This window comes from Colwellia sp. RSH04 (genome assembly GCF_003545765.1).
In the GTDB taxonomy this organism is placed as follows: domain Bacteria; phylum Pseudomonadota; class Gammaproteobacteria; order Enterobacterales; family Alteromonadaceae; genus Colwellia.
This window is the reverse complement of record NZ_QXIO01000010.1, coordinates 1-115,343: the sequence shown is the minus strand read 5'-3', so window position 1 is coordinate 115,343 and position 115,343 is coordinate 1. Positions and strand designations below refer to the sequence as shown.

General features: G+C 37.3%; 100 protein-coding genes and 1 pseudogene (1 of these 101 running past the window's edge). 71 read left to right on the top strand and 30 right to left on the bottom strand.

The window, feature by feature from the left end; all coding sequences use genetic code 11:
• Positions 1-56, bottom strand: the 5' portion of a protein-coding gene (locus D1094_RS15220) for an HDOD domain-containing protein (RefSeq protein ID WP_118960962.1). It extends 778 nt beyond the left edge of the window; the window shows 56 of its 834 coding nt (coding positions 1-56); its start codon is at positions 54-56; the stop codon falls past the left edge of the window.
• Between the two features lie 175 nt (positions 57-231).
• On the opposite strand from D1094_RS15220, the gene D1094_RS15215 reads away from it, so the two are divergent.
• The 11 genes from D1094_RS15215 to nqrM all read left to right on the top strand — a co-directional run bounded on the left by D1094_RS15215 (position 232) and on the right by nqrM (position 10,878).
• The gene (locus tag D1094_RS15215) at positions 232-633 is read left to right on the top strand and encodes a GntR family transcriptional regulator (protein ID WP_118960961.1); all 402 of its coding nucleotides are present in this window, start codon (positions 232-234) and stop codon (positions 631-633) included.
• A 3-nt stretch (positions 634-636) separates the two neighbouring features.
• Positions 637-1,506: an ABC transporter ATP-binding protein gene (locus tag D1094_RS15210; protein WP_118960960.1), complete on the top strand. Its 870-nt coding sequence runs from the start codon at positions 637-639 to the stop codon at positions 1,504-1,506.
• Complete coding sequence (locus D1094_RS15205) at positions 1,503-2,876, top strand: hypothetical protein (protein WP_118960959.1); 1,374 nt, start codon at positions 1,503-1,505, stop codon at positions 2,874-2,876. The genes D1094_RS15210 and D1094_RS15205 overlap by 4 nt, the downstream gene beginning before the upstream one ends.
• A 525-nt stretch (positions 2,877-3,401) precedes the next feature.
• A complete protein-coding gene (locus D1094_RS15200; RefSeq protein ID WP_118960990.1) occupies positions 3,402-4,739 on the top strand; it encodes a Na(+)-translocating NADH-quinone reductase subunit A in 1,338 nt (445 codons plus the stop codon).
• 2 nt (positions 4,740-4,741) lie between these two features.
• Positions 4,742-5,944, top strand: a complete 1,203-nt coding sequence (locus tag D1094_RS15195) for an NADH:ubiquinone reductase (Na(+)-transporting) subunit B (protein ID WP_118960958.1) — start codon at positions 4,742-4,744, stop codon at positions 5,942-5,944.
• The gene (locus D1094_RS15190; RefSeq protein WP_118960957.1) at positions 5,937-6,716 is read left to right on the top strand and encodes a Na(+)-translocating NADH-quinone reductase subunit C; all 780 of its coding nucleotides are present in this window, start codon (positions 5,937-5,939) and stop codon (positions 6,714-6,716) included. Before D1094_RS15195 ends, D1094_RS15190 begins: the two co-directional genes overlap by 8 nt.
• Entirely contained in the window at positions 6,716-7,339 is a 624-nt protein-coding gene (locus D1094_RS15185; protein ID WP_118960956.1) for an NADH:ubiquinone reductase (Na(+)-transporting) subunit D, read from the top strand. Before D1094_RS15190 ends, D1094_RS15185 begins: the two co-directional genes overlap by 1 nt.
• Positions 7,340-7,343: 4 nt before the next feature.
• Entirely contained in the window at positions 7,344-7,967 is a 624-nt protein-coding gene (nqrE, locus tag D1094_RS15180; RefSeq protein WP_118960955.1) for an NADH:ubiquinone reductase (Na(+)-transporting) subunit E, read from the top strand.
• 63 nt (positions 7,968-8,030) lie between these two features.
• Positions 8,031-9,254, top strand: a complete 1,224-nt coding sequence (gene nqrF, locus D1094_RS15175) for an NADH:ubiquinone reductase (Na(+)-transporting) subunit F (protein WP_118960954.1) — start codon at positions 8,031-8,033, stop codon at positions 9,252-9,254.
• 266 nt (positions 9,255-9,520) lie between these two features.
• Positions 9,521-10,540, top strand: a complete 1,020-nt coding sequence (locus tag D1094_RS15170) for an FAD:protein FMN transferase (RefSeq protein ID WP_118960953.1) — start codon at positions 9,521-9,523, stop codon at positions 10,538-10,540.
• Positions 10,541-10,647: 107 nt separating this feature from the next.
• Positions 10,648-10,878, top strand: a complete 231-nt coding sequence (nqrM, locus tag D1094_RS15165; protein ID WP_118960952.1) for a (Na+)-NQR maturation NqrM — start codon at positions 10,648-10,650, stop codon at positions 10,876-10,878.
• Positions 10,879-10,996: 118 nt separating this feature from the next.
• Here the strand turns inward: nqrM and dxs are convergent, their stop codons facing one another.
• The 3 genes from dxs to D1094_RS15150 all read right to left on the bottom strand — a co-directional run bounded on the left by dxs (position 10,997) and on the right by D1094_RS15150 (position 14,064).
• Positions 10,997-12,859: a 1-deoxy-D-xylulose-5-phosphate synthase gene (gene dxs, locus D1094_RS15160; protein WP_118960951.1), complete on the bottom strand. Its 1,863-nt coding sequence runs from the start codon at positions 12,857-12,859 to the stop codon at positions 10,997-10,999.
• Between the two features lie 66 nt (positions 12,860-12,925).
• Positions 12,926-13,816: a (2E,6E)-farnesyl diphosphate synthase gene (ispA, locus tag D1094_RS15155; RefSeq protein ID WP_118960950.1), complete on the bottom strand. Its 891-nt coding sequence runs from the start codon at positions 13,814-13,816 to the stop codon at positions 12,926-12,928.
• On the bottom strand, positions 13,816-14,064 hold the full coding sequence (locus tag D1094_RS15150; RefSeq protein ID WP_118960949.1) for an exodeoxyribonuclease VII small subunit: 249 nt from the start codon (positions 14,062-14,064) through the stop codon (positions 13,816-13,818). Before D1094_RS15150 ends, ispA begins: the two co-directional genes overlap by 1 nt.
• 241 nt (positions 14,065-14,305) lie before the next feature.
• On the opposite strand from D1094_RS15150, the gene pomA reads away from it, so the two are divergent.
• The 3 genes from pomA to thiI all read left to right on the top strand — a co-directional run bounded on the left by pomA (position 14,306) and on the right by thiI (position 17,633).
• A complete protein-coding gene (pomA, locus tag D1094_RS15145) occupies positions 14,306-15,070 on the top strand; it encodes a flagellar motor protein PomA (RefSeq protein ID WP_118960948.1) in 765 nt (254 codons plus the stop codon).
• A 27-nt stretch (positions 15,071-15,097) separates the two neighbouring features.
• Positions 15,098-16,039 carry a flagellar motor protein MotB gene (locus tag D1094_RS15140; protein ID WP_118960947.1) on the top strand — a complete coding sequence of 314 codons (942 nt, stop codon included), beginning with the start codon at positions 15,098-15,100 and terminating at the stop codon, positions 16,037-16,039.
• Between the two features lie 139 nt (positions 16,040-16,178).
• Positions 16,179-17,633, top strand: a complete 1,455-nt coding sequence (gene thiI / locus D1094_RS15135; RefSeq protein WP_118960946.1) for a tRNA uracil 4-sulfurtransferase ThiI — start codon at positions 16,179-16,181, stop codon at positions 17,631-17,633.
• A 70-nt stretch (positions 17,634-17,703) separates the two neighbouring features.
• Here the strand turns inward: thiI and D1094_RS15130 are convergent, their stop codons facing one another.
• Both D1094_RS15130 and D1094_RS18550 read right to left on the bottom strand, forming a co-directional pair.
• Positions 17,704-18,693 (bottom strand): ketopantoate reductase family protein, encoded by a 990-nt coding sequence (locus tag D1094_RS15130; protein ID WP_118960945.1) that lies wholly within the window; start codon positions 18,691-18,693, stop codon positions 17,704-17,706.
• A 10-nt stretch (positions 18,694-18,703) separates the two neighbouring features.
• Positions 18,704-19,105 carry a VanZ family protein gene (locus D1094_RS18550; protein WP_147361087.1) on the bottom strand — a complete coding sequence of 134 codons (402 nt, stop codon included), beginning with the start codon at positions 19,103-19,105 and terminating at the stop codon, positions 18,704-18,706.
• 190 nt (positions 19,106-19,295) lie between these two features.
• On the opposite strand from D1094_RS18550, the gene D1094_RS15120 reads away from it, so the two are divergent.
• Positions 19,296-19,778 (top strand): YajQ family cyclic di-GMP-binding protein, encoded by a 483-nt coding sequence (locus tag D1094_RS15120; protein ID WP_118960943.1) that lies wholly within the window; start codon positions 19,296-19,298, stop codon positions 19,776-19,778.
• 97 nt (positions 19,779-19,875) lie between these two features.
• Here the strand turns inward: D1094_RS15120 and D1094_RS15115 are convergent, their stop codons facing one another.
• Complete coding sequence (locus tag D1094_RS15115; protein WP_118960942.1) at positions 19,876-20,364, bottom strand: peptidylprolyl isomerase; 489 nt, start codon at positions 20,362-20,364, stop codon at positions 19,876-19,878.
• Positions 20,365-20,397: 33 nt separating this feature from the next.
• Positions 20,398-21,378, bottom strand: a complete 981-nt coding sequence (gene ygfZ / locus D1094_RS15110; RefSeq protein ID WP_118960941.1) for a tRNA-modifying protein YgfZ — start codon at positions 21,376-21,378, stop codon at positions 20,398-20,400.
• 200 nt (positions 21,379-21,578) lie between these two features.
• On the opposite strand from ygfZ, the gene D1094_RS15105 reads away from it, so the two are divergent.
• Positions 21,579-21,866 (top strand): succinate dehydrogenase assembly factor 2, encoded by a 288-nt coding sequence (locus D1094_RS15105; RefSeq protein WP_118960940.1) that lies wholly within the window; start codon positions 21,579-21,581, stop codon positions 21,864-21,866.
• A 49-nt stretch (positions 21,867-21,915) separates the two neighbouring features.
• Complete coding sequence (locus tag D1094_RS15100) at positions 21,916-22,350, top strand: hypothetical protein (protein ID WP_118960939.1); 435 nt, start codon at positions 21,916-21,918, stop codon at positions 22,348-22,350.
• On the opposite strand, the gene nadB is transcribed toward D1094_RS15100, so the two are convergent.
• On the bottom strand, positions 22,325-23,947 hold the full coding sequence (gene nadB / locus D1094_RS15095) for an L-aspartate oxidase (protein WP_118960938.1): 1,623 nt from the start codon (positions 23,945-23,947) through the stop codon (positions 22,325-22,327). The genes D1094_RS15100 and nadB overlap by 26 nt on opposite strands.
• Before the next feature lie 284 nt (positions 23,948-24,231).
• On the opposite strand from nadB, the gene rpoE reads away from it, so the two are divergent.
• The 12 genes from rpoE to D1094_RS15035 all read left to right on the top strand — a co-directional run bounded on the left by rpoE (position 24,232) and on the right by D1094_RS15035 (position 34,150).
• On the top strand, positions 24,232-24,813 hold the full coding sequence (rpoE, locus tag D1094_RS15090) for an RNA polymerase sigma factor RpoE (RefSeq protein WP_118960989.1): 582 nt from the start codon (positions 24,232-24,234) through the stop codon (positions 24,811-24,813).
• A 66-nt stretch (positions 24,814-24,879) separates the two neighbouring features.
• Positions 24,880-25,587: a sigma-E factor negative regulatory protein gene (locus D1094_RS15085; protein WP_118960937.1), complete on the top strand. Its 708-nt coding sequence runs from the start codon at positions 24,880-24,882 to the stop codon at positions 25,585-25,587.
• A gap of 55 nt (positions 25,588-25,642) precedes the next feature.
• On the top strand, positions 25,643-26,629 hold the full coding sequence (locus D1094_RS15080) for a MucB/RseB C-terminal domain-containing protein (protein ID WP_118960936.1): 987 nt from the start codon (positions 25,643-25,645) through the stop codon (positions 26,627-26,629).
• A 3-nt stretch (positions 26,630-26,632) separates the two neighbouring features.
• Positions 26,633-27,097 carry a SoxR reducing system RseC family protein gene (locus D1094_RS15075; protein WP_118960935.1) on the top strand — a complete coding sequence of 155 codons (465 nt, stop codon included), beginning with the start codon at positions 26,633-26,635 and terminating at the stop codon, positions 27,095-27,097.
• Positions 27,098-27,360: 263 nt separating this feature from the next.
• Positions 27,361-29,151, top strand: a complete 1,791-nt coding sequence (gene lepA / locus D1094_RS15070; RefSeq protein WP_118960934.1) for a translation elongation factor 4 — start codon at positions 27,361-27,363, stop codon at positions 29,149-29,151.
• Between the two features lie 6 nt (positions 29,152-29,157).
• Positions 29,158-30,078 (top strand): signal peptidase I, encoded by a 921-nt coding sequence (gene lepB, locus D1094_RS15065; RefSeq protein WP_118960933.1) that lies wholly within the window; start codon positions 29,158-29,160, stop codon positions 30,076-30,078.
• Between the two features lie 50 nt (positions 30,079-30,128).
• Positions 30,129-30,875 carry a ribonuclease III gene (gene rnc / locus D1094_RS15060; protein WP_118960988.1) on the top strand — a complete coding sequence of 249 codons (747 nt, stop codon included), beginning with the start codon at positions 30,129-30,131 and terminating at the stop codon, positions 30,873-30,875.
• Between the two features lie 15 nt (positions 30,876-30,890).
• Positions 30,891-31,817, top strand: coding sequence for a GTPase Era (gene era / locus D1094_RS15055; protein WP_118960932.1), 927 nt, complete (start codon positions 30,891-30,893; stop codon positions 31,815-31,817).
• A gap of 5 nt (positions 31,818-31,822) precedes the next feature.
• Positions 31,823-32,542, top strand: coding sequence for a DNA repair protein RecO (gene recO, locus D1094_RS15050; protein ID WP_118960931.1), 720 nt, complete (start codon positions 31,823-31,825; stop codon positions 32,540-32,542).
• A 34-nt stretch (positions 32,543-32,576) separates the two neighbouring features.
• The gene (pdxJ, locus tag D1094_RS15045) at positions 32,577-33,308 is read left to right on the top strand and encodes a pyridoxine 5'-phosphate synthase (RefSeq protein ID WP_118960930.1); all 732 of its coding nucleotides are present in this window, start codon (positions 32,577-32,579) and stop codon (positions 33,306-33,308) included.
• Between the two features lie 31 nt (positions 33,309-33,339).
• Positions 33,340-33,726: a holo-ACP synthase gene (acpS, locus tag D1094_RS15040; protein WP_118960929.1), complete on the top strand. Its 387-nt coding sequence runs from the start codon at positions 33,340-33,342 to the stop codon at positions 33,724-33,726.
• A gap of 178 nt (positions 33,727-33,904) precedes the next feature.
• Positions 33,905-34,150 (top strand): hypothetical protein, encoded by a 246-nt coding sequence (locus tag D1094_RS15035; RefSeq protein ID WP_118960928.1) that lies wholly within the window; start codon positions 33,905-33,907, stop codon positions 34,148-34,150.
• A gap of 76 nt (positions 34,151-34,226) precedes the next feature.
• Here D1094_RS15035 and barA read toward each other — a convergent pair whose 3' ends face one another.
• On the bottom strand, positions 34,227-37,097 hold the full coding sequence (gene barA, locus D1094_RS15030; protein WP_118960927.1) for a two-component sensor histidine kinase BarA: 2,871 nt from the start codon (positions 37,095-37,097) through the stop codon (positions 34,227-34,229).
• A gap of 143 nt (positions 37,098-37,240) precedes the next feature.
• Here barA and rlmD point away from each other — a divergent pair, with 143 nt between their 5' ends.
• From rlmD to mazG, 3 genes are all read left to right on the top strand, one after another.
• Positions 37,241-38,623 carry a 23S rRNA (uracil(1939)-C(5))-methyltransferase RlmD gene (gene rlmD / locus D1094_RS15025; RefSeq protein ID WP_118960926.1) on the top strand — a complete coding sequence of 461 codons (1,383 nt, stop codon included), beginning with the start codon at positions 37,241-37,243 and terminating at the stop codon, positions 38,621-38,623.
• 26 nt (positions 38,624-38,649) lie between these two features.
• Entirely contained in the window at positions 38,650-40,845 is a 2,196-nt protein-coding gene (relA, locus tag D1094_RS15020; RefSeq protein ID WP_118960925.1) for a GTP diphosphokinase, read from the top strand.
• Between the two features lie 68 nt (positions 40,846-40,913).
• Positions 40,914-41,744 carry a nucleoside triphosphate pyrophosphohydrolase gene (mazG, locus tag D1094_RS15015; protein WP_118960924.1) on the top strand — a complete coding sequence of 277 codons (831 nt, stop codon included), beginning with the start codon at positions 40,914-40,916 and terminating at the stop codon, positions 41,742-41,744.
• Positions 41,745-41,929: 185 nt separating this feature from the next.
• Here mazG and D1094_RS15010 read toward each other — a convergent pair whose 3' ends face one another.
• From D1094_RS15010 to D1094_RS19060, 7 genes and pseudogenes are all read right to left on the bottom strand, one after another.
• Positions 41,930-42,376: an energy transducer TonB gene (locus D1094_RS15010; protein WP_259337978.1), complete on the bottom strand. Its 447-nt coding sequence runs from the start codon at positions 42,374-42,376 to the stop codon at positions 41,930-41,932.
• Positions 42,377-42,696: 320 nt separating this feature from the next.
• Positions 42,697-42,858 carry a hypothetical protein gene (locus tag D1094_RS18675; RefSeq protein ID WP_182440208.1) on the bottom strand — a complete coding sequence of 54 codons (162 nt, stop codon included), beginning with the start codon at positions 42,856-42,858 and terminating at the stop codon, positions 42,697-42,699.
• Between the two features lie 106 nt (positions 42,859-42,964).
• On the bottom strand, positions 42,965-43,585 hold the full coding sequence (locus D1094_RS15005; protein ID WP_118960923.1) for an ankyrin repeat domain-containing protein: 621 nt from the start codon (positions 43,583-43,585) through the stop codon (positions 42,965-42,967).
• Positions 43,586-43,597: 12 nt separating this feature from the next.
• Positions 43,598-43,837, bottom strand: coding sequence for a hypothetical protein (locus tag D1094_RS15000; protein ID WP_118960922.1), 240 nt, complete (start codon positions 43,835-43,837; stop codon positions 43,598-43,600).
• A 168-nt stretch (positions 43,838-44,005) separates the two neighbouring features.
• Positions 44,006-44,572: a hypothetical protein gene (locus D1094_RS14995; protein ID WP_118960921.1), complete on the bottom strand. Its 567-nt coding sequence runs from the start codon at positions 44,570-44,572 to the stop codon at positions 44,006-44,008.
• Positions 44,569-45,114 (bottom strand): hypothetical protein, encoded by a 546-nt coding sequence (locus D1094_RS14990; RefSeq protein ID WP_118960920.1) that lies wholly within the window; start codon positions 45,112-45,114, stop codon positions 44,569-44,571. Before D1094_RS14990 ends, D1094_RS14995 begins: the two co-directional genes overlap by 4 nt.
• A 335-nt stretch (positions 45,115-45,449) precedes the next feature.
• Positions 45,450-45,959, bottom strand: a pseudogene (locus D1094_RS19060) (RHS repeat-associated core domain-containing protein); the annotation flags it as partial.
• A 459-nt stretch (positions 45,960-46,418) separates the two neighbouring features.
• On the opposite strand from D1094_RS19060, the gene D1094_RS14980 reads away from it, so the two are divergent.
• Both D1094_RS14980 and D1094_RS14975 read left to right on the top strand, forming a co-directional pair.
• Entirely contained in the window at positions 46,419-47,030 is a 612-nt protein-coding gene (locus D1094_RS14980; RefSeq protein WP_404851489.1) for an RNA methyltransferase, read from the top strand.
• A 41-nt stretch (positions 47,031-47,071) separates the two neighbouring features.
• The gene (locus tag D1094_RS14975; protein ID WP_118960918.1) at positions 47,072-47,467 is read left to right on the top strand and encodes a YbaN family protein; all 396 of its coding nucleotides are present in this window, start codon (positions 47,072-47,074) and stop codon (positions 47,465-47,467) included.
• Between the two features lie 112 nt (positions 47,468-47,579).
• Here the strand turns inward: D1094_RS14975 and D1094_RS14970 are convergent, their stop codons facing one another.
• Positions 47,580-48,686, bottom strand: a complete 1,107-nt coding sequence (locus D1094_RS14970) for a hypothetical protein (RefSeq protein WP_118960917.1) — start codon at positions 48,684-48,686, stop codon at positions 47,580-47,582.
• Positions 48,687-49,370: 684 nt separating this feature from the next.
• The gene (locus D1094_RS14965) at positions 49,371-49,973 is read right to left on the bottom strand and encodes a DUF4202 domain-containing protein (RefSeq protein WP_118960916.1); all 603 of its coding nucleotides are present in this window, start codon (positions 49,971-49,973) and stop codon (positions 49,371-49,373) included.
• A gap of 275 nt (positions 49,974-50,248) precedes the next feature.
• Between D1094_RS14965 and D1094_RS14960 the strand changes: the two genes are divergently transcribed.
• Together D1094_RS14960 and eno are read left to right on the top strand one after the other, a co-directional pair.
• Positions 50,249-51,886, top strand: a complete 1,638-nt coding sequence (locus tag D1094_RS14960) for a CTP synthase (protein ID WP_118960915.1) — start codon at positions 50,249-50,251, stop codon at positions 51,884-51,886.
• A 136-nt stretch (positions 51,887-52,022) separates the two neighbouring features.
• Positions 52,023-53,321 carry a phosphopyruvate hydratase gene (eno, locus tag D1094_RS14955; protein ID WP_118960914.1) on the top strand — a complete coding sequence of 433 codons (1,299 nt, stop codon included), beginning with the start codon at positions 52,023-52,025 and terminating at the stop codon, positions 53,319-53,321.
• 202 nt (positions 53,322-53,523) lie between these two features.
• Here the strand turns inward: eno and D1094_RS14950 are convergent, their stop codons facing one another.
• Positions 53,524-54,321: an alpha/beta fold hydrolase gene (locus D1094_RS14950; RefSeq protein ID WP_118960913.1), complete on the bottom strand. Its 798-nt coding sequence runs from the start codon at positions 54,319-54,321 to the stop codon at positions 53,524-53,526.
• Positions 54,322-54,754: 433 nt separating this feature from the next.
• Between D1094_RS14950 and D1094_RS14945 the strand changes: the two genes are divergently transcribed.
• Positions 54,755-55,420 (top strand): PEP-CTERM sorting domain-containing protein, encoded by a 666-nt coding sequence (locus D1094_RS14945; RefSeq protein ID WP_118960912.1) that lies wholly within the window; start codon positions 54,755-54,757, stop codon positions 55,418-55,420.
• Positions 55,421-55,657: 237 nt separating this feature from the next.
• Here the strand turns inward: D1094_RS14945 and D1094_RS14940 are convergent, their stop codons facing one another.
• Both D1094_RS14940 and tal read right to left on the bottom strand, forming a co-directional pair.
• The gene (locus D1094_RS14940; protein WP_118960911.1) at positions 55,658-55,831 is read right to left on the bottom strand and encodes a DUF3545 family protein; all 174 of its coding nucleotides are present in this window, start codon (positions 55,829-55,831) and stop codon (positions 55,658-55,660) included.
• 151 nt (positions 55,832-55,982) lie between these two features.
• A complete protein-coding gene (tal, locus tag D1094_RS14935) occupies positions 55,983-56,945 on the bottom strand; it encodes a transaldolase (protein WP_118960910.1) in 963 nt (320 codons plus the stop codon).
• A gap of 278 nt (positions 56,946-57,223) precedes the next feature.
• Here tal and yaaA point away from each other — a divergent pair, with 278 nt between their 5' ends.
• From yaaA to D1094_RS14905, 6 genes are all read left to right on the top strand, one after another.
• On the top strand, positions 57,224-58,000 hold the full coding sequence (gene yaaA, locus D1094_RS14930) for a peroxide stress protein YaaA (RefSeq protein WP_118960909.1): 777 nt from the start codon (positions 57,224-57,226) through the stop codon (positions 57,998-58,000).
• Positions 58,001-58,054: 54 nt separating this feature from the next.
• Positions 58,055-58,582 carry a TIGR03546 family protein gene (locus D1094_RS14925; RefSeq protein WP_118960908.1) on the top strand — a complete coding sequence of 176 codons (528 nt, stop codon included), beginning with the start codon at positions 58,055-58,057 and terminating at the stop codon, positions 58,580-58,582.
• Positions 58,579-60,354, top strand: a complete 1,776-nt coding sequence (locus D1094_RS14920) for a TIGR03545 family protein (RefSeq protein WP_118960907.1) — start codon at positions 58,579-58,581, stop codon at positions 60,352-60,354. The genes D1094_RS14925 and D1094_RS14920 overlap by 4 nt, the downstream gene beginning before the upstream one ends.
• 135 nt (positions 60,355-60,489) lie before the next feature.
• On the top strand, positions 60,490-60,981 hold the full coding sequence (locus D1094_RS14915; RefSeq protein WP_182440207.1) for a GNAT family N-acetyltransferase: 492 nt from the start codon (positions 60,490-60,492) through the stop codon (positions 60,979-60,981).
• 38 nt (positions 60,982-61,019) lie between these two features.
• Positions 61,020-61,310: a hypothetical protein gene (locus D1094_RS14910; protein WP_118960905.1), complete on the top strand. Its 291-nt coding sequence runs from the start codon at positions 61,020-61,022 to the stop codon at positions 61,308-61,310.
• A gap of 65 nt (positions 61,311-61,375) precedes the next feature.
• Positions 61,376-62,512, top strand: coding sequence for a hypothetical protein (locus D1094_RS14905; RefSeq protein ID WP_147361086.1), 1,137 nt, complete (start codon positions 61,376-61,378; stop codon positions 62,510-62,512).
• 88 nt (positions 62,513-62,600) lie between these two features.
• Here D1094_RS14905 and D1094_RS14900 read toward each other — a convergent pair whose 3' ends face one another.
• The 4 genes from D1094_RS14900 to fldB all read right to left on the bottom strand — a co-directional run bounded on the left by D1094_RS14900 (position 62,601) and on the right by fldB (position 66,139).
• Complete coding sequence (locus D1094_RS14900; protein ID WP_118960903.1) at positions 62,601-62,759, bottom strand: DUF3012 domain-containing protein; 159 nt, start codon at positions 62,757-62,759, stop codon at positions 62,601-62,603.
• 160 nt (positions 62,760-62,919) lie between these two features.
• On the bottom strand, positions 62,920-64,071 hold the full coding sequence (locus D1094_RS14895; RefSeq protein ID WP_147361085.1) for a porin: 1,152 nt from the start codon (positions 64,069-64,071) through the stop codon (positions 62,920-62,922).
• A 175-nt stretch (positions 64,072-64,246) separates the two neighbouring features.
• Positions 64,247-65,500: an ATP-dependent RNA helicase SrmB gene (gene srmB / locus D1094_RS14890; protein WP_118960901.1), complete on the bottom strand. Its 1,254-nt coding sequence runs from the start codon at positions 65,498-65,500 to the stop codon at positions 64,247-64,249.
• Between the two features lie 120 nt (positions 65,501-65,620).
• Entirely contained in the window at positions 65,621-66,139 is a 519-nt protein-coding gene (fldB, locus tag D1094_RS14885; RefSeq protein ID WP_118960900.1) for a flavodoxin FldB, read from the bottom strand.
• 250 nt (positions 66,140-66,389) lie between these two features.
• Between fldB and D1094_RS14880 the strand changes: the two genes are divergently transcribed.
• The 7 genes from D1094_RS14880 to D1094_RS14850 all read left to right on the top strand — a co-directional run bounded on the left by D1094_RS14880 (position 66,390) and on the right by D1094_RS14850 (position 78,404).
• A complete protein-coding gene (locus D1094_RS14880) occupies positions 66,390-67,205 on the top strand; it encodes a thioredoxin fold domain-containing protein (RefSeq protein WP_259337977.1) in 816 nt (271 codons plus the stop codon).
• Positions 67,206-67,251: 46 nt separating this feature from the next.
• Positions 67,252-69,021, top strand: coding sequence for a single-stranded-DNA-specific exonuclease RecJ (gene recJ / locus D1094_RS14875; RefSeq protein ID WP_118960899.1), 1,770 nt, complete (start codon positions 67,252-67,254; stop codon positions 69,019-69,021).
• A gap of 264 nt (positions 69,022-69,285) precedes the next feature.
• Positions 69,286-70,384 (top strand): peptide chain release factor 2 gene (gene prfB, locus D1094_RS14870; protein WP_182440206.1). Its coding sequence is split into 2 segments (ribosomal slippage): positions 69,286-69,360 and positions 69,362-70,384, totalling 1,098 coding nucleotides; the frame shifts between segments, so codons are not numbered across the junction.
• 43 nt (positions 70,385-70,427) lie between these two features.
• Positions 70,428-71,999: a lysine--tRNA ligase gene (lysS, locus tag D1094_RS14865; protein WP_118960897.1), complete on the top strand. Its 1,572-nt coding sequence runs from the start codon at positions 70,428-70,430 to the stop codon at positions 71,997-71,999.
• A 229-nt stretch (positions 72,000-72,228) separates the two neighbouring features.
• Complete coding sequence (locus D1094_RS14860; protein WP_118960896.1) at positions 72,229-73,134, top strand: ABC transporter ATP-binding protein; 906 nt, start codon at positions 72,229-72,231, stop codon at positions 73,132-73,134.
• 27 nt (positions 73,135-73,161) lie between these two features.
• A complete protein-coding gene (locus D1094_RS14855) occupies positions 73,162-76,770 on the top strand; it encodes a M1 family aminopeptidase (RefSeq protein ID WP_118960895.1) in 3,609 nt (1,202 codons plus the stop codon).
• A 287-nt stretch (positions 76,771-77,057) separates the two neighbouring features.
• On the top strand, positions 77,058-78,404 hold the full coding sequence (locus tag D1094_RS14850) for a sodium-dependent transporter (protein ID WP_118960894.1): 1,347 nt from the start codon (positions 77,058-77,060) through the stop codon (positions 78,402-78,404).
• A 60-nt stretch (positions 78,405-78,464) separates the two neighbouring features.
• On the opposite strand, the gene D1094_RS14845 is transcribed toward D1094_RS14850, so the two are convergent.
• Entirely contained in the window at positions 78,465-79,142 is a 678-nt protein-coding gene (locus D1094_RS14845; protein WP_118960893.1) for a TIGR01621 family pseudouridine synthase, read from the bottom strand.
• 120 nt (positions 79,143-79,262) lie between these two features.
• Here D1094_RS14845 and D1094_RS14840 point away from each other — a divergent pair, with 120 nt between their 5' ends.
• Both D1094_RS14840 and gshA read left to right on the top strand, forming a co-directional pair.
• On the top strand, positions 79,263-82,115 hold the full coding sequence (locus tag D1094_RS14840; protein WP_118960984.1) for a pitrilysin family protein: 2,853 nt from the start codon (positions 79,263-79,265) through the stop codon (positions 82,113-82,115).
• A gap of 137 nt (positions 82,116-82,252) precedes the next feature.
• Positions 82,253-83,839, top strand: a complete 1,587-nt coding sequence (gene gshA, locus D1094_RS14835; protein WP_259337975.1) for a glutamate--cysteine ligase — start codon at positions 82,253-82,255, stop codon at positions 83,837-83,839.
• A 37-nt stretch (positions 83,840-83,876) separates the two neighbouring features.
• Here gshA and D1094_RS14830 read toward each other — a convergent pair whose 3' ends face one another.
• A complete protein-coding gene (locus D1094_RS14830; RefSeq protein ID WP_147361084.1) occupies positions 83,877-84,716 on the bottom strand; it encodes a TIGR02285 family protein in 840 nt (279 codons plus the stop codon).
• 2,263 nt (positions 84,717-86,979) lie between these two features.
• Here D1094_RS14830 and D1094_RS14825 point away from each other — a divergent pair.
• Positions 86,980-87,603, top strand: coding sequence for a hypothetical protein (locus D1094_RS14825; RefSeq protein WP_118960890.1), 624 nt, complete (start codon positions 86,980-86,982; stop codon positions 87,601-87,603).
• A 542-nt stretch (positions 87,604-88,145) separates the two neighbouring features.
• Here the strand turns inward: D1094_RS14825 and D1094_RS14820 are convergent.
• Positions 88,146-89,435, bottom strand: coding sequence for an HlyC/CorC family transporter (locus D1094_RS14820; RefSeq protein WP_118960889.1), 1,290 nt, complete (start codon positions 89,433-89,435; stop codon positions 88,146-88,148).
• A 96-nt stretch (positions 89,436-89,531) separates the two neighbouring features.
• The gene (locus D1094_RS14815; protein ID WP_118960888.1) at positions 89,532-90,338 is read right to left on the bottom strand and encodes an inner membrane protein YpjD; all 807 of its coding nucleotides are present in this window, start codon (positions 90,336-90,338) and stop codon (positions 89,532-89,534) included.
• A 254-nt stretch (positions 90,339-90,592) separates the two neighbouring features.
• On the opposite strand from D1094_RS14815, the gene ffh reads away from it, so the two are divergent.
• The 18 genes from ffh (at position 90,593) to D1094_RS14725 (ending at position 112,953) form a co-directional block, all read left to right on the top strand.
• Positions 90,593-91,978 carry a signal recognition particle protein gene (ffh, locus tag D1094_RS14810; protein WP_118960887.1) on the top strand — a complete coding sequence of 462 codons (1,386 nt, stop codon included), beginning with the start codon at positions 90,593-90,595 and terminating at the stop codon, positions 91,976-91,978.
• 453 nt (positions 91,979-92,431) lie between these two features.
• Positions 92,432-94,630 (top strand): TonB-dependent receptor domain-containing protein, encoded by a 2,199-nt coding sequence (locus D1094_RS14805; RefSeq protein ID WP_118960886.1) that lies wholly within the window; start codon positions 92,432-92,434, stop codon positions 94,628-94,630.
• Between the two features lie 266 nt (positions 94,631-94,896).
• Positions 94,897-95,145: a 30S ribosomal protein S16 gene (gene rpsP / locus D1094_RS14800; protein WP_118960885.1), complete on the top strand. Its 249-nt coding sequence runs from the start codon at positions 94,897-94,899 to the stop codon at positions 95,143-95,145.
• A 39-nt stretch (positions 95,146-95,184) separates the two neighbouring features.
• Complete coding sequence (rimM, locus tag D1094_RS14795; protein ID WP_404851488.1) at positions 95,185-95,712, top strand: ribosome maturation factor RimM; 528 nt, start codon at positions 95,185-95,187, stop codon at positions 95,710-95,712.
• 33 nt (positions 95,713-95,745) lie between these two features.
• Positions 95,746-96,510, top strand: a complete 765-nt coding sequence (gene trmD / locus D1094_RS14790) for a tRNA (guanosine(37)-N1)-methyltransferase TrmD (RefSeq protein WP_118960983.1) — start codon at positions 95,746-95,748, stop codon at positions 96,508-96,510.
• A gap of 35 nt (positions 96,511-96,545) precedes the next feature.
• A complete protein-coding gene (gene rplS / locus D1094_RS14785; RefSeq protein WP_118960883.1) occupies positions 96,546-96,899 on the top strand; it encodes a 50S ribosomal protein L19 in 354 nt (117 codons plus the stop codon).
• Positions 96,900-97,233: 334 nt separating this feature from the next.
• Entirely contained in the window at positions 97,234-98,655 is a 1,422-nt protein-coding gene (locus D1094_RS14780) for a GAF domain-containing sensor histidine kinase (RefSeq protein WP_118960882.1), read from the top strand.
• A gap of 373 nt (positions 98,656-99,028) precedes the next feature.
• Positions 99,029-99,250: an alternative ribosome rescue factor ArfA gene (arfA, locus tag D1094_RS14775; protein WP_118960881.1), complete on the top strand. Its 222-nt coding sequence runs from the start codon at positions 99,029-99,031 to the stop codon at positions 99,248-99,250.
• A 309-nt stretch (positions 99,251-99,559) separates the two neighbouring features.
• On the top strand, positions 99,560-100,825 hold the full coding sequence (locus D1094_RS14770) for an ammonium transporter (RefSeq protein ID WP_404851490.1): 1,266 nt from the start codon (positions 99,560-99,562) through the stop codon (positions 100,823-100,825).
• Between the two features lie 321 nt (positions 100,826-101,146).
• Entirely contained in the window at positions 101,147-103,984 is a 2,838-nt protein-coding gene (locus D1094_RS14765) for a hypothetical protein (RefSeq protein ID WP_118960879.1), read from the top strand.
• A gap of 142 nt (positions 103,985-104,126) precedes the next feature.
• Positions 104,127-106,793 (top strand): TonB-dependent receptor domain-containing protein, encoded by a 2,667-nt coding sequence (locus tag D1094_RS14760; RefSeq protein WP_118960878.1) that lies wholly within the window; start codon positions 104,127-104,129, stop codon positions 106,791-106,793.
• A 277-nt stretch (positions 106,794-107,070) separates the two neighbouring features.
• Positions 107,071-107,859, top strand: coding sequence for a DUF3450 domain-containing protein (locus D1094_RS14755; RefSeq protein ID WP_118960877.1), 789 nt, complete (start codon positions 107,071-107,073; stop codon positions 107,857-107,859).
• A 2-nt stretch (positions 107,860-107,861) separates the two neighbouring features.
• Positions 107,862-109,277: a MotA/TolQ/ExbB proton channel family protein gene (locus D1094_RS14750; RefSeq protein WP_118960876.1), complete on the top strand. Its 1,416-nt coding sequence runs from the start codon at positions 107,862-107,864 to the stop codon at positions 109,275-109,277.
• A 3-nt stretch (positions 109,278-109,280) separates the two neighbouring features.
• Positions 109,281-109,808, top strand: a complete 528-nt coding sequence (locus D1094_RS14745) for a MotA/TolQ/ExbB proton channel family protein (protein ID WP_118960875.1) — start codon at positions 109,281-109,283, stop codon at positions 109,806-109,808.
• Between the two features lie 44 nt (positions 109,809-109,852).
• Positions 109,853-110,263 (top strand): biopolymer transporter ExbD, encoded by a 411-nt coding sequence (locus D1094_RS14740; RefSeq protein WP_182440205.1) that lies wholly within the window; start codon positions 109,853-109,855, stop codon positions 110,261-110,263.
• Between the two features lie 18 nt (positions 110,264-110,281).
• The gene (locus D1094_RS14735; protein ID WP_118960874.1) at positions 110,282-110,914 is read left to right on the top strand and encodes an energy transducer TonB; all 633 of its coding nucleotides are present in this window, start codon (positions 110,282-110,284) and stop codon (positions 110,912-110,914) included.
• A gap of 72 nt (positions 110,915-110,986) precedes the next feature.
• On the top strand, positions 110,987-112,366 hold the full coding sequence (locus D1094_RS14730; RefSeq protein ID WP_118960873.1) for a lipopolysaccharide assembly protein LapB: 1,380 nt from the start codon (positions 110,987-110,989) through the stop codon (positions 112,364-112,366).
• Positions 112,367-112,629: 263 nt separating this feature from the next.
• Positions 112,630-112,953, top strand: coding sequence for a hypothetical protein (locus D1094_RS14725; protein WP_147361083.1), 324 nt, complete (start codon positions 112,630-112,632; stop codon positions 112,951-112,953).
• The last annotated feature ends 2,390 nt before the right edge of the window (positions 112,954-115,343 follow it).

Below are 115,343 nucleotides of genomic sequence, written 5' to 3'. Positions count from 1 at the left end.
GGAACTTGGTAACTAGCAACTACTGCAGCCATTTTTTTACTATCTAGTTCAATCATAATATTTCAACCTTGGCATGATGGAAGGATTACACAGTACCTGTTATAGCACGTAGTTATCTCATAGCTTTGACATAGTTCAACTTTTTAGTAGGTACTTACTCAACAAGAAAAATTGCTTTATCTGTATTGGTGTATTATTGTGTTGATACACTATGTTTTTAGGTTTGTTAAAGTGAAACAATTTTCAATTTCAGTAAGTTCAGGGATACCTATTTATAAACAGTTATGTACGCAAATAGAGCGAATGATCCTAACGGGCATCTTTACACAGGGTGAAATTTTACCTTCGGTTAGGCAAGTTGCTTCGGAGTTAGAAGTTAACCCAATGACAGTATCAAAGGCATATGGGTTGCTCGAAGAAAGGGGAGTACTTACTCGCTTACGTGGTAAGGGCATGGCAGTAGCAAAAAAAGAACAAAAAAAATCAAATCAAGAGAGGTTATCTGTGATTACAGAAATGATTGATGAATTACTGAAAGAGGCGGCATTAATGGGGTTATCTAATAGTGAGCTAACAGCGTTATTTAAAGAAAAGATAATCACAGAACGTAACCAATCCGAGATAAAGGAGTAAATAATGTCTGCAGTAATTTCAATTGAAAACCTAAATAAGTCATTTGATAACCAGCCTGTTTTATCTAGATTAAATTGGACCATTAATCAAGGTGATATCGTTGGTTTATTAGGAAAAAACGGTGCGGGTAAATCTACCTTATTAAAAAGCTTGTTAAACATAGATGATATCGATAGTGGCAAAATATCTATATTTAATGAAGCACATATGAGCTTGAGTATCGCTTCAAAAGAAAGAATAGGGTATGTCCCTCAAGAAAATGATGAAATTAGTTGGTTGTCGGTCACTGATTTAATTAAGTTTAGAAAGCAATTTTATCAACAATGGTCTGATGAAAAAGTTTGCTACTACCTTGATAAATGGCAAATAGACCCCCGTAAAAAAATGGTTGAACTTTCACCTGGGCAAGCTCAAAAAGTATTAATTACTTTAGCCTTGGCTTCAAGACCTGAATTACTTGTTTTTGATGAACCTGCATCAGCTTTAGATCCTGCTGGTAGAAGAGATTTATTGAAAGAATTAGTTAACTTAGCTTGTGATGAAAATATCACTGTTATTTTTTCAACTCATATCACTTCAGATTTGGAGCGTCTTGCAAGTAAGATCGCTATTTTAGATAAAGGCACTATTTGTTATTTTGATGATTTAGATAAAACTAAAGAAAATGTTGTAAGGCTAACATTACATGGTAAACAGCTTACTCAGCAGCATATCCCAAATGCCCTTAGAGTCGAAGTTAAAGGAGATAATACTTATTGCGTCGTTAAAAAAATAGATGAAAGGTGGCTGCAAGAACTTCAGCAACAAGGTATAAAAATTGATGTAAGCCCAATGGGGTTAGAAGATATCTTTTTGGAGATCACCGCATCATGAAAAGTATTTTAATTCATGGCTGGTATGCCAGGATATTTATTCTTGTGCTTTGGCTAGTAGCTCTATGGCTTAGATTTACAATAGACTTTGAACAAAAATCACCCTTGTTAATTTCATTATTAGGTTTAAGTAACCTAAGTTTATATTTAATTGTGTCTATGCGATTACCATTGCTAACGCATAGCCAAATAGCTGCGGTGTTGCCCGGATTTTCATCGCAATTAAAAACGGCATTGATAAGTATATTGTTAATAAGTTTTCTCCCCACGCTCTTATTATTACCTAATGTTATGAGTTGGTTAGGTTTGTTATCTATTATGTTAGTAAGTGCAATGTTGATGATAGCCATGGTTTACCAGCCAAAATATCAAATACTATTTTTTCTTATTATGCTAACACCGCTATGTTCGGAAGCTTTAAATATAGAGATAACTTTTGAACAAGTGATGAGTTACTTTGCCTTCGCTTTACCTGTTATTGCAGTTTGGGCTTGGCAGTCGCTTAATAAATTGGTTGTCTATCGAAAACATAGCGAACATATTGCTAAAATGATGCTAATGGTAAATGCAAGCATCGATAGAACATTGGTCGCACAAGATCATATACCACCAGCAACACAAAATATTTTTATGCGATGGTGGAGTAATTTAAACTTTAATCATGAGCGGAGTAATATCACAGAAGCTGAAGAAAACAAAACAAAGCTCTCAATGAGAAAACTGATTGCCATTAGTTGTCAAAGTACCGCTTCTTTTAGCAAGCATTCTTATATTGCTTGGTCTTTAGCAACGTTGATATTGTGTGGCGTCGCATTATTTATTGATGAAAAAAACTACGTAGCCGTTATTCCTATGATCACCATTGTACCTGCGATTTTAATTGGTACCGCCTCTATTACTTTATTTCAAATGGTGAATAATAAACGGAGTTATTTAGCTAGGTTATCAATACTACCTCGTTTTAAAAACAAGCAAACGTTTGCTAAAGCATTTGTTAAATACGTGCTAGTGAATCAAGCCTCATTATTAGTATTTGTTGCTTTTTTAGTAGCAATTACGGTGATAACTTTTGAACATTTAACTTGGGTGAATTACATGAAAGTCTGTTTACTAGCATTGTTATTCTGTTTACTTAACTGCGCTTTAATGTTTTTTAGCTGGAGTAATCATTCACAAGCTATTCAGAAATACGTGTTCATTATTGTATTTAATTTCTTCCTGTTTTTGTTAGCTAGCTTAGAAGTTATGCAAAGTGGTGTTGATTCAATAATTTCTTGGATGCCAATTTTTATCACTATATTCACTGGTGCTATTTTTTGCGGTTACACCATTAAGCGTTATACCCAAAGGTATGCAGGTCTGAATTATTGAGTTGGTAATGAAGTCGTAAATTAATGAATAACTTACTTATGAAAGCCGACTATTTGATCGTCGGCTTTGTATTATCTGTTTTCTAGTTTTACTCAATGTCTCATCAATAGCGATGAGTAGATGTATTGTATACAGTGCTTCTGTTTTAAACATCTCATAGGGTTGAATATTGACACAAATTGCATTGTATAAAAAAAGTGATGAATTCTTTCAATTAATTGTCGTTTGAATCAAATTTAATCAAGTAATTTTTCATGAAAAATGCACTCTAACCGTAGAATAAAATAGCCTTTTTATGGTAGTATTCGCGCCAGAAAATTTTAACTTAGAGCCAGTGGGTTTGTTTTTTGTCGCTAAATTTTAATTTACGACTAAAATAAAGACTTACTGAAATACACTGAAATCGGCAAGTTATAATTTATCTAATTGATATTTAAGTAGTATTTGTTTTAATTTATTTTGATATTGATTAGATAAGCTAACAAGTTGGTTTTTATACTCCCATCAAAAGTAGTGCAAGTGTTTATGATTACAATAAAAAAAGGCTTGGATGTTCCTGTACAAGGTGCTCCTCAGCAGGTAATCCATGATGGTCCGACCATCAAAACCGTTGCAACACTCGGTGAAGAGTTTGTGGGTATGCGTCCAACCATGTTTGTTAAAGTGGGTGATCGCGTAACTAAAGGTCAGGTGATTTTTGAAGATAAAAAAAATCCTGGCGTGAAGTTCACATCTCAAGCTGCCGGTGTTGTTAAAGAAATTAACCGTGGTGAAAAACGTGTTTTGCAATCAGTTGTTGTTGAAGTTGACGGCGATGATAAAGAGACGTTTACTTCTTATCCAACGAGTGAATTAGCCAGTATTGCACGTGAAGACGTTGTGAAAAATCTAGTTGATTCTGGTCTTTGGACATCATTAAGAACTCGCCCATTCAGTAAAGTACCTGCAATTGATAGCGCTCCTGCTGCTATTTTTGTTAGTGCAATGGATACTAATCCATTGGCTGCTAACCCAGAAGTAGTTATTGCAGAGCAAGCAGAAGCATTTCAGCAAGGCTTAACAATTCTTTCTCGTCTAACCGATGGTGAAGTGTTTGTAAGTAAAGCTCCGGGTGCAAATATCCCTGTTGATAGCAATGCGACCGTAACTGAATTTGCAGGTAAGCATCCCGCTGGCCTAGTGGGTACACATATCCATTTCCTTAAAGCAGCAAATGCTGAAAGGTTTGTATGGCATGTTGGTTATCAAGATGTGATTGCGATTGCTCAGTTATTTACCACAGGTGAATTAGACAGCACTCGTGTTATTTCACTTGCAGGCCCTGCAGCGAAGAACCCTCGTCTTGTGCGTACTATCTTAGGTGCAAACACCGATGAATTAAGTGCTGGTGAATCAATTGACGGTGAGCTTCGTGTTGTATCTGGCTCTTTACTTATGGGGGCTACAGCAACGGCTGTTCACGGTTATTTAGGTCGCTACCATGTACAAGTTTCATTAATTCTTGAAGGTCGTGAAAAAGAATTCATTGGTTACATGTACCCAGGCCCTAATAAATTCTCAGTTACTCGTGCATATATGTCTCACTTCTTCCCGAAGAAGTTATTCAATATGACTACCACCACAAATGGTAGTGACCGTGCTATGGTTCCAATTGGTAACTTTGAGCGTGTTATGCCTCTAGATATTTTACCTACCATGTTATTACGTGATTTAGTGGCAGGCGATACTGACACTGCACAACAACTTGGTGCCTTAGAGCTAGACGAAGAAGATTTAGCGCTTTGTACATTTGTTTGTCCAGGCAAAACAGATTACGGCGTACATCTTCGTGATTGCCTAACCACAATTGAGAAGGAAGGTTAGACATGGGCTTGAAAAAGTTTATAGAAGATATTGAACCGCATTTTGAAAAAGGCGGTAAACATGAAAAGTGGTTTGCACTTTACGAAGCCGTAGCAACGGGGTTATTTACTCCAGGTATGGTTAACAAAGGTAAAACTCATATTCGTGACAGCATCGATTTAAAACGTATTATGATCACTGTATGGCTAGCGGTTTTCCCTGCAATGTTCTTTGGTATGTATAATATCGGTTATCAAGCGGTAGATGCTTTAGCTGCCGGTTATGCTACACCAGATACATGGCAAACAGCTTTGTTTGCAATGTTCGGTGGTGTGTTAAACGCGGATTCAGGCTGGTTTAGCATGATGCTATACGGGGCTTGTTTCTTCCTACCTATTTATGCGGTGACCTTTATTGTTGGTGGTTTCTGGGAAGTATTGTTTGCTGCAGTACGCAACCATGAAGTTAACGAAGGTTTCTTTGTATCATCAATTCTTTTTGCACTCATATTGCCTGCAACTATTCCGTTATGGCAAGTAGCTATTGGTATCACTTTTGGTATCGTGATTGCGAAGGAAGTTTTTGGTGGTACAGGTAAGAACTTCTTAAACCCTGCATTAGCGGGTCGTGCATTCTTATTCTTCGCTTATCCAGCGCAAATTTCAGGTGACGGTGTTTGGGTTGCTGCCGACGGATTTTCTGGTGCAACAGCGTTAAGTGCAGCGAACCAAGGTATAGTTGATTACTCAATGAATGCTGATTGGTGGAATGCTTTTTGGGGTTTCATCCCAGGCTCTGTGGGTGAAGTATCTACTTTTGCTATTTTGCTAGGTGGTGCTTATATCCTTTATAAAGGTATTGCCTCATGGCGCATCGTTTTAGGTGTGTTTGGTGGTATGGTGGCAACCTCGTTATTATTTAATGCAATTGGTAGTGATACTAACGCTATGTTTGCAATGCCTTGGCATTGGCACTTAGTTGTGGGTGGTTTTGCTTTTGGTATGATGTTTATGGCAACTGACCCTGTTTCAGCTTCTTTCACAAACACAGGTAAATATTGGTTTGGTGCCCTTGTTGGTATCATGGTGGTATTAGTTCGCGTTGTGAACCCAGCTTTCCCAGAAGGCATGATGTTAGCTATTTTATTCGCTAACTTGTTTGCGCCACTTTTCGACTACTTTGTAGTGAAGGGCAATATTAAACGGAGGCTTGCACGCAATGTCTAGTAATAAAGAAACATTCGGCAAAACGGTTGGTTTTGTTACTGCAGTATGTTTAGTGTGTGCTGCCTTAGTTTCAATTTCGGCAATTCAATTGAAACCACTTCAAGTTGCTAATAAGTTACTTGATCAACAAACTAAAATTCTTGAAGCATCAGGTTTACTGGCTAAAACTGACGGCTCAACAAAAGATATTAAAGCGACTTACGCTAAGTATGTTGAAGCAAAAATGATTGATTTAGATTCTGGTGAATTCATTGAGGGTAACCCTAATTTATTTGACGAGCGAAGTAATTCTCGTGATGCAAAAAAATCAGACAAACCTAAAAATGATATCGCTGGTATTAATCGTCGCTCACATGATGCTGTTGTGTACTTAGTTCGCAATGATGCGAATAAAGTAGAAACAGTCGTCTTACCTATTGTAGGCTCCGGCTTATGGGACTTAATGTACGGATATGTTGGATTAGAGTCTGATCTAAATACTGTTCGCAGTGTTGTATATTCAGATCATAAAGAAACTCCGGGCTTGGGCGCAGAAGTAATGAATCCTAAGTGGAAAGCATTATGGCCAGGTAAGAAAATTTACAACAGTGCTGGAGAAGTTAAAGCCAAATTAGTTAAAGGTGGCGCTAAAGCTAATGATATTCACGGTGTGGATGCATTATCTGGTGCAACATTAACAAGTAATGGTGTTACTAATACTCTTCAGTTTTGGTTTGGTGAAGAAGGTTATGCACCTTTTATTACTAAATACCGTGCAGGGGGTGTTAACTAATGTCATCTGATTCTAAAAAGGTTTTAACTCAACCGATTGTTGATAATAACCCAATCGCATTACAAGTCTTAGGTATTTGTTCAGCATTAGCTGTAACAAGTTCAATGGCTAATGCATTAGTTATGACAATTGCCGTTGTTTTGGTTACCGCGTTTTCGAACTTATTTATTTCGATTATTCGTAACCATATCCCATCTAGCGTACGTATTATCGTGCAAATGGCGATTATTGCTTCTTTAGTAATTGTTGTTGACCAAGTCTTGAAGGCTTTTTCATACCAATTATCAAAAGAATTATCTGTTTACATCGGTTTGATTATTACAAACTGTATTGTAATGGGGCGTGCTGAAGCATTTGCGATGAAAGAGAAGCCCGGTGTAAGTTTTTGGGATGGTATTGGTAACGGTTTAGGTTACGGTGCAATCTTAATGATTGTTGCATTTTTCCGTGAACTATTAGGTTTTGGTACTATTTTCGGTATTGAGATTTTACCACTAATTCAAAATGGTGGTTGGTATCAAGGTAATGGCTTACTAGTACTGCCATTTAGTTCATTCTTCATTATTGGTTTAGTTATCTGGGCTGTACGCCAGTGGAAACCAGAACAAGTTGAGAAGGATTAATACGATGGAACATTATTTAAGTTTATTAGTAAAAACCATCTTTATTGAAAATATTGCCTTAACATTCTTTTTAGGTATGTGTACTTTCCTTGCGGTATCTAAAAAAGTAGATACAGCAATTGGTCTAGGTGTTGCGGTTATAGTGGTACTAGGAATCGCTGTACCGGCTAACCAAATTATTTATCAAGCTGTTCTAGCACCAGGTGCATTAGATAGCGTGTTAGGTATTACTGACCCTACTCAATCAATAGATTTGAGCTTCTTATCATTTATTACCTTTATTGGTGTAATTGCTGCGCTTGTTCAAATTCTTGAGATGGTACTAGATAAATACTTCCCAGCGCTTTATCAAGCATTAGGGATTTTCTTACCACTTATCACGGTAAACTGTGCGATTTTTGGTGCGGTTTCTTTCATGGTTGCACGTAACTATACGTTAGGTGAATCAGTGGTATACGGTATTGGTTCTGGTATTGGTTGGGCATTGGCTATTGTTTTACTTGCGGGTTTACGTGAGAAAATGAAATATTCTGATGTTCCAAATGGTTTGAAAGGTTTAGGTATTACATTTATTACTGCTGGACTAATGGCTTTTGGCTTTTTGTCTTTCGGTGGTATTTCCCTATAAGTTTGGTCGGTGTAATGTGCTTAAATTGCATTACACCCTTAGAGAAGTTTAAAGGAAAAGTCGATGGAAATTATTCTCGGCGTATCGATGTTTACCGCAATAGTACTAGCACTAGTTTTAGTTATTTTATTTGCTAAATCTAAATTAGTTTCTAGTGGTAACGTTACGATCAATATTAATGGCGACCCTGAAAAAGCGGTAACAACTGCTGCGGGTGGTAAATTATTAGGTGCTCTGGCTGATCAAGGTATTTTTATTCCTTCGGCTTGTGGTGGCGGTGGTACTTGTGGACAATGTCGCGTAGATGTACATTCAGGTGGCGGTGATATTTTACCAACTGAGCAAGGTCATATCACTAAACGTGAAGCGAAAGAAGGCTGTCGTTTAGCATGTCAAGTTGCTGTTAAACAAGACATGGAAATTGAAGTTGAAGATGAAATCTTCGGAGTTCAGCAATGGGAATGTGAAGTTATCTCTAACGATAACAAAGCAACTTTCATTAAAGAGCTTAAGTTACAAATTCCAAATGGTGAATCTGTACCTTTTAAAGCAGGTGGTTATATTCAAATTGAAGCACCAGCGCATCATGTTAAATACAGTGATTTTGATATTGATGAACAATATCGTGGTGATTGGAACCATTTTGGCTTCTTCGACGTAGAGTCAAAAGTAGACACAGATACATTACGTGCTTACTCAATGGCTAACTACCCAGAAGAAGAGGGCATTATTATGCTTAACGTGCGTATCGCTACGCCGCCTCCTGGTCGTTTACACTTACCAGCAGGTAAAATGTCTTCATTTATCTTTAGCCTTAAGCCAGGTGATAAAGTAACTATCTCAGGTCCATTTGGTGAGTTCTTCGCTAAAGAAACTGATAATGAAATGGTATTTATTGGTGGTGGTGCAGGTATGGCGCCAATGCGTTCACATATCTTTGACCAACTTAAGCGTCTTAAATCTAAGCGTAAGATGAGTTTCTGGTATGGTGCACGTTCACTTCGCGAAATGTTCTATGAAGATGATTACAACGGCCTAGCAGCTGAAAATGATAACTTCGAATGGCATGTAGCGTTATCTGATCCACAACCAGAAGATAACTGGGATGGTTTAACAGGATTCATTCATAACGTTCTTTTCGAAGAATACTTGAAAGATCATGAAGCACCAGAAGATTGTGAATACTACATGTGTGGTCCACCAATGATGAATGCTGCTGTTATCGGTATGTTAAAAGATCTTGGTGTTGAAGACGAAAATATAATGCTAGATGACTTCGGTGGCTAATATTTTAAGTTAAACGTGTTAAGAAGCACCATTTCATCGTTGGATGTACTCACCTATAGTTATAGGCTCCGTGCATTCGCCTTGAATTAGTACTTCTCTCCAACGTTAAACTTTAAAATATATTGCTGAAGCGCATGTTAATAAAGACGACCTAGGTCGTCTTTATTATTTTTAAAGAATAGCCTTGATAGAAAGTTATTTATCTCAGTTAATTACTCATAAAATAAATTAATTAGCTGAGATAAATAAACTTTGGAATGATGAAAATGACTAAAATTAAACTGTTATTACTTATAATAATGACTGTGGTAGTAAGTGGATGTTTCCCTAGTAACAAATCAGGGAAAGCGGAGATTTTACTTCAAGGGAGAACCATGGGAACGACCTATAATGTCAAAGTGGTCTCAACCCTTGAACACGTTAAGTCTATCAATTTGCAGCAGCAAATAGATGATGCCTTGAAGCAAGTCAATCAAGAGATGTCGACTTATATTCCAAGCTCTGAAATATCACAATTTAATCAATCTAGAACAACCGAGGAAAGAGTTATTTCTGAGGGTTTTTCGCGTGTCTTAGCTGAATCATTACGTTTAGGTGAAATGAGCCATGGTAAGTTAGATATAACCGTAGGACCGTTAGTTAACCTTTGGGGTTTTGGTCCTGAGTTTAGACCTGAGAAAGTGCCAAGTGCAGCATTAATAGCACAAACAAAAGCACAAACAGGGTTAGATAATTTATCATTAACTGGCAACAAATTAGCTAAGGCAAAACCCGAACTTGCTGTTGATTTATCGACCATCGCAAAAGGTTATGGTGTCGATGTTGTCGCGGAATTAATAGAAGCGAATGGTTTTACAAATTACTTAGTAGAAATTGGTGGAGAATTACGACTAAAAGGGGTTAAAAGTACAGGTGAGCTCTGGGTTGTTGCCATTGAAAAACCTATTACTACTGAGCGAAGTGTCCAACAATTTATTGTCCCTAAAGATAATGCAATGGCAACCTCTGGTGATTATCGTAACTATTTTGAAGAAGATGGAGTGCGTTTCTCACATATTATTGACCCAGATACAGGTAAACCTATTAAGCATAACTTAGTTTCTGTTACCGTTATTCACCCATCTTCAATGACGGCTGATGGATTATCAACACTGTTAATGGTGCTTGGCGAAGAGGACGGGTTAGCATTTGCTGAGAAGCATCAGTTAGCGGCTTATTTTATATCAAAGTCTGAACATGGCTTTACTGAGCAATTTACGGTAAAATTTAAGCAGTATTTAAAGTAGTAAACACAAAGTATCGTTTCATATTAAGATATAGAGGTAAGTCCTGTTTAATAGTTCTTACCTTGAACAATACCTATCTTTATAAACGTTGTAGAGAGCAAGATATTATGATGATTTTCCTAATAACCTTTGGTTTTTTTCTAGTTATCGGTACGGCTATGGCTATTGGTTATATCGTACAAAATAGAACCTTATCTGGAAGCTGTGGTGGCTTAGCAAGTGTGGGTATTGAAAAAGCTTGTAATTGCGATAATCCATGCGAGAAAAGGCAAGAGCGTGAAAAAAAAGCTGCGCTTGAAGAAAACTTAAAAAATAAAATAGATGTGACTAATCTTTAAAAATAAACGACAGTAAACCGTCAAGGTTTATTAGCCAATAAAAAAGGATAATGAATTGACTTCATTATCCTTTTTTTGATAAATCAAAGTAATTAGCTTTAACTAAGCTAAGCTTGGTTTAACTAATGAAAGTGTTAATCTGTTTAAGAATACCTGCTGCATCAAGTGCTAATTCACTGTGGATCTCTGCTTGTGTACCATGCTTAACGAAGTGGTCTTTAACACCAATATTTAGCACGCTAATTGTTTTACCTTGGGCGAGTAAAAACTCATTAACACCAGAGCCAGCACCACCAGCAATGGCATTATCTTCAATGGTTACTAGCAGCTCGTGCTTAGCGAACATTTCATTAATTATTGACTCATCAAGCGGCTTCACAAATCGCATATCAACTAAACTGGCATTGAGCTCTTTTGCTGCTATTTGTGCTTCAGCGAGCATAGTACCAAAACTTAATATGGCAATTTTGTCACCGGTTAATACGTGTTGGGCTTTACCTATTGCTATGACTTCATCGACAGCGGGCAATTCAGCGCCTGTGCCATTACCGCGAGGGTAGCGCACAATACTTGGGCCACTGTGCTGATACCCAGTATTTAGCATTAATTGGCATTCACGTTCATCTGATGGTGCCATAATTACAGTATTAGGAATACAGCGAAGATAGCTTAAATCAAATACACCTTGGTGGGTCGCACCATCGGCACCAACAATACCTGCTCGATCAATAGCAAAGAGTACCGGTAAATTTTGAATGGCAACGTCATGAATAAATTGGTCGTAGCCGCGCTGTAAAAAACTTGAATAAATAGCGACTACTGGCTTTTGTCCGCCTATGGCAAGCCCAGCAGCGTATGTTACTGCGTGCTGTTCTGCTATAGCTACGTCGTAGTATTGTTCAGGAAAACGTTGACTAAATTCAACCATACCCGAGCCTTCACGCATCGCTGGGGTTATTGCAACAAGCTTCTTATCTGCTTTAGCAGTTTTACATAGCCAATCACCAAAAATTTGCGAATAAGTTGGCAGGGTTGGTGTACTCTTAGGTAAGTTTTTATCACTTGGGTTGAATTTTGGTACGGCATGATACTTAATAGGATCTTGTTCAGCAGCTTGATAGCCTTTACCTTTTGTCGTTGCAATATGTAATAACTGTGGCCCTTTTAAGCCACGCATATTTTTGATGGTATCAACTAAACCATTAACGTCATGACCATCAATAGGGCCAATATAATTAAAACCTAGCTCCTCGAAAAAGGTACTTGGTACTACCATGCCTTTTAAATGCTCTTCAGCTCGACTTGCTAATTCTTTAATGGGAGGGATATTTTTTAATATTCTTTTACTGCCTTCACGAAGCCCAGTATAAAGAGTACCAGATAGCATTTTAGCCAAATGATTATTTAAAGCACCAACGTTTTCAGAAATAGACATTTCGTTATCATTTAAAATGACTAACATGTCTTTATTGATATCACCTGCATGATTCAGTGCTTCAAATGCCATACCAGCAGTCATTGCTCCATCACCGATTACAGCAACAGTTTTACGATTTTTACCTTCTTTCTCAGCAGCAACCGCTAAGCCTAATGCTGCAGAAATTGATGTACTAGAATGACCAACACTCAAGGTGTCATATTCGCTCTCTTCACGCCAAGGAAAAGGATGTAAGCCCTCTTTTTGACGAATGGTATGAAGCTTATCTCGTCGACCCGTTAAAATTTTATGCGGGTAAGCTTGGTGGCCAACATCCCAAATTAAGTGATCAAAAGGCGTGTCAAAAACATAGTGCAAGGCTACGGTAAGTTCAATGGTGCCAAGCCCAGAAGCAAAGTGCCCGCTACTTTTACTAACAGAGTTTAACAAGTAGCTACGCAATTCATTGCTGACACGGGTTAATTGCTCTTGAGGAATGCTCCGTAGGTCTTTTGGAGAATCAATTTGAGCGAGTAAAGGATAATCAGCAAGATTTGTTGTCATATTTGTTTACAGTGTTTTAATTAAGATAAATTATTGAATTGTTCAGGCTAAACATTATCGCACAAATTAATGGCTTCGTTTGATAATAAACGTGGCAAACTCAACTAATGATTCGCTATTGTAAGGTAAAGTGTGCAAAGCTTGAAGTGCTTGTTGATACAACTGCTGTGCTTTTTCTTGTGCACCTTGTAAACCAAGTAGTGCAGGGTAGGTACTTTTATTCGCTGCTAAATCTGATCCTGCTGGCTTTCCGAGCTCCTCTTCGCTAGAGGTAATATCAATTATATCGTCTTGTACTTGATAGGCTAAACCAATGAGTTGGGCAAATTCTTTTAATGCGATGTTATCTGCCTCAGTAACATGGCTTGAACATTGTGCTGCCATAAGCACAGATGCTTCTAATAAGGCTCCTGTTTTTAGGGAATGCAAATGTTCTAATTGTACTAGCGATATCTGATGGTTAGTTGCAGCAAGATCAAGCGCTTGGCCGCCACACATACCTTGGTAGCCTGAGGCACTAACTAATTGCTTAAATAAAGTAATTTGTCGTGGAAGCACGGTTTCAGAGAACTTATGGTTGGCAAGAATGTCAAAAGCTAACGTCTGCAAACTGTCACCAGCAAGAATCGCTGTAGCTTCATCAAAAGCTTTATGGCAAGTAGGCTGGCCCCTTCTTAAATCATCATCATCCATTGCAGGAAGATCATCATGGAGTAAAGAATAAGCATGAATACATTCTAGTGCGCCAGCAATAGCGTCAATATCATTTATATCAGCACCTAACGCTTCACCTGTAATATACGCGAGGTAAGGTCGCATACGTTTACCGCCTATGAGTAAGCCATAACGCATAGCCTCCAATAATTTTTCATCATTAACTGATAGCGTATTTAGTTTAGCCGTTAAAAAGTCATTAATACGGCGCTGAAAGGTATCAAGATTCTTGAGTTCAGCCATTATTTCTGCCCTGATTCATTATCGAAATCAAGTAGTTGAGATTGGCCATTTTTTTCTAACAATATTTTTACTTTTTGCTCTGCTGCGTGTAACTTTTCTTGGCTTATTTTACTTAAATTTAAACCACGCTCAAATAGCACCATAGACTCTTCAAGGCCAAGTTCACCTTGCTCAAGGTGATTAACGATTGTATCTAATTCGCTTAAAGACTCTTCAAATGTTAGGTTTTCTAGTTTCTTTTTAGCCATGATGATTACTTGTTAGCAATGTAATTAATTATCTTGGCGCAAACTTACCTTAGCTAGCAGCATTGGTCAAATATCACTGCAATTAATGTATAAAAAAGGCTTTTTTGTTGTTTTGTGTTAAGTTATTGACATCATGGGCGATAATAATTTTATAAAGCAATTTAAGAATTAGCGAATAGCTTTCGCATAATGTACTATTATTTTAATGGTCGTCGATATTTTAGTGGTTTAGGAGAGTTTTGTGGATTTAGCAACCCTGATAGGTATTCTCGGAGCAATTGGCTTATTGGCCATGGCAATGGTGCTTTCTGGCGATATTATGATGTTTGCCGATACCCAATCAGTATTGATTGTATTTTGTGGCTCTATTTTTATCGTGTTATCTAATTATTCTTTAGGGCAATTTTTCGGTATCGGAAAAGTTATCGCTAAAGCATTTATGTTCAAAATTGAAAAACCTGAAGAGCTAATAGAAAAAGCTGTAGATATGGCTGACGCGGCGAGAAAAGGCGGATTCCTCGCATTAGAAGAAGCAGAAATAACCAATCCTTTTATGCAAAAGGGGGTTGATATGCTTGTTGATGGTCATGATGCAGATGTTGTGCGTGCAACCTTACAAAAAGATATTAACTTAACGACTGAGCGCCACGACCGTGGGGCTGGTATGTTGATGGCACTTGCCGACGTTGCCCCTGCGATGGGCATGATAGGTACACTGATTGGTCTTGTTGCTATGCTCTCTAACATGGATGACCCTAAATCGATTGGTCCTGCGATGGCTGTTGCCTTATTAACGACATTATATGGTGCATTCTTAGCCAATGTTATCGCTATTCCTTTAGCCTCAAAATTAAAATTGAGAATGGAAGAAGAAAAAATGAATCAGGAGTTAGTGCTTGATGCTGTTTTAGGTATTCAAGATGGCCAGAATCCTCGGGTTATTGAAGGCTTATTAAGAAACTACTTAGCTGAAGGCAAACGCCAAATTGATACCACAGAAGAATAGCAACAGCTATCGAGCTAGGAGTTAATTATGGCTGAAGAAAAATGTAAATGTCCACCACCCGGGTTACCAGCTTGGATGGGTACGTTTGCTGATTTAATGTCGCTATTGATGTGTTTCTTCGTATTACTTTTATCATTTTCTGAAATGGATGTACTGAAGTTTAAGCAGATTGCAGGTTCAATGAAGTTTGCTTTTGGTGTACAGAACAAGATTGAAGTAAAAGATATTCCCAAAGGCACAAGTATCATTGCACAAGAGTTTAGGCCAGGTAAACCTGAACCTACACCGATTGAAGTTATTCAACAACAAACCATGGAAATGACGCAACAAATGCTTGAGTTTCAAGCTGGCGATGAAACCTCAGCAGGTGGACGACAAGAGCAGCGTGGTACAGAGCGTGGTGGTCAAGCACAGAACACGGAAGATGCAATGTCAGCTCAGGCTCTTGAACAAGCAATGGAGCAAATGGAGAGTGCAGCGCAAGAACAAGTGAATGACTTAGTGAAGAAGATCGCTGAGCAACTTGAACAGCAAATTCAAGATGGTGCAGTTGAGTTAGAGTCATTAGGGCAACAAGTCATTATTAGAATCCGTGAAAATGGATCGTTCCCATCTGGTTCAGCTTTCTTACAACCAAAATTTAAACCTATCATGAGAGAGATTGGTGAGTTATTAAATACCGTCCCCGGTGAGATTATGGTCTCGGGTAATACCGATAATCAAGGGGTAGATTCTGAGTTATTCAGCTCAAATTGGGACTTGTCGAGCAAAAGAGCTGTTGCTATTGCTCATGAATTAATTAAAGTGCCTGAGTTTGACCCTACACGATTAATTGTTGCAGGTCATGCAGATACTAGACCGTTAGTACCTAACACTAATGCCCTTAATCGCCGAAGAAACCGACGTGTTGAGATTGCAATCAATCAAGGTAAAGCAAAAGAAACTGAATTAATTGACGTTATTGATTAATTACTTACATTAATCACTTTGGCTGCGCTTTTCGGTAGCCAAAGTGCATCTCATATCGCTGAACCATAATTAATGCATTATCTGTGTTAATTCTGCTATAATACGCGCCATTATTTTTTGCCTGCTAGGTCTGTTGTCGATGAAATTTATCGTAAAGTTACAAGCTGAGATCACGATTAAATCTCGCCCTGTTCGTAAGCGTTTTACTAAAATATTAGACTCTAATATTAAAAATGTACTGCGTCGTGTTGATGAACAAGTTACTACCCGAATGAATTGGGATAATGTTGAAGTTAACACTAAAGATAACAGCCCAGAAAATAGAGCTAGATTAGTTGCGGCATTAAAATGTATTCCTGGCGTACCCATGTTTTTAGAAGTACAGCAGACAGAGTTTATAGATCTTCATGATATATATGAAAAAACCCTTGCAGTACATAGCAAAACTATCGAAAACAAAACTTTTTGTGTTCGCGTTAAAAGAACAGGAACACATGAGTTTAACTCCTTAAAAATTGAGCAGTATGTTGGTGGTGGTTTAAATCAGCAGGTAGAAAGTGCCAAAGTTCAATTGAAAAAACCTGACGTTACTATTCGTTTAGAAGTTAAGAATAAAGATTTGTTCATTGTAACCGAACGCCATCAAGGTTTAGGCGGTTTTCCAATAGCGACTCAAGAAGATGTTTTATCGTTAATGTCTGGTGGTTTTGACTCAGGTGTTGCTAGTTACCAAATGATCAAAAAAGGCTCTAGAACTCATTATTGTTTTTTCAATTTGGGCGGCTCTGCTCATGAAGTCGGTGTTAAACAAGTGAGTTATTATTTATGGAATAAGTTTGGCGCATCGCATCGTGTTAAGTTTTTTGCCGTAGACTTTGAGCCAGTTGTTGCTGAGATTCTTGAGAAAATTGAAAATGGCCAAATGGGGGTTGTTTTAAAACGTATGATGATGCGTGCTGCGACCAAAGTCGCTGAAAAAACAAATATTCAAGCATTAGTGACAGGTGAAAGTTTAGGACAAGTATCAAGTCAAACTTTAACAAACTTAAATGTGATTAATCGAGTCACCGATACCTTAATATTACGACCCTTAGCTGCCTACGATAAACAAGATATTATTGATATTGCAAGAAACATTGGTACTGAAGATTTTGCTAAAACGATACCTGAATATTGCGGAGTCATCTCTAAAAAACCAACAGTAAAAGCAGTGCTTTCGAAAGTTGAAGCTGAAGAAGATAATTTTGATTTTTCAATTTTAGATAAAGTTGTTGATGAAACACGTGTTTTAGATATTCGTGATATAGGTAAAGAAACGGAAGAAGAAATTAAAGCTGTTGAATTCGTTGAAGAAATAACAAATGATGCGGTCGTTGTTGATATTAGAAGCCCAGAGGAAGAAGATGAAAACCCTTTAGATATTGCTAATGTGAAGGTTATTCATATTCCTTTTTATAAACTTGCCACGCAGTTTGGTGATTTAGATATGAGTAAAGAATACTTGCTTTACTGCGACCAAGGGATAATGAGTAAGTTACAAGCTTTGTATTTACAAGATAATGGTTTTAGTAATGTTAAGGTTTATCGCCCTTAGTCGTTAACGCATAACTTAAGCTTGATTTATAAAAGCTATAGCCAATAGATTAATCGGCACCAACATAAACCTAGTTAAGTGATTTTATCGCTTCAACTAGGTTTTTGTTTTCAGGGGCTTTAAGGTGATGTTTCTCGGCCAAATTGCAAATATAACCATTGATATAATCGATTTCTGTCTTTCTTTTGGCTAATACATCACAACGCATTGAAGAGCTATTCTCAGCGGTCGCTTTAGCTACCGCAATCACCTTATCTAATAGCTTTTTGGCATTTAGATGAACAGACTCTTTTTGTGCGACAGCAACAATTTCTAACACAAGCGCATTAACTTTTGCTAAGTGCACGGTGTCAGCAATTTTACCATTCTTGATATTTAGCATGGCACTTAACGGGTTTATTACGCAATTTATTGCTAGTTTATGCCATTGAGCTGTACGAATGTCTTCTTCCCAAACAACCTTAGGTAGTACTTTATTAAGAAGCTCAATAAAAAAATCTAATCGTTGCAAGGCAGATTGACCAGAAAATGCATTCGCTCTTTTATCTTGAGTTTTTGTTAAAATTAAACCTAACTGCGTTAATCCCTCTCCAGTATGTCTAATGGTATAACTATCAGTTTTCAAGCTACCGTGAGTTGTAAGCATCGCTGCAAAAACGTGTTGTTTAATGACCCTTTTATTCAGTTGATCTAATGTGCCCATTCCATTATGAGCAAGAATAATAACCGCTTTTGGGTTCAACTCATCAACAACTGATTCAATAGCAGCACTAACATGATATGACTTTACACAACACAGAACTATATCGGCATTTTGTAAGTGCTTAGGTTGTGTAAATTGAACCTTCCCTTGGGTTTGCTGGTTTTTTATATCAGTAAACTTATAAGCTCTGCTTTTGTCTTCATACTGATCTGTTGCTAATAACGATGTACTAACGGTGCTAAGGGGCTTTCTTTCATCGCTTAACAGCTCTATTTTTCTTAAAGAATGATAATACAAGAGGCCTATTGCCCCTTGACCAATAATTACAACGTTGAGCGGCTTTATATTATTGGGCATTTGAAAATCTTTATTGAATGTTTATTTGTTTGATAGTAGAAGACTTAGTCATTTTTTTCTTCACTAAGGTATATAAAAACTTGAGTAATGCGAAGAATAAAATACCAAAAACATCTGCGATGTAGTCGGTAATATCACCTTGTCTGTAGACAAGAAAGTGTTGTCCAAACTCAGTCAATGCTCCGTAAAGCATCAGAGTGATTATTGTTCGCCCTAAGCTTATTTTTAGTAATGAATGCACAAACCATGTTAACAAGAAGAAACTAGTGAAATGGCCGATGGTGTCTATTTGAGGAAAGCGAAATTTATGATGGCTAAAGTCAAATAAATTAGGCGAAAAAAACATAACTAAGCTCACTAAAATAATAGCAATAAGACTAATGATGCCGATAAAGGAGAGACGATATTTCACAGTGATAAAATCGCATTAAGCATTTTATAAATTAATAAGTTAACCGTATTGTATAGTGATACCCCGCTGATTGCTCGTATAAGATGAAAAAACATCAAGACAGTTAAAGAAGTCTATGGATGTTGTTGCTTGGTTAGGCACCATGAGTATAATACAAAGCATCGATTAAATTGAATATTAGAGAATTATTATGCCTTCAATGGACGTGGTTTCAGAAATCAACTTAGAAGAAGTTCGAAATGCGGTAGAAAACGCAAGTAAAGAATTAAGCAGACGTTATGACTTTAATAATGTTGAAGCTAGTTTTGAGTGGAAAAAGCCTAATGTTGTGATAAAAGCAGAAGGTGACTTTCATATTAAACAAATGTGCGACATGTTGCGTAGCCAATTAACTAAACGCAAAGTTGATGCTCAAGCAATGACTATGGGCAGCACAGATCATAGCGGTAAAACATTTACTCAAAATGTGGCTTTTCAAGAAGGCATTGAGCAAGATGTTGCTAAAAAAGTAGTGAAATTAATTAAAGCGGAAAAGCTTAAAGTTCAGGCAGCTATTCAAGGTGATAAATTACGTGTTACGGGTAAAAAACGTGATGATTTACAAGCCGTAATGAAATTGATCCGCGAAGCTGATTTAGACCAGTCGTTTCAATTTAATAACTTTAAAGATTAATTGCTTTTATTATTAGTGAAGTTTTACCGTTACTAGAAAGAAAAAGGCGTTCATCTTAAGAAGATAAACGCCTTTTTTTTAACATGCTCTATAGTAATTAATGGTTATGACCACAACCACCTTCAGTATGAACATGACCATGAGCAAGCTCATCTTCCGTGGCTTCACGTACTTCTAGAATCTCAACATCAAAACTTAAATCTATGCCTGCTAAGGGGTGATTACCATCAACCGTTACTTCATCTTCTGTCACGTCAATAACGATAACTGTTTGCTCACCATCGTCAGTTGTTGCACGAAGTTGTGTGCCGACAGCAAGATCTTCAACACCTTGCATAACTGCTTTAGGTACTGTTTGAACATATTCGTCGTGGCGAGGGCCATAAGCTTGCTCACTAGCAACAGCTACTTCAAACTTGTCACCAACAGCATGATCAATAAGCGCATCTTCTAAGCCAGGAATTAAATACCCCGTTCCTTGAATGATAGCCATTGGTTTATCATCATAAGAGCTATCAATTAAAGTTCCTTCACTGTCTGATACGGCATAATGCATTACTACTACAGAATTTTTGCTAATTTTCATATGTCTTTCCAATAAATTGAGTGTGAATAGGGCTTAATTCGATTCAGTAGTTAATGAGTATGGTAGCTCTTTAATGTTAAAAATAGAATTAGGTTGTAATTTTAAACGGAAAGCCATTGGCTGTTCGTCATTAGATAAAACGGCTTGCAGGTATTTACTGCCATTATCAGCTTCATAGGAAGCTATAATGTCTCCTGCTTTGCGCCAATTTTCACCAAGCTGCTTTTCAAGAGAATCTTCTTTGCTAATGGTTGAATCAGTTTTGCCTTCAAGCGCAAATAAAGCGCGTTTATTTTTACCCAGGTACTGCATTCTTGCCACTGTTTCTTGACCAAGGTAGCAACCTTTGGTGAAACTAATGCCATGCAACGCTTGCAGGTTTAACATTTGCGGTACATATTGATTTATTGCTTCTTTTGAAAGTATTGGAAAACCTTGGCTAATTTCAAATAAGTTCCAGACGTCACTTTGAAAAATAGTTAAATCAAATAGTGATGCTAATGTTTTAATATTGTCTTGTTCGTCGATAATTAAATAACAGCCTTGATGACTACTTAAATAGACTAAGGTCGTTGATTCATGCTGTATAACAGGGGTTAATGCATCAGGTGTTTGAGGGAAATGCTTAGCTAAAATCTCGCCTGAATTACCACCTATTAATGCCATAAAGGCCAAATGGTCAGTCGCTTCAATGGTAACCTTTGAAAATACACCGAATTTTTTTAACTCTTTTAGCGATGCCTCAAGGCTTTCTTTAGGTTGAATTAATAAATGCGCAGCTAAGCGATTAATCAACCTAAACACACTAAAAACTTTACCCTTGGCATCACAATGAGCGCCTACTTGCAGGCTATTATCGGTAGTTTGGCTTACATCACAAGTGACTTGGCCTTGTAAATATTTACTTTGTTCTTCACCTGATAGTGAAATGGCAGAGAAATTATCTAGGCTTACTAAATAGTTTTCAGGTAGTTGTTCAAGTGAGGGTAATTCAGAAACGGTGGCTAGCGGCATAATTATTAGCTCTAAACAGTGAAAAATCGACTATTACCTGATTAACTTGGGGCAAACTTTAAAAACACAAGTTATGTGGTATTAAAAAGTTACTATTGTAGAAAATGACTGTTTTTTTGAAAATTAACTAAGCTTATCTATTCAAGGTGTTGTTGTTATTGCTAGAATAGCGATCATTGTAAAACTTATATCGGTGCATTATGTCAATAACTAACAATCAAACAACTCATGAGCAAGCTAGCGAAGGTGTTAATAAAGCGCGTTTAAAGTGGGCTTGTCGTCGAGGTATGCTCGAACTTGATGTGTTATTTATTCCATTCGTAGATGAAGCCTATGATGATTTAAGTGATGATAAACAACGAGTTTTCGAGCGTTTATTAACTTGCCAAGATCCTGAATTATTTGCTTGGTTTATGGGGCATGAAACTTGTGAAGACACAGAGCTTAACGCCATGGTGCAACATATATTACAGCGCGTTAAAGTATAATATTTCAGTAACTAGCTCTCGTTATAAAGCTGCTTTAATTGCTTTGTTGATGCTGCTATTTTTACTGTTGTTTATTATTCAAAACACGATTTATTATACTGTCGCACTCATTATTATTGTCATTTTTGGATTGTTATTAGATTTTTATCTTAATAACTATAGAAAGAAGCCTACTGACTCACTACTTCAATTTCAATTGAGTACCAGTGGTCTAGTCGATTATCATGGTGAAGATGTTCACTGTGTATATCAGTTATTACCGCAAAGTCGTTGTAGCTTTCTAGGGGCTTGGTTGGTTATGGAACCTGTCAACTCACCTTTAGAAGTTAATTCAACTTATAAAAGGCGTGATACTTTATTGTCAAAGTGTAAGCAAATAGACTTAGATAAAAAGCACTGTATGTTTATTTTTAAAGATAGTTTTTCTCAAGCAGATTACTCGCATTTGTCTCGGGTGATTAACTCACTTGTGACCCTGAACTAGATTTTAAAATAGTTGCTTTTGCTGTAGGATTTTTTTCTGGGTAATCCAGTGTATAGTGTAAACCACGACTTTCTTTACGCTCCATTGCACAACGAATAATGAGTTCAGCAACTTGCACTAAATTTCTTAATTCTAGTAAATTATTGCTAACTTTATAGTTTTGATAATATTCCGCAATTTCGCTTTGTAATAATTCAACCCGATGAAGTGCACGCTCTAATCGTTTAGTTGTTCGCACGATACCGACATAATCCCACATGAATAATCTTAATTCATGCCAATTGTGTTGAATAACAACATCTTCATCAGAGTCTGTTACGCGACTTTCATCCCATCGAGGTAATTGAATATATTCATTATCTTGTTTTAATGAGTCGCTAATTTCTAACGCTGCTGCTCTTGCAAAAACCAAGCATTCAAGCAAAGAGTTACTCGCTAATCGGTTTGCTCCATGAAGCCCAGTGTATGACATTTCACCAATAGCGTACAATTGCGCAATGTCGGTTTTTCCATGATGATTTACCATAACACCACCGCAAGTGTAATGGGCGGCGGGTACAACAGGTATAGGTTGCTTAGTGATATCTATTCCTAACGATAAGGTTTTCTCATATATCGTTGGAAAATGTTCTTTGATAAAACCACTCGGTTTATGACTAATATCTAAATACATACAATCAGCACCTAAACGTTTCATCTCAAAGTCAATCGCTCGTGCTACGATATCTCTAGGCGCTAGCTCTGCTCTTTTGTCAAAACTTGGCATAAAGCGACTACCGTCGGGGCGCCTTAATAATGCACCTTCGCCACGTAAGGCTTCAGTCAATAGGAATGTGCCGGCATCAGGATGAAATAAGCAAGTAGGATGAAACTGATTGAACTCCATATTTGCTACGCGACAACCAGCGCGCCAAGCCATAGCAATACCATCACCACTCGCTACATCAGGGTTTGAAGTGTATTGGTATACTTTACTTGCCCCGCCGGTTGCTAGAATGGTTTTTTGCGCGTAAATGCTTTCTACTTTTTCGGTATTACGATTCCAGATATAGGCGCCAATACATTGTTTTTCTTCTTGGATGTTTTCAGACGTTTGTTCTTGGCAAATCAAGTCAATGGCATTGTATCTTTCAAAAATTCGAATACGAGAATGTTGCTTCACACGGCTAGCCAAAGTGGTTTGTATTTCTTGACCCGTAGCGTCAGCGGCATGAAGGATACGCCTATGGCTATGCCCACCTTCACGTGTTAGATGATATTTTGCTTCGCCACCCGTATCTTTTTCTTTATCAAATGCTACGCCTTGCTCTATTAACCACTCTAAACAAGGTTTGGCATTCTTTGCTGTGAATTCAACAGTTTCTTCATCGCATAAACCAGCGCCTGCAATTAGTGTATCGTCAACATGTGCAGCAATACTGTCGTGTTCATCAAAAACAGCTGCAATACCACCCTGTGCATAATAGGTAGAGCCTTCGTTTAATGGGCCTTTACTTAGGATCACCACATCTGCATTTTTAGCTAGATGAAGGGCTAAGGTTAACCCAGCTGCTCCGCTGCCGATGATCAGTACATCACAATTATTTTGTTGAGTCATAGTAGTTGCCGAAAGCTAAAAAAATATTACTTTGCTGATTTATAAGTAAAGTGGATTTAGATATTCTATAATTAAGCGTTGATATGGGGCGAATATTACCTTTTGTTAGCTCTTTGATATAGTATTTTTACTACTTTAAAGTAACAAATCCCCCTTATTTTAAAAAAAACTTAAAAAAAAGAGAACTTTTACACAAATGCATAGTCTTATCTTGTGCGTTTGTTATGAGCCAAATGGAAAATATGAGTTTAAAAGAACTGCCAGTCATAGAAGGTACGGCTCGAATGAGCGAACAAAACGTCGACCAAAAATTGGTTGAACGGGTTCAGCGCGGCGATAAAAATGCGTTTAACCTGCTAGTAACTAAATATCAGCATAAAGTTGCCAATTTAGTAGGTCGTTATGTCAGTAATCAAAGTGATGTACCTGACATAGTGCAAGAAGCTTTTATTAAAGCTTATCGAGCATTGCCTAACTTTAGAGGTGAAAGTGCATTTTATACATGGCTTTACCGTATTGCGGTTAATTGCGCCAAAAATCACAGTGTTGCATTAGGGCGTAAACCGCCTAGTAACGATGTTGAAGTAGAAGATGCCGAATTTTATGATGGTGGTGAGGCGTTACGTGAAAATGCTTCGCCAGAAAAAGTGCTACTAACTGAAGAAATCAAAAAAGTCATTTTTAGCACGATAGAATCCTTACCCGATGATTTACGCATAGCGATAAATTTTAGGGAGTTAGAAGGGTTAAGCTATGAAGAAATAGCCACGATTATGGATTGTCCTGTCGGTACAGTGAGATCGCGCATATTTAGAGCGCGTGATGCCATAGATAAGAAGATTCAACCGTTGTTGAAAAATAAATAGTAATACGCATAAAATAGCGTAAAGCTATTTGAAAACCATTTTTTTTAGGTGTTAAGGTAATAGTATATGAGTGAAAGTAAATTTGAGACTATATCGTCATTAGTTGATAATTATCGCGCTAATTCAGATGAAAATTCTGTTAATAAAGCATTAGATGATATTCTCAAGGATGAAGACCTCACGTCTACTTGGCAAAGCTACCACCTTATTGGTGATGTCATGAGAGAAGAGATGTCAGATACACTACAACTTGATATTTCCCAACAAATCAGTGCTGCCATTGCTCAAGAAGCAACAATTTTATCCCCAATTAATTCAACCAATATAAATGAGCAAGCCGCAGAAGCTCAAAGCAATAACGAAGAAGTTGCCTTTACACCTCAACCAAATACCGAACAATCAACTAATGTTATTTCCGCTCAAGACCGATTTAAAGCTAAAGTAGTTAAATTACTAAAACCTGTCGGTCAAATGGCTATCGCTGCGTCAGCCGCTGGACTTATGATTATTGGTGTACAACAAAATAGTGCTGAAAATCAATTAGTAGAGCCATTAATGCCTAGCCAAGTTGTACAAACTATTCCATTGAGTGGCTTCGCTAACCCGGTAAGCTTTAATGTAAATACAGAGCAAAAGCAACAAACTCAACAAATGACAGTTAAAGAAAAAAATGAGCAACGAATTGCACAACAGCGTCGTTTTCAAGCATTATTAATTGATCACCAGCAACAAGTGAAACTTCAGCAAGTTCCAACCGTTGAAACGGAAAAATAATAGTTGCTAAGATTTTTTATTAGTTGATAATCATTTCTTTTTGTTACGAGTAAGTATGAAACTCTTCTCATGGTTCTTACTATTTTTTAGTATTAGCTTTTCTGCAGTTGGTGTTGAAACTGACGCTATAGAAAATGATAGCGCCAAAGTATGGTTAGAACGATTATCTAAATCGCTTCGACAACTTAATTTCAATACCTCTTTTGTTGTCGTTAAAAACAATCAAGCTGAACCCTATCGCTGGGTTCATGGTGTTGATGATAGCAACTTTGAACTTGAAATCCTTGCTAGGCTTAATGGGCCTCGTAGAGATATTCTACGTAAAGGTAAAGTGGTTAGTTATATCGAACCAGAGCAAGATGTTTACTCTGTGGCATCTAATGCGTTAAACGGTCCAATTCCTGCCATTTTTAGTGAAGATATCACTGTACTTGAAGAAAACTATCGCTTTATTTCTGTCGGCCGAAGTCGAATTTTAGGTCGAGCAGCTCAATTGATTAGAATTGTTGCCAAAGATAACCATCGTTATGGTTATTGGTTGTGGCTTGACCAACAAAGCGCTTTATTGCTGAAAATGGCGGTAATTACTCGACAAGGGCAATTGTTAGAACAAATTCAATTTACTCATCTTGATATTTCAGAAGAACTATCTGATGCCTTAATACAGTTACAAGGGACTGATTTACCGACGCCCCTAGACTTAAGCCATAATGAGCAAGAAAAGCATTTTTTATGGCGTGTAAATTGGTTACCAGAAGGTTTTAAAAGTATTAAAGCAAATCGTCATAGAATGCTCAGTAATAGAAAACCTGTTGAATTTATGCTTTTTAGCGATGGTTTAGTTGATGTATCGGTATATGTAAATCCTACGCAAGAAAAACGTCGGGAAACTGAGTTTGCCCATGATGGAGCAACACTAGTATTAAACCAAGTAATCAATGGCTTGGAAGTTAGTGTTGTTGGAAAAATCCCATTAAGCAGTGCGAAAAAAATAGCTGATTCAATAGGTCCTGCTTCGGTAAAACCTAACGTGGTGCAATAAAGTATGACAGAAGAATTAGCCACGGTCATTTCGATAAGTGATAAACAAGTTACACTAACTAGTCAAATTAAATCAACTTGCAGTGGGTGCTCGCAAGTCGACAGCTGTGCAAATGGGCAAGTCTCAAAGGCATTACCAAAACAACAGATGAAAGTGACTTTAAATTTACCAACAACGTCATCGTTGAAAGTTGGAGATAGTGTTATCTTAGGTATTCCTGAAGGTGACTTATTAACAAGCGCTGGGCAAGTCTATTTATTGCCGTTGTTAGGTTTGATTGGTGCCTCGGCTGCTGGCCAATGGTTAATCGATTTAAAAGTGATAAACCACGAGTTTCTTTCTTTTTTAATCGGTATTACAGGCGGTTATCTAGGGTATGTATTTGCTAAGTATTTGCAGAAAACTCACAAATATGCTGAAAAATTAGAACCTAAAATACTCAGAGTAATTGTAAACCCTCGCGGGTAAACATACCTAGAGACTTGAGATTATAATCACTTTACTGCGCGTAAAAATTGTTGATTAAGATGATTAAACCTAACACCTTTTGCCATGATTAACGTATTTTTATCTCTTAGTATCATTTTTATACAAAGCGCAACAACCCTTAGTATTCAAAACTTGGCAAATTTTATTACAAAAGATATCTGAACAAAAGATAGCCCCAAGGCAGTAAATTCGTTAAAATCACGCCATTATATTAATTAACGCTTTTTATTTGACTCTCCTTTATGAAAAATATTCGAAATTTCTCTATTATTGCTCACATTGATCATGGTAAATCGACCCTTTCTGATCGTTTAATTCAGCATTGCGGTGGTTTGCAAGAGCGAGAAATGGAGGCGCAAGTTCTTGACTCTATGGATATTGAACGTGAACGTGGCATTACTATTAAGGCACAAAGTGTCACTTTAGACTATAAAGCGAAAGATGGTGAAACGTATCAGCTTAACTTTATCGATACGCCAGGCCATGTCGATTTCTCTTATGAAGTTTCTCGTTCCTTGGCTTCTTGTGAAGGTGCCTTACTTGTTGTTGATGCTGGGCAAGGTGTTGAAGCACAAACGGTTGCCAATTGCTACACAGCAATTGAAATGGATTTAGAAGTTCGTGCTATTTTAAATAAAATTGATTTACCTCAGGCTGATCCAGACCGAGTTTCAGAAGAAATAGAAGATATTATTGGCATCGATGCTACTGGCGCTGTGCAGTGTTCAGCTAAAACAGGTATTGGTATTGAAGATGTTTTGGAAGATATAGTACAGCATATCCCAGCACCTGAAGGTGATCCAGAGGCTAACTTACAAGCATTAATCATTGACTCGTGGTTTGATAACTATCAAGGGGTTGTTTCACTCGTTCGTATTATGAACGGTGAAGTGAAAAAAGGCGATAAAATGGTGGTTATGTCGACAGGGCAAACACATATTATCGATAAAGTTGGTATCTTTACCCCTAAGCAAACAGAGACAGGCGTTCTAAAAACCGGTGAAGTTGGTTTTATTATTGCTGGTATTAAAGAAATTCATGGTGCACCTGTAGGTGATACCATTACCATTGCTAAAAAAGAAGCGGAACAACCTCTCGGTGGCTTTAAGAAAGTACAACCGCAAGTTTATGCTGGTATATTCCCGATTAGTTCAGATGATTATGAAAGCTTTCGTGATGCGTTAAATAAACTTAGCCTTAACGATGCTTCATTATTTTTCGAACCAGAGAATTCATCGGCTTTAGGTTTTGGTTTTCGTATTGGTTTCCTTGGTATGCTTCATATGGAGATCATTCAAGAGCGTTTAGCACGTGAATATGATCTTGATTTAATAACCACAGCGCCAACAGTAAACTATGAAATTGCCTGTACAAATGGTGAGGTTTTATCAATTGATAACCCGAGCGATATGCCAGCGATTAACAATATTGATGAGATTCGTGAACCAATTGTTCAAGCCAATATTTTAGTACCGCAAGAACACTTAGGTAATGTAATTACCTTATGTATTGAAAAACGTGGTGTACAAAAAGACATTATTTATCATGGAAACCAAGTGGCAGTGACTTATGAGTTACCTATGGCAGAAGTGGTGATGGATTTCTTTGATAAGCTTAAATCAACCAGCCGAGGTTACGCTTCACTTGATTATCATTTTGTGCGCTTTCAAGCGGCAGATATGGTTAGAGCTGATGTCATGATTAATGGTGATCGTGTTGATGCACTCGCCATGATAACTCACCGTAGTAATTCAGTAGCTCGTGGCCGTATGCTTGTAGAAAAACTTAAAGAGCTTATACATCGTCAGATGTTTGATATTGCCATTCAAGCCGCTATTGGCAATAACGTTATTGCTCGTACAACCGTTAAGCAGTTGCGTAAAAACGTAACAGCTAAGTGTTACGGTGGTGATGTGAGTCGTAAGAAAAAGTTATTGCAAAAACAAAAAGAAGGTAAAAAACGTATGAAGCAAGTAGGTAATGTTGAAGTTCCTCAAGAAGCGTTTTTAGCCGTGTTAAAGTTAGACAAGTAGGACGTTATGGCTGCATATTTTTCAATTATATTAGTTGCAATTACCTTGATTACCGGTGTTGTTTGGTTAATGGATAAATTCTATCTTGCGCCGCAAAGAAAACTCAATTTGGCTGATGCAAAAAGTCAATGCAGTGGTGAGTTGCCGACAGAAGTAGTCGAAAAAATTTCTGAACCATCACCTTTGGTGGAAACCTCAGTACAGATATTCCCTGTGATTGCTTTTGTGTTGATATTACGCTCATTTTTATATGAACCATTTCAAATACCATCAGGCTCTATGATGCCGACACTACTTGATGGCGACTTTATTTTAGTTAATAAATATAACTATGGTTTAAAAGATCCGGTAACTCGTAGTAAGTTTTTTGAAAATGGCGCGCCAGAACGTGGTGATGTAGTGGTATTTAAATACCCTGAAGATCCTCGAATTGATTATATTAAGCGTGTTATTGGCTTACCCGGTGATCGTGTTATTTATCGCAACAAACAGCTTTTTATTAAGCCTGCTTGTAAAGAAAGTGATGAAAAATGCCCAGAGTTCACCCCCGTGTTGCAAACATTAATAGGTAAATATGAAGGACCAGACTCTGAATCTGATATGAATCAGTTTGTATCAGAGCTACCTAATAGGTCTCATAAGGTAATGAATAATAGTCAAGTTCTACCAAGAACTAGGCATTATTACCCTCAAGCGGGTACTGGAAGAGATGAGTTTTTAGTTCCTGAAAATAGCTATTTTGTTATGGGCGATAATCGTGATAACAGTTTAGATGGTCGCTTTTGGGGATTTGTTCCCGAAGAAAACCTTGTTGGTGAAGCCGTTGCCATTTGGATGAGTTTTGACTTTGAGCGAGGCGACGATAGCTTTTTACCTCGTTGGATACCAACAGGCGTTCGTTTTGAACGCTTAGGTGCAATCAACTAAATTGGCCAATTAAATTGACAAAATTATCATTAAAGAAGTCAGCTAAATCTGTGAAAACAAATCCTCATGATTTAGCTAGGTTGACGAAAAAAATTGGCTATCAATTCAAAGATGACTCTTTGCTGTTACAAGCGTTAACGCATCGAAGTGCAAAAGGCCAACACAATGAACGATTAGAATTCCTCGGTGATTCCATCTTGGGGTTTGTTATCGCTGAAGCCTTATTTGAACAGTTTCCTAAGCATGACGAAGGTGACTTAACAAGAATGCGTTCTAGCCTTGTTAAAGGAGTCACCCTAGCCGAAATCGCTCGCGATTTTGATTTGGGTGAATGTTTGATTTTAGGGCCTGGCGAGCTGAAAAGTGGCGGTCATCGCCGTGAATCTATATTAGAAGATGCCATTGAAGCTATTATTGGTGCTATTTATTTAGATTCCGATATTAACAAGTGTAAAGAATTGATTTTACTTTGGTTTTCAAAACGTTTGCGTGTCATTAAGCCTGGTAATGAACAAAAAGATCCAAAAACTCGTTTGCAAGAATACTTGCAAGGAAGAAAAATACCTTTACCTAATTATGACGTTATTGATACTACAGGGCAATCACACAACCAGCAATTTACTGTGCGATGTGTCGCAGAAGTTATTGACCAAGAAGTGATAGCGAAAGGCACAAGTAGGCGAAAAGCAGAGCAAGCTGCTGCAGAGCAAATTCTTGAATTGATAGTTGAAGCAAAGCCACAAAAGCAGCAGGGTAGCAAACCCACTAAAAATGCTGCATCATCAAAAAATAAGTAACTAATAGGAAAAAATATGACAAAGTTAAATGAGCACGAAAGTGACAGCTTTGCGGGTTTAGTTGCTATTGTTGGTCGACCAAATGTTGGTAAATCAACTTTACTCAATGCATTACTTGGGCAAAAAATAAGTATAACTTCACGTAAACCACAAACAACTCGCCATCGTATATTAGGGATTTTAACCGAAGGCAATCGACAAGGTATTTTGGTTGACACCCCAGGTTTACACAGTGATGAAAAGCGTGCGATAAACCGTTTAATGAACCGTGCAGCGAGTAGCTCAATTAGCGAAGTTGAACTAATCGTCTTTTTGGTTGAAGGAACGCTTTGGACTGCCGATGATGACTTAGTGCTAAATAAAGTCAAACAAAGTGGTTCTCCGTGCATATTAGTTGTTAATAAAACGGATAACATCTCTGATAAAGATGAGTTATTACCGCATTTACAAAAACTTGGGGCGATGCATGACTTTAAAGATATTGTGCCTATTTCAGCAAGTAAAGGTCATGGCGTAGATACCATTAAAAACCTTTGTTTAAATGCACTACCTAAAGGAGATTTTTGGTTTCCTGAAGACCATATTACCGATCGATCTAGTCGTTTTATGGCCTCAGAAATTATTAGGGAAAAGCTCATTCGTTTTACGGGTGATGAATTACCCTATTCAACCACTGTTGAAATTGAACAATTTAAAATGGATGAGAAGGGCGTTATTCATATTAATGCCCTTGTTTTGGTTGAACGAGAGAGCCAAAAACGCATGGTAATTGGTAATAAAGGTGAACGACTTAAAACCATCGGGCAAGAAGCTCGTAGAGATATGGAAAACCTATTTGAAAGCAAAGTATTTCTTGAAACTTGGGTTAAAGTTAAGTCTGGCTGGGCAGACGATGAGCGAGCTTTACGTAGCTTAGGTTACGGTGATGACTATTCAGGCTAACTTAAATGGCTGAACAGCGTGCCTTTGTATTACATAGTAGACCTTACAGGGATAATCAATATCTGGTTGATTTACTGACTATTAATCAAGGCAAACTGTCAGCATTAGTTTATATTGGCCAATCTAAACGTTCTATTAAAAAAGCGTTGATTCAACCTTTTCTTCCCTTAAACTTAGCGGTAAAAGATTTAGGCGCTATTAAAAAAATTACTTCAATAGAGTCAGCAAGTAAGTCATTTCAACTTCAGCAAAGTTACCTTTATAGCGCCTTTTACCTTAATGAATTATTGATACGTTTACTTAGCCAAGACATCCCATGCGAGTCGTTATTTTATCTGTATCATCAAACGATAGACTGCTTATCAAAGCAGCAAAATATTGCACCATTATTAAGGCAGTTTGAATTAGGTTTACTTGCGGAATTAGGAATGTCATTCGATTTCGAGCCTATATTTGAGTATGATGCTCACTGTTTTTCTTATTTACCAGAACAAGGTTTTGTTGCTGTAGAAAGTCTGCATGAAAAAGTGACGCCTGAAACGGGCTTTACCAATACCTTTCTAGCACAACATTTACAGGAAGTTGCTGAGCATATTGATAATAAAAATGTGCTGTTATCTTCAGCTGCCGCTCAGACTTATAAGCAGTTAATGAGGCAAGTAATTAATCAATTACTTGGCAATAAACCATTGAATAGCCGGAAATTATTTAGCTCTATGCGCTAAAGTACCTACACAAAAGAATTGAAAGAGAAAGAATATGAAAGAACTATTATTAGGTGTAAATGTTGACCATATTGCAACGTTAAGACAAGCAAGAGGAACCAATTATCCTGATCCTGTTTATGCGGCAAGTGTTGCTGAGCATGCAGGTGCTGATGGTATTACTGTGCATTTACGAGAAGATAGAAGGCATATACAAGATAGAGATATCTACGTATTAAAACAAACTCTTCACAGTCGTATGAATTTTGAAATGGCTGTTACAGATGAAATGATTAACATCGCAAGTGAAGTTAAACCTGAATTTTGTTGTTTAGTACCTGAAAAACGAGAAGAGTTAACTACAGAAGGTGGTCTTGATGTTATAGGGCAGCTTGAAAAAGTGACTGATGCCGTCACAAAGCTTAGTAAACAAGGTATCAAAGTCAGTTTATTTATTGATGCCGATAAAGCTCAAATAGATGCTGCATTAGCAACAAAAGCGCCATATATTGAGATTCATACGGGGCATTATGCAGACTTAACCTGTGAAAAAGAGCAATTAGCTGAGCTTGATCGCCTGACCCAAGGTATTAAATATGCTCATAGCTTAGGTATTAAAGTGAATGCAGGCCACGGTTTGAATTACTTTAATGTTAAGCCAATTGCGGCTATTGAGGAAATTATTGAGCTAAATATTGGTCATGCCATTATTGCACGTGCAGCGATTGATGGTTTAGATAAAGCGGTCAGGGATATGAAGCAATTGATGAGAGAAGCGCGCAGCTAATCATTATTATGAGTTTATATAGGAGTATTTTATGTCTGTAGTAGGTCTAGGTACTGATATTATTGAAGTCAATCGTATTACAGACATGAAAGAGGCAATGAAAGAGCGTCTTGCCAGAAGGGTATTAACGCCATGCGAATTCGTAAGGTATGATCAGGCCTCAACAAATATAGCCAATGCGTTTTTAGCAAAAAGGTGGGCAGGGAAGGAAGCTGCAGCAAAAGCCTTAGGCACAGGCATTGCCGATGGCGTATCATTTCAACACTTTATAATTGATTCATTAGATAATGGTAAACCCATATTAAAACTGTCCGATCGCGCTTTAACGATTGCACAGTCTCTTGGAGCCAACCATTGGCATATTTCACTTGCCGATGAAACTCACTATGCAACCGCAACCGTAATTTTATCTCAATAAAAGTATAATTTTTAAACAAAGGCTACTGTTTGAATTATCACTGTTTTTTTGAGTTGCCTATATTTTAATCGATAAAAGCGATAATAAAGTATTCATCCAACTTTCTTTTTCTCAGATAACTAGTCTACACTTAATTTGATAAGGTGCAGATTAATTATACGCCTGAGTGGAGAATGTCATGCAATCACAGACAAAACCGATGATTGAAAGGAGAACGGAAGCTCCAGAGCAATCAGTTTGGTGGAATAAGCTTTCGCTTGCGCAAAAGTTTTCAGCCAGTAGTTTGGGGAAGTTTGGTTATGAATTATCTTTTGTAAGGAATGAACAAGGCCGCAGTATAGCTGTGCTGACTTGTAGCGGTGGTGTTGCCGTGATTACTGAAGATGGTGATATTAACACTTCGCCAAATATTAAAATAAGATAAGTTAACTTTGTTTAATTAGGCATCTTTTTATGCTGGGATCAAAGTTAACTTAATTTTATTTATACCTTTTTAGTTATTATGTTACTTTTGCATTAAGAGTTTTCAGTACTGAGGGTGCTTTATTAATAACTTGTTCTATGTGCTCAAAAAACTCCATAAATTCAGGCTCTAATTCTGTTAAGCTCCCCCCTATTTTTAATTGCGTTTCAAGCTGAGTGGTAATCTTAGACAAGTTTGGTGTACCTGTATAACAGCAAGCCCCATTCAGTTTATGTATTAAACGTTTGACTTGTTCAGTGTCATTGTTTGATATGGCCTCATTAATACTATCATGAGTAGTCGGTAGACTTTCAACTAGCCCTTCTAGCATTTCTTTTGCTAAGTCAACTTTGTTGGCAGCCCTCTTTAATGCTAACGACCAATCAATAACGGTATTCTCCTTCATTGATGGGGTTTCATCCGTTTGCATACCTTCTGGTGGCATATTGTTTGGCAATTGTTCTTTTTCAGTGATGAAATGTGAAAAATCACAATATTCATAAATGATATGACGTAGCATGGTTTCATCAATGGGTTTGGTCATATAGGCATTAAAGCCTTGTTGATACATTTTTTCTTTTTCACCACTTAAGGCATGTGCAGTTACTGCGATGATGGGAGTTTCATCATTTACGCTATTTTGCCTAATAGACTTCAATGTACTGATACCATCCATTACGGGCATCTGAATATCCATAAATATTAGGGCAAAGTGCTCATTTTTGCATAATTCAACTGCATCATGGCCATTATCAGCAAGCACTACTTCTGCTATTTGCTCTAGTAATAGTGCTTTGATTAGTTTTAAATTTGCCTCATTATCATCAACGGCTAGCACCTTAATGGGTAATATTTTTTTCTCAGGTAGCGAAGAAAATGGCTGTTTATTATCATTTAAGGGTTGTAGCGCCCTACTTAATTTCGATGCATTGATAGGCTTGCTAAGACAGTTTATTGCGCCATTAGCTGTTAATGCTTCATGTAAGCTTGGAGAGTTACTATTTAATGCGAGATGTATTGATGGCGTAATAGGTGTTACTAAGGTAATAATTTTCTTTAATTCACTTAGTGCAGTTGCTGTTTTGCTATGACCAATAAGCGTATAATCGTAGGATAAACCTTCTTCTTTTGCGTGCGCGACTATTTGCTCTAATTGATGGATATTTACCACAGAGGTAACATTCATTTGCCAATGAGTTAAGGTAGAGCTAATCGCATCTCGACAGTGGTCGTGTTCTTCATAAAATAAAATACTTTTATTCGCAAGGTGATGATTATCTAACTCAATAATTAATGGCATTGGGTTAATTTCACATTGGAAGGTAAACCAAAAGCTCGAACCTTGGTTTTTGGTACTGGTAAAACCAATATTACCTGACATTTCTCTTGCAAGGCGCTGACATATTACTAACCCTAAGCCTGTGCCACCGTATAAGCGGGTAATGCTTTGATCTGCTTGTGTAAAGGCATCAAAAATTGTTCGCTGCTGTTTATCTGTCATACCAATACCGGTATCAGTAACCGCCAACTTCAATAAGATATGTTTTTGATTCACTTGCTCACTTGTGACATCAATCTCAACACTGCCTTGAGGCGTAAATTTAATCGCATTACTGATCAAGTTAGTGGCAATTTGTTTGATACGCATAATATCGCCAACGAGAGAGTCAGGTAAATTTTGCTTGATGTTGATTGATATCTCTATGTCTTTTTTGTGTGCAGCAGGAGCGAGTAACGCAAGCGTTTCTTCTAGAGACTCACGCAAAGAAAATGGTATGCTTTCAATCACCATTTTTCCTGCATCAAGCTTAGAAAAATCTAGAATGTCATTGATGATCGTTAGCAAGTTATTGGCTGAGCGGTCTATGGTCTGTAAATAATCGCGTTGACTATCAGATAATGGTGTTTTTAACACTTGTCTGGTAAAACCAATAACACCATTTAGCGGAGTTCGTAATTCATGACTCATATTGGCCAAAAATTCCGATTTAACTTTGTTGGCTTCTTGCGCTTTACGTTTAGCAATACTTAATTCAACATTTTGTATTTCAAACTGCTCTAAACTTTCTCGTAAATCAATGGTTGCTTGATCAATGCTCGCTTGCATCTCGTTTTGGTAGCCATGTATCGACTGTGCCATGGCATTGATGCCAGCCTTTAAAAAATTCAACTCGCCCATTAACTGACCACTAACTCTACTTTCTAATTTACCTTCTCTTACTCTATCAATAGCTTGAACCATCGACTTAATTGGTTTAGTCACTTGCCTAATTAGCTTTAAGGCAAAGAGCGCACTAAGTAAGGTACCTAATAGCGCTATAGAAAAAGCAATAATGGTTTGACTTTGTTGTTCGAACTTTAATCTATTCTTATTCACCTGAATCGCGACATAACCAAGCTGTTTTGGTTGTGAAACACTATTAGTATTATTTGAAGAATAATAGGCAGAATCATTAAGCGACTTTTTGTTTTGTAATGTCGTTACGGGTAGTTGCTCTTCTAGAATAGGCGAACGGTAAATAATAAATTCATCTGTTTCTTCCAGTTGAGTGTAATCAACTAGACGGCCGCCTTGTCTTATTCGCATTAAATCCGTATTACCATGATAAGCGCTGGTGACGAATATTTGATTATCATTGGTAAAAATGACAATGCTATCAACGATACTTGATTGAGTTCGATGAGTGAAACCAATTAATTGTCGTAACTGTTCTCTGTCTTTATTGATTAGAGGCTCTTTGCTCATGATCGCTAAAGGTTCAATAATACTAAAGGCTCTTTGATTGATGAAGTTGTCTAATTCAATATGTCGGCTATAAGAAAAATATCCAGCCAGACCAAAGGCAATAATGCCTGTTGGAATAATGGTGATTAAAATGACCCAGTCTTTTAAACTTTTTTTATGCATTTCTCTTGAACTTTTCTATTTGACTTAGTGTAAAATATGGATTAGCAAAACGCGCTAACACAGCATTAACACAGTAACCGATTTAGACATAATGTCATAAGCTTGCGTCAAATTATAGCGCCAAGCAACGAGATAGGGTAAAGATGGCAAACTTTTTTAAAGTAACAAAGCAAAACAAAGCAACAGGTCAAGTTTTAACCGTGAAGGTAGAGCGACTTGATCATAACGGTTGCGGTGTGGCTCAACATAAAAAAAAGCCTTTATTTATCCCTGAGACGCTAAAAGACGAAGTTGTTGAGGTGAGGCTGATTGAGCAAAAAAATAAATTTGTCAAAGGTAAGTTGTTAAAGGTTATAACCCCTAACCCAGAAAGAGTACAAGCAAAGTGTTTGCATTTTTCTGTGTGTGGTGGCTGTGATATTCAACATCTTAATCAAGAGCAGCAGTTACTATTTAAACAAGATAAAGTGACTGACTTATTTGCCCGACAAGGTGTTTCGAAGCAGTTACCATGGCAAGCGGCAATTAAAGGTGTACCTTGGCATTATCGAAGAAAAGCAAGAATTGGTGTGCAATTTAATAAACATGGCCAACCTATTGTTGGTTTTAGAGAAAAAGGAAGTAGTCACTTAACACCAATAAAATCTTGCCCTGTTCTAGTTGAGCCCTTATCAGCTATTTTTATGGCATTAAAAGCATTAATAGAACGTTTGTCAGTGAAGCAAGCCATTGGTCATATTGATGTAGTTTGGGCTAGCTTACAAGGGGAGTTGTCTTCTCAAGGTATTGTGAACATACGGCAATTAAAAAAGCTAAATGCACACGATGTTGGACTTTGGCGACAATTTGCAGACGAATTTAACTATGCGGTTTTTATTGATAATGGAGAAGCGTGTATCGCGTTAACAGAGTATTTCACAGAGAAAGTTGAATATTCTCGTAATGCGCCATTTTCATATAGTTTAAATAACAGTGTCACTATTGGCTTTGGACTAAAAGATTTCATTCAAATTAATCAGGGAGTTAATGAAGAAATGGTCGCTCAAGCTATGGATTGGCTTGATTTAGATGTTAATGATTATGTGCTCGATCTTTTTTGTGGTTTAGGAAACTTTAGCCTTGCTATGGCTAAACAAGTAAAGCAAGTAATCGGTGTTGAAGGCGTGCAATCGATGGTTGATAAAGCGTCTAACAATGCGAAACAAAATGACATTAAAAACTGTCAATTTTACCAAGCGAATATAAACGAAAGCTGGCAATCTCAGCCTTGGTTTGTTGCATTGAATCAACAATTACCCAACAAAGTTCTTTTAGACCCTGCTAGAGCAGGTGCAGAAGAAGCAATGCCGTATATTATTAAAGTAAATCCTAGCCACATTCTTTATGTAAGTTGCGACCCTGTTACGCTAGCAAGAGATAGTCAAGTACTCCTAGAACATGGTTATATATTAAGTAAAATCTCTATTATTGATATGTTTTCTCAGACTAAGCATGTTGAGTCTATGGTATTGTTTAATCGTGCTTAAAAAATTTATTACCTGAAGGACAACCTATGGTTTCGGTAAGAAAATCTCACCAAATTACAGTAAATAGTTTTCAACAATGGCTTAGTTCTATTGAGTTAACTCTAAGTAAAAAAGAAGCTATTTCAGCTATGTGGGCAATAATGGCTGACTTTTATCACGATGAAGAAAAAAAACCTCGTCGAGAATTGGTGAAGTCGATGGAAATGGTTGAGATTTTAGCCTCGCTCAATTTAGATGATGACTCACTTATTGCGGCGTTTCTAACCCCGTTGTTAGAGAGTCATTTGATAAATATTGAAACAGTTGAAGAGCACTTTTCATCATCAATATTGTCATTATGCCAAGGTGTTGAACAAATGGCGGCAATTAAAGCGTTAAGGCAACAACAATCAGCAAATAACATCGATAATATCAGGCGTATGCTACTTGCCATGGTTGAAGACGTTCGTGCGGTGGTGATTAAACTGGCTGAGCGTTTATGTGATTTAAGAGAAAAGAAAGACAGTGACGAAGAGAGTAGAGTACTCGCTGCAAAAGAAAGTGCCAATATATATGCGCCACTGGCAAATAGGCTGGGTATCGGTCAGTTAAAATGGGAACTAGAAGATATATCATTTAGATATTTACATCCCCAAGTATATAAGAAAATAGCTAAGTTACTTGATGAAACAAGGCTTGAACGAGAAGAGTATATGGCTGACTTTGTTGGTATTATTAACCAACAATTGATTGCATTAAATATTGATGGCGAAGTCTACGGACGACCAAAGCATATTTATAGTATTTGGAAGAAAATGCAGCAAAAATCACTCGATTTTGAACAGTTGTTTGATGTTAGAGCAGTACGTGTTGTTGTTGAAAAAATACAAGATTGTTATTCAGCATTAGGTATTGTGCATACACAGTGGCAACACTTAGCGAAAGAATTTTCAGACTATGTCGCCACACCAAAAACTAACGGATACCAATCTATTCATACGGTGGTTTTAGGCCCAGAAGGGAAATCTGTTGAAGTACAAATTCGTACCAAGCAAATGCATGAAGATGCAGAAATGGGTGTTGCGGCACACTGGCGTTATAAAGAAGGTAATGCTAGCGGTAAAACGAATAGTTTTGATGACAAAATTAGCTGGTTACGAAAAATTTTGCAATGGCAAGACGATGTTGCTGAAAGTGGGGAACTGCTAGAAGAGTTACGTAGCCAAGTGTTTGAAGATCGCATTTATGTTTTTACCCCAGGTGGTGATGTAATTGACTTACCTATGGGGTCGACACCTTTAGATTTTGCTTATTATATTCATTCTAATGTTGGTCATTGTTGTATTGGTGCAAAAATTTCTGGAAAAATCGTTCCTTTTACTTATCAATTACAGACCGGTGATCAAGTTGAGATTTTAACCAGTAAAACGCCTAACCCTAGCCGTGATTGGTTGAATCCTAATTTAAACTATATATATTCCAGTCGCGCAAGATCAAAGGTGCAAAGTTTTTTTAAACTACTTGATCGCGATAAGCATATTGCGCATGGAAAAGACTTATTTGACGCCGAAGTGGCTAAACATAACTTTGTAGAAGTCGACTTAGTTGCAGCAGCTAAGCGCTTTAATATGAACTCTGCGGAAGATTTATTTGCGGCCATTGGTTCTGGTAATGCTCGGTTACAGCAGGTAATGAACTTCTTTAGTCAAGCAGAAAGTAAACTTAAGCCCAAAGAAGAGATTGATCCTCAAAGCCTTGTTAGACATAGTTCACCTCAGAAAAAAGTGTCTGCAGACAGTAATGGTATCACTGTTTCTGGCGTAGGTAATTTACTCTCTCATATGGCGAAATGCTGTCAGCCTGTACCTGGTGACGATATTGCTGGTTTTATTACTCAAGGCCGAGGTATTTCGGTACACCGAAAAGATTGCGAGCAATTAGCCAACTCATTGAATCAGCACCCAGAGCGAGAAGTTGAAGTACAATGGGGAGATGAGAACCAACGGAGTTACCAAGCTTCTGCATTTATTGTTGGCAGTGAAAGACAAGGGTTATTGCGAGATATATCGACCATAATAGCCAATGAGCGTGTCAGTATTATTGGTATGGAAAGTAATACTGACTCAATAAAGCAAACCGTCAGTATGACCGTGAAGATGGAAGTTTCTAGTAGTGAGCTTCTGATGCGTATTTTAGAAAAGGTACGCCAATTAGATGATATTATTGAAGTTAAACGTCTTTAGGGTAACTCATAAAAAATTAATACCTATACCCTTTGAGTAATTAGTAAGTAGATAAAAGAAATTAAACCATGATAAATGACGCACCATCAATTGAAAAATTACGCTGGATCATGTCTAAACTTCGAGATCCAGAAACAGGTTGTCCTTGGGATGTTAAACAAGATTTTGCTTCAATAACTCGTCATACATTAGAAGAAGCCTATGAAGTCGTTGATGCTATTGAACAACAAGATTTTGCCGAGCTTGAGAAAGAATTAGGCGACTTACTTTTTCAAGTTATTTTTTATAGTCAACTTGGTGAAGAGCAACAGTTATTCAACCTCGATAGTGTTATCACTGCAATTTGCGAAAAATTAATTCGCAGACATCCTCATGTGTTTAGTAGTGCCGATCTGCAAACAGATGAACAAATAAAAGCAAATTGGGAAAATGAAAAGCGTCTTGAGCGTGAATTAAAGCATCAAAACTCAAGCCCTAATGCTAATACTTCAGCGACGATACTAGCTGATATCCCTAAAAATTTGCCAGCACTTTCTCAGGCGGCCAAAATTCAAAAACGCTGTGCGCATGTTGGTTTTGATTGGCACAATATTGAAGATGTCTTTGATAAAATTAAGGAAGAAGTGCAAGAAGTCGAAGAGGAACTAAACCGAGAACCGAAAGAACCTAAGTTATTAGCCGAAGAGTTAGGTGATTTAATGTTTGCTGTTGTTAATTTGTGTCGACATGCTAAAGAAGATCCTGAAACATTACTACGACAGGCTAACCAGAAATTCACCAAACGTTTCAATGCTGTTGAAGAGCTAGCTAATCTGTCTGGCAAAGCTTTTGAAAGTCATGATTTAGAAGAGCTTGATCAATATTGGGTTCAAGTTAAAGCAAAAGAGAAAATAAAATAATGACAACAAAAGCGCATGAAATAATAACTCAGGGTAATGAAATGCTTGATGATCAAAATATTGCATAGGTAAGCATAGGATCTAATAAATAGGGACAAGTTCTTTTTGAAAGTGTATCTGACCCTATTATTAATTTATTACAATATTTGCTCTATGTCGCTATACACTTCAAAGTTGATACTAGGCTAAGCCTCATGTTTAGGGCAGTTTTCAAGGAACTTAGCGCCTGTGGGGGTACGTTGAGTAGAGAAGTCCATGCGGACTGAAGTTAAAACAGGCATATTACCCTTGTTTTTCTCTGTAGGTTGCCACTTCCAATTAGCTATAGCGGCGGCTGCACTTTTATCAAATACACCTTTAGGATATGAAGAGCGGACTTTATACCCCTTAACTTTTCCATTTTGATCAATACCGACTATCAGATCAACACAACCGGATATGTTGTTTTTTGCAGCTAATATCGGGTATCTTGGTTCTATTTTTTTAGCAACAGTCCAGTATTCTTCAATAAGTTTAACTTGCTCTTTACCTGAAAGATCAATATAGCTAATTTTAGTGTTTTCAACTTTAGTTGTTGATGCGCAGGAAGTTACAAAAATTGTAAATGGTAGTAATAAGTATGATTTATTCAAAGCTTTTTTTTCTTTAGCTCTAACGCCCAAGTTATGGGCAAATATTAGTTGGTTAAACTAAGTGATGCAGGAGCAAAAAATCATTTTTTGTCCTGATTAATGTACTTGATATTTGTACTGTATTGACAAATAACGCTATCACTTAGAGAGTTTTATAATTAATAAAAGTAAACGCCAAAAATCAGTTGTTCACAGCAGTATTAAATAGAACTAGCACTCGTAACATGAGAACCATTTAATAATAGTGTTTCAATGATTATCCTAAACAAGCTTATCGCCAGCCCTCCATATAAATGTCTGCCCCTGTTAATTTGGCAGGTTCAAAACCTGTTACCTGCAGTGGTACTACTAGCAGTGTAACCAAATGGTAAACCATCATTATTCGGCCCACCATCCGTACCATCTTCTTCTGATACTAAGCCTAATATATTAATGAAAGTCAGCGACATTAATGCATAGTTAAAGGTATTAATGGTCGCCATTAACGTCAGTAGGGTTGTTTTATAATTAATAAACAGGTCAGGTTCACACAGGTTAAATATGTACCTTATAAAATCTGTACCTGACCTCATTTATCATAAAGTTTTATTATTTACTGAAACATCTCTCAAGTAATTTAGTAATATTATTTGATTTAAGTTTTTTTGATAGCTCTAAAGCCGTTACACCACTCTGATAAACTGAATTTTTACAACTAGCTCCGCTGTCCAATAAATATTCAACCATAGCAGTATCGCGGTTCATTACGGCCATATTCAGCGCATCAATACCAGAGGATGAAATATTCATATTTATATCGGCCCCTAAATCCAATAACTGAGCTACCGCTTCTACCCTGCCGCAATCTGCAGCCATCATAAGCAAGGTAACCTGCTCTTTAGACCGTTTATTAATGTCTTCTGGTTTAAGTAATATTAAAAGTTCATTGAACAACTCCATATCACTAGATAAAGTGACATACATTGCTTCAAATAAAGAGTCAAATGATTCTTGAGACTTAATGTAATTAATATCACCTATTGACGCTGCAAGGACCACCTTACTTGGAGGCTCTTTTCGCTCTATTTTCCCTGCAAGAAATTCCTTTACCTTTACTAGTTCGCTTTCCGAAAACGTAAATTTAAAATTTGGACATGATGAACCTATTTCTTTAGCAAATACGCCGCTATTTACTAACATAACTACTAACAATATAACTGTCGATTTCATGTGTATCCCTTACTATAAACTTTTGATAAAATTAACCATAATATCTTCTGGCTTATCGTTAACTGTCCCATATAATTTCCAGTTAATCTTCAAATTAGGCCAGTCTATAATCCTTGAGGTATAACTTGCAGGTATATGTGTATTAGTTAACATATATTGATTAATATCTTTAATTCCGATATCAATTGCAGCTTTTAAAAGAACAGCAGATTTATCACCTAGGTCGTAACCATTATTTATAGCCGCAATCATCCCTGCTTGGTATTGATAAGCCTCTGCTAATTGAGCTATGAGTTTTAAATATTGTTGTGCTCTATATCTAAATTATAACTACATGATGAACCACCCTCATCAGGCCCACTTTGTTAATGTGTACCTGACCCATGACCCCATTTATTTAATATCAATGTAAACCAGGTGTTACATTTTGTTTGACTCTCGACTATTGTCCTTCATACAGTTACTCAGGACTTCAAGTGGAATATTTTGCTTCTTGACAAAGTCAGTGACGCTTAAATCAAGTTCGTTTTTGGCGTTATAATCAACATTAAATTTGCAAATAAACTTTATTGCATCATGGTTTTTCCAAAGAATCGCGTGATTCAGTAAGGAAGTCGCGTATTTCTGTGAATGCAGAATAGATTCACGTTCATTATTAAATATTATTTTTAAACAACCGCTTCCATTATGAGGTATTACCAAATGACCTAAAGATTCATATTTGGAGTGTAATTTAGGGGATACACCTTTGTTTAAAAGCTGCTCTAATAATTTACTATTGCAGTCATCAGAAAAAAGCTTGGTTATAAAATTATAGCCTTGTTTAGTTTCATTTATCATTACCAAATCAGTTTTAGATAAACTATCCACCCATGAAAAGTCACCTTTAATAGCTGATACTCTCCAATCTTGATAATTTTTAATTTCCTCATTGGCTGAACAAAGTAGGCTAAATAAAATTGAAACGAGTATTAACAAATATTTCATGGTAAAAGATCTCCAATATCTTTAAATTCATTTCCGTCGGAAACTATACCAATAACAGCTCCTAAATAGTTTTTTTGGTTTACCATTGAATGTAATTCAAGGTACCTGCTAGTATCTCGTGCCAAGTAATAGTCCTTAAGATTCCTCTCGATTACAACTATTACCACTCCATTGGCTAAAGCGGCATCAAGTAAATTAACTCCCGTTGAAAGAATATTAGCTGCTTTGGGAAGCATGGATAAAATTTGTCCTGTTATGCTATTTTTTATAATTATTTGGTCGCTTGCCGAAATTAGAGTGATCCCCCAACTAGAAAGTTGATGAGGAGTTAATATTGAACTACAACTACTCCCGCTTTCAACAGGCCCACCACCAGTATCACCTTCTGCTGGCCCTAACCCGAATATATCAACAAAGGTTAATGGGTTACTCAATACATAGTTATAGGTATTAATACCGTTATTAACGTCAAAAAGGATTATTTTATAATTAATAAACAGGTCAGGTTCTTTAATTACTATGTACCTGACCTCACTTACCATTCGACACTACTCAATATTCACTTCAATGTTTTGAAAGGTTGATATAATACCTTTTGAGTTATCATTCACTAATTCATAAAATCTCAAGTTTACTTTCAAGTTATGCCAATACATAGCCATTGGATATATTCGCCGCTATCGATATAATGTAACAACTAAGCTAACACTTAGAGAGTTTTCTCTTCAAAATAAGAAAACGCCAAAAAACAAGTAGCCATAAAAAAATCAACCCGATAGCAACCAATGAACTGAAATAGTCAAAAACTTTCAGAAAAAATAAAAAGCTAAAAACAGAGAATATACTTTCAAATAACCTTAATAAAAAGCGATTCATATTATCCCTCCATACAGTAAGAATTTGTGTTTGAACTAATAATACTAGAACCATTTGATAGTACTGTTTCTGTGATTATTCCATCACCACCTTCACTATACCAATAACTCAGAACAAGCTTATCACCAGCTTTCCAGTAATGCTGTGAATTCGCCATGTACCATAACCCTGCTGCTGCACTTGTTCCTGGAGTAAGCTTTAAAGCAGCCCCAATTAATACAAGGGGCACATCATTTGTTGCATTACTAATAGATTGGTCGTTCGAGTCTGCTTGCTCTTGAGTTATTGCTCCTGAGTTTGTTCCACCCATCACATCTCCTTTTATCGAACAACCACATGGTGAACTACCATCACCAGGCCCACCACCTGTATCCCCTTCTTTTGGCCCTAATCCCAAAATATCAATAAAGGTTAATGGGTTACTTAACACATAGTTATAGGTATTAATGCCTCCATTAACGCCAATAGGGTCACTTTGTAAATATCTACCTATGCTGGCGTCATAATCACGAAAACCGTTGTGCTGTCGTTATCATGATAGTTGAACTCTGTACGTTCAGCACCACCAGCATGTTCACTAAATAACGGTAGTGTTAGGAGAAAATAGTATTATTGAAAGCACTGCAAGAAATAGATGCTTAATTTGAAAACTCATAAATATCCTTATTAATTATTTTGATAAATAGCCAGTACAAAAAACGCTATATGTTTGCCTTCCTTGGAATCTGAAATGTAACACAAAGTGTATATTACGTAAATGTATATTGAATATTATGTATCGCATGCAGTGTATTCTGTTTTTGTGGTGCATTTATATAAATTTATTTTAAAGGTGGTAGCTCTTCTTATCAGGATGAATATTTTCTATAATTCAGTGCTTGTTTATAAAGGCACTATACTCGAATGAAATATATATTGAGATGCTTGAGCAATATTGGGTTCAAGTTAAAGCAAAAGAGAAAATAAAATCATGACAACAAAAGCGCATGAAATCATAACTCAGGGTAATGAAATGGGTGATGATAAAAATATTGCACAGGTAACCATTGCTTTAACAAACCCTAAAAGCCCCAGTAATGTTGGTGCAGTAATGCGCGCAGCAGGTTGTTATCATGTTTCGCAGGTGCTTTATACAGGTAAACGTTATGAATACGCTGCAAAACATACCAGTAATAAACTGGCAACGGACACTAAAAAAGCGAGACAAAACATTCCATTAAGTGGTGTTGAAAGTTTCATTGATTTAGTTGGTGCACTGGATAATCTTGCCAAGACGACTAAAATTATATGTGTAGACTTAGTTGAAGGTGCAACACCGTTACCACATTTTCAGCACCCAGAACATGCGGTTTATATCTTTGGACCTGAAGATGGCACCATCAGCCAACAAGTTATAGATTGTGCTGATGAAGTGGTTTATGTGCCAACAAAGGGGTGTATGAATTTAGCAGCATCAGTTAATGTGTTGTTATATGATCGTTTAGCTAAGTTAGAATTAGCAAAAGATAAAAGTCATAACGCTGATAATGAGTTAATTCGTCAAAGTAGAGATACTAACAATAAAGTTAAAGTGAGAAGTTAACCCTGTTGTTACTTTAATGCTTTAATCGAGCAGGATGATATATGGAACAAACGATTAATCAAGGTGTGGCAAAAAAAGGTAAAGTGCTGTTACTTAAGTTCGTGGGGGTGCTATTTGTTGGATTAGCTGTACTTGGCGTTGTATTACCTATATTACCTACCACACCTTTTTTATTGGTTGCTGCAGCTTGTTTTGCTAAATCATCTCCGCGATTACAGCGAAAACTCATGGCGAATAAAACCTTTGGCCCAATGATTCATGATTGGCAAACTCACCGTAGTATTCCTCGTAAAGCAAAACGAGTTGCGTTGTTAACTATTGTCCTCTCGGTGGTTTGGTCAGCATTTTTATTAAAAAGTTGGCCGCTAACATTATTAGTGATTGCGTTAGTGATAGGACCTTTTATATTTTTATGGCGCTTGCCGTTAAGTAAATAGCTTTAATATAGTTCACTTAATATCTCTCTTTGTTTCGTTTGCTTTGTTAATTGATGTAATCAGTAATTAAGCACTTCCAATCGAACAAAGAAGTGCTTATCAATGAATTTATTTACAGCAGTTCTTTTAAAGAATAAATATGCACACCAGAAGCCCCATGAACTCCTGTACTAAAGCTGCTTGGCGGATCTCTTAATACTAAAACAATATAATGACCATGAACATAAACTGAACTGATACTATTCTCTATTTCAGCATAAACAATTTTTTCAATAATGCCGTTTGATATAATAAAGTGCTTTAGTTTTTTATCATTAGCTAGAATGATGCCATCAGGACTAACTGCTATGTGATCATACTGAGCATTATCAGTCATTATATCTGATAGTTTTAATCTATCGCTAATGGTGTTGCCAGCCAAATTATACCTGATAAAACCACCTTCACCTTGGTGATCAGGAATGTCAGTAGGTCCTAAATCCGCATAAAGATAATCATTTTTATATTCTAAATCCAATAAAATCGATACACCATCTTCCTTAACAGTTGATTTAATTTGAAAAACATCACTTTCTTTTTTATACAAAGAAATAAAGTTGTTAGAATCAATAGTACTAGTAGTGACGAAGCGATTATCTGGTAAAGCAATAATATTATTGATTAGCTTGTCGGTGGTAATGATACTGTTACTAATAAATTCCCCACCAACATGACACATTTCCTTAACGGTACTCAATGGGGAAGATACTTTATTTAATGCTACCCAATAAAAGCAATTGTTTTGCGATGTAAAAGGCACTTGTCGTAACTCTTCTGGCTCTGTTTGATAGAGTTCATTTAGTGTTAAACCATCATAATGGTAAAATATAATTTTATTACCTTGAAGTGAAGCTATTGTATTTCCTTGAACTTCAACTAGGTAAGATGGATGTTCCACTATTAAGTTTTGTTCATCAATATAGCCGTTATCGTCTAAATTAAGGGTTAATAATCCTGTCACTGATGGAATTAAAATATCCTCATTCCAATGGGTTATCACATTTTCAGACCCTGAGACCCATATAGAATCGATTGGTTCGATATTAACGATTACTTCTTCAATAATATTTTCTTTATCATCATTAGGGAATTCATTATTAATATTTTCATCACTACTGCTACCACAGCCTATGATAATTAAACTTAACAATCCGATAATTTGAAGCCTTTCAAATAACATAAAATGTCCTTCTGTTTTTATGAAAAGAGAGGCATAACCTCTCATTCAGGTAAGTTTTTGTTTGAAGCGTATTTATTTTCGCGAAAACATCGAAGTGTATAAAAGATGTCGCCAAGCAGGGTAACAGAGCTATTGCTCTTAGTATTATCAATTTAAATTCCTTTTAAATTAGGTAATAACAACAATTTAGTGAAGCGATTTCTTGCTGTTAATAATATGTATCGCTCAGTGTAAGCGAACAAAAAGATATCACGCAAACAGAGCGTATACAATATTCTTTAATGTTATGTTGTTGGTTCCAATTCTCTTGTACTTGTATTGCTGCTGTGTTGTTGAAGTTAGGGGTGACTAATTCAAGCATATTAGAATATTTTTAAGGTTAAAGTGACTTGCTACAGAAGACTATTAAAGGTATGAAGCCCATAACAAGAGACTATAGCGTTCATCGTTAATTTTTGGTGTAGCGTATTACACCACCTCTTAACATCGAATTTAAAATAAAAAAATAAATGGGTTCAGGTACACTTTAATCGTTAACGTTGTCTTAAATTGAGCGTACCTCAGTATTGGTATCTAAAAATGATTCATTGAACGTATATGAGTTATTTTATCAAGAGCAATAACAGTGAGGTTATTGCTCTTATGTTATATCGCTGTTTAATAGCTCACCATATTAACGACTGATTAGGCGAGTGCTTTAGCAACAATGGCAGCTAAGTGTTCAGGTAAAGTAAGTGATAAGGCGATTGTATGTCCTTTATCAGACATTTTACCCCAGGTTTTTTGTACGATACGTATTATTTTTTCTTCAGAATATTTAGCTGCAAATTCGTCAAAGTAATGTTGAAGAAAAACTAAACAGGCGACGTCTTCAAGCGTTTGTGTGTCACTATTTGTTTTAAGCTTTTCTTTACGTAATATGCTGGCGGTTTTATTAATATCTTCTTCAGAGTAATCATGCTCTTTCATAAGTTCAGAGGTTAATTCAGCGTGAAACTTGCCTTGGGCTATACGCCATGCATAGTATCCTGCTTTACCTGCTTCAAATTCTGAACGTTTTAGGTGCCAACGTTTTATATGCTGAGCTCGAACGGCTATTTGTAATAACTCATTAGCGTCAGGCCAAAATTCTTCAAGACAGGCTGTCATTCGCTGACCATACAGAAGCTCTTTAGGCCTTTGCTCGCCATTTATTTCACTAAGGTTTGGGTCTTGGCTATTGATGTTGTCGATAGCATTAAGTACGTGCGATAATTGTTGTGTTTTATTCACATCATTTATAGTCATTAAGTTAAATCTCTTTCTTTTAAATGAGCTAGAACATGGCAGTTCAAAAATAGTGTAAAGAAGAATAACAGTTAATAATTTTTAACTAAAATTTTTTTTATAACTATTTTGTCACCATGGCATGGTTCTTATTGTCGTTCGTGTGGCTTTTCAGTATAATACTTTCCCGTCCTGCTGGTTCAACTATACTCTTCTTTAAACTAAACTATTTAACGATAGTAGTATAAGTAATTTCCAGCACAAAATTTCTGTTTTTCCTGACTTCTGGGTAGCACATGACAACTAGATATATTTTTGTAACTGGCGGTGTTGTATCGTCTCTTGGTAAAGGTATTGCAGCGGCTTCTTTAGCAGCAATTCTTGAAGCACGTGGTTTAAAAGTTACCATGTTAAAATTGGATCCTTATATTAATGTTGATCCTGGTACCATGAGTCCTATTCAACATGGTGAGGTTTTTGTGACAGAAGATGGCGCAGAAACAGATCTTGATTTAGGTCATTATGAACGATTTATTCGTACCAAAATGACCAAAGGTAATAACTTCACAACAGGTAGAATTTATCAGGATATCTTAGCGCGTGAGCGTAAAGGTGAATTCCTTGGTGCTACGTTGCAAGTTATTCCTCATATTACCAATGACATTAAACGTCGTGTTGTAGAAGGTGCTGAAGGCTACGATATTGCGATGGTTGAGGTAGGTGGTACAGTAGGTGATATTGAGTCACAACCTTTCCTCGAAGCGATTCGCCAATTAGCAACAGAAGTAGGGCGTGAACGTGCCATGTTTATGCACCTTACTCTTGTTCCTTATCTTGCCGCTTCAGGTGAAATTAAAACAAAGCCTACTCAGCACTCAGTTAAAGATTTACGCTCCATAGGTATTCTTCCTGATATTTTAGTTTGTCGTTCAGATAGACCTATTCCCAATGCGGAACGAGCAAAAATTGCGTTATTTACAAACGTTGAAGAAAAAGCGGTTGTTTCAATGCGTGATGTTGACAGCATTTATAAAATCCCTGCATCATTAAAAGCTCAAGGAACAGATGAACTTGTGGTTAAGCGTTTTGGTTTAAATGTACCAGAAGCTGATTTAAGTGAGTGGGAACAGGTTCTTTATCAAGAAGCGAACCCTAAAGGTGAATTAACTGTTGGTATGGTCGGTAAATACATTGAATTACCAGATGCCTATAAGTCGGTGAATGAAGCGCTTAAGCATGCCGGTTTAAAAAACCAAGTGACTGTTAATATCAAGTATGTCGATTCACAAGACCTTGAAGTGAAAGGCGTTGATCTTCTTAAAGATCTTGACGCTATTTTAGTACCAGGTGGTTTTGGTGAACGCGGTGTTGAAGGTAAAATTTTAGCCGCACAATATGCACGTGAAAACAAAGTACCTTATTTAGGAATTTGTTTAGGTATGCAAGTTGCGTTGATCGAGTACGCTCGCAATGTAGCTGGCCTCGAAGGTGCTCATAGTACAGAATTTAATACCGAAACTGCTCACCCAGTAATTGGTTTAATCAGTGAGTGGCTAGATGAAGAAGGCCAAGTTGAATATCGTAACGAGCAGTCAGATTTAGGCGGAACTATGCGTTTAGGTTCGCAATTGTGTCACCTAGTGAAAGGTACCAAGGTCTGCGACGTATATGGTAGTGAAACCATTAATGAAAGACACCGTCACCGTTTTGAGGTAAATAATAACTACCGCGATCAATTAAGCAAAGCTGGTTTAGTTTTTTCGGGGCTATCGTCAGATAAGAAATTAGTCGAGGTGATTGAAATTGCTGATCACCCATGGTTTGTAGCAGGTCAATTCCATCCCGAGTTTAATTCAACTCCTCGTGATGGACACCCGCTATTTGAAGGCTTTATTGCAGCCTCTTTTGAGTTGCAAAAACAGCAGTCAAACTAATAAGATTGATTATTTTAAAACCGTAGCTATTGCTGCGGTTTTTGCTTTAACAAGCAAAATAACGTGTGTTAAATCGATTTATATTATTCGTTCTAAACTTGTAGAACGCCATATTAAGTAGAACTTAGGAAAGACAATGTCAAAGATTAGTAATATTTTAGCTCGTGAGATCATGGACTCTCGTGGTAACCCAACTGTTGAAGTAGATGTTTACCTTGAATCTGGTGCTTGGGGTCGTGCCGCTGCGCCATCTGGTGCTTCTACAGGCTCTCGTGAAGCGTTAGAGCTACGTGATGGTGACAAAGCACGTTATTTAGGTAAAGGTGTTTTAAAAGCAGTTGCCGCAGTTAAAGAGTCAATTACACCAGCACTTATTGGTCAAAATGCTCTTGAACAAGCAGCTATTGATAAGTTAATGATTGATTTAGATGGCACTGAGAATAAAGAAAATTTCGGTGCTAATGCTATTTTAGCCGTTTCTTTAGCGGTTGCTAAAGCGGCAGCAGCAGACAAAGGTGTTCAATTATTCGAACATATTGCTGACTTAAACGGCACACCAGGTGTTTATAGCCTACCTGTGCCGATGATGAACATCATCAATGGTGGCGAACATGCAGATAATAACGTAGATATTCAAGAGTTTATGGTTCAACCTGTTGGCGCTAAAAATTTTAGTGAAGCGTTACGTATGGGCGCTGAAATCTTCCATGCACTTAAAAAAGTATTATCTAGTAAAGGCTTAAATACGGCAGTTGGTGACGAAGGTGGCTTTGCTCCAGACTTAGCGTCAAATGCTGATGCGTTAGCGGTAATCAAAGAAGCAATTGCAGCAGCAGGCTACACGCTAGGGACTGATATTACTTTAGCACTTGATTGTGCCGCTTCAGAATTTTTTGATAGTGAAAAAGGTATTTACGACCTTAAAGGTGAAGGAAAGCAGTATAGTTCAAATGAATTTTCTGATTTCTTAGGCAAACTATGTGATGAATACCCTATTGTGTCGATTGAAGATGGTTTAGATGAATCAGATTGGGATGGTTTCAAATATCAAACTGAATTATTAGGCGATAAAGTACAAATTGTAGGTGATGACTTATTTGTAACTAACACTAAGATTTTACAAGAAGGCATTGATAAAAACATCGCTAACTCAATCTTAATTAAGTTCAACCAAATTGGTTCTTTAACTGAAACATTAGCCGCGATTAAAATGGCTAAAGATGCTGGTTACACCGCAGTTATCTCACACCGTAGCGGTGAAACTGAAGATGCAACCATTGCCGATTTAGCGGTAGGTACAGCAGCAGGTCAAATAAAGACAGGTTCACTATGTCGTTCTGATCGAGTTTCTAAGTACAATCAATTATTAAGAATTGAAGAGTTCTTAGGTGATAAAGCCGTTTATAATGGCTTAAGTGAAATTAAAGGCCAATAACAATCAATACATTTGCTATATAGCAAATACTACGTCGTTATTTGTACTCATTGACTAGCGTCAACTCCGTGCAAATGCCTTGTATTATTACTATATAGCTACAGTATTCATTATTATTTTGTCTTGTTAAAAATCACTAATAAAAAAACGCAGCGTTAGCTGCGTTTTTTATGCTCGTTATTTAGCAAAGGCCAACAGGCCCTCATGAAAACTCTTTAATCGTATCCATGATTAACTGGGCCGTTTCTTCTGGTCTTTCAAGTGGAAACATATGGCCTCCTTGTACACTAGCGAGGTGCAACGTTTTATTTAATTTTGCGAATTTTTCGAAAAAGTGTATTGGGCACACATCCGTTTGTTCGGCATAGATAAGCTTGGCTGGAATGGTGAGTTTGTTTTTGTAGCTACTCAAGTTGGTCGGTAAGTCTCTAAAAATTTCTGCTTCAATTTCTGCACTAAAGGCGAGCTCTAGCTGATCATTTTTTTCAATAATACCATGTTTCACATAATCATTTAGACAACGCTGATCAAAGTTTTTAAACAAACTTCGTCGAGAAAATAGCTCGGCTACATTTGTGTTTAAAGGCCAATGAGAACGTCTTTTCTTTGCTCTACCAGCAGGGCTAAATTTATCAATTAATGGGGTCTTTTTAATTATTTTTGCCATCATGGCAACTGAGCCAGTAAATACTGGCGGATCTAACATGATGAGACCTTTAAATAGGTCAGGACGCTGGCATGCGGCAATAAAGGAGAGTACGCCACCAAAAGAATGACCTACGGCAATAACAGGCTCGGCAATTTTATGCTGCTCTTCAATAAAGTTAATGAGTTGCTCAACTAAAGGTTGCCAATTGTTCTTTACTGGATAGTCAGGATGATGGCCATATTTATCAAGGGCAATGACATTGATATTTTCAGGGAAACTATCAAACAGTGCTTGATAACTGCCTGAAGGAAAACCATTTGCATGGACGAAATTAAGCGTTGTTTTTGTCATTGGGAAAAGTATCTAGCCGACATGAAGATGAGTGTTAAATTTAAACGGGTGTTTGAAAGAAGTCAATGAGTTGTTAATTGATCTAAATAACCAGAAGTTAGGTACAAGCAAAGTGACTGAGTAAGTTATTTATACGCCTATCTACGCTGGTTTTGTTATCAATGGGGAGCATAGGTCCAAGAAATCTGCCTCGATGGCCACAAAAATATCAACAAAAATAAACACGTCCCAGATATTTTATTATTGTGAATACATTTCACAAATTCTGTAACCTAAGTTGTTAATGTCAATATTTTATACACATATCAAGGTCATTATTATCCACATAGTCTAAAGTATTGTTTTTGGGTATACATTATACAGTGGCTTGTTTGTTGCATTCATTTACAGTGATATTTTAATTAACTATTTTCCATAATAAAGGACTAAAATAATGAAAAAAAAACTATTGAAAAGTAAATCTTTAAAAGTTGTTGTTGCTATTTGTACCATAGCATTGAGTGGTATTGCTAACGCAGGAGTAATTGAATTAACTCCTGATGCAGATGCTAGTGTTTGGGATTTTAACGATGATGGCATCGCAGATCGCATTGGTAATTGGAATCGTAATGAGGTGTACTCACCTAATAATGTCAGAACCGTCATTGAATTTGATTTATCAAATTTTTCAGCGGGTGCTATGGTAAGTTCGGCAATTTTAGGCATATCGGAGTTTACAACACATGCAGGTATGGGGATTGATCTCTTTGCTTATAATGCCAATGGTAGTGTTGAATTGGCTGACTGGGGAAGAACAGATATCTTTCAACAAACGTTTATTACTGATGGCATTTTAGATAGGCTGGAATTTGATGTATCCTCTGTTATTCAGACACTCATTAATGCTAATGCGACACATGCGGGATTTTTATTTAAAGATGATCCTAATAATATAGGCGTTATTTGGGGAACATACGACTCTAAATCAAATCCAGAAAATATAACTTCATTAACGTTAAGTTTTGATTCAATCCCTGTGCCTGAACCTTCTACATTTGCTATTTTTACAATAGCCGCATTAGGTTTAGCTTCTCGAAAATTTAAAAAGCGAGTAAGTTAGAAGCTGAATTATAATTACATTTTGCCTACAGAAGTGGTCAAAATTAGTTGACCACTACAACGTAATAACATATTAGCAAGCTAGAAAGCGTTACTGCTTTTAATTGTTTTAACGTTGTTTAATGGTATTATTTTTGTGATTGAAGCTTACAAATAATAAAGCCGTTTTTATTTAAAAACGGCTTTTATTGGTGCAATATTTAATATGCATATTAAATATTGAAATATGAGAAACGAATTAGAATTCGTCTAACATATATTCTAAGGAATCTTCATAAACCCTTAGTTCTTTTTCTAGTTGGAACTTATCTCTTAGTAACTCAATTTCACGCCACTTTCTTTTTTTTGTCGACGTTGCACGGTTGGTGGTTGGTTTGTTTCTTGACTCTAACATTTGGTTATTATTATCCATAAAGCGCCCCTTATTTCCTAAAAAATAAAAACAACTGCATCTCTTTAATATCACAAATATTTACGCTTTAAAATGAAAAAACGCACATTTTTTACAAAATATGCGTTTTTTTCAACATTATGTGCTGTTATTTCAAGCTGGTTGGCGTATTTTACAACATCTCAGCGAGTTGCTTTTCAAGTTTAATTTGGTCAATGGCGAAGTTTCGAATACCTTCTGCTAGCTTTTCAGTCGCCATTGCATCTTGGTTCATTTCCCAGCGAAATTGTGCTTCTGTTAAGGGAGACTCATTCGCTGGATTTGGCACTGCCGTTTTTAGTTTTTGAACAACAGTTTCAGTATTACTGTCTAGTTCATCCATTAATTGCGGGCTAATGGTTAAGCGATCACAACCAGCCAGTTCAAGAATCTCACCGGTGTTTCTAAAACTAGCGCCCATAACAACGGTGTTATAACCTTGGGTTTTGTAATAGTTATAGATGCTTGTTACTGAGACTACACCAGGATCTTCATTGCTTGCATAATCAGTACGACCTGTATCTTTCTTATACCAATCTAAAATGCGGCCAACGAAAGGTGAAATTAAGTAGGCACCCGCTTCTGCACAAGCTCTAGCTTGAGCAAAGCTAAATAGTAAGGTTAAATTACAATTGATTCCTTGTTTTTCTAACGCTTGAGCTGCTTTGATACCTTCCCATGTTGAAGCTAATTTTATTAAAATTCTGTCGTTACTTATACCTGCTTCGTTATACATAGCCATAAGCTTATGTGCTTTTTCTATTGATGCGTTCGTATCAAAAGATAGGCGCGCATCAACTTCAGTAGAAATTCTACCTGGAATTATTTTTAATATTTCTAAACCAATAAGTACCGATAACTTATCGGCAGCATCAATGACTTGTTGTTCTGCATTATCAGATTGTTCTTTTGCCCAAGCAACTGAGTCACTCAGTAATTGCTGATAATTTTCTAAAGCAGCGGCTTTTAACACTAAAGAAGGGTTAGTGGTAGCATCTTGAGGCTGAAATTTAGCAATGGCTTCGATATCGCCTGTATCGGCAACAACCGTGGTCATTTTCTTTAGCTGAGCTAGTTGTGAAGAAGAGTTTGTCATGATGAGACCTTTTACTTTTGGGAATTATTTAATAACCATTTTGGTTATATTGACTTCATTGAGAATGTAGCTGTTGAAATATTACAACATAATATAATGAATGTGCTATTTAAAAAGCACTATATCCTAGTTTTTAATGAAAAAGTTGGTGAAATTACTATTTTTTGATAATAGATTTTATTTTTATAGCAATTTAGTGAAGCTGTTCTAAGTTGAATTGCTTATGGTATAGTTACTCTTCCTACAAATTGATAAGGCTTAGGCTGAATAATCTTGTTATGTTACTAGTTGTTTCCCCAGCAAAAAAATTAGACTTTGAATCAACCCCCGCGACTGAAAAATATACCCTGCCTACGTTGTTAGCGCAAAGCCAGTTGTTAATAGATGATTGTGTAAAATTAACACCAGATGAAATCGCTTCTTTAATGAAATTAAGTGATAAATTAGCCGGATTAAATGCCGCTAGGTTTGGAGAGTGGTCTCTACCATTTACCCCTGAAAATGCAAGGCAAGCGGTGCTGAGTTTTAATGGTGATGTTTATACTGGTTTAGACGCGGCAAGTTTTTCTGAACAAGATTTTGACTTTGCGCAGAATCATTTACGTATATTGTCAGGTTTATATGGCTTATTAAAACCGCTAGATTTAATGCAAGCTTATCGCTTAGAAATGGGCTGTAAACTGGCTAATGTTCGTGGCGATAATTTGTACCAGTTTTGGGGTGATATTATCACGAATGAATTGAATAAAGCCTTGGCAGAGCAAAAGGAAGAGACCTTAATAAACCTTGCTTCAACAGAATACTTTAAGTCAGTTAAGAAAAAGTCTTTAAATGCTAATATTATTACTCCAGCCTTTAAAGATTGGAAGAATGGCCAATATAAAATGATCAGTTTCTACGCTAAAAAAGCGCGCGGTTTAATGGCAAGGTATATTATTCAAAATCAAATTACCGATGTTGAACAGGTAAAGCAATTTGATTTAGCGGGTTACAAGTATAATGAAAGCTTTTCTAAAGGTAACGATTGGGTATTTACACGTAAAGAAGAGGGCTAGTCGCGATACTTTCTTCTACTTTCTAAATTTTGATAACAATTACATGGAGGCAATATGTTAACGCTACTTGCTAAATTATTTCATGCACTTAATAGTGATAGTTCCATAAGGCAGATTGCCTTAGCGATTGCACTCGGGTTTATTTTTGCCTTAGCCCCTTTTTTTAGTTTACATAACTTAGTGATATTGTTTTTTGTGTTGTTAATAAAAGTTCACTTGGGCAGTTTTATTCTTTCAGTCGGTTTTTTTTCAGCGTTAAGTTACCTTTTATCACCAGTTACCGTTTGGGTAGGTGAGTCATTACTCACCGCTGAGGCATTGAATCCTTTATTTACCGAAATGTATCAATTGTCTTGGTTCAAATTAGCACATTGGCATCATACCTATACTTTTGGGGCTATCGTTCTGGGAATAGCTTTATCAATACCGGTTTATTTTGTCGCTAAGGTATTAATTGCAAAATACCGTGTACATATCATGGCTTTCTTCCAAAAGTTTAAGGTTGTACAAGCTCTGAAAGCGTCTAAGTTTTATAAAATTTACTTAGGTATCTCTGGTAATACGATGGGGACAGGTTTATGAGCCGTTTTATTCGTTGGCAAGGTATAGCGGTATTTGCCACCTTAGTCGCGTTGATGTGTGCGTTTGTATATTTATTTGCAGGTACTTTAGTTAAGAAAGGGATTATCACCGCGGCTGAATCTTCTTTTGGTGCAGAAGTGAATATTGATCATGTTGATGTTAATTTTTCACCGGTAAGCATTACCATTAATGGTATGCAAGTCACTGATAAAGAAGCTCCTAATCTTAACTTGTTTAGTTTTGAACAAGCCAAAGCCAGTGTCGATGTATGGCAGTACTTGTTTGGAAAAATAATCATAGAGGCGTTTGCCGTTGAGCAACTAAAGCTCAATGAAAAAAGAGCAAAAACGGGGGCTGTATATGTATTAGCAGAGCCTGACTCTAATGAAGGTAGCAGCTTATCTGATCAGCTCCCTGATTTTGATTTAACATTACCTGACAGTAAAACATTATTAGCGAATAGTAATTTACATACAGTTAAAGCTGCTGAGCAATTAGAGCTTACCTACCAACAAGAACAAGAAAAGCTTAAGTCGTTAAAAGATTCTTTACCGTCAAAAGCTAAATTAAAAGCTTATCAAGAACGAGTTAAAGCGCTGACTGATAGAGAGATTAAATCTCTTGACGATTTAGAGCAGTTAAAAGCTGACTTTGATAAAGTTAAGGCGTCCTTTAAAGAAGATCAGCTTGCGGTTAAAAAAGCAAAAGAACAGTTTAACGAGAGTAAAACAAAAATTTCTTCACAGTTAAATGCATTGAAAGTAGCCCCTGAAAAAGATTGGCAAGAAATAGAAAACAAATATCAATTAGGTAGTATAGATGCTGAAGATTTTGCTCATATCTTATTTGGTGAAAAAGCGAGAGATTACTATCAAAGCTTAGAGCATATTTATAATTTGTTAAGCCCCTATATAAAAGGGAACAGTTCAACAGAAGCGCTTGAAGAAAAGCAGTTTATTCAAGGACGCTTTATTTCTTTTAAAGAAGATAATCCTTTGCCTGACTTTTTATTAAAGCAAGGGACATTGTCTTTAGAGTTACCACAGGGAGACTTCTCTGTGACGCTTAATGAAATTACGCATCAACACTGGTATAGAAACAAAGCCAGTGAGGTATTGGTCTCATCAAAAGTGAAAGGGCAAGTCACATTAGAAAGTGAGTTCACTATTGCGCAAGAAGGAACATTCAACAGTAAAGGTGAATGGTCAATAAGTGGCTTAAATATCCCTCAAAGTGAGATTGCTAACTCAAAAGCGTTAACCCTCAATTTAACTTCAGGTTTGTTAGCGGGTGTTGGTAGTTATAGTGTACTTAATAGCGAATTGGTATCAGATGCTAACCTTCAAATTACTCAAGCTAATTATGATGGTAAAGCGGAAACTAAGTTTACAAAAGTGATGCTTGAAACATTAAATACATTGGATAGTTTAGATCTTGGGATTAAAGCCAGTGGAGATATTTTAGCACCAAGCTTGTCAATGTCATCATCACTTGATAAAGCCCTTTCTGGCGCGGTTAAGCAGCAAGTTGCCAATAAGTTATCAAGCTTTAAAAGTGGTATCTCTACAGGCCTTAATAGTAAAGTCAGTGAGGCATTAGATCTAAATAGTGCGAATGCTGATGAAATGATCAATTTTGAAAGTATTTTAACTAATACCGATCAGTCACTAGAAGAGTTGAAAAACTCTGATGTAATAAAACAACAGCAAGATAAACTAAAAGACAAAGCTGAAGATAAACTGAAAAAGAAATTGGGCAAGCTTTTTGGTTAAATATTTAACTTCTTAAGTCTAAGTAGCGCAGTTGAACCTTGATTAAGTGTAGCGCTTTAAAAGGTTCAACGGTTTTATTCTAAGAAGCTATATTGTCATAAACCGTGATTTACTACGTAGTAAAGGATCATTACCTTGATTTCTCTTCGACATTTTACTGAGTCAGATATTCCGTTGTTAAAGTCGTATTTAAACAATGCTACAGTGACACAATATATTACGGATGCCATTCCTAAACCTTATACCGAAGCTGACGCAAAATGGTGGGTTAATCATTGTAAAGGAAGTTCGCTTATTCAAGTGATAGAATTTAACGGCACTTTTGTTGGTTGTATTTCTGCTTCTAGAGGTGATTTTGAATATCAATGCTCGGCAGAATTAGGCTATTGGTTAGGTGAGGATTACTGGAACAAAGGTATCGCCACTGAAGCCGTTAAACTCTTTGTTGATATTCTATTTAAACATCATGCTTTAGTTCGATTATTTGTTTCAGTAGTATCTATAAACCATGCATCAATTAGAGTTCTAGAGAAAAATAACTTTGTTTTAGAGGGACAGTTAAGTAAAGCCTCTTGTAAAAATAATCAATATTTTGATGAAATGTTATTTGCTAAAGTAACTAAATAATTCGCTTAATCGTCATAAAACCAGAAGTCGCCTTCCATATGAATATATCGTCTTTCTCGCATTATCAAAAAGCAACTCTCTTTGGAGTGTTAGGAATGGGCATTGGTTTTATTGCCTTTTTATATAATTATTATATGGTACCTAGTACTCTCTTTGGCTATGAAGTTATTGCTGCCCCAGCGATGTTCGCGTTGAGCTTTTTTAGTGAAGAAACTTACTTTATTCCCAAAATGGTTATTCTTCTGTTTGGGCAATTTCTAGGCTACTTTTTCGTTGTATTAATTGTTATGTTGGTACATAAATACCAAAAGCGCTTTCTTAAAAGCTGAACGATTCGTCATTTTAGTAAGTTGAGATGTCAGTGCACTGTTATTATTAACCCCAAGGATGAAGTGTGAGAAAGAGAGGAAAAGTAAAGTATTTACTGATGATAAGTATTGGCATGATATTTATCGCACTGCTTTATAATGAAAGCTTAATTGAATATTTACTAAGGCTTGAAGATAGCAATAAACATGAGTTAGTTATAACTAAAACCACTAATGCTAAGCAAAGTATTACTCAAGAAAGTTTAAATCAACAAAATTTTTTAGCGAACAAGGCTCAACACGAAGAAGATAATATAGGCGATTATATTTACGATTGCTCCGATGTTATTGTTCCTCAAATTCAAAATCCACAACAAGTTCATACTGACTTTATCAGTCAATTAAAAAACTCTTCTTCTCCAGAGCATCAATTAAGCGCTATTCTTTTTGATCATAACCTTAATGAGAAAGAACGATTTGATTTACTTATTGAATATAAGAATAACCAACTAGAGTCTCCTTCATTAATGCTCGATATTATTGGTCGTTGCTCTGATCGAGAAATTAGCTGTAATGACGATTTGTTTGCTCAAGCTATTGAACTTGAAGGTAATAATTCAGCGTTGTGGTTGCATTTAGCTAACTACTACTTCGCTGAAAAGAATGAGTCTATGGCCTTTGATGCTATGAGTAACGCCATTAAAGCCAGTGAGTTTAATGATTATTACTATAATGATTTGGCATTGTATATGCGTACTTCAAAGGGGTTACTTGACGTTCATTTATCTCACCGAGTGATAGCAAGTATTGGTATTTTTGCCGCCAAGCCACTTTGGATTTCAGAAATGGCAAACTTCTGTTTGAATAATGAACACTTATCAGAGCAAGAAAATTTTTTATGTTTAGAAGTGGGTAAACTGATGGAGTATAACGCTAGTTTACATATTGCCAATGTTATTGGTATTCAATTTCAAGAAAAGGCATATGAAAGGGAAGGTAATGATGAGTTAGTTGCCTTATTGAAGGCTAAAGCGAAAAAAGGAGATAACTGGTCAACATTGCACAATGACAGTTTTGTTTTATCGACCTTTGATGAGGGGTTATTTGAGTATTGGCTAGATAGTGCAATCAACCATGGAGAATATAAAGCGCAGCAACTTCTTATTGAAGAAGCCATTACCCTATCAAAAAATGAGTACTACAACCCTTGCCCAGTTAACTAGAGGTAAATTCTAGTATTTAACTGTTATCCCCATGTCGCTTATGTCGTTCTAGGTGAACACGTCTTTATACGAAATGGTATTATTATCGTTAGAAAATACAATGCTCAGCAAAGTCTTTAGCTTCGGTAGCTGTCCAATCACCTTTGGGTTTTTCATTCATTTGTTCACACCACTCATCACTGCCTATAGCAGGGGAACAGGCACTAAGAACAAAGAGGGTTAATACTAATGTGATGACTTTTTTCATTTAAAAATCCCATGTGGTGGCTAACTCCTGAGTATTAAAATAACCGTCAGGCAGCCAAAAGTTAAATCGTTGAATGCATCATAAGAGGCACGAAAAGAAAAGGCAAGGTATAGCTATAGTAAAAACCCAATTGCACAGGCTTGTAACCATTCATAAATATTTACCAGTACGTCCTTAAGGCTAAGTTAACGCCCCAGCCACCATACTCACCACCATCATTGGCTTTATCATTCATGGTTGAATATTGTACGCCAGCTTGAATTTTAAACTTATGGCCATTGGCTAACCAATTTACACCTGCGTAAATCTCTTGGTAATTATCACCTCGACCTGAGGTGACGCTGCTTTCATATCGCGCTAAACGGACACCGTTTTCATTCTTACTATTGAGGTAAGTATATCGGCTTACCCATTGAATCGATTTGCTTTGTTGGTAATAAGGCATGATCACAAAACCAATAACATCGCTTTGTCCTAAATCGCCTTTGCCGTATGAAAAGTCACTATCAAGATGCCATTTGTTGCTTTTAAATTTAGACGAAAAACTTATCACCTGAGAAAAATCTCGAGTATTACCTGCTTCGTGAGTGTCATTGTAAACATAATCTACACTCACTAGACCTTGCTCCCATAAGCTAGATTTACTGAGCGTTTTACTGACAGAAAATAAAGCAAAATAGCTAGTATCGCTAAAGCCTATTTCGTCTGAATCATCGCTAGAGAATACACCTGTGTTATATGTCCAACCATCGTTTAGCTTACCTTTAACGCTCACACCCGTGAAGTACTCTGCTGTAAACCATAAATTGTTGGTTAAATTGTTTCGCTGTGGTGTTAGTAGCTTTTTAGAGGATGTTTTGCCGTCCATAGTAAAGCCAGCAGAATGCTTTAAGAAAGTCAGCTTAGTTCTATCATCCATTGCCCAGCTAAGGTTAGCATCGGTTAACCGATTGTAGCTATCTGAGAATGATTTATTAAGATTGATATCTGCTTCTAAAGCACCCGTTAATTCACCTATTTTACCCTTGAAACCAAATCGAAAACGTCGCCAACTAGTATCATTAAATTCGCCTTGTTCAGCATCGTTCCATGCTGAATCAAGTTGTAATCGGCCTGATAGTTTGAAATAGTCTCCCTGTTCATTTTTATACAGGTCAACATACTGCCATGCCTCTTCAAAGCTTGAATCTTCAGCTTGAGCAATAAATGATGTGATAAGGAGACTGGTAACTATAACACTTGATAAAAGGTTATGTTTGACTGTTCGGTTATCTGTGTGTTTACGAGATTGAGTACTACTAGTTTTTTGCATAATCATAACTGTCATAAAGTTAAAAGTGGCAAATTGCCGTCAACTTCATCCTTAAAGCGTTGGCCGCATGATTGATTAAATTTATAGGCGGATTTCATCATTACTTTATGACAGTCATATTTCATCGCGTTTTTCTTTTGTCATAAAAGTGTAACGCTAAAGGTATTTTTAAAGGTTATTTGGCCTTTTTGGTTTTCTTTAATGCTTTTTTAGCTTGCTTCTTCGCTTTAGCTTTCTTCTGTGCAGGTGTTAACTTCGCTTTAGCTTTTTTATTCGCAACTCTAGCTTCTTTATGTTTAGGGCGTAACTCTTCAATAATTCGGCGAGATAATCGCTCTTTCATGTAGCGCTCAACTTTACCAATAACCGGCATGTCGTGTGCTTCAACTAAAGAAATAGCGGTACCTTTGTTACCTGCACGACCTGTACGACCAATACGGTGTAAGTAAATATCTGCCTTTCTTGGCATATCGAAATTGATAACGTGGGTAATATCATCAATATCAAGACCACGCGCTGCTACATCAGTAGCAACTAATACGCTGATCTCACCACTTTTTAAACGTTCAATGGCTTTATTACGTTTGTCTTGTGGCATTTTTCCTTCAAGCCAAACACAGGGTAATTCTTCTGCGTATAGTTTGCCTGATAAGTGCTGAACGGTTTCGCGTTTGTTGGCAAACACAACGGCTCTAGTTACACCTTCTTGCTTTAAGGTGTGAATGAGTAGTTGTAATTTATGATGTGCGTTATCAGCTAAATGAATCCATTGATGAATGACTGCTTTTTCTTTTCTTGATGGGTTAGATTCAAGAAAAACTGGCTCATCAAGGACTTCTTTAGCAAAGCGAAGAACGCCCGCACCTTCAAGTGTGGCTGAAAAAAGCATAGTTTGTTTGCGCCAGCGTGCTTCAGCAACAATTCTATTAATAGTTTCACTAAAGCCCATATCGAGCATTCTGTCTGCTTCATCGAGAATTAATATCTCGATGTCACGCATATCAAATTGCTCATTCTCTATGTATTCAAGTAAACGACCTGGTGTGGCAACGAGGATGTCAGTGGTGCTATTTAAAATATCATGATGACTACCATAGTTAACACCACCAGTTATAACACCCGTTTTGATATTACTCAGTTCAGTTATCTTCTCGCTATCTTCACCAATTTGAATCGCCAACTCACGAGTGGGCGTTAGAATTAATACTCGAGGAAATCCTGGCTTTGAGCGTGGGTAATCTAATAAATGCTGAGCAACAGGTAATAAAAAGGCGGCGGTTTTACCTGTGCCTGTTGGTGCCGATGCAAGAACATCTTTACCTGTCATTGCTTCTGGGATCACCAATTCTTGAATAGACGTTGGCTTTTTATAACCGATTTTTTTTATACTGGCTAATAGCTCAGAGTCGAGTTCGAACTGCTCAAACATAAGGTATATTTCACTGATTGTTTAACTAATTGTTAAGATGGGCTGATTATAGTGCTTTGTCGGTGTTTTTACTAAAACTTTGTGACTTTTGCGTTATTATTCGTGTGAAGTGAAGCCATTTTATAATAGTTCGCTATATTCCACTAATATTTGCTCACACCAGGTTGCGATACGATCATCTGTCAACTGGTATTGGCTATCTTCATCTAATGCTAAGCCGACAAATTGGCTTTTATCGTCGGTGAGGGCTTTTGAGGCAGCAAACTCATAACCTGAATTAGGCCAATAGCCAATTAGTGTTGCACCTTGGGCAACAACTTGTTCATGGAGCATACCTAAAGCATCTTGAAACCATTCGGTATATCCTATTTGATCTCCCATACCGTATAGCGCTACTGTTTTATTCGTTAAATCAAGCTGGTTAATATCTTGCCAAACAGAGTACCAATCTTCTTGTAGCTCGCCATAATCCCAAGTAGAAATACCTAAAATAATAAAATCGTAATCTAAGCAAAGTAATAACGGGTTATCTTTGATGTTAAATAGGTCAACAATATCTTCGCCGATGGCTGCTTGAATTTTTTCTGCAACAATTTCGGTGTAACAGGTGGTAGAGCCATAAAACAAGCCAATTTTCATTTTCTCAAACTCATTAAGGTAATTCAGCCGAGGATTCTATCAGAAGAGAAAGAATTTGTGCTGCTCTTTATCGTATAAATAAGTCATTTATCATAAATAAATTGCATTATGTTTGTGATAGCTGTAATTTCCATTGCTTATGTTCGGTCTATATCGCTAGCTTAACGTATATAATGTTTGGCAATTTGGTATATGTAGGTATTTTATCTTTCGACCGTATCCTCTAAGAAGTAATTATTCAGGAATTATTATGAACAAGACATTTATTACTCATGCTGTAACAAAAACAGCCTGTGTATTAATCGCAGCGTTATCAACTTTAGCGGTAACACCAGCCGTGCATGGTTTTGATAGTGTTGATAAGCCAATTGAAATGGCAAAAGTAGGCACAGATCCAACAAAGCTAAATAAAGAGGTGCTTAAGGGAAAAATTAAGCGCACTTTAGGTCTAACTGTTATTGATGTTGAAGATACACCAGTACCAGGTATTGCGATGCTAATTACCAACCAAGGTGTTTATTACGCTAGTTACAATGGTGACTACTTTATTCAAGGTAAGGTTTATAGTTTAGGCGCTACGGTCACTGATTTAAGTGAAAAAAGTCTAGCTAAAATCCGTTTAGAGGGCATTAAGCGTTTTAATGACGATATGATTGTTTATCCAGCGAAAGACGAAAAACATGTTGTTACTGTATTTACCGATATTACCTGTGGTTATTGTCGTAAAATGCATGCACAAATGGATGAGTACAATGCTAAAGGTATTACATTTCAGTATCTAGCTTACCCAAGATCGGGCATTAGTGATCGTTTAGGTAATCCTACTGAAGGCTTTAAAGATTTACGTTCTGTTTGGTGTAATGAAGATCCCGCTGCGGCGTTAACTAAAGCGAAAACAGGCGGTAAAGTTGCTTATCGAATCTGTGATAAACCCATTGAAGCTGAATTTGATTTTGGCCGTCAAATTGGTGTATCAGGTACACCAGCGATTATTCTAGAAAATGGTATGATGCTGCCTGGTTATCAACCACCAGCTCAATTAGAAGAAATTCTAAAAAATATTTAATGCGAAAGGCATTAAATTGATCTTTATAACTCGCTTAGGATAGTCAATGCCAAAGCAAATACGTCGTCGAACTTATGTCGATGATCAACATTTACCTGCTGAATTACACCCAGTAATTAAGCAGGTTTATGCGTCTCGTGCTGTCAATTCTACTGAAGATTTAAATCTAGTTGTTAATCAATTAGCTGGCGTTAAAACACTTCATTCATCACTTAAAGGCTTAGAGAAAGCCTGCAAAATACTTCAGCAAGCTTTGGCAACGAAAGAGCCTATTGTCATTGTTGGCGATTTTGATGCTGACGGTGCAACTAGTACAGCCTTAATGATGGAAGGTTTAGCTATTATGGGCTGCGACCATCACAGTTTTTTAGTACCTAATCGCTTTGAATATGGCTATGGCTTGACACCTGAAATTGTCGATTTAGCCGCGGCACAAGGAGCTAAAATTATCGTCACGGTTGATAATGGTATTTCTTGTGTTGCTGGTGTTGCCAAAGCTAAAGCGTATGGCATGAAAGTTATTGTGACAGACCATCACTTACCTGGACAAACGTTACCAAACGCTGATGCTATTGTTAACCCAAACCAAACGGATTGTGACTTTGTCAGTAAAGCGCTTGCTGGGGTTGGTGTTGCTTTCTATCTGATGATGGCTTTAAGAAAAACATTAAGGGAAGCCGATTACTTTACTCAGCAAGGACTTGTGGAACCTAATATTGCCCAATTACTCGATTTAGTCGCTTTAGGGACAGTAGCTGATGTTGTACCCCTAGATAAAAATAATAGAATACTCGTTGCACAAGGGTTAAAACGTATTCGAGCAGGTCAAACGCGTCCTGGTATTCAGGCACTTATCGAAATTGCAGGTAAAAATCAGCAACAATTAGTTGCCAGTGACTTTGGTTTTGCTTTAGGTCCTCGCATTAATGCTGCAGGTCGCTTAGATGATATGTCTTTAGGGATAGATTGTTTACTAGCATCTGATTTAGGTAGCGCTCGAGCGATGGCGGCTGAACTTGACGATTTAAACAAAGCGCGACGAGAAATAGAGCAAGGTATTCAAGTAGAAGCAGAGCGCGTGATGAAATCACTCAATTTAGAATCGGTTGAGCAGGGAAGTTTACCCAATGCTATTGCCCTTTATCAAAATGATTGGCATCAAGGTGTTATTGGTATTGTTGCAGGTCGTTTAAAAGAAAAATTTCATCGACCAAGTATCGTTTTTGCTAATGCTAGTGACGATACAGCAGAGCAAAATGACAATAAACAAGTCATTAAGGGCTCTGCGCGTTCAATTCCTGGTTTGCACATTCGCGACTTATTAGAACGCATTGACACACTTTATCCTGAGTTAATTGATAAGTTTGGTGGCCATGCCATGGCAGCTGGATTATCTATTAAGCAAGCTGACTTCGCACAATTTCAAACGGTTTTTAATGAGCAAGCTACTTTAGCTCTTAAGCCTGAAGATCTTCAGCAAATTATCCTCACTGATGGGGCTTTACCTGCATCAGATATGACGTTATCTTTTGCTGAATTATTGCGTGATTCAGGGCCATGGGGACAACATTTTCCAGAGCCATTATTTGATGATGAGTTCATACTAGTTCAGCAAAGAATTGTTGGCGAGAAGCACTTAAAGTTAGTGGTTGAAAAGCAGAACCAAGTATTTGATGCCATCGCATTTAATATTGACGTCAAAGCTTGGCCTAACCCTACAGCTAAAAACATTAGATTAGTTTATCGCTTAGATGTTAATGAATTTCGAGGTAAACGCACGGTTCAATTGATGGTTGATGACTTAAGCTGCGCATAGTCGTTTATCAAGCTGAAGTTTACGGTGCAAGTTTTACTCTATCTTAGTTGTGTTTTATCTAATTTGTCTCGTTTATTTACCGTACTATTTACGCTACAATGCGCCTTTATTTTAGCTATTTAGGCCTTTTTCATCACTGTTTTAAATAATACAGTGATATTTATAGCTATTTTCCCGTTTTATATCATAAGTTTTGTTTGCTATAAGCTGTTAATTTTATAGATTAAAACAGTGTTTATGTCAGTTATTTGTGTTTGAAGGTTTATGTTTGAAGTTAATCCGATACTTAATAAAATAAAAGAAATTCGTGAACGCGCTGAATTGCTTCGGGGGTACCTTTGACTACGACGTTAAAGCTGAGCGTTTAGTTGAAGTAAGCCGTGAATTAGAGTTACCTGATGTATGGAATGAACCAGAGCGTGCACAAGCGCTAGGTAAAGAGCGAAGTGCATTAGAAGAAGTCGTCAATACCATTGTTGAATTAGAAACAGGTTGTGAGGATATTGAAGGCTTAGTTGAATTAGCCGTTGAAGAAGAAGACGAAGATACCTTCAATGACGCCCAAGAAGAGGCTGATAGTTTAGATGCTATTTTAGTAAAGCTTGAATTTCGTCGCATGTTTAGTGGCGATCAAGATGCCAATAATTGTTATTTAGATATTCAGTCTGGCTCTGGTGGTACTGAAGCACAAGACTGGGCTGAAATGCTAATGCGTATGTATTTACGCTGGGGCGAAGCACACGGTTTTAAAACAGAAGTGATTGAAGTGACTGATGGTGATGTTGCTGGTATTAAAGGCTGTACTATTAAATACACGGGCGAATATGCGTTTGGCTGGTTACGCACTGAAACAGGCGTACATCGTTTGGTGAGAAAATCTCCGTTTGATTCAAGTGGACGCCGCCATACCTCGTTTGCTTCAGCGTTTATTTACCCTGAAATTGATGACAATATTGAAATAGATATTAACCCAGCAGATTTACGCACTGATACCTTTAGAGCATCAGGGGCTGGTGGTCAGCATGTTAATAAAACCGATTCAGCCATTCGTATTACCCATGTACCTACTGGTGCGGTAGTGGCTTGTCAAGCAGACAGATCACAACATAAAAACCGTGCCACCGCGATGAAACTTTTGAAAGCCAAGTTATATGAAATGGAGATTCAAAAGCAAAATGAAGGCAAGCAAGAATTAGAAGATGGCAAATCTGATATAGGTTGGGGCAGTCAAATTCGCTCTTATGTATTAGATGATAGCCGAATCAAAGATTTAAGAACGGGTGTGGAAAATAGAAACACTCAAGCCGTATTAGACGGCGATTTAGATAAATTTATTGAAGCCAGTTTAAAATCTGGTTTATAAACAACTTAAAAGTAAGTTTTAGTATAAGTAAAGAGAAATTAACATGACTAACAAGGTTCAAGATAACCAAAGTGCACAAGACGAAAACAAGCTCATTGCTGAACGTCGTGGTAAATTAGATAAAATCCGCGAGAATTGTTCTGCTAACGGTCACCCAAATGACTTTACTCGTGAGCATTATGCCGCTGATCTTCAAGCTGAACATGGCGAGAAAGATAAAGAAACTCTTGAAGCTGAAACTGAAAAGTACAGTGTTGCTGGTCGTGTTATGGCTAAACGTGGTCCTTTCTTAGTACTTCAAGATATGACAGGTCGTATCCAGGCTTATGCAGCGAAAGAAGTACAAAAAGATATTAAAGCACGTTGGGGCTTATTAGATATTGGTGACATTATTGGTGTGACTGGTACTTTGCATAAATCAGGTAAAGGTGATTTATACGTAAATATGGATGAATACCAGTTATTAACTAAATCGCTGCGTCCATTACCAGAAAAATTCCACGGTTTGTCAGATCAAGAAACAAAATATCGTCAACGTTACGTTGATTTAATTACCAATGAAGAGACTCGTAATACCTTTAAAATTCGTTCTCAAATCGTTAACGGTATTCGTAACTTTTTAACAAGTCGTGACTTTGTTGAGGTTGAAACTCCAATGTTACAAGTGATACCTGGTGGTGCTACAGCTAAGCCGTTTATGACGCATCATAACGCCTTAGATATTGATATGTATTTGCGTATTGCGCCAGAGCTTTACTTAAAACGTTTAGTGGTTGGTGGTTTTGAACGTGTCTTTGAAATAAACCGCAATTTCCGTAACGAAGGTTTATCAACACGCCATAATCCAGAGTTCACTATGATTGAATTCTACCAAGCGTACGCAGATTACAAAGACCTAATGAACCTTACTGAAGACATGTTGCGCACTGTTGCTGAAGATGTACTGGGTACTTCAACAATTCGCAATACTGTTAAGAATGCAGACGGTGACGTTGTAGAAGAAGTTTTCTACGAGTTAGGTAAGCCGTTTGAACGTTTATCTATGGTTGATGCCATTCTAAAATATGGTCAAGAAAAGCATGGCGATGTTCTTGATGAAGCGGTTTTACGCGACCCTGAAAATAGTTTTGATGCGTTAAAAGCAATAGCTAAAAAAGTTGGTGTGAAAGAAGGCGATGCAGCAAAAGTTTGGGGCCCTGGTAAATATATTTGTGAAATATTTGAAGAAGTAGCAGAACATTTACTGATTCAACCAACGTTTATTACAGAATATCCGTGGGAAGTTTCACCATTAGCTCGTCGTAATGACGACAACCCGTTCATTACAGACCGTTTTGAGTTTTTTGTTGGTGGTCGTGAGCTAGCTAATGGTTTCTCTGAGCTTAATGATGCAGAAGATCAAGCTGCTCGTTTTAAACGTCAAGTGGAAGAGAAAGATGCTGGTGATGATGAAGCGATGCACTTTGATGATGACTACATTCGTGCGCTTGAACATGGTTTACCACCAACAGCAGGTGAAGGTATCGGTATTGACCGTTTAGTGATGTTATTTACTGATTCACCAACTATCAAGGATGTTATTTTATTCCCGCATATGCGTCCTGAAGTAGAATAACAACATGCTCTAATACAAATAGAGAGTAAAAAAAGCCCGTTGATACAGTGTATCAACGGGCTTTTTTATGTGCCTGCTTTATGCAGTGTTATAAAGAGAAACTAAGAGGGTTTTCGTAGTTTACATAGTTGCTTACAGTTATCGATAGCTAATGAATTTACATGATTTTAACAATGCATTATTCTAGAATCGTATACAAAAATTAGAATAATTAACGCAAGGAATAATAATGTTAACTATAAAAAATTTATCAAAAACGTATGATAATGGAGTTAAAGCACTCGATAATGTAAACCTTGAAATACCAAAAGGCATGTTTGGTTTGCTCGGACCAAATGGGGCAGGAAAATCCTCTTTGATGCGTACCATAGCGACATTACAAGATGCAGATAGCGGTAGTATTGAGTTTAATGGCATTGATGTACTCAATGATCCACAAGCATTACGACAACGTTTAGGTTACTTACCACAAGATTTTGGTGTTTATCCAAGAATTAGTGCTTATGAATTACTTGATCATTTAGCCATTTTGAAAGGGCTAAAAAATACAGCTGAACGTAAAGAAGCTGTAGAAGGTTTGTTGGCACAAACTAACCTTTATCAGCATAGAAAGAATGCCGTTAGTGGCTTTTCTGGCGGTATGAGACAACGCTTTGGCATTGCGCAAGCTTTACTAGGTGATCCAGATTTATTGATTGTTGATGAACCTACCGCAGGTCTAGATCCTGAAGAACGAAATCGCTTTCATAATTTATTGGTTGGTTTAGGTGAAGAAAAAGCCATTATTTTATCAACCCATATCGTTGATGATGTCAGTGAGTTATGCCCAAATATGGCGGTATTAGCTGCGGGTAAAATTGTGTTGCAAGGTAATCCGATAGAGTTAACCAATAATTTGAATGGCCAAATATGGCGCAAAGCTATTTCACAAAATGAAGTCGAGGCGGTTGAGCAAGAGTTTAATGTTATTTCTAAACGTTTATTTGCTGGGCAAACTATCGTGCATGTTATAGCAGACAGCGTACCTTCTGGTTTTGAGCAAGCTCCAGCAAACTTAGAGGATGTATATTTTTCAACACTAAATCAAACTCGACAAGACGCATCAGAAACAGCTGATGTCAGCAAAGTCGCGTAATACAATTCAAAGGATAAGGAACCTCTCATGTTAATGAAAATGTTCGCCTTTGAATGGCGCTATTTTACGCGACAACCGTCGTTTTATGTCACAAGTTTAATCTTTTTCTTGCTGACTTTTTTTGCCACAGTCAGTGAAAATGTTCAAATAGGTGGTGGTGGTAATGTTTTATACAATGGACCTTTCTCTATTGCACAAACATTATTAATTATGGGCTTGTTCGCTATGTTCTTAGTAGTGAACTTTGTTGCAAGTACGGCAACACGTAATGAAACATCTATGATGTCAGAATTACTTTATAGCAAACCTATCAACCCAGTGAGCTATCAATTAGGTCGTTTTTTAGGTTCATTTGCAGTAGTTGCTACTGTCTTTTTGACTGTACCGTTAGGCATTTTAATGGGGACATTGTTAGGAGGGCTTGTTGGTTGGGTTGACCCAGAACGTTTGGGTGTTACAGAATTAAGTCATTACTTTACAGCATACTTTTATTTGTCATTACCTACTTTATTTGTCTTATCATGTTTCTTTTATGCAATAGCCATTAAATTTCGCTCTATGATGGCTGTGTACTTATCTGCTGTAGGCTTATTCATTTTGTATTCTATTTCTGGGCAATTTTTAAATGAACCAGAATATCGTGCTATGGCAGCTTTACTTGATCCCTTTGCATTTAACACTTTCGGTGAAGTGACACGTTACTGGACTATGTTCGATAAAAACAATAGCCCAATTGAATTAACGGGTATATTGCTAGAGAATCGTTTGCTATGGGTGGGAATTGCAGCCGTTATTATGGTGCTATTTGGTGGCTTTAGATCGAAAGTGCGATTACCAAATAAAGTGAAAAAGCAAAGTAAAAAAGCCATTAAGAAAGCGGCGAAAGAATCAGAACTTTTTACCCGTAAAATACCTCAACTTTTAAAGAATAATATTTCAACGCAAAGCTCAGGTGTGCAAACACCGGCGCATTTACGCATGAGAATATTGTTTGAAATAAAACAAGTTATCTTTAGTGCGCCATTTATGGTGTTAGCAGTACTGACTATATTTATGTTAGTAGCGCCACTGGTAGATCCACAAGCCATGTTTGGCACACCTAACTGGCCTTTAACTCAGGCGATGGTATCGTTGATTGCAAACTCTACAGGTTTACTCATGATGATAGTACTGGCGTATTACAGTGCTGAAATTGTTTGGCGTGAGCGTAATTCAGGTATGGGTGATATTGTTGATTCTATGCCAGTAAATAACATTACCTTCTGGTTATCTAAAATTATCGCTATTAGTTTAGTATTAGCATTGCTGTATGTTTTTGGTATTGCGGTAACAGTCATTAACCAATTAGTTCGCGGCCATGAACATATTGAATTATCGCAATACATCATTCGTTTAGGTTACATTAATTTACTGCCATTGGTTTTAACAGCAGTGTTAGCCTTTTTCTTACAAGTGATTAGCTCTAATAAATATGTCGGTATGTTGTTATTTGTGCTTTATATTATTAGTACTATTACCCTAAGTAACTTTGGTTTTAGTCATAATATGTTCCAATTTGCTGGAGCGCCTACGGTATTTTATTCAGATATTAATGGTTATGGTTCATTCTTATCGGCTCATCATTGGTACATGTTATATTGGACTGGTTTAACCGTTGTTTTAGCGAGCTTAGCTTACGCTTTATGGCACAGGGGGCCTGCTCAATCGTTAAAAGCCCGTATGAAAAAAGTTGGTTATTATTTAGGGGCTCCGGGTAAACTTGCCATTGCAACAGGGCTTGTTGTGTTTATTGGCGCGGGTAGCGTTATTCACTATAACACACGCGTAATCAATGAATATGTTATCGCCGATGATCGAGAAGATTCACAAGCAGAATATGAGCACAAATATGTTGCTCATATTCATGATGCTATTCCAACGATCACTAAAACCCATGCCAAAGTTGATATTTTTCCTGAAGAACGTCTTATTGAAGCGTTAGCTGAAATAAGTTTAACCAATACATCGGATAGTCCTATTGAAAAATTTCTAGTGTCAAAACCAAGGTTTACCGATAAATGGAATGTTGAAATTTCAGGTGGTAAGTTAGGCGAACTTGATGAAGACTTTGATACCGCTTGGTTCATTTTTGATGAACCGTTACAACCAGGTGAAGTAAGAACAGGTAAGTTAACTGCCGTTAGAGCGCATCATGGTTTTTCTGATGGTGGCAATGATTTTACCTTAGTGAATAATGGTACTTTCATTGACAACTATACTTTGTTCCCAACTTTTGGTTATCGCCAAGATTGGCAATTGAGTGATCGTCACGATCGACGTAATCATGAATTAGAGCCACTAAAGCGCGCTAATAAACTTGAAGATAGCAAATTCTATAATGAAAGCTTCTTTGGTAACGGTGTCGGATTTATTGAATTTGAAGCGACAATTTCTACCTCAGAAGAGCAATTCGCTATTGCACCTGGTTATTTACAAAGTGAAAAAGTGGTTGATGGTAGAAAAATATATCACTACAAAATGAACGCACCTATGGTGAATTTCTACTCGTTTATGTCTGCTAAATTGGCGGCTAAAAAAGAGCAGTATAAAGGCATAGATATTGAAGTTTATTATCATGAAAAACATGGTATGAATGTAGATAGAATGATTGAATCGGTTCGAGATTCAATTGACTATTTCACCGAAAACTTTGGCCCTTATCAACATAAACAAATGCGTATTATTGAGTTCCCGGGTTATCGCTCTTTTGCACAAAGTTTTGCTAATACAGTACCTTACTCTGAAACAATAGGCTTTATTAGTGATTTACGTGATCCTGAAAATATTGATCCTGCTTATTATGTTACCGCACATGAAGTGGCCCATCAGTGGTGGGGTCATCAAGTGGGCGCTGCTAATGTTCAAGGTAGTGCTATTATTTCAGAAAGTCTTTCACAATACAGCGCGTTAATGGTGATGGAGAAAAAATACGGTAAAGAGAAAATTCGTAAATTTTTAAAATATGAATTAGATCGCTACCTACGTGGTCGTAGTGTTGAATTTTTAGAAGAAATGCCGTTATATCGTAGTGAAAATCAATCTTATATTCACTATCGTAAAGGCTCTGTTGTGATGATGTCGTTAAAAGATCGTTTAGGCGAACAACGATTAAATCAAGCATTGAAAAACTTCTTAGCAGAATTTAAATATCAAAGTACGCCGTACCCGACCACGTTAGATTTGATGGCTTACATCAAGCAAGATGCCAATGAGCAAGAGCAAGCGTTTGTTAGCAACTTATTTGAGCATATTAGTCTTTATGATCTGAAAACTACCGATGTTCAGGTTGTTGCAGTTGACGGCGAGGAAGATACCTATGATGTCACTATGACCATTGAAGCGGCGTTAAAGCGTGCTGATGGTCAAGGTAAAGAGACTGAAATCGATTTCGCTGATGAAATTGATATTGGTTTATTCAGTGAGGACCCTGAAGACTTATCGGCGCAAGATTTTGTCTTGTACCTTGCCAAACATCAAATAAAAACAGGTAGTAATGAAATAACCCTGCGAGTTAAAGGTAAACCCAAGTTTGCCGGCGTAGATCCTTTTGTACGACTTATTGATAGAGACAGTGCTGATAACCTTTATCGTTTATAAGTATTTAACTATAAATAATTATCTGTAGGTATTATCTATAAATAGTCATCTTACTGTACAGTTTATCGTACTAAGATGTACAAAAAGCTCAACGAGTGACCTAATCGTGCTTGTTGGGCTTTTTTATTTTTTTTGGGGAATGACTGTTCATCTTGCCCGTTATTCAGTAGATTAACTGCTTCATGCCATTTTGCACTGGGTTAAAATCGCTTAACGCATGAATAATATAATAAGAATGAAGAACGAGATTTAACTCAAGCGTTCTCACTAGTTGATAAGGTATTTTAATGGGTGTTTCAAGAGGCGGGTTCAGCTCGCGCATGGGCTTTATTTTAGCGGCGGCAGGATCTGCTGTAGGGTTAGGAAATATATGGGGCTTTCCAACGCAAACGGCTAGCAATGGTGGTGCTGCCTTTGTTTTAGTTTATTTAGTACTGGCTTTTTGTTTAGCTTATCCTGCCTTTATGGCAGAGTTGCTTATTGGCCGTTACGGCCAAGCTAATGCGGTAAGTTCGATGCAAAAAATGTCCCGTACTCTATGGCAGAAGCGTTTTGCTTTTATTGTGGGTTTTGGCGGTATTATTTGTGCAGCTTTGATTTTAAGTTTTTATGGCATTATTGCTGGTTGGATGATGTCTTATGCGATAGAGCCAGTGATGCGTCTAGCCAATATGGACAATGCAGGTAAGTGGTTAATTGAGCAATCTTTATCACGTAATTTATTGTTTACGTCATTGTTTATGTTATTAACCATTTTTATTATACGCCGTGGCGTAGAACAAGGTATTGAGAAGTGGTCTAAGCGATTAATGCCTATGCTAATTGGCTTGTTAATCTTATTAATTATTTATGTGTTTACCCTTGAGGGTTCAAGAGAAGGCTTTAAAGCTTATTTAAACCCTGATATTTCCCGAGTATTTGAACCTGACTTATTAATTAGCGCACTTGGTCAAGCCTTCTTTTCATTATCATTAGGCACGAGTGTTATGGTCATTTATGGGTCATATATCAGTAAGAAAGAAAACTTGGTTAGCTTAGGCGCTCAAGTAACCTTAATTGATGTCTCGATTGCTTTTCTTGCAGGTTTATTAATTATCCCTGCCATGTATGTTGCTCAAGCTCAAGGCGTAGCTATATTTGCTGATGACGGTAGTCTGATTTCAGGGCCAAACTTAGTCTTTGACGTATTACCGACGTTATTTAATGGTATGGGTTTAGTTGGTTTGTTTGTCGCCTTTGGTTTCTTTGTTTTAATGTCTATTGCGGCGCTTACTTCATCAATTTCAATGCTTGAAGGGCCGGTTTCTTTTGTTGTTGAACGCCATAATGTTAAACGAGAAAAAGCCACTGTGTTAATTGGTTGTTTTATTTTGCTGTTAAGCGCTATTATTATTTTGAACTTTGAATTACTTTTTGGTCTAGTGATTAGTGCTTCAACGGTATATGGTCAACCGCTTATTGCCATGCTTTGCTGTGTGTTTGTTGGCTGGATTTGGCAACGCAGTGAAGTACTTGCAGAGATTAAAGAAGGCAACAATGAAGTTGAGAATAGCCTATTTTGGAAAATATGGCCTTGGTACACTAAATTTGTTTGCCCGAGTGCAATCGGCTTAGTGTTTTGGCATTCGCTATAACAATGTTTCAGGGGTTAATGTTTAACGCATATTCTTTGATTTTTATGGGGTAAAACCTACCTAGAGCTTTGGCCAATTAAGTTGCCAAGGCTCTAGTAGCTTCGTCATTTCATCTTGCATCTCAGGCTGGGTAAATAACTCGCCGTACTTAGGCTTAACAACAAACTCAAATTCCTCTCCCTGATAAGAGAACCTTAATGCAAAAGCATGTAGGTAGCCTCTATCACTTTCACTCCCCGCATATTGATTATCACCTAATATTGGCGCAGATAGACTATTTAATGCCACTCTAAGCTGATGTGTTTTTCCTGTATGTGGTTTAAGCAAGAATAAACGTATTTTGGGTGCAACACTAAACGAGAGAAATTGACTGATAGCGGGATTTTTTTGACTGCGTAATAGTTTCCAGCTACCACGACGGCTTTTACTCATATCACCTTTTATAAGGCCTTGTTTCTTAATTGGCTTTTTATCGCTTATGGCTAAATAGTATTTTTCAATATGATGTTGCTCAAAAAGCTGTCCGAATTGTTGAGCACTTTGCAGCGATTTAGCAAAAATGATTAAACCCGAGGTCATTTTATCTAAGCGGTGAACGGGGAATAAATTATCGACATTTAGAGACGCTTTAACTAACGAAAATAGCCCAGAACCTTGCTCACCTTCATCATGAAAATTAACACCGGGTGCTTTGTCGACCACAATGAAATCATCATGTTGCGCAATAATTTTAAACATTTTAATTAACCGCTAGCTGTTGTTGTTTGCTATGATAAATCAATCTATTTCTATTTACCTTATTAACTGGACGTTATTTTGTATAGAGCATCTAAACCTTCATCGATAAAAGCAGCACGCATTGTAAAAAAACTAACACAATTGAGTACTACATTACTTGCTAGCTATGCATTGTTTTCTTGTAGCACTACCCAGCAAGAGCCTGTAGTACTTCCTTCAGGAGTTAGTTTGTTAGAGTCTGTATCCTCTGTGAATGAAGGACTCAATATTCCCTATAATAAATATCAATTAGATAATGGTTTAATGGTTATTTTACACCCTGATAATTCTGATCCATTAGTGCATATTGATGTGACATATCATGTTGGCTCAGCGAGAGAGCAGTTAGGCAAATCAGGCTTTGCCCACTTCTTTGAGCATATGATGTTCCAAGGCTCAAAAAACGTTGCTGATGAACAGCATTTTAAAGTGGTAACACAAAGTGGCGGTAATCTTAACGGTACAACCAATTCTGATAGAACCAATTACTATCAAACGGTACCGAAGAATCAATTAGAAAAAATATTGTGGTTAGAGTCTGATCGCATGGGCTTTTTATTAGACAGTATTACGGAAGAAAAATTTGAAGTGCAAAGAGCTACGGTCAAAAATGAGCGTGGTCAGAATGTCGATAATAGACCTTATGGACGTCTCACTGAAACTATGAATCAAATGATTTACCCAAGGGAACATCCTTATTCATGGCCTACTATTGGCTATATGAGCGACTTAGACCGTGGTACGGTTGCTGATTTAAAAGAATTCTTTTCTCGTTGGTATGGACCAAATAATGCGGTATTAACCATCGGTGGAGATATTGATGAAGCCCAAACCCTTGCATGGGTAAATAAGTATTTTGGCGAGCTCAAAACAGGGCCTGAAGTCGACAATATTGCTAAAGAGGCGATATCGCTTTCGCAAAACCGCTATTACTCGTTCAGCGATAATGTTTCTTTACCGCTACTGTATATTAGTTACCCAACCGTATATGGAATGCATGAAGATGAGCCTGCTCTTGATGTATTAGCAAATATTTTAGGTGGCGGCCCAACGTCGCTGTTATATAAAAACCTTGTTAAATCAGGTGTGGCGGTACAAGCAGGTACTAGTCACCCGTGTCGAGAATTAGCCTGTCAAATGAACTTTTTTGCACTGCCTAATCCGCAGCAAGGTTTGGAGTTAGCCAAAATTGAACAAGTTATTACTGATACCTTAGTTGAGTTTGAAGAGCGCGGCGTTAATGATGACGACCTGAAAAAAACAAAAGTAAGTATTGAAACTGGCACTATTTATGGTTTACAGAGTGTTTCAGGAAAAGTTTCTAGCTTGGCGCATTATCAAACCATGCTCGGTAATGCTAATTACACCAATGAGCAAGTCGCTCGTTATAATCAAGTAACTAAAGCAGACGTAATGCGTGTATTTAAACAATATATAAAAGGTAAAGGAGCAGGTGTTTTATCTATTGTGCCACAAGGGCAGGAAACACTTATTGCGCGTGCAAACAGTTTTGAATTACCTGATGTGAGTAACCCACCTGAAACAGCAAAACTCGCTACACCTATTATGAAAAACGTGAGTAGCTTTGATCGTTCTGTTATGCCAAAAGCTTCAGAAAATCCACAAGTTAAGGTACCAAAATTATGGCGTAAAAACTTTGCTAATGGTATGAAAATTATTGGTACAGAAAATAGTGAAACACCAACGGTCAGTTTATTACTTAGCCTAGAAGGCGGCCCACTGTTAGATCCTATTGAAAAAGCTGGTCTTGCTTCACTTACTGCGAGCTTAATGAATGAAGGGACTACAACCTATACTAAAGAGCAATTATCCAATGAGTTAGCGTTACTTGGAAGTAGCATTTCGGTAGGTGCCTCAGGTCGAAATACTTATGTTCAAGTCAGTAGCTTAGTAAAAAACTTAGATGCAACGTTAACATTAATGCTCGACGTAATGTTTAACCCAAGTTTTGCTCAAGCAGATTTTGATCGCGTTAAAAATCAGTTGATACAAGGATTAGAGCAAGGGAGTAAAGATGCCAATACCTTAGCAGGTAGAGCATTAAAGCAAGTGACCTATGGTACTGAAAATAGAATCGGTTTTGCTGATAGTGGAACGATTGCCACGGTTAGTGCGATTTCACTTGATGATATAAAGGGGTTTTATTCACAATATTTTTCACCTAAAAAAGCAAGCTTAGTTGTTGTGGGAGATATTGATAAAAATGAATTATTGCCTAAGTTATTCTATTTAAAAGAATGGCAGGGTAATGATTACCCATTATCAGCAGACTACAATATGCCAAGCATTACCCCGAAAAAACTCTATTTTGTAGATCTGCCTAATGCTAGTCAATCGGTGATTAAGTTAACACGAAGAACAATGCCATTTGATGCCACTGGTGAGCACTTTAAGGCTTCATTAATGAACTACCCATTAGGCAGTGCATTTAATAGTCGTATTAACTTAAACCTTCGAGAAGATAAAGGTTATACCTATGGCGCTTCAAGCTATTTTAGTGCAGGTAAAACCTTAGGTCGCTTTACAGCAGGTGCTAGTGTTAAAAAAGAGCATACCTATGATTCGATGATTGAAATTGAGAAAGAGCTCAGTAATTATCAAGCAAATGGAATGTCAGAAGCTGAAGCTTTATTTATGCGACAAGCTATTTCACAGAATGAAGCCTTAAGCTTTGAAACACCTAGCCAGAAAAGTGGCTTTTTAAGGCAAGTATTACAGTTTAACCTTCCTGTTAATTACGGTGACGAACAATCAGATATTATTAAAAATATAACGTTATCTGAACTAAATAACATTGCGAAAAAAGAATTAGCCAAACCCATGCAATGGATTGTGGTCGGTGACGGTCAAATTGTTAGACCTCAGTTAGCAAAACTCGGGATTGAAATTGTTGAGTTAAAGCTAGCTAAATAAATAGTTAATTGAGTCTCATGAAAATATTTATGATTCGCTATTGAAATATAGATAACCTCCCTCATTAAAGAGATATCGCGATGAGGGAGTACTATAAACGTTCTTACCCATGCAAAGGTAACAGCCTAGGAATTATTTTGACATTATCATTAAACGATTACATCAACGCATTTAGCCAAAAAGAAAACCTAAGCGCTATTACTGGAATTGGACGTGGAATAGAGCGAGAAGCCTTAAGAATATTGCCCGAAGGTAAGCTGTCGGAACATCGACATTATAAAGAGCTAGGCTCAGCATTAACTCACGGGCAAATAACCACCGATTATGCTGAAAACCTTTTAGAATTTATTACCCCAGTGAGCGAATCTCCAGAGCAAGCCATTGCTCAGTTACAAGACATACAGAAGTTTACTTTAGAGCATATTGATGGCGAATTATTATGGCCAACAAGTATGCCTTGTTTTGTTGGTGATGCGACGCAAGTGCCGTTAGCGCAATACGGTAACTCTAATATTGGCACGATGAAAACTGTTTATCGACAAGGATTAAAAAATCGTTATGGCAGTATGATGCAAGTTATTGCAGGTATTCATTTTAATTTTTCTTTTTCTCAGCAATTTTGGAGTGTATTAAAACAGCTTGATAATAATACGTTAAGTGATCAAGATTACATTTCAGCAAAATACTTTTCGGTTATTCGCAACTACAAACGCTATTGTTGGTTAATTCCTTATCTATTTGGTAGTTCTCCAGCTATTTGTGGCTCTTTTTTACAAGGTAAACCTTCTTCTTTACCATTTAAAAAATCAGCAACAGGCAGCCTTTACTTAGACTATGCAACTTCGTTACGTATGAGTGATCTGGGTTATACCAGTAGCGAACAAACTTCATTAGAGATTTGTTATAACAATATCTCTGATTATGTAAGTAGCGTACAAAAAGCGATTGCCTTAAAATCAAATGTGTTTAGTGATATTGGCGTTAAAGTAGATGGAAAGTACCAACAACTTAATGATAATGTACTGCAAATAGAAAATGAGCTATATGCACCTATCCGTCCCAAACGAGTAGCAAGATCAGGGGAGAAACCTTCAGTAGCACTAGGCGAACGTGGTGTTGAGTATATTGAAGTGCGTGCGCTTGATGTAAACCCCTTTGTTGATACAGGGATAAGTGTTGAACAAATTTATTTCTTAGATGTTTTTCTCATTTATTGCGCTTTGGTCGATAGCCAGCAAGTTGATAGCCAAACTCAGAAAGTTTATGAGAAAAATATGGACGATGTTGTCTTAAAAGGTCGCGATCCAGCATTATTATTAACAGATATTGACGAATCTGGAGTTGCTAATAGCAAATCTATTCTAACGTGGGGGCAATCGCTTTTCTCATCGTTAAAAGAAGTGGCTCAGTTATTAGATAACGCGTATCAGTCAACTCAATATAGTGAAGCGGTAGCAAGAGAGTTTGAAAAAATTCAAGACCCGTCAAAAACACCTTCAGCACAGTTACTCGATATTTTAGTCACTAAAGAGCAATGTTTAGCTGATTATTCATTAACGCAGGCATCTGAGTATCGCCAGCAATTATTATCAAGAGATTATCAGTTCTACGATAAACAATACTTTGTCGATAGCGCACGACAATCATTGCAAGATCAAGCGGATATTGAAGCTAATGATACCGTTAATTTTGATACGTTTCTCTCGCAATATTTTAGTGAGTAATTTCATAAAAGGTAGGCATCGTAAATTCACGCCTACCTTATTTATACGAGTCTAATACTTCCCGTTTGAAAAAGTTGTGAAACGCTTGTTTGTCATGTTCATCTTTCATCCAAAATGATAATGCTTCAAAGTATGCAGGTTTAGACGATATTTCTGTTAAAGCTTTATTAATATCTCTTACTACTTTTTCTCCCCATTCGGTTTTACTGCATCCAATACCTGTTTTCATGAAAGCGGGTATATGCTTAACCTTTAAAAGCTCAAAATCAGAACTAATTAACCCTGTTTCTATCGCATAAATTGCAGAACTTGGGAAAGTTAAAAGAAAATCAAAGCGATTAAGTTCTAGCATTTTATATAGCGCACGATCTGCTGAAGAAGGCCGAATTAAAATATTATTTTGGTGCTTTGCTAATATACTATCGATGGTCTTTCCATAGAAACGACCATCGACGATACTGGTAGAAAAATTATGTTTTTCAAACAAATCAACTAAGTTAATGCTTTTTGATAATAAATGCTTAGCAGCTTTTTCTTTATTAATTAGTACATGGATGTTGCGATGAATGAGTGCTGTGTTTGAGTAGGTGACATACTTTGATCTCTCAGGGGTTTTACCTAAACCAAAAATACAGACATTCTTTTTTAACTTTAAGTCATGAAGAAATCTACCTACAGAAACTTGCACTTCATTATGTTCATATTGCGACAAAGCATTTATTAACAATTTTTGACTTTTATTTATGAAGCCCAACCCCTTATAAGGGCCATTAAAAATATAGGCAGGAGGTTGATCGTATGCATACCAAGTTATGGCCTCATTTGCTCGCAATGCTGAAGGAAAAAAAAGAAAAGTTATAAGAAGTAATACGGGCATCAATAATTAGAATTATGAATGTAGACTAATAAAATTATAGCTTTAATATCGTATATTTGCTGAAAACTTATCGTAAAAAATAGACTAACTAACGTAAAAACTAAGTTTTATGTTCAATGATTAACAAGACTGTTTTAGTCAAAAAAGCGTTAATAAAGTTTAGCGCATAAAAACATGAAACCTTTACTCGGTATGAGCGGAATAACATGCGTGGTTGTTTATGTGACTTAATGGTAGTGGGTACTGTTTTTTAGACAAAGCAAGGTTAATAAAAGTTAGCGCATAAAACATGAAACCTTAACTCGGTATGAGCGGAATAACATGCGTGGTTGTTTATGTGACTTAATGGTCGTGGGTACTGTTTTTTAGACAAAAAAATGCGCTAATAAAAATTAGCGCATAAAACATGAAACCTTTACTCGGTATGAGCGGAATAACATGCGTGGTTGTTTATGTGACTTAATGGTCGTGGGTACTGTTTTTTAGACAAAAAAATGCGCTAATAAAAATTAGCGCATAAAACATGAAACACTTAGGGAATAACATTACTGTTATATAAGAGTGTTCTTTTCTAAATAAGTTCAAATAATTTTGAATTTATTTCAAATAGGCTGTTAAGTGTATATTTTAGAAAATGAAGTGAGCTTTTTTAAATAAAAAAATGCGCTAATAAAATTAGCGCATAAAAGATGGAACCTTAACTCGGTATAAGCGGAATAACATCGATGCTTTTTATGTGGCTTAATGGTCTTGAGTACTGTTTTTTAGGCAAAAAAAATGCGCTAATAAAAATTAGCGCATAAAACATGAAACACTTAAGGAATAACATTACTGTTATATAAGAGTGTTCTTTTCTAAATAAGTTCAAATAATTTTGAATTTATTTCAAATAGGCTGTTAAGTGTATATTTTAGAAAATGAAGTGAGCTTTTTTAAATAAAAAAATGCGCTAATAAAATTAGCGCATAAAAGATGGAACCTTAACTCGGTATAAGCGGAATAACATCGATGCTTTTTATGTGGCTTAATGGTCTTGAGTACTGTTTTTTAGGCAAAAAAAATGCGCTAATAAAAATTAGCGCATAAAACATGAAACACCTAAGGAATAACATTACTGTTATATAAGAGTGTTCTTTTCTAAATAAGTTCAAATTATTTTGAATTTATTTCAAATAGGCTGTTAAGTGTATATTTTAGAAAATGAAGTGAGCTTTTTTAAATAAAAAAAAGCGCTAATATAATTAGCGCATAAAAACATGAATTAGTAAGGGGAATAACATTACTGTTATATAAGAGTACTCATTTTATATTTAGTTCAATTTTATTTTATGTTTTTCATTTTATAGTTTAGCAAACTGACTTTTAGGAAAATACAGACATAAAGTTCTTTCTAATAGGTAGTGCATAAAACATGAAATCGTTATTAAGTTGAGAGTGGAATAACAGTCGAGTTATTGGTGTTGCCTGATGGTTCCTCATACGGTTTTTTAAGCAAAAAAAAGCACTATCTAATAGGTGGTGCATAAAACATGAAGTCGTTATTAAGTTGAGAGTGGAATAACAATCGAGTTATTGGTGTTGCCTGATGGTTCCTTATACGATTTTTTAAGCACAAAAGCACTATCTAATAGGTGGTGCATAAAACATGAAGTCGTTATTAAGTTGAGAGTGGAATAACAATCGAGTTATTGGTGTTGCCTGATGGTTCCTTATACGATTTTTTAAGCACAAAAGCACTATCTAATAGGTGGTGCATAAAACATGAAGTCGTTATTAAGTTGAGAGTGGAATAACAATCGAGTTATTGGTGTTGCCTGATGGTTCCTCATACGGTTTTATAAGCAAAAAAAAGCACTATCTAATAGGTAGTGCATAAAACATGAAGTCGTTTTAAGTTGAGAGTGGAATAACAATCGAATTATTGGTGTTGCCTGATGGTTCCTCATACGGTTTTTTAAGCAAAAAAAAGCACTATCTAATAGGTAATGCATAAAACATGAAGTCGTTATTAAGTTGAGAGTGGAGTAACAATCGAATTATTGGTGTTGCCTGATGGTTCCTCATACGGTTTTTTTAAGCAAAAAAAAGCACTACCTAGTAGGTAGCGCATAAAACATGAAACATTAAGGGAATAACATCACTAACTAATATGACTATCTAATCATCAATAAGTTCATATTTAATTTAAAAATTTTAGTTTTTGATATTTAACGCTAACATCTGGCATTATGTCATTATTGTCTTTAAGTTGAGAAATTGATCTGTGAAGTACTTTGCAAAGGTCTTAACAATTACGTGTTTATCTGTTTCTGTTTTATCAAGTTGTGCTACTCCTCCGCCCAAAAACCCTGAAAATATTTGTGAAATTTTCCGAGAACACTCTGATTGGTATTTTGCATCTAGAGACATGCGTGATAAATGGGGGGTACCTATTCATGTACCCATTAGCATGATGTACCAAGAGAGCTCATTTAAGCATGATGCTTTGCCGCCTAGAGAATATTTGCTTGGCTTTATTCCTTGGGGAAGGGTAAGTACTGCTTATGGATATTCACAAGCTAAAACCATGACATGGGATGACTATATTCGAGAGTCAGGTAACTCGGGTGCCGATCGAGATGACTTTGAGGATGCTATAGACTTTATGGGGTGGTTTATTTTCAAAACCCAAAAAGTAAACGGTGTGTCTAAATGGGATGCCTATAACCAATATCTAAATTATCATGAAGGCTGGGGTGGTTTTAAGCGAAAAACATATAAACAAAAAAAATGGTTAGTTAACGTTGCCAGAAAAGTTGATAACCGAGCAAGACGTTATTCAAGCCAACTAAAAAGTTGTGAAGAAGAATTAAATCATGGCTGGTTATGGCGTTTGTTTTTTGGGTAAATTAAACGCTATTGTGAATACCGCAAATGTACCATTTTTTTATGGGTGATGATTTATTTTATAGGCAGTGATTTAAGCGTTTTTCTCTCTGCTACAACCTTCGCCAGCTCTTTTTTGAATAGCTTTACTTGACGCAACTTCCTGAAAAAACTGAGCTAAATTTTAATATTCTTAGCGGGTTAGTGAACGAATAATCGATAAGATTGATATAAGGTTTTTAAAGCGTAGCGCATTTAAATAGTGCTTGTAAAAAAGTATATTATATGAAGTATCTCTTGGCGTCATATTAAAGAAACCTGCGGCATAAAGCTTGCCAATTTGCTCATTTTATTCAAAAAAGCTTGCTACGCTAGTAAAAATAAAGGACGAAAAATATTATTAAAAAAACTTCGTTTTTTTGTTAAATAAGTGTTGAAAAAGCAAAACTCAGCTGTTGATGGGGGTAGCAATTGTTATCCACAGAAATTGTGGAAAGCTGAATAATTGTGAATTAACAGCGTTCTCTGTGGATAACTTTGTGATTAACTTTGTTTGGGTATATTTTATTCTTCGTCGGTCTCTTCACTAACAAAATGTTCAGGCATAACGCGTACCGTTTTTATCATATTGTCTGAAACATCAACGATTTCTACAGGGTAGCCCGCAATTCTTAAACTAATATTGCTTTGTGGAATATCCTCTAAATACTCAATAATTAAGCCATTTAATGTTTTAGGGCCATCTGTGGGTAATTGCCACGACATTTCCTTGTTGATGTCACGAATACTGGCACTTCCATCAACCAAATAGCTATCATCGGGTTGAGGAGTAATACCGTCACTGGTGGTCGGCGTCATAGTGGTAGTGAACTCACCAACAATTTCTTCAAGAATATCTTCTAGGGTCACTAAGCCTTGTATATCACCGTATTCATCAACCACTAACCCTAAACGCTCTTTAGCGTGCTGAAATTTTAATAGTTGAATATTTAACGGAGTCCCTTCAGGGATGAAATATAACTCGCGCACGGCTCGTAATAATGTTGCTTTAGTAAACTGACTTTTTGAAAGCATTTTTAAAGCGTCACGTGCATGAATATAACCTACAACGTCATCTATGCTATCGCGGTATAACAATACACGCGTGTGATTTGCTTGCGTTAACTGCTTCTGAATTTTTTTCCAATCATCATTCACATCGATACCAACAAGTTCACTTCGTGGAATCATGATGTCTTCTACTGAAACTTTTTCTAAATCTAATATGCTCACTAACATGTCTTGATCACGTTCGTGCAGTAACGCACCAGATTCATTTACAACGGTTCTTAATTCTTCACTACTTAAGCTGTGTTGTTCTCTTTGTTCAGAACTAATACCTAATAACATTAATATACCGTTAGTGATCCAGTTGACGGTAACCACTAATGGAAACAGTATTTTTAATAACAAAGAGAGGATAAGTGAACTTGGAAACGCTATTTTCTCGGGATAGAGTGCTGCCAAGGTTTTAGGAGTCACTTCGGCAAATATTAAAATAACCAAGGTTAAAATAATGGTTGCGGCTAGTACACCATAAACATCACCTAATAGACGAATACCTATTATTGTCGCAATTGCAGAAGCGGCAATATTGACTAGATTATTACCAATAAGAATAAGGCCAATGAGACGATCAGGTCTTTTCAATAGCGAACTGACTCGTTTAGCACCTTTGTGCTTTTGTTTTTCAAGATGACGTAATCGGTAGCGATTAAGAGACATCATGCCTGTTTCAGAACCTGAAAAATAGGCAGAAATAAGAATTAAGATGCCTAGAACAGTAAAGAGCATCTCAGTAGTTATATTTTCCAAAAAAGGTTAATCCTTTATGAGTAAAAATTATTTAGCTGTATACCTTATAACAGCAAGCCTATGTCGACAAGTAATAGCTAAAATAAGGTATATGAATTAAAGAATAAATTCTTTGACAAAGCGGCTACCGAAGTAGGCTAAAGTTAATAAAGTACTCGCAATAACCATCAACACCATAACTTTATGACCACGCCAGCCTTTTTCGAAATGTCCCCATAAAATAAAGCCATATATGGCGAATGAAATTAGTGAAAGTATTGTTTTATGAGCGTTTTCTTTTGATAAAAAGCCATCGAGAAAAGCAAAACCAACGATTTGGCTGATAAATAGAAATAACGTACCAATCGTTAAAATCGCGAATAATTGTCTTTCAACTTGCATTAAGGGAGGTAAATGCACAACCGCACTAAGATTTTTTTGTTTAAGTTTGTAATTAATATAGGTTACTTGAAATGCATACAGTGTCGCGATGGTTAAAATACAATAAGCGATTAACGCAATACCGATATGGCTTAGTAACACTACCTTTTCTACAACCAGCGGGATAGATTCAACAGCCGGCATAAAAATTATTGATAACTGCCAAATGCCTGCAAAGCCGTAAACAACCGGCAATAATAAATTTAACTTTTGTCTAAGCGCAACAATAGTAACCGTTAAGCTAATTAATAAACTGACCAATGAAATAACATTAGGTAAGTTGAAGTTAACGCTTTCAGATGCATAAGATGAGAAAAACAATTGAGCATCGTTTATTGCATGAATAACAATAGCTACAGTTGCTAAACTCAACGCTAACTTAAGGTTTGGGCCTTGAGGGTGAAATAATCGCGCTACAATTGCCACTGTGGCTAACAGGTATGCAACAAAAGCAATACTTGAGCCAATAACCAACAAATCCACTAACAACTCCTAAAAACAGTGACGCTACTATAAGAAAAGTTTGATTCTATCAGATAAACGCATTTGTGCCATGACAAATATAACAATGCTTGATATAGCTTTAGTTTTTACCAAAAAGTTAACTTTAACGCCTTGAAAAATTCAAGTTTTGCGCAAATATACACCTCATCTGTTTTATCTTGTCGCATCTTCAATGCAATAAGGTATATAATATCGCGATAAATTCGTTAACCTAAATACTGTTTGAGTTACTCATGTTTGAAAACCTGTCAGATCGATTAAGTAAATCGCTTAAAAATATTAGTGGCCGTGGCCGTTTAACTGAAGACAATATTAAAGACACCTTGCGTGAAGTTCGTATGGCGTTATTAGAAGCTGACGTTGCATTACCGGTAATTCGAGAGTTTGTTAGTAAAGTTAAAGAGCAAGCGGTAGGTACCGATGTTTCGAAAAGCCTTACCCCTGGCCAAGTTTTTGTAAAAATTGTACAAAAAGAGCTTGAAGCCGCTATGGGTGAAGTTAACGAAGCCCTCGATTTAAAAGCAGCGCCACCAGCTGTTGTGTTGATGGCGGGTCTTCAAGGTGCAGGTAAAACCACCTCGGTTGCAAAACTTGCTAAGTTTTTAACTGAGCGAGAGAAGAAAAAAGTTTTAGTGGTGAGTGCCGATGTTTATCGTCCTGCGGCAATTAAACAGCTTGAAACTCTTGCGAATGAGATTGGTGTAGAATTTTTCCCAAGTGATATTAAGCAAAAACCGATTGATATTGCCAATGCTGCCATTGACCATGCTAAGAAAGGATTTTTTGACGTACTGATTGTTGATACTGCTGGTCGTCTTCATGTTGATGAAGCCATGATGGGCGAAATCCAACAACTTCATGCCGCAGTTAACCCAGTAGAAACACTATTCACTGTTGACGCCATGACAGGTCAAGATGCTGCGAATACTGCGAAAGCGTTTAATGATGCATTACCACTTACGGGTGTTATCTTAACAAAAACTGACGGTGATGCTCGCGGTGGTGCTGCACTTTCTATTCGTCATATTACCGGTAAGCCAATTAAGTTTATGGGTGTGGGTGAGAAAATTGAAGCGTTAGAGCCGTTTCATCCAGATCGTATAGCCTCGCGTATTTTGGGTATGGGTGATGTGTTATCACTTATCGAAGAAGTAGAGCAAAAGGTAGATAGAAAACAAGCTGAAAAACTCGCGAAGAAAGTTAAAAGTGGTAAAGGGTTTAGCTTAGAAGATTTTCGTGATCAACTTGTGCAAATGAAAAGCATGGGAGGCATGATGGGCTTAATGGACAAATTACCGGGTATGGGGAATATGTCTGATAAAATCAAAGGCCAAGTTGATGATAAAATTACCGTGCAAATGGAAGCGATTATTAACTCAATGACACCTGCTGAACGTGAAAGGCCTGACATTATTAAAGGTTCTCGTAAACGTCGTATAGCAGCTGGCTCTGGTACTCAAATACAAGATGTAAATAAATTACTTAAACAATTTACCCAAATGCAGAAAATGATGAAGAAAATGTCAGGTAAAGGCGGCATGAAAAAAATGATGCGTAGCATGCAGGGCATGATGCCACCAGGCGGAATGGGTGGCGGAGGCGGAATGTTCGGCCGTTAAGTAACTACCTGATTTAGTCAAAGAAAGAAGCAGCAACTGAGCTGCTTTTTTTATGCCTTGGCTTTGTCTTAAATATTAAGTGAAGGATATTAAGGTGTGTGTTAAATATTATGGTATAGCTAAAAGCAAGCAAGGCATGATGCCATCAGACTCATGAGGTGAATGGGTGGCGGCGGCGGAATGTTCGGCCGTTAAGTCATTTTTTGGTTTAGTAAAAGAAAGAAGCAGCAACTGAGCTGCTTTTTTTGTGCGCGGTTTAATCGATTTATTATGACAAGTCGTTTTAAGTTTGTTTCCTATCAACTTTATTCAGCAAAAAAGTTGTGCTTAATCAAAGAAAATAAAAATAACCTATATCTTTATGAGATTTATTCGCATTTGTATTTGGGTTTGTGTATTATGCGCATATTAACGAAATAAACAAAGCATTAAACAAATATTTTGGAGTTCAAGGTGTCAATAAAATCATTTAAGCCAGCGTTATTGAGTATGGCCATTGCTAGTACAATATCAGCGAATGTGTTTGCAGATGATGTTGCAAAAGAAGCCTCTGTAGGTGAACAATTTACTATTTTTGGTAGTGATACTTCAGTGAACAATATTCCTGGTAGCGCTCATCAATTAACTCAAGATGATTTAGAAAAATTTGATTATAGTGACATTATGCGTAGCCTTACGTCTATTCCTGGGGTTTATGTATTAGAAGAAGATGGTTATGGCCTTCGCGCAAACATAGGTATGCGTGGTACTGGTCAAAACCGTAGTGAAAAAGTCACGATTATGGAAGATGGCGTATTAGCCGCGCCTGCACCATATGCCGCACCTTCAGCATATTATTTCCCTACAGCAGGTCGCATGCAGCAAGTTGAAGTACTTAAAGGGACTTCAAGTGCGATGTACGGACCCAGAACGACAGGTGGTGTCGTTAATATGTTATCTCGCCAAATTCCAGAAGAAGCTTTAGCGGGCCAAATAAAAGTACAAGCAGGGCAAGATGGGTTTGCAAAGCTACATGGTTTTATCGGTGGTCAAGGTGAAAATGTCAGTTCGCTATTTGAAGTATTTCGTTATCAAGCTGATGGGTTTAAAAATATTAATCACAGTAATCAAGATACCGGGTTTGTTAAAAATGATATTTTAGGTAAAGTTCGTTTTAATACTGACGGTGATGCCACTTTTGATCAAGAACTTGAGTTTAAGGTAAAGTATTCAGATGAAGACTCTGATGATACATACATGGGGTTAACCCAAGCCGATTTCGAAAGTGACCCATACAGCCGTTATTCTGCCTCACAAAAAGATAATATGGCCACTGAGCATTTACAGCTTCAGCTAAGTCATGCAATAGAGTTATCAGAACGATTCAATTTAGGTACAACCGTTTATCACAATGACTTTAGCCGTAATTGGTATAAAACCAGTAAAATTGGTCAACTGGAAGAAGATGATGAAGGTAATTCAAGCATTGTATATCAAAGCCTGAGCAAAGGAACTCAACTTGCCTCTGATTATGATAATGGCATGATTGATGAGTTATATACTCAGGTAAAAGCGAATAATCGTGATTATTTATCACAAGGTATTCAAACCGTATTAGATGCTGATTTAAACAACCATCAGTTAAAGCTTGGTATTCGCTATCATCAAGACGAAATGGATCGTTATCAATGGGTTGATAAGTACTATTTAGATGCTGGCTATAATATGACTCTAACTAGTGAAGGTACACCAGGAACTGACTCTAACCGTATTGATAGTGCCAGTGCGTTAGCACTGTTTATTCACGATGAGTGGACAATAGGCAAGTTTGTTGTTAATGCAGGTCTTCGCTATGAAGATATGACGTTAGAACGTGAAGATTGGGATACAGAAGACCGTTCTTTACCAGCGAAGACTTCTAAGAATACCGTTGAGGTAGTATTGCCATCATTGGCGATGACTTATCATTTAACCGATGATTTAGTTTTACTTGGTGGTGTGCAAAAAGGTTTTGCGCCACCATCGCCAGGTAATGAAGAAGCAACTAATGAAGAGAGCCTTAACTATGAGTTAGGTGCACGATATGGAAAAAATGCTTTCAATGCGGAAGCGTTAGTATTCTTATCTGATTATGACAACATGCACGGTAACTGTACGGCAAGCCAAAATTGTGATGACGACAATATTGGTGAACAATATAATACGGGTGAAGTAAAAATCACCGGTATTGAGTTAAAAACAGGCTACCTGTTTGACTTTAATGAAATTTCAATGCCAATCGATTTAACTTATACCCATACGCAAACAGAGTTTTCAAATAGTTTTAAATCAGATTTTTGGGGTGTTGTACAAGCTGGAGATGAATTTCCGTATGTGCCTGAAAATCAATTCCAATTAACGTTAGGTTTAGCGGGTGATAAATGGCGTACCAATGTACTTGTTCGTTATACGGGGGAAATGCGAAGCAAAGCAGGCGTTGGCGCAAGCGAAGATAATGTTAATGCTCATACCGTTGTAGATTTTGTTGCGAGTTATGATATTGCCAAGAATCAGCAAGTACGGTTTAGCGTTGATAACCTATTAGATGAAACATACATGGCAACACGTATGCATGGCTCTGTCATGGTGGGTAAACCGCAAACGTTATCTCTTGGATACCAATATAACTTTTAGCCTTTACAGCTTAATGAAACGCTATTAAGCCTAAAGCAGTAACTGAAGCCCTGAGTAAGACAACTTACTGAGGGCTTTGTTTTTAAGGTCTATTAGTAGGCCATACCAAACTCCAGTCTTGATTCCTTTTGAGTTAAACCGACTCACAATTGAAATAAAGCTTGTAAAATTCCCTTAAAAGCGTAGAATACGCGAGCTTTTCTGTCGGTTGAGACAGGAAGTGTCTGGAAAATTCGTTTAACACTTAATAAATAATAGAGGGCGATATGGTTACCATTCGTTTAGCTCGTGGTGGCGCTAAAAAGCGTCCATTCTATCAGGTTGTTGTTGCAGATAGCCGTAACTCTCGCGATGGTCGTTTCATCGAGAAAGTTGGTTTCTTCAACCCAACAGCACAAGGTCAAGCTGAAAAATTACGCTTAGACTTAGACCGTATCAACCATTGGGTTGGTCAAGGTGCTGGTGTATCTGATCGTGTGGCTAAGTTAGTAAAAGACGCACAAGCAGCTGCTTAATTGTATCTTTTGAACACTTAGTAGGTAGTAGGAGTTATTGTGAGTAAAGAACAACAAATTATCTTAGGTAAAGTAGGCGCTGTTTACGGTATCAAAGGGTGGTTAAGAATTCATTCGTTCACAGATGATCCCGATGCCATACTTGACTATTTTCCTTGGTCATTAAAATTAGGAAATAACACACAAACAGTAGATGTTACTGATTGGCGTAAACACAACAAAGGCTTGATTGTTAAAGTTGCTGGTATTGATGACAGAGATATAGCCCAAAAGCTAGTAAGCTCTGAGATATTCGTTAACGAAAGCGCGCTGCCAGAATTACCGGAAGGTGATTACTATTGGCGTGATTTAATTGGCATGAAAGTAGTAACTAGTAATGGTTATGACTTAGGTGTGGTTTCTGAATTATTAGAAACAGGCGCTAACGATGTACTGGTTGTAAAAGCGAACCTAAATGATGGCTTTGGCAAAAAGGAAAGGTTAATCCCTTATACTCTTGGTCAAGCGGTCGAATCGGTTAACGCTGAAAATAAACAAATTTGTGTTGACTGGGACCCAGGTTTCTAACTTGTGAGTAGCGAAACAGCCACTAATAATGGCATGTGGATTGGGGTGATAAGCCTTTTTCCTGAAATGTTTAATGCTATAACCGAGTATGGGGTGACAGGCCGAGCGATTCGTGGTGGGTTAATTGAGTTTCATTCGTGGAACCCAAGAGACTTTACTCATGATCGACATCGCACTGTTGATGACCGACCTTACGGCGGTGGTCCAGGGATGTTGATGATGGTTCAACCACTGAGAGATGCCATTAATGCAGCGAAACAAGCCGCATTAAAAGATGGCAGAAACGCGAAGGTTATTTATTTGTCGCCACAAGGGCGAAAGTTGGACCAACAAGGCGTAAGTGAATTAGCACATCATGACAGCTTGATATTTATAGCAGGTCGTTATGAAGGCATTGACGAACGATTAATTGCGTCAGATATTGACGAAGAATGGTCGGTCGGTGATTACATTTTAAGTGGTGGTGAACTCCCTGCAATGAATGTAATCGATGCGGTAGCACGATTAGTGCCCGGTGTACTAGGACATAAAGAATCAGCAGAGCAGGACTCTTTCTCTAACGGTTTATTAGATTGCCCTCACTACACTAGGCCAGAAGTACTGGAATCTCCTGAGGGAGAACAAATGCCAGTACCTAAAGTGCTACTCAGTGGTAATCATGAACACATACGTCAATGGCGCCAACAGCAGTCCTTATTAAGGACATGGACCAGAAGACCAGAATTATTAACTAACCTAGCTCTGACAGCTGAGCAGGAGAAAATGTTAGCTTTAATTAAAAAAGAAGCCAAGCAGTAATCCACCAGAACTGTGTACACTAGGAAGAAGGTATTATGAGTAAAATTATTGAAATGCTCGAACAAGAGCAAATGAAAACAGACCTACCAGCATACGCACCAGGCGATACTGTTGTAGTTCAAGTAAAAGTTACTGAAGGTGATAAGTCACGTCTTCAAGCATTTGAAGGTGTAGTTATTGCTGTTAAAAACCGCGGCTTACACTCTGCTTTCACAGTTCGTAAAATCTCGAACGGTGTTGGCGTTGAGCGCGTATTCCAGACACATAGCCCAATTGTTGATTCAATTGAAGTGAAACGTCGTGGTGATGTTCGTCAATCTAAACTTTACTATCTTCGTGAGCGTTCAGGTCGTTCTGCACGTATCAAAGAGAAGTTGGCTAAAAAGTAATATTGCTTTAGGCAGTATTTGCTTTACGCAAAGATTGAAAAAAGGCGATGAACGCAAGTTCATCGCCTTTTTTGATCCAGATGACATTAGATACATTCTTCACTAATCTATCTTACAAGGATCAAAATCAGGATCGCCAGACAGCTTTATTGCATCATTCATTAGGTATTCACTGGCACCATATTCACCAACACGTTTAATTCACCAACACGTTTAATTTTCTGTAAGCATTGCGCCTGTTATATGGTTAGGTATCAAAAAATATTCGGTGACATTTGCAAATTATATTAAATGGGCGTTTAATATATAATAAGTATATTAAACGTGTCGCAATATGAATCAATCAGCTCAAAATGAAGATATAAGCTATTGGCGTTTGGCGAGTGAGCTAGAAGAAGGGCGCAATCATGTTTTGCAAATGGTCGCAAGGCACGAGCCTCTTGAGCTTATTCTAAATACGCTCTGTCAAAAAGCGCAAATATATAATAAAGATATGTTGTGCTCTGTATTGCGTTTGAATAATGAAACAAAAACCTTACACCCTATTGCCTCGGTATCATTACCCGAATTTTATTGTCAGGCACTTAATGGCGTCGCTATTGGCTTAGGTGTTGGTTCTTGTGGTACAGCAGCGTTTATTAAAAAACGTGTGGTTGTTGAAGATATCAATACTCACCCCTATTGGAGCCAATATAAAGACTTAGCATTACAAGCAGGGGTACAAGCCTGTTGGTCTGAACCCATTATTGGCGCAGATGGTCTTGTTTTTGGTACCTTTGCCATATATTACCGTGAGCCTAAAGCACCAACCGAAGAAGATCTAAAGTTTATTGAGTTAAGTGCTAACCTTTCTGCTGTGGTGTTTGAAAATCATTCAAACCGTGAACAATTACTTAATGCTAATAATCAGTTAAATAAAACCATTAATAAGCGTAATGCTGAGCTTGAGCAGGTTAATTGCCAATTAAGAAAAGCGATTGAAGATCAGAGCCTACAATATTCTTCTGATATTAAGGTGGAAAAAATGATGGCGACCAATCGCTTAGTGGCGGGGTTTTCTCTTGAAATAAATACACCAGTAGGCAAAGCGTTAACTGCCATTAGTTCAGCCAGTGATAAACTATTCGAGTTAAACGAAAAAATATCAACTAATACGCTAAGCCGTAAGTATTTAATGAATTGTATGCATGATTTATCTCAACAAATTGAATTTAATAAGCATAGTTTGATTAAAGCTGATCAACTATTACAGCGTTTTCAAGAAATAAGCACTTCAGAAAACCAAGAACAAACCTCAATCATCAATATGCGAGATTTTCTTGTTGAAGTAAAAGAGTCATTAACGGTGTTATTAGGCTCACACCAATTACATTGGCAAAGTGATGATATAAACATACAAGCGAATAAAGAAACGTTATGGCATATTTTTTTTAATCTTGTGGAAAACTCTATTGTTCATGGCTTTGAAAACAAAGATGCAGGGAGTATTCAAATAAATGTTGCACAAGAAAGCGATGAATTAATTATTAACTATCAAGATAATGGCAGTGGAATTACTGAAGAAAGAAGCTCTAGAATATTTGAACCATTTTATACCTCATGCCGCAATGGCGAAAATGTTGGATTAGGTTTAAGTATTACCAGTAACTTGATTAATCATAATTTGAAAGGCCGCATCAGGCTGATTGAATCGCCTGTAGGGGTAAGGTATGAAATTATTATTCCGCTAAATGGTAACCTAAAATCGCCGGTCTAGTCACCTCGCTTATATCACGTGAATTATAATATTTTACTTTTGAGCTTAAGATAAATAACCTCAGCTCGGGATAATAAATAGCTCCCTAGCAGCTATTTTTCCTTACTTCTGTATTAAATTCATAAACAATAGAATAACTTATCTATGCTTAGTGAATTTGCCTTGAATGAAAAAAACTATCAAGCTAGTGAGTTGCTAAAACTACACGTCTAACAATTTCAAACGATTAACTCATCTCTTAACCCGAGCAGAGGTTAAATAATCTCGTTATCGACGATTTAATCTTTTATAATAGCTTAAGAACTGTTGATTACAGTGGTTCTATAAACTCAGATTTAGTCGATATACTTTAACTATATTTTAGGGAAATATCATGAAAACCAAAAAACATCGCGCGAAAAAGCAACGCGACCCCTTAGAAAAGGCAGCAAATGAAACTGACATCGGCCGTGGTCGAATTAACGATAACTTTCTAGCTGCACTAGTTACTTCTAAAGTTTATAAACTTCAGGTGGTTAAAGCGAAAAAAGGTAAAGGTTCATTTAAGCGTAAAGCAAAACACAAAGGCCAAGAGCCTTATCTAATAGCCGCATAATCAAAAAACTGATTTTGTTGCTATTAGATAAGGCTTTTCGTTTATAAGTTAGTAAAGTGCAATCTGCACTCAAACTACATTGCTTTTGTATAAAGTGCATCTTAATGGTGCAACCCTCCTAGCTGAATGGTTTTTATTGGTGCAATCTTGCACTTTTGTTGTAATATCTAAAAATAACCTATTGATATTTAAGCTATAATTTTTTGGCGTGCTTTGTGCAATTCTTTATTCATTAGAATAATAACGCTTTATCGCGGTGGATTGGGACGTAACATGCAAAACAAAATTCTCTTAACTGTCATTACCTTGATGGCACTTTTTTCAGGACATGCTTTAGCTAGCACCGAGCAATTAAATGGCGCTAATACCAGTTGGATACTTACCTCAACAGCATTAGTATTGCTGATGACGCTTCCGGGGTTAGCGTTATTTTATGGTGGCTTAGTTAGAAAGAAAAATGTGTTATCCATACTAATGCAGTGTTTTGCTATTGGTTCTATTTCTTCAATTTTATGGTTGATAGTGGGTTATAGCATTGCCTTTGGTGAGGGTAATGCTTTTATTGGTGATTTTAGTAAAGTGATGATGCATGGCATCGGTAAAGATGTGCTTTCTGGCGATATTCCTGAAAGCTTATTTATGCTGTTTCAAATGACTTTTGCTGTTATTACACCAGCGTTAATTATTGGTGGTTTTGCTGAGCGCATGAAGTTTTCTGCGGTGTTACTGTTTAGTGGTTTATGGCTGTTAGCGGTTTACGCGCCAATTACCCACTGGGTTTGGGGTGGTGGCTGGTTAGCACAAATGGGTGTTTATGATTTTGCTGGTGGTATTGTTGTTCATATTACTGCAGGTACTGCGGCACTGGTTGCTGCCTTAGTACTTGGCCCTAGACGAGGTTTTCCTAAAACACCTATGTTGCCACATAACTTAACCATGACGGTTACCGGTGCAGGTATGTTATGGGTTGGTTGGTTTGGCTTTAATGGAGGCAGTGCCTTAGCGGCTAATGGTGATGCATCAATGGCCATGTTAGTAACGCACATTTCAGCAGCAGCGGGTACATTAACGTGGGCAGCGATAGAGTGGAAAAAATTTGGTAAAGCGAGTGTGTTAGGTGCAGTAACAGGGATGGTTGCAGGCCTTGGTACTATAACACCTGCTTCTGGCTTTGTTGGCCCAGGTGGTGCCTTAATTATTGGTGTAAGTGCTGGTTTTGTTTGTTTTTACTCTACGGTTTATATTAAGCAAAAGTTACGTATTGATGACTCGTTAGATGTATTTCCTGTGCATGGCGTGGGTGGTATTTTAGGCACCTTCTTGGCTGGTGTTTTTTCGGCGACTTCATTAGGCGTATTTAGTGGTTTTGGCTTTGCTGACGGGATAAGCACTATGATGGGGCAGGTTTCGGTGCAACTAATTGGTATTGTTTCTAGCTTAGTTTATACCGCTATCGTGACTTACCTATTGTTAAAATTGGTAGGGTTAATAACCGATGGTTTACGAGTTGATGAAGAACAAGAAGTGAATGGTCTTGATCAAGTTGAACATGAAGAGTCTGGATATAATTTGTAAATCACCTTAGCAATACACTATGTTTGATGAATCGTTGCTAAGCTACGACACTTATCTTTAAAGCGCTTCGGCGCTTTTTTTATGTCTTAATAAAACACCCTATGTAATCTCTTTGCAATATTTGTGACATCAAAAAGTCACACTTTCAAAACATTTCTGTCATTTTTCTTCCCTACTATGTAGCCAAATTTAATGAATGTGCCTAATCAAATTAAATCAGCACAAGCGTTACTTTCTTAAACATGAACAAAACGAATTTTATTAAAGAACATTTATTTAAAAATATTAATCCTTCATTAATTGCTGCGGAGCAAGTAAGAAATGCAAACTAAAAATAACTTTAAATTAAGCGTATTAGCAACAGCCTTAACAGTAGGTTTAACGGCATGTGGTGGTGACATTAACTTATCGTCTGAAGTCGATAATTCAGTTGGTGATACTATTATCAATAACCCTGCACCAACAAACCCAGATCCAGGTACTGATGTGGTTTTAGCGGGTAAAGCTAACACGGCATTAAGCACTGAAATTTCAAGTGAACTAGGTTTTGACGTACAAGTACAAGTGCTTGATAGCAACATTGAAGAAGATACAACCTTAGTGGCTAGCGTTAATGGTAAACCAGTAATGTACGCAATCAGTGGGGCGTTAGAAGTTGGTGGTGTTTCAGCTCAAGTTGATCAAGCGCGAGATGCAGCAAACGATATTACTTTAACCATTGAACCAGGTACTGTGTTATTTGGTCAATCAGGTAACGATTACCTTGTTGTTCACCGTGATGCAAAAATCATGGCTGAAGGTAGCAAAACTAAGCCTATCATCATGACATCTTTACAAGATGTTAAAGGTGAAGATACTACTGCTGGCCAATGGGGTGGTGTAGTAATTTTAGGTAATGCGCCTTCAAACAAATGTCCATCAGACGGTAGTGATTGTGCACTTCAAGTAGAAGGTGTTGAAGAAGGTGCCGTATTTGGTGGTACAGACTGGGAAGATAACTCAGGTGTACTTAAGTACGTTGTTGTTAAATATGCAGGTTATGAAATTGCACCAGATAACGAATTAAATGGTATTACGTTTGGTGGTGTGGGCTCAGGTACTATGGTTGATTACATCCAAGTACACGCCAATGCTGATGACGGTGTTGAGTTTTTTGGTGGTGCTGTTAATGCTAAGCACATTGTATTAACGGGTAACCGTGATGATAGTGTTGACTGGGACAATGGCTTTAAAGGGATGCTACAACACGTATACATCGAACATGCAAAAAATGCTGGTGAAGCAAACCGTGCTATTGAAGCTGATAACGACGGTTCAAGCCCTGATAAAGAGCCACAATCAAACCCAACTATCGCTAACATGACAATTGTCGGTAATAACTTTGATACAGCTGACAAAGATTCTGAAGGTATTTACTTACGTGAAGGTACCGCAGCAAAAATCTTTAACACGGTAGTGACTGGCCCAAGCGAAATGGGTGAGTGTTTAGAGTTTGAAGGTGGTGCGACGTCTTCGGTAACAGTTGATAATGCAAACAGTGGCAAAATTGTTATGCAAAACGTTGTGATGGCTTGTAATAACGGTGAAAACTTCAAAGATGCTAAAGCAGATGATGATTCAGTATTACTTGATTTAGCAACATGGTTCACTGATGAAAGCTCTAACTCAATCAGCAACTCTATCTTAATTGGTTCAGACGGTGTTCCAGATGCGAACTCTCCATTAATTGCTGCAGATGCAGGACAAGATGTTTCAACGACACAAGATTCATTCTTTGACAGTGTTGATTATGTAGGTGCATTAGACGGCAGTAATGACTGGCGTGAAGGTTGGGCATTTGGTTACGGCGGCGGTGTCATTACAGCTCCTGCTGAAATTGAAGGTTGTCCTACTGGCACTACAGCTATTTCAGCCGCTGACGGTGTGACTACAACGTGTCAAATTAGCGGTACTATTACCAGCAATTTAACGCTAACGGCTAACAACTTATACGCATTAAGTGGTCCAGTATTTGTTGGTGAAGATAAAGCAAATAGCGCAACGTTAACTATTGAAGCAGGTACAACTATCTTTGGTCGTTCAGGTGGTGATTACTTAGTTGTAAGCCGTGATTCAAAAATTGAAGCAAACGGTAGCCAAAGCATGCCTATTACCTTTACTTCAAGTGAAGATATTACGGGCGGTGAAACAACGGCTGGCCAATGGGGCGGTATTGTTTTACTAGGTAACGCACAATCTAACAAGTGTCCTACTGATGGCAGCGACTGTGCATTACAAGTTGAAGGTGTTGAAGAAGGTGCCGTGTTTGGTGGTACTGATGATAGCGACAGTTCAGGTACATTACGTTACGTTGTTGTTAAGCATGCAGGTTATGAAATTGCCCCTGATAACGAATTAAACGGTATTACGTTTGGTGCAGTTGGTTCAGGTACAAAAGTTGAATACATCCAAGTACACGAAAATGCTGATGACGGTGTTGAGTTCTTCGGTGGTACTGTTAACGCTAAGTACTTAGTATTAACGGGTAACAGAGATGACAGTGTTGACTGGGATAACGGTTACCGCGGTAACTTACAATATGTACTTGTTAAGCACGATGCAAACGACGGCGAAGCTAACCGTGCGATTGAAGGTGATAACGATGGTTCATCGCCAGCGAAACAGCCTCAATCTAACCCAACTATTGCCAACATGACGGTTATAGGTAATAGCTTCGACAGTGCTGACAAAGACTCTGAAGGTGTTTACTTACGTGAAGGTACTAAAGCACAGTTACATAACTTTGTGGTAACAGGTGCAGCAGGCATGGGTGAGTGTTTAGAAATTGAAGGTGGCGCAACAAGCTCTGTGACAGCACAACAAGCAGCAGCAGGTGAGACGGTTATTTCTAACTCAGTATTTGCTTGTAGCGAGAACTTCAAAAGTGCTAAAGCTGATGATGATTCGGTATTACTTGATACACAAGATTGGGTGCTAAACCAAAACGAAGCTAACAGCACTGCCGCAAGCATGAGTGATGTAGTTGATGGTATCTTCACTATTGATGCAACACCAGCGAAAGACTTCACAGGACATAGCTTCTTTGATAATGCTAACCACATCGGTGCAGTATCTCAAAGCAATAACTGGACAGCCAATTGGACAGTAGCGCTTGACTAATTAGCGACTCGACCGTAACTGCACTTAACCTTTTAAGTGTAGTTACGGTTTTTTTTATTGATTATTTCTACAGGTTATTCAGGGTTCACCGTGAATTACCCCGCAGAAAAATGTTCAAAATCTCCAGTGAATGAGGTTAATAATGAAAACACAATTATCACGCTTAACGCTTGCTGTTGTTACTGGTTTAAGTCTTAGCGCTTTCTCAAGTGTTGCTGCAGAGCAAGATAACGATGACGCAGAAGCAATGGAAGAAGTGGTTGTCAAAGCGAGTCGTTTAAAAGGTACAGCCAGTGCTGTATTGCAGGAACGTAAAAACCAAGCGTTTATTGCTGATATTTTAGGTAGCGAACAAATATCTCGTACCGGTGATTCAGACGCAGCCGCAGCGCTTCGTCGTGTAACAGGTATTACACTTGTTGATGGCAAATATATTTATGTTCGTGGTTTAGGTGAGCGTTTCTCAAGTACACAGCTTAACGGTGCTTCAGTGCCAAGCCCTGATCCAACGCGTACTGTTATTCCACTTGATTTATTCCCATCGTCAATCATTGAATCATTATCGGTTCAAAAGTCTTATTCAGCAGCTATGCCTGCTCACTTTGCTGGCGGTAATGTTGATGTACGCTTAAAGACAATTCCAACTGACTTTGTTTTTAATATGCAAGGTAAATTAGGTGGTAACACCAATAACTTTGACGATGGTTTAAGTTACAATGGTGGAGATGACGATTGGTATGGTATCGATGATGGTACTCGCCAAGCGCCACAATCACTGCGTAATTTATGGGAAAACCACACACCATTAAATGATTTATCACAAGAAGATAATCGTGCTATTGCTGCAGAAATGAATCGTGATTACGATCCAAGTAAAAGCAGCATTAACCCAAATACGGGCTTAGATATTACCTTAGGAAATCGCTATGATTTTGACGATTTTCGTTTTGGCTTTTTAAGTGCGGTTTCTTACGATAATAAATGGCAAGTCTCAGAAGAGTACGAAGGCCAAGACTTCACTCAACAAGAAGAAAATGGCCCTTGGTCATTGGTACGTGGTTTTGACGATGTACAATCAACAGAGCACACCGTAAGATTCTCAGGCATGTTAAACATGGGTCTAGAATATAAGCGTGATCATCGTATAGATGTGAGCTCGCTTATTTTGCATGACACCCGTGACGAAATAAAAGATAAATTAGGTAACACCAATAACGTAACTATTACTGATGGGTTACGTGTACGCGACAGTGAAGTAATTTACGAAGAGCGCGAAATGATCGCGAATCAAATCCGTGGTACGCATAATTTATCAGACTGGTGGAATTTGGGTGTAGATTGGTTCTACTCTGACTCGCGTTCTAATCGTTACGCGCCAGGGAATATTACTACACGTTACATTATTGCTGATGGCTCTAATGGTCAACCTGAAGATGATATTTTTGATCCAATTAATGAAAGTTCTTTACGTAAAGCAACTACGGCTTCTCGTTACGGTTTTCAAAGCCTAGACGATAACGTTGAAAACTACGGCTTTAACGTGTCATTACCATTAATGATTGCTGACTCTGAAGTTGAGTTAAAAGCCGGTGCCAATTTTGTAGAAAAATCTCGTGATGCCATGGCAAGACGTATCGATGTTAATACTTTAGCCTTTGATAACCTTGATTTAACGGGGCATCAAATGAACGAGATATTAACGGAAGATGTTATGTTGAATCATCCGTTACGTGGAAATGAGAATGTTATTCGCGATACCTCAGTTGCAGGTGATGATTACTTCTCAGGACAACTTATTGATGCATATTTTGGTCAAGTCGATGTATTCTTTGCAGAGCAATGGCGTGTTACTGCTGGCCTTCGTTATGAAGACTATCGTCAAGTGGTTGCACCGTTAGATCCAAAAACAGGCAAGTTTGACTTTAAGAATGAACCACCAACATTGCAGGACTTAGAAGACTTATCTTTTAAAGAAGATGATGTTTTTGGCGCTTTGTCAGTAACCTATGAACTCGATGCTACCATGCAATTTAGAGGATCATTTGCCCAAACAACCATTCGCCCTGATATTCGTGAAGTCGCACCAGCAACTTACATTGACCCATTAACAGGGTTTCCTATTGGTGGTACCCCAAGCGTCGAAAGTACAGCAATTAATAACTTCGACTTACGTTGGGAATGGTACTTAGAAACGGGTGAAAACTTATCAGCAGGCTTGTTCTACAAAGACATGGACCAACCTATTGAAGCGGTACAGTCACCTGCGCAAGATGGTCCGCCACTTATTCGTATTGCTAACGCAGAAGATGGTTATGTGTACGGTTTAGAAGTTGAGTTTTTAAAGGACTTTAATTTCTTAGGTGAATATGCCGAAGGCTTCTTTGTTTCAGGTAACTTTACTATTAGTGAATCTGAAATAAACATTGATACGCAAAAGGTTGTAGAGCAAACAGGAGTTTCAACTTCTATTACTAACCCAACGCGTGCCATGACAGGTCACTCACCTTGGGTGGTTAATATGAACTTTGGTTGGGATGCTGCGAACGGAAACCACAGTGCGACTATGGCGTATAACGTGTTTGCTGAACGTATTATTATCCCGGGTATTGATGGTAAAGATGATGCATACGAGCAACCATTTCACTCGTTAGACTTTGTTTATAGCTACTACCCAACTTATGCATCAACGTTGAAGTTTAAAGTGCAAAACATTTTAGATCAGAAAAAAGAAATTACCTTTGATGACACCTTACTTCGAAGTGAAACTAAAGGGACTAGCTTTGAAGTTTCACTTAAGTGGGATTTCTAGTATTTTGGTAACTTCCCAACGACCAAAATAGTTTTTAGCAATAAGGTACACGGATAGACCTTATTGCTTTTTTTAATTTAACAGTAGTTAAGTGCTACGTTAATTACATCATATTTTCAGAATATACCTTCATCAAATTGACATATTAATGAAACCTAAGTGTCACTTTTCTACAACCTTAGTGTCATATTTCATCGGTAAACTGCGCTCCATACATTTTGGCCCAAGAATTACTCTTTCTTGGGTTTATAAACAATCGATGAAATAAGGTTAACCTATGAAGTTATCTTCACTTTCTACAGCGGGCTTGTTGCTCAGTGCAAGCACATTTGTTGCGCCTGTTATGGCAAACACAGAACAAAGCCAGCTTGATAATGTTGTTAATGCAGGTCAAAGCATTACCGAATCAGCAGCAAAATCTCAGCGTAAAGTAAACCAGTTAAGCGAACAAAAGCTTACCAAGTTACAGCAGTTTAATACGGTAACGAAAGAACTAGACGGTTTACATGTTTACAACCAACAAATGCAAGCGCAACTTGATAGTCAAATGACTGAGTTATCACAACTTGCTGATTCAATGGAACAAGTCAGCATTATTGAACGTCAAATATCACCGCTTATGGCGCGTATGATTAGCACGTTAGAAGAGTTTTTTGCGTTAGATGTACCTTTCCTTGAAGAAGAGCGTAGTAAACGTATTAACGATTTAAATGCCATGATGAAGCGCGCAGATATTGCTGTTTCAGAAAAGTTTCGTCGCGTATTAGAAGCATACCAAGTTGAAGTAGATTACGGTCGAACTATTGAAGCATACAGCGGCTTATTAACGCTTAATGGCCAACAAACAGATGTTGACTTTTTACGTGTTGGTCGTGTGAGTTTAGTTTATCAAACACGTGATGGCAGCCAGTTAGGTCAATGGCAACAAGACAAAAAGCAATGGCAGTCTTTACCGCAAGATTACCGTTTAGGTATTAATAAAGCACTACGTATAGCACGTAAACAATTAGCACCTGATTTAATGCTTATTCCGTTATCGTCGACTTCAACTTCAGGGGCAGAATAATTATGTCTATTAATACGTTAACAACAAAAAAAGTCATCAATAAAGTACTGACTGGTTTAACGGTATCATTATCGTTAGTGATCGGCGCGGCATCTGCTCAGCAAGCGGCTAACTTAGATCAACTACTTAGCCAACTTGAGCAAGGTAAAATAGCACAAAGTGCGCAAAATAAAGCACGAGAAGCTGAGTTTAAATCGAAAGTAAATCAGCAACAACGAATGCTTAATGACATTAATAAGCAACGCGATGATGCCTTAGCCTTGAGTGCACAGCTTGAACAACAATTTGAAACCAATGAAGTGAACTTAGCCAATAAAGGTGACGCACTAGACAAGCGATTAGGTGAACTTAAAGAATTATTTGGTGTGTTACAGCAAGTGTCTGGTGATACGCGCAGTAAATTTCAAACATCTGTTATTTCGGCAGAAATTGCTAACCGTGGTGAGTTTTTAGACCAATTTGCGCAAAGCATGGGATCAAGTGCAAAACTTGCTTCTATTGAAGAAATTGAGCGCTTATGGTTTGAATTACAACGCGAAATGACTGAAAGCGGAAAAATTAAGCAATTTAACCGTAACGTTGTTTTAGCTAATGGCGAAAGCAAGCAAGCGTTAGTAACGCGTGTTGGTGGCTTTAACTTAATCTCAGACGGCAAATACTTAGAGTACATTGATGAAACAGGTACAGTTGCTGAACTTATTCGTCAACCGTCTTCACGCTTTTTAAATACAGCTGATGCACTAATTGACAACATTGCACAAGGTTCAAGTGAACCAACTGCTTTTGCCTTAGACCCAACGGGTGGTTCAATTTTAAGTTTACTAGTACAAGCACCAGATACGCGTGAACGTATCGACCAAGGTGGCCCAATTGGTTACATCATTTTAGGTATTGGTTTAGTTGGTTTACTTATCGCGCTAGAGCGTTTAATTAACTTAGTGATAGTTGGCAGAAAAGTTAATCGTCAACTTAAAACAGATGTTGCTTCAAGTGACAACCCGCTTGGCCGTGTGATGCAAGTAAAAGACAAGCACCCAAATTTAGATACTGAAAGTTTAGAATTGAAATTATCAGAATCAATACTGCGTGAATTACCTAAGTTATCAAGTAAGTTAACTTTGATTAAAATTATCTCTGTGGTGGCTCCGTTAATCGGCTTACTGGGTACGGTAACGGGTATGATAAATACCTTCCAGGCAATTACCTTGTTTGGTACCGGTGACCCGAAACTGATGGCTGGTGGTATTTCACAAGCACTAGTTACCACGGTTCTTGGCTTAGTTGTTGCTATTCCTATGGTATTTATCTTTGCTTATCTTAATGGTCGAAGCAAAGGCATTATCAATATTTTACAACAAGAAAGTACCGGTATTATTGCGGAAAGATCTGAGCGTGTAGAGCAAGGTCAAGGAGCATAAACCGTGATTGCTTTAATGGAATTATTTAATGCCATTAATGAGTTTATGGATACTGGCGGTCAAGTATTAACCGTGATCGCTGGTGTTATTTTCATTATGTGGTTAATGATTTTCGAACGCTTTGTCTTTGTTTGGTATAGCTATAAATCGTTAAAGAAACACTTAATCGCGAGTTGGAACAACCGAGTTGAGCACACTTCATGGAATGCCGAGCAAATTAGAACCGCGTTAATTTCACGAGGCACCACAAAACTCAACAGAAATTTAACACTGATTCAATCACTGGTTGTGCTTTGTCCGTTACTGGGTTTGTTAGGAACGGTAACAGGCATGATTGAAGTATTCGATGTAATGGCAATATCGGGTAGTGGTAATGCACGTTCTATGGCCTCGGGTGTTTCGCGCGCTACTATTCCAACAATGGCTGGCATGGTGGGTTCCTTATCTGGGGTATTCACTGCAACGTGGTTAAAGCGTAATGCTAAAAAAGAAGCTGAATTATTGGCTGATAGCTTAACGGTAAGTCATTAAGACATTGATACCGTTCAGACTTAACTAGAAATAAAGAGAAACCTATGCGTCATATAAATAAAATGTTGCAAGAGCAAGAAGAAAAGGAAGAAATAGACATGACACCCATGTTGGATGTTGTATTTATTCTACTTATATTTTTTATCGTTACCGCCTCGTTTGTTAAAGAAGCGGGTATTGATGTAAACCGCCCAGAAGCGGCTACTGCGGTGAAAAAAGATCGCGCTAACATTCTTGTTGCTATTAGTGATAAGGGCGATGTTTGGATTAACAAACGTAAAGTTGATATTCGCAGTGTTCAAGCAAATATTGAACGCTTAAAAGCAGAAAACCCACAAGGGACGGTTGTGATTCAAGCAGACCAAAAAGCCACTACAGATATTCTAATCAAAGTAATGGACTCTGCCCGTGCTGCTGGTGTATTTGATGTGTCTATTGCTACCCAAGAAGCGTAATTAGGGTAAGGAAAGGTTATGACTCAACCAATACTAAGAAGTGGTGTACGTTATGTAATAGCGGGCACCTCGGCATTTATTATGACGGCATTACTCCTGTTAGGCATGCAAAAGCTTATATCAGGTGGTAACGACGTAATGACCGAGCCAGTAAAAGGTAATGTGCTTGATTTTATTCGTTTAAAGCAAGATGAAGCGATTGTTAAAAAAGAGCGTAAACCGCAAAAACCACCTAAGCCGAAAGAGCCACCACCGCCTATGGTTGCACCACCAATGCAACAAGCTAACCCGAATGCACAGGGGGTTAAAAACCAGTTTGCTGCTGATATTCAAACAGACGGTGGGTTATCTGGCGGCTTAAATCTTGATAGTAACGATGGTGATTACTTACCTATTGTTAAAGTGGCTGCGGTATACCCAAGACGTGCGCAAGCACGTGGTATAGAAGGTTTTGTGGTTGTTGAGTTTATTGTAAGTAAAACAGGTGCTGTAAAAGAGCCTGTGGTTATTGCGGCTAAACCTGAAGGTGTATTTGAACGTGCCGCATTAGACGCTGTCGTTAAATTTAAATACAAACCACGCGTTGTTGATGGCGTGGCAATGGAAGTTGCAGGCGTACAAAACCGCATTACCTTTGAGATAGATGGTTAAGTAGCTTCTTACTTTATTGTAGGACTATCTTTCATCCATTGAACTCGTTAATTAAATGAGTAAGGATTTATAATGAAATTAAATAATGCATTATTACTTATTGTTGGTGCTGGATTGGTATCTATCGCATCAATCGGAACTAACGTGGCTTATGCACAAGCAGCAAAGCCTAAAAAAGTTGAGCACAAAAGCTATAGAGCAAGCAAAAAAGTTCCTGCTATGCGTAATCGTGTTTATACCCAACTCGCTAGAGCACAGCAGCTTGCTGATGAAGGCGATAAAATTGAAGGCTTTGAAGTATTAGATCAAGTAAAAGATAGAATAGACAGCCTTAATAGCTACGAACAAGCGATGTTGTTCAACTTTTATGGTTTTATGTACTACGCCAATGAAGACGTAGAGATGGCGATTGATAGCTTTAATAAAGTTATTGCAGATGAAAAAGCTATACCCGACAGCTTAATTATTTCGACATTGTATTCATTAGCGCAACTTTCAATGCAGCAACAAGACTATGCTCAAGCTTTAAGTTATTTACAAAGATGGAAAGCGGTAAACCCGAAAGATTTAACTGCTAATCAGCACATATTGTTTGCACAAGTACATTACCAAGACAAAGCGTATGAAAAAAGCTTAGCAGCCATTAACCATGCAGTAACTATGTATGAACAAGAAAACAAGCACCCTAAAGAAAATTGGTTAATTTTACAACGTGCTGCTTACTATGAGTTAAAGCAACCAGAGCAAGTAACCAAAGTGATGGAAAAGCTGGTTCGCTTATACGACAAACCTGAATACTGGTTACAACTTTCGGGCATGTACGGCGAAATAGGGCAGGAAGAAAAGCAAATTGCGGTGATGGAAGCGGCTTACCAAGCGGGTTATGTTACTAAATCGTCAGATATTTCTACCCTTGCGCAATTATACTTGTTCCACGGAGCACCTTATAAAAGTGCAAAACTCTTAGTGAATGCAATAGATGAAGGCTTAGTGGTTGCTGATGAACAGAACCTTGATGTTATTGCTAGAGCATATTTAACTGCGAAAGAAGATGAGCAAGCGATTCAAGTGTTAACACAACTTAGTGTGATAACTGAATCAGGTAAATATGATGCGATGCTTGCGCAATCGTTATTAAATAACGAACAATGGCAAGCGGCTATTGTAGCAGCAGATGCAGCATTAACACGCATTAAATCAACGTTGTCTGGTTTAAATGCTGACGATGATTCAGTCAGCTCTTCTTTGCAAAAAGAGTTAAACGTACACTTAGGGAATATGTATTTAGTGCAAGGTATGGCAAACTTTAACCTGAAGCAATTTGAAAAATCGCTGCAAGCTTTTGCGCAAGCCGTAAAATTACCAAAAACTAAAAAGACTGCGCAGCAATGGTCAAAATATGTTGAACGCGAACAACGTAATCATAAAGTGCACTTAGCCATGTTAAATTAATTAAAAGAGTTACTCTTCAATAATTAGAATGAAAAGCGTCAGTTGACGCTTTTTTACGTATAAATAAATTATAGCTAGGTGTGTTTTTATACAGTTGGTTATATTTCCTTCTTTCCACAAAGAAAGCGTGCAATTTGCCTCCTTTCACACATCGACCAGTTGTTCGATAAATTTAACTCATTGATTATAAGAGTACATTACCTTATTATTTGTTTTTTAAATATTTATATAAGGCAAACTTCTTTTTGTGGAAAGAAGGCAACTTGCCTCATAATAAACTGTTATATGCAAATGAGGCTGTTGTGCCAGAAGATTTAATTGAATATGTTGTAGATAAACAATCTTTCTTAATTTTTGCCGAAGCATTAAGACAAGATCGAGAGGAATCTGACGCTATCGAAAGTAAAAATCCAAGTAGCCCATTTAATTCTGCCGCATTAGGTTGGAATAATGGAAGTATTGAAAGCTTTCTTGAAGCTGCAATTGCGTGGGCTGATGATACTAATTTTGGTGAGTTACGTTTAAAAGGTGTATCTCAATGGAGGTTGTTCGCGGAATTTTTATTAGCTGGCAAACAATATGAGTAAGTAGCATATAACAAGCGCATTAAGCACGGGACTGCTAACAGTTTGCTCGGTTCCGCTTCGCTTCACATTTTAGCAAACTATTATCAGCCCCTTATGCGGGCGTTATATGCTAATAAAAGTTAGCTTTAAATAAAGTGCTTTCTAGTGCGTAGTTTCACGCTAAAATAGGAAAGCATCAGCATTAATAAGCATTGCCTCTTTTACCTTTTTCAAAGGTGGCAACGCTATTAATTTTGTTCAACCTTTCGTGTGTAGCGTAAAAGTTCACGGTCAGGTTTTAATATTACGGGTAACTCAATTTCGTGCAGTGTTGGTTCAACCACCGCTGCATCTAACAAGTTGCTCAAACGGACAAATTACAGTTGGCCGCGCTCGTGCCTCGCACAGTTTAGCCAACAGTAATTTGCCCCTTAGCAAAACGTTATACATAAATGGAGTTTGAGTAGTCTGTGGGTATTAAAAAGATAATTTTTAGATCTCTTGGAGTCATACTCGGTTTAGCTTTTATCATTGCTGGAGCATTGGTTTTAATAAACCCTATCTTCGATACAATTACAGAAAAACTTAGCCATTTATCTCAAATATTCTTCGGTTTGCTGTTTGTAATCTACGGTATCACGGGAAAAAGCTCTGTTAATGCTTATTTGAAGAAGCGCAATAAAAAATAATTATGTATAACAAGCAATTAAAGCGGGACTTTTTACAGTTTGCTCGGTTCCGCTGCGCTACACAATTTTAGCAAACTAATAAAAAGCCCCTTAATGTGGGCGTTATATGCTAATAAAAATTAGCTTTAGATAAAGTGCTTTCTAGTGCAAAGTTTCACGCTAAAACTAGATAGCATCAGCATTAATAAGCGTTACCTCTTTTACCTTTTTCAAAGGTGGCAACGCTATTAATTTTGTTCAATCTTTCGTGTGTAGCGTAAAAGTTCACGGTTAGGTTTTTATATTACGGGTGACTTAAATTCGTGCAGTGTTTGGCTACAACCACCGTTGCATATAACAAGTTGCTCAACAGGACAAATAACAGTTGGCTCGCGCTTCGCGCATTATAGCCAACCATTATTTGCCCATTAGCAAAGCGTTATTTGGCAACACGAATTCGAGTTATTATTTTATTATAAGAACAGTGTTTTCAAGGTTGGCTTGGTGGGTTACGCCTCAGTTTTCGCCTAACCGTTTTGGTGTTTATCGTTAATAGACTTTACGCTTTTTAAGACACCTTACGGTAAAGTCATTAACTTTGTTCTAGCTTTCGTGTTTGGCTCAAAAATCACGGTTTGGTGAGTCGTGTTGCTGGGTGTTTTTTGCTTCTACGGTCGGGCTGTCAAATCAGTAAAAGCTCTTGTTTTCGTTGGTTGTTTTCCGCTACCATCAAATAACAAGATAATTCAAATCGGACACGTAACAGTTGGCCATCGCTTCGCGATTATAGCCAATGTTACTTTGCCGTTTAATATAAACGTTATATGCTTTAAAGAATTAGCATTAGAAAAAGTACTTTCTAGTACAGCGTTTTACGCTAAAGTAGGTTCAGTTTTATCACTAATAAGCGTTGCCTCTTTTACCTTTTTCAAAGGTGGCAACGCTATTAATTTTGTTCTGCCTTTCGCGTGTAGCGTAAAAGTTCACGGTTAGGTTTATATATTACGGGTGACTTAAGTTCGTGCAAAGCTTGCTACAAGCAGCGTTGCATATAACAAGTTGCTCAACAGGACTAAAACAGTTTGCTCGTTTTTTGCAAAGTTACGCAAAAAAGCAATCCAACCGTTTTAGCCCATTAGCAAAGCGTTATTTGGCAACACGAAATCGAGTTATTATTTTATTTTAAGAACAGTGTTTTCAAGATTAGCTTGGTGGGTTACGCCTCAGTTTTCGCCTAATCGTTTTGGTGTTTATCGTTAATAGACTTTACGCTTTTTAAGACACCTTGCGGTAAAGTCATTAACTTTGTTCTAGCTTTAGTGTTTGGCTCAAAAATCACGGTTTGGTGAGTCGTGTTGCTGGGCGCTCTTTAGTTCTACGGTCGGGCTGCCAAATAAGTAAAAGCTCTTGTTTTCGTTAGTGTTTATCGCTACCATCAAATAACAAGATAATTCAAATCGGACACGTAACAGTTGGCCATCGCTTCGCGATTATAGCCAATGTTACTTTGCCGTTTAATATAAACGTTATTTGGCAACACGAATTCGAGTTATTATTTTATTGTAAGAACAGTGTTTTCAAGATTGGCTTGGTGGGTTACGCCTCAGTTTTCGCCTAACCGTTTTGGTGTTTAACGCTAATAGACTTTACGCTTTTTTAAGACACCTTGCGGTAAAGTCATTAACTTTGTTCTAGCTTTCGTGTTTGGCTCAAAAATCACGGTTTGGTTAGTCGTGTTGCTGG

Coding starts and splice junctions, on each gene's coding strand:
- D1094_RS15210 (WP_118960960.1), top strand. CDS start 637: ATGTCTGCAGTAATTTCAATTGAAAACCTAAATAAGTCATTTGATAAC.
- D1094_RS15205 (WP_118960959.1), top strand. CDS start 1,503: ATGAAAAGTATTTTAATTCATGGCTGGTATGCCAGGATATTTATTCTT.
- D1094_RS15200 (WP_118960990.1), top strand. CDS start 3,402: ATGATTACAATAAAAAAAGGCTTGGATGTTCCTGTACAAGGTGCTCCT.
- D1094_RS15195 (WP_118960958.1), top strand. CDS start 4,742: ATGGGCTTGAAAAAGTTTATAGAAGATATTGAACCGCATTTTGAAAAA.
- D1094_RS15190 (WP_118960957.1), top strand. CDS start 5,937: ATGTCTAGTAATAAAGAAACATTCGGCAAAACGGTTGGTTTTGTTACT.
- D1094_RS15185 (WP_118960956.1), top strand. CDS start 6,716: ATGTCATCTGATTCTAAAAAGGTTTTAACTCAACCGATTGTTGATAAT.
- nqrE (WP_118960955.1), top strand. CDS start 7,344: ATGGAACATTATTTAAGTTTATTAGTAAAAACCATCTTTATTGAAAAT.
- nqrF (WP_118960954.1), top strand. CDS start 8,031: ATGGAAATTATTCTCGGCGTATCGATGTTTACCGCAATAGTACTAGCA.
- D1094_RS15170 (WP_118960953.1), top strand. CDS start 9,521: ATGACTAAAATTAAACTGTTATTACTTATAATAATGACTGTGGTAGTA.
- nqrM (WP_118960952.1), top strand. CDS start 10,648: ATGATGATTTTCCTAATAACCTTTGGTTTTTTTCTAGTTATCGGTACG.
- dxs (WP_118960951.1), bottom strand. CDS start 12,859: ATGACAACAAATCTTGCTGATTATCCTTTACTCGCTCAAATTGATTCT.
- ispA (WP_118960950.1), bottom strand. CDS start 13,816: ATGGCTGAACTCAAGAATCTTGATACCTTTCAGCGCCGTATTAATGAC.
- D1094_RS15150 (WP_118960949.1), bottom strand. CDS start 14,064: ATGGCTAAAAAGAAACTAGAAAACCTAACATTTGAAGAGTCTTTAAGC.
- D1094_RS15140 (WP_118960947.1), top strand. CDS start 15,098: ATGGCTGAAGAAAAATGTAAATGTCCACCACCCGGGTTACCAGCTTGG.
- thiI (WP_118960946.1), top strand. CDS start 16,179: ATGAAATTTATCGTAAAGTTACAAGCTGAGATCACGATTAAATCTCGC.
- D1094_RS15130 (WP_118960945.1), bottom strand. CDS start 18,693: ATGCCCAATAATATAAAGCCGCTCAACGTTGTAATTATTGGTCAAGGG.
- D1094_RS15120 (WP_118960943.1), top strand. CDS start 19,296: ATGCCTTCAATGGACGTGGTTTCAGAAATCAACTTAGAAGAAGTTCGA.
- D1094_RS15115 (WP_118960942.1), bottom strand. CDS start 20,364: ATGAAAATTAGCAAAAATTCTGTAGTAGTAATGCATTATGCCGTATCA.
- ygfZ (WP_118960941.1), bottom strand. CDS start 21,378: ATGCCGCTAGCCACCGTTTCTGAATTACCCTCACTTGAACAACTACCT.
- D1094_RS15105 (WP_118960940.1), top strand. CDS start 21,579: ATGTCAATAACTAACAATCAAACAACTCATGAGCAAGCTAGCGAAGGT.
- D1094_RS15100 (WP_118960939.1), top strand. CDS start 21,916: ATGCTGCTATTTTTACTGTTGTTTATTATTCAAAACACGATTTATTAT.
- nadB (WP_118960938.1), bottom strand. CDS start 23,947: ATGACTCAACAAAATAATTGTGATGTACTGATCATCGGCAGCGGAGCA.
- rpoE (WP_118960989.1), top strand. CDS start 24,232: ATGAGCGAACAAAACGTCGACCAAAAATTGGTTGAACGGGTTCAGCGC.
- D1094_RS15085 (WP_118960937.1), top strand. CDS start 24,880: ATGAGTGAAAGTAAATTTGAGACTATATCGTCATTAGTTGATAATTAT.
- D1094_RS15080 (WP_118960936.1), top strand. CDS start 25,643: ATGAAACTCTTCTCATGGTTCTTACTATTTTTTAGTATTAGCTTTTCT.
- D1094_RS15075 (WP_118960935.1), top strand. CDS start 26,633: ATGACAGAAGAATTAGCCACGGTCATTTCGATAAGTGATAAACAAGTT.
- lepA (WP_118960934.1), top strand. CDS start 27,361: ATGAAAAATATTCGAAATTTCTCTATTATTGCTCACATTGATCATGGT.
- lepB (WP_118960933.1), top strand. CDS start 29,158: ATGGCTGCATATTTTTCAATTATATTAGTTGCAATTACCTTGATTACC.
- era (WP_118960932.1), top strand. CDS start 30,891: ATGACAAAGTTAAATGAGCACGAAAGTGACAGCTTTGCGGGTTTAGTT.
- recO (WP_118960931.1), top strand. CDS start 31,823: ATGGCTGAACAGCGTGCCTTTGTATTACATAGTAGACCTTACAGGGAT.
- pdxJ (WP_118960930.1), top strand. CDS start 32,577: ATGAAAGAACTATTATTAGGTGTAAATGTTGACCATATTGCAACGTTA.
- acpS (WP_118960929.1), top strand. CDS start 33,340: ATGTCTGTAGTAGGTCTAGGTACTGATATTATTGAAGTCAATCGTATT.
- D1094_RS15035 (WP_118960928.1), top strand. CDS start 33,905: ATGCAATCACAGACAAAACCGATGATTGAAAGGAGAACGGAAGCTCCA.
- barA (WP_118960927.1), bottom strand. CDS start 37,097: ATGCATAAAAAAAGTTTAAAAGACTGGGTCATTTTAATCACCATTATT.
- rlmD (WP_118960926.1), top strand. CDS start 37,241: ATGGCAAACTTTTTTAAAGTAACAAAGCAAAACAAAGCAACAGGTCAA.
- relA (WP_118960925.1), top strand. CDS start 38,650: ATGGTTTCGGTAAGAAAATCTCACCAAATTACAGTAAATAGTTTTCAA.
- mazG (WP_118960924.1), top strand. CDS start 40,914: ATGATAAATGACGCACCATCAATTGAAAAATTACGCTGGATCATGTCT.
- D1094_RS18675 (WP_182440208.1), bottom strand. CDS start 42,858: ATGGCGACCATTAATACCTTTAACTATGCATTAATGTCGCTGACTTTC.
- D1094_RS15005 (WP_118960923.1), bottom strand. CDS start 43,585: ATGAAATCGACAGTTATATTGTTAGTAGTTATGTTAGTAAATAGCGGC.
- D1094_RS15000 (WP_118960922.1), bottom strand. CDS start 43,837: ATGATTGCGGCTATAAATAATGGTTACGACCTAGGTGATAAATCTGCT.
- D1094_RS14995 (WP_118960921.1), bottom strand. CDS start 44,572: ATGAAATATTTGTTAATACTCGTTTCAATTTTATTTAGCCTACTTTGT.
- D1094_RS14990 (WP_118960920.1), bottom strand. CDS start 45,114: ATGGTAAGTGAGGTCAGGTACATAGTAATTAAAGAACCTGACCTGTTT.
- D1094_RS14980 (WP_404851489.1), top strand. CDS start 46,419: ATGACAACAAAAGCGCATGAAATCATAACTCAGGGTAATGAAATGGGT.
- D1094_RS14975 (WP_118960918.1), top strand. CDS start 47,072: ATGGAACAAACGATTAATCAAGGTGTGGCAAAAAAAGGTAAAGTGCTG.
- D1094_RS14970 (WP_118960917.1), bottom strand. CDS start 48,686: ATGTTATTTGAAAGGCTTCAAATTATCGGATTGTTAAGTTTAATTATC.
- D1094_RS14965 (WP_118960916.1), bottom strand. CDS start 49,973: ATGACTATAAATGATGTGAATAAAACACAACAATTATCGCACGTACTT.
- D1094_RS14960 (WP_118960915.1), top strand. CDS start 50,249: ATGACAACTAGATATATTTTTGTAACTGGCGGTGTTGTATCGTCTCTT.
- eno (WP_118960914.1), top strand. CDS start 52,023: ATGTCAAAGATTAGTAATATTTTAGCTCGTGAGATCATGGACTCTCGT.
- D1094_RS14950 (WP_118960913.1), bottom strand. CDS start 54,321: ATGACAAAAACAACGCTTAATTTCGTCCATGCAAATGGTTTTCCTTCA.
- D1094_RS14945 (WP_118960912.1), top strand. CDS start 54,755: ATGAAAAAAAAACTATTGAAAAGTAAATCTTTAAAAGTTGTTGTTGCT.
- D1094_RS14940 (WP_118960911.1), bottom strand. CDS start 55,831: ATGGATAATAATAACCAAATGTTAGAGTCAAGAAACAAACCAACCACC.
- tal (WP_118960910.1), bottom strand. CDS start 56,945: ATGACAAACTCTTCTTCACAACTAGCTCAGCTAAAGAAAATGACCACG.
- yaaA (WP_118960909.1), top strand. CDS start 57,224: ATGTTACTAGTTGTTTCCCCAGCAAAAAAATTAGACTTTGAATCAACC.
- D1094_RS14925 (WP_118960908.1), top strand. CDS start 58,055: ATGTTAACGCTACTTGCTAAATTATTTCATGCACTTAATAGTGATAGT.
- D1094_RS14920 (WP_118960907.1), top strand. CDS start 58,579: ATGAGCCGTTTTATTCGTTGGCAAGGTATAGCGGTATTTGCCACCTTA.
- D1094_RS14910 (WP_118960905.1), top strand. CDS start 61,020: ATGAATATATCGTCTTTCTCGCATTATCAAAAAGCAACTCTCTTTGGA.
- D1094_RS14900 (WP_118960903.1), bottom strand. CDS start 62,759: ATGAAAAAAGTCATCACATTAGTATTAACCCTCTTTGTTCTTAGTGCC.
- D1094_RS14895 (WP_147361085.1), bottom strand. CDS start 64,071: ATGCAAAAAACTAGTAGTACTCAATCTCGTAAACACACAGATAACCGA.
- srmB (WP_118960901.1), bottom strand. CDS start 65,500: ATGTTTGAGCAGTTCGAACTCGACTCTGAGCTATTAGCCAGTATAAAA.
- fldB (WP_118960900.1), bottom strand. CDS start 66,139: ATGAAAATTGGCTTGTTTTATGGCTCTACCACCTGTTACACCGAAATT.
- D1094_RS14880 (WP_259337977.1), top strand. CDS start 66,390: ATGAACAAGACATTTATTACTCATGCTGTAACAAAAACAGCCTGTGTA.
- recJ (WP_118960899.1), top strand. CDS start 67,252: ATGCCAAAGCAAATACGTCGTCGAACTTATGTCGATGATCAACATTTA.
- lysS (WP_118960897.1), top strand. CDS start 70,428: ATGACTAACAAGGTTCAAGATAACCAAAGTGCACAAGACGAAAACAAG.
- D1094_RS14860 (WP_118960896.1), top strand. CDS start 72,229: ATGTTAACTATAAAAAATTTATCAAAAACGTATGATAATGGAGTTAAA.
- D1094_RS14855 (WP_118960895.1), top strand. CDS start 73,162: ATGTTAATGAAAATGTTCGCCTTTGAATGGCGCTATTTTACGCGACAA.
- D1094_RS14850 (WP_118960894.1), top strand. CDS start 77,058: ATGGGTGTTTCAAGAGGCGGGTTCAGCTCGCGCATGGGCTTTATTTTA.
- D1094_RS14845 (WP_118960893.1), bottom strand. CDS start 79,142: ATGTTTAAAATTATTGCGCAACATGATGATTTCATTGTGGTCGACAAA.
- D1094_RS14830 (WP_147361084.1), bottom strand. CDS start 84,716: ATGCCCGTATTACTTCTTATAACTTTTCTTTTTTTTCCTTCAGCATTG.
- ffh (WP_118960887.1), top strand. CDS start 90,593: ATGTTTGAAAACCTGTCAGATCGATTAAGTAAATCGCTTAAAAATATT.
- rpsP (WP_118960885.1), top strand. CDS start 94,897: ATGGTTACCATTCGTTTAGCTCGTGGTGGCGCTAAAAAGCGTCCATTC.
- trmD (WP_118960983.1), top strand. CDS start 95,746: ATGTGGATTGGGGTGATAAGCCTTTTTCCTGAAATGTTTAATGCTATA.
- rplS (WP_118960883.1), top strand. CDS start 96,546: ATGAGTAAAATTATTGAAATGCTCGAACAAGAGCAAATGAAAACAGAC.
- D1094_RS14780 (WP_118960882.1), top strand. CDS start 97,234: ATGAATCAATCAGCTCAAAATGAAGATATAAGCTATTGGCGTTTGGCG.
- arfA (WP_118960881.1), top strand. CDS start 99,029: ATGAAAACCAAAAAACATCGCGCGAAAAAGCAACGCGACCCCTTAGAA.
- D1094_RS14770 (WP_404851490.1), top strand. CDS start 99,560: ATGGCACTTTTTTCAGGACATGCTTTAGCTAGCACCGAGCAATTAAAT.
- D1094_RS14765 (WP_118960879.1), top strand. CDS start 101,147: ATGCAAACTAAAAATAACTTTAAATTAAGCGTATTAGCAACAGCCTTA.
- D1094_RS14760 (WP_118960878.1), top strand. CDS start 104,127: ATGAAAACACAATTATCACGCTTAACGCTTGCTGTTGTTACTGGTTTA.
- D1094_RS14755 (WP_118960877.1), top strand. CDS start 107,071: ATGAAGTTATCTTCACTTTCTACAGCGGGCTTGTTGCTCAGTGCAAGC.
- D1094_RS14750 (WP_118960876.1), top strand. CDS start 107,862: ATGTCTATTAATACGTTAACAACAAAAAAAGTCATCAATAAAGTACTG.
- D1094_RS14740 (WP_182440205.1), top strand. CDS start 109,853: ATGCGTCATATAAATAAAATGTTGCAAGAGCAAGAAGAAAAGGAAGAA.
- D1094_RS14735 (WP_118960874.1), top strand. CDS start 110,282: ATGACTCAACCAATACTAAGAAGTGGTGTACGTTATGTAATAGCGGGC.
- D1094_RS14730 (WP_118960873.1), top strand. CDS start 110,987: ATGAAATTAAATAATGCATTATTACTTATTGTTGGTGCTGGATTGGTA.